This is a genomic window from Nonomuraea monospora (assembly GCF_039531895.1).
Taxonomy (GTDB): domain Bacteria; phylum Actinomycetota; class Actinomycetes; order Streptosporangiales; family Streptosporangiaceae; genus Nonomuraea; species Nonomuraea monospora.
Genome location: NZ_BAAAQX010000020.1, coordinates 113,313 through 214,779, shown reverse-complemented (window position 1 = coordinate 214,779; position 101,467 = coordinate 113,313). Strand labels below are relative to the sequence as shown.

Genomic DNA, 101,467 nt, shown 5'->3' with positions numbered 1-101,467 from the left:
CACCGACTGGAGCTACGCCAACACCAACTACGTCCTGGCCCGGCTCCTCATCGAAAAGGTCACCGGCCGCACCATCGCCCAGGAGATGCAACGGCTGATCATCGGCCCCCTCGGCCTGACCGGCACCATCCAGCCGTCCGCGGAAACGGACCTCCCCGCCCCGCACGCCCACGCGTACTACCGCTATGAGGAGGGCACGGTGGACGTCACCCGCCACAATCCTTCCTGGGTCTCCAGCGGCGGCGACATGATCTCCACCACCCGCGACCTGCACACCTTCATCACCGCGCTCCTCGGCGGCAAACTGCTTCCCGCCGACCTGCTGGCCGAGATGTGCACCCCGGAAGCCAAGGTCGGCTACGGGCTGGGCGTCTTCGTCCAGGACACCCCCGGCGGCGGCAAGGTCATCACCCACAACGGCGGCATCGCCGGCCACGCCGCGCTGCTCTACAGCACCCCGGACGGCGCCACCACCCTCACCGCCACCCTCAACTACGTCGACGACGCCGAGCTGTCCATGGCGGCGGCCTTCCAGGGGGCGACCCAGCGGCTGGTGGCCGAGGTCTTCGGCAAGTAGCCCGGACGTCCATTTGAGCTGTTCGCCTGCGCGTTGAGCTGTTCGCCTGCGCGCGACATCAGAGACGAGGAACCATGAACAACCTTCTCTTCCCAGCGACCAAGATCCTGCGGCGCGTGGCGGTCACGGCACTGTCGGCGGCACTACTGGCCGGGACGGCCACCCCCGCTACGGCCACCCCCGCCACGGCCACCCCCGCCGCTTCTGGCACGGCGATCCCCGGACAGGACCGCCCGGAACTGCGCCAGGCCATGCAGGCGTTCATCGACGCCGGTTTCACCGGAGTCACCCTGCGCGTCCAGGACGAGCGAGGCGAGTGGGCCGACAGCGCCGGAGTGCGCAAACTGGGCCAGCAGGCGAAGCCACCGGTCAACGGCTCGTTCTATGTGGGCAGCAACAGCAAGCCCGTCACCGCCACCCTGGTCCTCCAACTGGTCGCCGAGCACAAGCTGGGCCTGGACGATTCGGTGTCCGCCTACCTCCCCGAGTTCGGCCTGGACGAGCGCATCACCGTACGGATGCTGCTCCAGCACACCACCGGCCTGTTCAACTACACCGGCGACCTCGCCCCCGACGGCACCTGGGTGCCCGGCATCCCCGCCATGAACAAGGAGTGGCTGGACAACCGTTTCCACAGCTACCAGCCCGAAGAGCTGATCCGATTCGCCCTGTCCAAGCCCGCCCGCTTCGCCCCCGGCACCGACCAGAGCTACACCAACACCACCTACACCCTCGCGCTGCTGCTCATCGAGAAGGTCACCGGCCGCCCCTACGCCGAAGAACTACAGCGACGCATCCTGCGTCCGCTCGGCATGAAGGACACGCTGACGCCAGGCAACCGCACCCAGCTACCCGGCCCGCACGCCCACGGCTACTTCCGCTACGAGGAGAACGGCCGGACCAGGACGGTCGACATCAGCCGCCAGAACACGTCCCTCCTCGCCGGCGCCGGCGACCTGATCTCCACCCCCCGGGACCTGCACACGTTCTTCTCCGCCCTGAACAGCGGCAGACTCCTGCCACCCGCGCTGCTGGCCGAAATGCGCACCCCGAACCCGAAGATGGGCTACGGGCTGGGCGTGTACGTCGAGGACCTGGGCTGCGGCACCGTCCTGCGCCACAACGGCAGCCCGCCGCACGGCTACGGCGCGCTCATGTACAGCTCCCCGGACGGCACCACCACCATCACCGGCTCGGTCACCTGGGTGGACGATGCCACCAGGGGGCCGGCCGCGCAGTTCAACACTCTGGTGAAGAACCTCGCCACGGAGGTGTTCTGCTCCGACCAGCCCCGACCGGTCCAGTAGACGCCAGCGCGCAGCGGAAATCGACGATGACGAAGGCCGATACGCGACGCGGATCCGTACTGTTGCCGCCGAGTCCAGCCGCCCGGGAGTTCCCCGGGCGGCTTCGCCGTTCACTGGATCGGACGGGCCAGGTCGGCGCGGAGCGCTCTCAGCCGGTCGGTGGATCTGAAGAGTGGCCTCGGCGGTGACGATGGCAAGGGGTGTTCCCGTCAGGACCCGAACGAGGTGCGTTTGGACAGGGCGCGGCTGGCAGGGTGCCGGCGGCCACTGCAGCGCTGGACGGCTCAGGTCGTGGTCAGCTGCGTGTGTGTGCACCAAGCCGGAGACGCGCACGCATTCGGCATGATCAACGGCCGTTGCTGGTCGATGTCTTTGAGGTCGTAGTGAGTCGCCGAACCACCTGATGTCTCATAAGTGGGGTCTGGCCTGGGGAAGCCGTCCAAGATCATCGGCGTATGTCTCCTGATCGCGGTCTTACGGCTCCATGCGAGCACCGTCGGCTGCCTACCACGGACGCACAACAAGACCTGCGGCTGTGATGCGTCAGTCAGGGGCCTGAAATGCCGATCTGGCTCGAGTGCCCTGCAGGATTCGAACCTGCGGCACCCGCACTAGGAGAGTGGGACCTATTCGCGCGCAAAGGGCCCGTTGAGCTGCAGAAATAGGCTAAGTGACACGTGGACGATGCAAGATCATCGTGCATGCCCCCGCGCTAACCGCGAGCCTCCCGCCAGCCCAATCTGTAACGTCAAGGCCGTTGTCCGTATAGCCGAAGATCGACCGCTGTTGGCTTCCGTTGACGGCTCAGTCGCACGCTGGAGACTACACAGGTTGAATGCGTAGAGTCGGAGCCTCGTGAAGGATCATGTTCGATGCGGTACGGCCCGAGCATGCTGGTACGGGCAAAGGGATGGGTACGCACCTGCGGAACAGGAGCGGCGGGGGAGCGTATGGCTGAAGGCGGGCGAGAGCTGCGCTTACCTCCTATTGGCGTACTCAGCATATGTCGGAGCCGCCTCCTCAACGCTTACTGCCGATCTCGAAAGTTCAGTACGCAAAATCGAGGCATCACGGTAGGGGAGCAGCATCAGCGGCCGGCGTAGGTTCCAGCTCCATGCCGTTGGTACGGGGAAAGCATCCAAACGCTCGACCAGGGGAGCCAGTTCCACGCCTCTGCCCCATGGGGAAAGCTGGTGAATGTCGATGTCACAAGCGCTGCCAAACTCGCGATTGGCGATCTGGATTGGGCTTTCCACATGCTGTGCGCTTGTCCGCGCGATTGCTCTACCGACTACTCTGCCACGATCGCGGGTCGGGTTACCAAAAGCGCCCCGTGTAGTATAGATAAACAGTTCATCCCCTAGTTTAAGGCTGCTAACTTCAGCACGGATCGGGGATGGAAAAGCCATGCGCTGCTGGGCAATCACCCATGCGATAGCACGACTGTCAGAGAGAATAAGTAGATAGTGTGTAGTTTCAGCCTGCATGGGACGATGCCATTCTCAGCGCGCCTCCGTCGGTACGATGCTCTAGAACAACGCCTTCTTCGATGACCTCTCAACGAATACGGAACGCGCTTGCTGTAGTGCGCTGTCCGCCGAATCTAGCTGCCTTCTGTAGCCAGTTTCAGCACTGCGCAGCTCCTTCGAGAGTTCCGCCTGCTCCGTAATTCCACCTAGTTCTGCCACCACAATACGTTTAACATGCTCAGGCGTAAGCTCGATCAAGCCTGTGCTCCCCGTGTACAGACGCCTAATCTGCTCTTGCCCGAAACCGCAACGCAGGTAATCCGCAAGGTAATAAGGGTCGATCGCGCTTGCGTTGACCCGGATTACTGTGACATGACTATCAGCAATTGCTTTGTGATCGAGATCCCAAACTGCGGTCTTGCCGAGGGTCCCATCTCCAGTCGAGGCAATTAGGACATCGCCCTTTTGGAGCCTTACATCGTCCGGCATTTCGTCGTATGTGGCCTTCTCGATCCAGTCGGCGCCATCGAGAGTAATCTCTCCATATCTATTAAGGTTGCTTCCTGCCTTGATTACGACGGCATGGCCCTCCGGCTCATCTACATACAGGGAGGATGCAGGTGAACGACCTCGTCGAGTTTCGAGGATGTTGAGGGTGGCCAGTGTCGAGGCGCCGGCGTCCAAAAGCTCAGTTATGCGGTTTCTTACACTGAGCTCCCAATACTTCCTATCCCATCGCGATGTCTCATCGACGGCAATATCGGTAGATTGGACATCGAACGCGCGCCAGTATAGACCAGATCGCTCAGCACCAAGCTCGTGCTTAAGGAAGTCGCTAGCCATAGACGTCCTCAAAGCGGAGAAATCGAATCCACGTATAGCCTCGCCTGAACCATGGTAACCGAGGGATTCCAGAACTCCGAAGGCGACTGGGTAGCTATCCAGTAGATCGATATCGGGAGTATCGCGCTTACGAAGAAGAAGAACGCTGGACCGTACGTTGATCTTATTCGGTTTGAACGTCTCTTCCGGAAGCTGGAGGACTGCGAGTAGCTCAGCGTGCTGCATAACCCACCTGCGGAGCTCTGCTCCGGAGTCCGTGTTTAGTAGCCCTTCATCGATGACGGTACAGACCAAGCCACCAGGCTTGGCCGCCATGATCATTCTCTGAATGAAGAGGTGCTGCCCACGACCACCTGAGACTGGGTATCTACTGGCATCTTCGCGCGGAAGGGCATCTCCTTCAGAGGTTCCGAATGGAGGATTGGTGAGAATGAAGTCGTAATAAGTATCGCCCATTGGCCAAAGGCTCGCCTTTGGCAGTGTGGAATTCTCGCAGCGGATGTTTGTATGCCCATCCCCTGCGACGATCATATTCATCTTTGCTGCGGAGGCTACACCTTCGTTCGCGTCGCTTCCATGAAAGACCTCGCGCATCAGTTTGGAGGCGATTTTGTTGTGCGCTGCACGGGTGATCTTCCGATGCGCTAGCAGTGAGTTGAGCTCCTTAAGCGAGGCCCTCAACAGGTACACGAGAAAGCCGCCCGTCCCGCAAGCTGGGTCGGCAACTCGAACATCGTCACCACTACGCAGAGCGTCTACAATAGCTCCGTGCCCGATTAGATCAGCCATCAACTCGACGACTGGCCGAGGAGTGAAATACTGCCCGAGCTTTTTGCCTTTAAGAGTTGCGCGAACGAAGTATTCGAAAGCGGTGCCCTTCACATCGTGATCGCTGTCGACAAGTGATACCTTGGCGAGTTCTTGAACGATGTATCTAAACGTGGAAGGGTTTTTCAGATGAAGATCCTCGCTCAAAACATCCCCGTAGCCCATGCCCTTTATCTGAGAGAGCATTTGGAGGATGGCGGTTTTGACTTGGTCCGCTTGAGTTGCCGGCTTCTCGGCCAGCTCCCAGAAGTAGTATGTGTAAGGGAGCTGAAAATTTCCGGTATCGGCTTTCTCTTCGAGAAGCTTCAAGAATAGGATCTTCGAGAAGTCAGAAAAGGAATTTTCCTCGTTCTTTTCGATATTCCTAATTTTGTTATGGCAGCGCGAAAATAGATCGTTGAGCTGCTTAAGTGGCAGCGAAGGCCGGAAAGGAAGGCTGGCGTCGCCATCTCCGAGAGGAATGTTGATAGCATCTTTCTTGCGACGCATAAAGCGAATGACTGCGTCTATTTGATCTTTGCTTGGTATTTTGTCGGCAATTCTGCCGTTCCATTGAATGGGCTGGCCGCTGTCGGTGTGAAATACCTGGACGATTTGCCCGTTGGTTACGGCGACAAATGGAGCTTTAACGGCTTTGCCGTAGTTAATTGCTTGTTTGGCATCGTCTCTATTGAGTCTTTTGCCGTTACGCTTTGCTTCAATGACAAATAGGGGGTTTGCCTTGCCGCACGTAACCAGCAGATCCACGTATCCCTTGGTGTAGCGCTCCATGCTTTGAACCGGGGTCTCAAAGTCGATGTCCTTCTCGGGATCGTAGCCGCGCCGCCTGAGATACGGCAGTACACGCTTAACTACGGTCTCCGTCTCAGTGCGTACGCTGGACAAGGTGCCCCCTTAGTGCTCCATCAATGTAGGGGTGACTTTAGCACTATGCGGGAGGGGCGGGGCGGGCTGTTTCGCCGTGTCAGGGGGGCCGTGAGGTTGGCATGGTTTGCGATCACAGGCGTCCGTGCCGTGAGGTGCGCCGAGGCGGGAGGCTCAGAGTCGGTTCGCCGCGATCTGTTGTGTCTGTCTGTTCCGGCATATGTACCCCCGTACGCCGCTTCTCAGCCTTGATCAGTCGACCAGGATGGCTTGGAGTACCTCGGCGTCAAGAATCAAGTGAGACCCGACAGCGTCTTGCATCGGCGGTATGACCTACAGCACCTCAGATTTCGATGGCAAGCCGACCCGGAGCGCAGGGCCGTTAGGCCCGAGCACCGGAAGCGGTGCGGCAGCCCTGCGACGTGTGGACCCGAGGTGGATGGCCTTGTCGCCGAACGCTACGACTACCTGTGGCTTGGGCTTGTGACCGCTGCTGCGCTGGCCGCTAGACGTTATCTGGCCTCTGTCGTTCACTGTCGAATTCTTGCGCGTGGGCGGTGCGGCCGCGACCGGCCGGAGAGCCGCAGCGCGGCCAGCAACCGCCCGACGCGCGGCAGGCCGCCGCAGGCGGGCTGCCCTTGAAACCGTAGAGAAAATACTCATCCGGAATGTTGATCATGGGTCTGAGCTGCCGTTTCATGGCACCCGTGCTACGTCGGGATCTCTAGGTGATGGCTGACTGGATGGGTCGTCGCTCGTACAGCTGCCTCCGGTGAAGTAGGGATTGCTGTCGGGTGCACGGCGTCTGCATCCCGTGGTTGTCGTGATCAGCGTCCGGGAAAGTCGATTGTCGCTGCGGCACATCGCCGCTCCCTCGCGCCGTCGCTACTATCGAGGCCGGCGACCACCTTCCGATCCAGCGGCAAGATGCACCGTTCGCCTGGCGGTCCTCAGTCCTTGGCGGGTTCAGGCTCACCGGATGGACTGACGAAGCTGCCGAGGTTGGGGACAGTGTAGATCAGCCCTTCTTCGCGAAGCTGGCGGATCGCCTTGCGGATGGTGTCGCGGGCGACGCCGAACTCCTGAACCAGGCGCACTTCGGAGACGAGGTACTTTGGCGGGTATTCGCCGCTGCTGATACGTGCGCGAAGGACGTCGGCGATCTGCTGCCAACGGGGGCGGTCAGGCTCGAACTCGATCACAGGGGCAAGGGTAGAAAGGGATTTCTAAGGGTCTTCACTCGCCTATAGGGATCTATCGCCGTCCCTCGGGACCCCTAGGGGTAGACAGGCTCGCTCGCTTCGCCCTACCCTCGTGGTATGGCACTACCTGGTCATGACCTTGACGCGCTTCGCGCCGCCTTCCCTGCTTGGTCGATCTTCCGTAGTGACGCCGGGGCCTACTATGCGAGCCGACGTGCGGTCCGCCTCAGTGCTGGCGAGCTTGACGCGGGGTTCCGGCAGACGGTGAGCGCGGACGATGTGGAGTCCTTCGTCTCGCTGCTCCAGGCCCAAACCGAACTGGTGGTGAGGTCATGAGCGGCCCGCCCTCGCACTTCGACTATCACGGCGATCATCCCGCTCGCCCTCACGGCCGGCCGCTACGGGTGCGCTGGCAGAAGAGTGAGGATCGCGGTGCCGAGGTGCGGGTCCGAGAGCACACGTGCATGTGCCTGCGCCCGACCTACGAACTGTGCACGGCAGGCGGCCTGTGGTTCGTCCGGCGCTTCACCGGCAAGGACCTGGAGATCGTGGTCGAGAGCGCTTGGATGCCTGCGCGGGCGGCTCGCACCTTGTGGATGCGGATCATGACCGGTCAGGCGCGGTGACCGCTCTGGATCGTCGTGAGTTCGTCATACGAACCGGCGATCCACTCGCCGATCTCTGCTGGTGTGACGAGGTCGGTCCGGAAGCGGTGGAGAAAAGGCGGACCGACGTGCTCTTGCAGATCCGCCAGGGTCTCGTCCCACGCCTTCAGCCGCTGCGGGGTGTCACAATCGCCGCGCTGCCGGGAGCGTTCTTCGCACGTCTGACGCGGGATCCACAGCAGGACGGTGAGCCATGGGCCGGTCTCGGTTAGGCGGCGGATGTCCGCGGTGTTCCCGAGGTGGACGATGGGGACGTGGCCGGCGGTGATGAGCCCGGTGATGTGGTGGCGGTCGATGGCATAGGTGTTGCCGTAGCGACTCGTCTCCAGCATCAGCCGTCCGGTGGAGCGCAGCCGGGCGAGTTCCTCGGCGGTGACGAAGTCGTACTCGGTGCCGCGGCGGTTGCCGGCCTTGAGCTTGCGTGCGAGGGCGAACCGCTGGTCGAGCTGGTAAAGGGCAGAGGTGACGGTGCTCTTGCCGCTGGTCGGCGGCCCGTACAGCACTATGCCCCTCATGCGAAGATTCGCTTCAGGGTCTCGCGGGTCTGGTCGGCGAGGCTGATCGCGGCGCCGAGGCGGTTGTCGACGGTGATGTGTGCAGTAGGCGGACTGGTGTCGGTGTTGAGGCCGCTGACGTACGTCTGCCAGTTGGCGAGTTTCCACGCATCACGGGCGGCGCCGCGGAACTCGATGTACTCGCGCATGGATTCGGGGTCGCAGCACACCCAGACCACGGCGACGTCGATGCCCTTGGCGGCGCAGCGGTTGGTGAGGCGGGAGACCCAGTCGGGATCGGCGAGCTCGGCGATGAACGGGGCCGACAGGATGGCCGAGGTGCCGACCTTAAGGTTGTCGAAGGCGGTCTCCATCAGGCATCGGTATTCCAGAGGGCGGACTTCGCGGAGATACAGCTCGGTGTGCCGGTCGTGGGGATCGCCGCCGAGGGAGACGAGCAGACGCTCAACCATGGGACGGGTCAGAGAGTCCTTGTCCAGGAAGGCCCAGCCCGTGATGTCGGACAGGAAGCGGGAGAACTCGGTCTTGCCGGAACCGGCGTAGCCACCCACGAGGGTGAGGATGGGCTTGGGGCTGCCCTGGCCGTGGCGGCGTCGCCAGGCGTCCACCACCCGATTGAGCAGGGCGTTCTGCTCGGCACTGGTCCTGACGGCCCGTCCTCGCCGCCACCCGTCTAGGCGACCGCTGACGCTCTGGCGGAGGCCACCCAGCACGCGGCTTCCGTGGTCACCGCGGAGATCAAGCCCCTGGGACGGACCTTCCGCTGGGGGACACAACTCGACGTCCGGCGCATCACCATGGACGGCGACCTCACCGAACAAGCGGTCGCCGCCTACATCGCCAAGTACGCCACCAAAGCCGCCGAATGCGTCGGCACCGTCGACCGGCGCATCCAACCACTCGAGGACCTCGACGCCCTACCCGTCCGTCAGCACGCCCGCATGCTGATCGCAGCGTGCATGCGCCTCGGCGAACACCCCGGCCTGGTCGACCTCCGGCTGATCCACTGGGCCCACATGCTCGGCTTCCGCGGCCACTTCTCGACGAAGAGCCGCCGCTACTCCACCACCCTCGGCGAACTTCGCGCCGCACGTGAGCAACACATGCGCGACGAGGAGATCACTACGGGCCGCCTGCCCCTGCTCGACTAGGACACCGTCCTGGTCATCGCCCATTGGGAGTACGCCGGACAGGGGCTCTCGATAGGAGAACAAGTCATCGCGGCTGCGATAAGCGGCACCCCGCTTTCAGGGGTGGGTGATGGCCAATGACCAGGCGTGATGAGCTGCTGACCGTTCCTCAGGTCCTCGCCGAACTGGGCGGAGTCTCCCGCCGCACCTTCTACCGCTGGCGCGAGCTCGGCCGTGCGCCGGTCTGCGTCCAGCTGCCCAACCTCGAACTCCGCGTCTGGCGGAGCGACCTCACGGCCTGGCTCGACTCTCGACGGGAGGCGGCATGAACACTACGTACGACGTGAAGCTCGGCGAGATCCAGCACCGCACTGACCGGGACACGCCCTCGTTCATCGCCCGCTGGCGCGTCGCAGGCAAGCAGAAGTCGAAGAGCTTCCGGACCAGGGGCCTGGCCAACGCCTTCATGTCCGACCTGCGGCAGGCGGCCAAGGCGGGGGAGGAGTTCGACGTCGCCACCGGATTGCCGGTGTCGATGCTGGCCCGTGCGTCCTCCGGACCGACGTTCTTCGAGTTCGCTCAGGCGTACGTGCTCCGCCGCTGGAACACCTCGGCGGCCCGAACCCGGGAGACCGACGCCTACGCACTCCTATCGCTGATTCCGGCATTGGTGGCCAAGGCGCCGCACCGTCCTGCCGACGAGGACCTACGGGAAGTTCTCCGAATCCATGCTCTTCTCCCGGAGAAGAGGCGAGCCGTTCTGACCGCTGCCCAAACGGTGGCTCTCGGCTGGTTGGAACGGGCGTCGCTTCCACTGGCCGAGCTGAAGGAACCGCAGGTCCTTCGGATGGCCCTCGACGCCATCTCGGTCACCTTCGCCGGTTCGCCGGCGGGCGCGAACACGGTACGGCGTAAGCGCGCCATCCTGCATCACCTCCTGGAGCACGCGGTCGAGCAGAAGCTGTTCGGCAGCAACCCCCTGGATGAGATCAAGTGGACCGCCCCCAAGGCCGTCACGGTGATCGATCCCCGCACGGTCGTCAATCCCGCCCAAGCACGGGCACTCCTCGACGCCGTGCCCAAGGTGGGCCGCAAGCGCGGCCCCCGGCTCAAAGCCCTGTTCGCCTGCATCTACTACGCCGCCCTCCGGCCGGAAGAGGCGGCGGACCTGCGGCTGAGGAACTGCACGCTGCCTGAGACAGGCTGGGGCCTGATCGTGCTGGAGAACGCACGACCCCAGGGGATCAAGCGTTGGACCGACTCCGGCCAGACCCACGAGTCGCGCAGCCTGAAGCACCGGGCGAACAAGGAGACGAGAGAGATCCCGATCCCGCCCGTCCTGGTCGCCATGCTCCGTGAGCACATCGCCGAGTACGGCACCGCCAAGGACGGCCGGATCTTCAGCACCGGCACTGGCGGCACCTACTCCAGCTCGGCGCACTCCTACGTCTGGCAGGAAGCCCGCAAGCTCGCCCTCACTCCGGCGCAGGTCGCCTCGTCGCTGGCAGCTCGGCCGTACGACCTTCGCCACGCGGCGGTGTCGCTCTGGCTGAACGCCGGTGTACCGGCCCCGGAAGTTGCCAAGAGGGCCGGACACAGCGTTGACGTCCTGCTGCGGGTCTATGCCAAGTGCATGGACGGCCAACAGGAGCAGATCAACGGAAAGATCAACGACGCCCTGGACACATAGCCCACATTCCACCCGCTTCCGGCCCTGCTCATCGCGGGGCCGGTTCGTCTTGCACCGCTGTCTTTGCCGAGTCATTCCCGCTGGATATAGGTGCCCTGCGGCACCCTGGCAGGCATGGACGGCACGTAGGGAGGATCATGCAAGAAGATCAGAACTGCCTCACCCCGTCGCCGAACGACCCCCGTCCGCGGCGGCGCCCGCCGTACGGCCTGCCGCTCCGGGACCGCCTCCGGCCTGACGTCGAGCCCGACTCTTTGGCTGGCGGAGGTACTCGACCCCCACCCCGCCAGATCGACCACCGGTTCGTGATCGGCGTCGGCTGGCTCGGCCAGCGCTTGTCGCGGGCCTCGTGGGGTGTCTGGCCTTCAGCGCCTGGTCGGGCTCCTGGGGGACGGACGACACGGCGTCACGATCGAGCGCCGCTTCGACGCCGACGCCCACACCGAGCGTCGTCGGACCCTCGGTTGCGTCCGCGCCGTCTGCGTCTCCGTCACCCCGAGCGCTGCCTTCGACGAAGTCCAGGTCCATCCCCAAGGTGTCGAAGCGCAAGGCGCAATCAATCGCCGAGACCCCACCGGCGACCAGCGCCGCCGGCCCTGCCGCGCCAGCGTCATCGAACTGAGCCGCTGGTCCCGCCCATGAAGACCGTGGTTCCGGCTGAGCGCGCGAAGCGGAGCCGGAACAACGAGTCACGCGACAGAGAAAGAATCCGGAGCTACTGGAGAGCATCGCGGCGTGTGACGAACTGTTCCCGCCTTCCCGTCCCGAGTTCCGGACACGAAATCGGGCGTGCCACCTTCTCTACGGTTAGCGCGGTTGCTGCGGGGCCGAGGTCAGGAGAAGGGGGCGGAGCTGGCGAACGAACTCGACGGCATCGGCTTGATGATCCCGCCCCGGCGCCCCCTTGACGATCTGGATGGCCAGCATTTTGGTGCCGTCCTGCGTCCAGGCAAAGGCCTTGGCTCCAACAATGTTTCCATCTGTATCTTTTATGGCCGCGCTGTAGCCTGGGCCGACGCCGCTGGGCAGGGCTACACCTCTATCCCTTGCTTTCCCGTTCTCTAGACTCTGCAAAGTCGACGGGAAGGGATCCTGTAGCTCGACGGTCATCGACGCCTTGTCCCTGATGCTCGGAGATTTGCTGACGACGCAATGGGAGAAGTCGTTCGCCGAGGTTGACCCGCTTGCGTAGAAGTCACTCAACCCGATGGCCCGGCCAATGGCTTGGTTGGAGATCAGGCCGCATTCCACAGGCGGTGTCGTCACACTGCCGAGCGGGCGGCGATCCGCAGGGGGAGGCGACGAGCACCCTGCCACAGAGATGAGGATGACGGCCAACAGGGCGGGAGCTGACCGGTTTCTCATTCCTCTGCCTCCGGATACGGAGGGACGTCTAGCTGGAATCCCTCCCAGACTGCCCGGTCGACCTCACGGAAGACGGCGGCGGCCGGAGAGCTCTTCAGCCACTCATCGTAGGCAATCCTCTGTTGCCAAGTCATCTGGTCACGAGGGATGATCTGGCCGTTGACAAGGAAGTCGCCACCCGACCTCTCGGCGTAGTTCTCGGATGCGTGAGGATGTGCGGACCCCTTGGCTGATTCGTCGCCGAACAGTCCGTACCGCATCATCACATTAGCTGTCAGGTCTTTGAAGAGGCGCTGGCTTTCACGGAGGGCTTCCTCTCCCTGGCTGCGTGCGGCCTTGCCCTCGGTGTGCTTGATGCTGTCGCTAACGGGGCCTTCAAGGAACTCGTAGCCGGCAACGACCCAGTCGCCCGCTGGAGTAAGTACGAGCTTGAGCGTCCTGGACACGCCGTCCTTGAAAGCCTGGCTCTTCTGGTCCTTCTGGTCGGCCTCGTTGATGTTGGTCAAGTTTCCGGCGTCGACCATGAGATGGAGTGACTTGCCAAGGGCGTTCGCCTGAGCATTGAACAACTTCCCCGGATTGCTGTTCATGTTGTCGGTGAGCAGCTTCTGGCGATGTGCCTGCTGCTCCTCTTCCGATGCGTCCGGGTGGGCGCTCTGCCACTCGGCAAATTCGGCGTTGACCGTATCGCGGATCACCTTGCCCTGGGCGTCCAGAACCTTCGTGCTGTACTCGCCGTGCCCCTCGACTGCGATTTTCAGCGCCTGTGGATCCTTGAAAGCCCAGGTCATCACCTTCTTGACCGCACCACTGTCGAACATGGCTCCATAGGGCTGCTTGCCAGGGAGGTTCGGGTCAGAGTCGGGCTGTGGATTCGCACCCATCGGCTCTGGGAAATCCGTGATAGCCGCTCGATGAACGTCGCCCATGTAGGCAGAGAACATGCGGGCAGCGTTCTGCTTGGTGTCGGGAAGGTTGGCCTGCGCTCGCGGGTCTGACCAGAAGTGGGCCGCCCAGGACGCTATCAAGGCCGACTTGTACCCGCGTGAACTGCCGGGAGGCTGGCCGTGGTCGCGGAACGTCATGGTGGCTGCCTCGATGGCCCGGCCGAGTTCACCGTTGCCGCTGCCCCAGAAGTTGTCTCGCATCAGGAAGGACAGCGGCTTGCGCGCGGGATCGGTGAAAAAGTCTTGAGCGACCCTGGCGTTGTTCGCCAGGGCGGCGGCGAGGCCGGGCCCGAACTTGATGATGTCCTGCTGTTCGGATGCCGGCTTTTGCGCGTTGTCGAAGACCTTGTTGGCGACCTCGCGTAGGAACGCGTCGTCGAAGGTGCCGTAGCGCAGGAGCTCGTCGACCATGCGGCCGCTCATCGGATCGTCGTCGGTAGCGATCAGCTCGTCGACGTACGTCTTGGGGAGCTTCATGTCGCCGACTCCGCGCGAGGCCGTCCCCAACGTCACGCTGAGAGCTCGCGCCAGTTGGTCCATGACGGAGGAAGAGGACGGCTTGGCCCAGTCGTCTCCCAAGGATCCTCGGTGCGCCAGGTAGAGACGTTCCAGGAGCGCCTTCAACTCCTTCGGCGGTATCTCCTTGGCGAGAGCGACGGCGAAGTAGGGATCGTGCTGGTGCCGCTCCAGCAGGTCCAAGGTCTCTTTGGAGAGCGTCCCCCGGCCGTTGGCAACGTCCTCGACCGCCTTGCGAAGCTGGCCGGCAACGGTTCTGGCCGCTGCGGCGCCGCTCGCCGGTGAGCTGGAGACCCAGAGCGTCTCGTCCGCCCAGACGACGCCCTTGTCCAGGCCGATCTTCTGGGTGGAGATGATGAGGTCCAGGCGGCGCTGGAGGTCGGGGATGTGCTGGGCGATCTGAGACGCGACGTCCCTGAGCAGGCCTGGTCCAGTCATGCTGGTACCGATGGAGCTGAGCGCCCTGGCGATCTGCGCATCCGCGTCCGGCCACGCTCGATCGACGCGCTTGAACTCGCTGATGAGCTGGGTCATCAGCGTTGGGTCGATGCCGATCCGGTTCGGAGCCGGGCTCATCCGCCGGCCTTACCCTGCAGATTCAGGGGTGGTGGCCACAGTCCTACAGGGTCTGCTGGGTTGGCTGGGTCGGGACGTACGGACTCGACCAGTGCCAGGGCTCGGTTGAACACGCCTCGGTACGCCGCCTCCCACGCCTGGCAGTCTTTGAGCAGCTTGTCGGCGGCCTTGCCCTTCATCGCGCCGTCTTCGAGCAGGCCGATGAGCTTGCGCACGTCGTTGGCGTGCTGGTCGCGTAACTGCTCGATCGTGCGTCGCGCGGCGGCGATTTGTTCCTGGGTCGCCATCATCCTGGATCCTTTGGACCTTGAGGACGGCTATCTATGGGATCAATGTGACGATAAAGGGCCGTCGTGGTGCCGTCGAGCCGAACTACTCATATGGCATGAGCTCAACATTCATCCCGTCTGGTGCGTATCACTCATGAAGGCGATGGCCTCGGTTACGTCCGCTACCACGTGGTCGGCCCGATGTTCGTGCCCTGGCCACGTCCCGTGATCCACCCAGATCCCGCGTAGGCCCGCGGCCTGAGCACCTGCGATGTCCGTGACGAGGTTGTCTCCCACCATCCAGCCACCTTCCGTGAGGCTGGCTCCGCACCGCTGGGCGGCGATCTGGAAGAGACGAGCGTCCGGCTTCCGGATGCCCTCGACGCCTGATACCGCATAGCCGTCGACCGACTCGGCCAGACCGGTACGGCGGAGCTTACCGAGCTGGTTGTCGGCCATGCCGTTAGTGATGATCCCGACAAGCCATCCCGCGGCCCGCAGTTCGTCCAGTCCCGACAGGACGCCCGGGTAACACCGAACGAGGTAGGGCATCCGCTGGCGGTAGTCGGCCCAGAGTTCCTCGACCGGTTCGGGGAGGCCGAAGTGCTGGCGCACCTTGGTGAAGAAGATGTCTCGGTGAGGGTGTACCCCCTGGTCCAGGGAGACGAGCCAAGCAATGTCTTCAGGCCTTAGGTGGTGTTGCTCGGCGAACTCCTCGGCCCATCGGAGGAACGCGGCGCTGAGGTCGATGAGCGTCCTATCGAGGTCGAAGAGGGCGAGCCGCTGCATGGCGTCGATCATAGACATGGAGAGTGTTTGGATCAGCAGCCTTCGTTCGGCGAAGTAGCTATACATCGGATGTGTTGAGCTGGTCTGGATCGCGGTTCTGGAAAGGTTGGCCAGCGCGCCGCCACGACTAACAGGGCATTCGAGACTAAACTTAACAAAAGGGGCAAAAGGCTAGCCCCTCAGAGGCCGGGAGATGGGCTAGCGGCGAAGGGTTGGACGGAGTCCCCCAGGGTGCGACTCCTTGCCTCTCTCGCAAGTACAGCGCCTTACGTAAGGGACGGTTTAGTTGATCTTGAACTGGCCGGCATTGTCGCCTGCGGTACATGTGTGCGTGGGTGCTATGCATGCAGTGAGGGATCGTCGCATTGGACGACCCCTCACTGTTAATAGACTGTGGTCTTAGTGCTAGTTGCTGTGCTATGGCTAGCGTAGAGTTAGATTGATATCTACTCCAAAGCGAACGACGATAATAACGATGACGGCAGGAACGGTAAGCCATATAAGATGCTTGAGGGCCGACGGGATTAGAGTGCAGAAGCAGTCTGCGTTATTTGCGTTCCTGCGGTATCGCTTATTGGACCTTCGCTTCCTGTTGTCTCCGCCGTGATTTGATTTGCTGGTCATTGCCATCCCCTTCTTCTGTGTTATTTAGAAGGAGCTGGCTACTGGAAAGTCTCAACACTCTCCCGTAGGCATCTTATGTAGTAGTGCGCATAAGATATACTGGTATTGCAATCAAGGATCTGAGTGCTGGATCCGTCCAGTTGCCAGTTCCAGCGGAGGCCCAGGCCAGCATGCTTGGGCCTCCGCCTTTCCTCGCTTATGGTAGCCGCTTCCAGCTTCCTTGTAGCGAACAATGCGCTCATATAGTGGCCGACGACGACGCCCTGCCTATTTGAGCAGGGAAAATAGCGGCGACAAATTTTCGCCGCAATCGGTTTCGTGGATCTGGTTCGTGATCACCGGTCAGCTCGCCTGCCTTCCAAGCGAACAGAAGGCTCCAGTCGGTAGTCTGCGAAACGAGCTATGATCTTGTAAGTTCCTTTGGCGAGTTGCCGACTCGGTACGTAACGCTCGTTACGTGAAGTGTGGAGATGATCACGCAGGTTTCTGGACGAGGATGCACGGAGGAAGGATGTGATGAGCGCCGAGAGGCATTGGGGGTCAATGGCCGGTAGGCGCTAGTCCGGATGACATTTCCGAATGGCGTTCTGGTGTAGGCGCGATCAGTGAGCGCCATCAAGCCGGGTGCTGGGCACGTTCTGGTGGGCGACAACAGTCATCGGAGGAATCGTGACTTCGCGCCCGCTTGGCACCGCTTTTGATCTTCTACGAGAACGGGCATTGTGTCATGGATCGCGTCGGGCAGCCTTGTGTCTAGGACCAAGCGGTGTACCCGCAGGCCGAGCGGCGCCAACGGCATCCAGGCCCCAAGCGGCTGGATATTCGGGTGACGCTGCCGAGCGTGATGTTCGCTCTCTATGAGCACCTGCGAAGCTCCGACGGCGATCGGCGGCCTGGGAGGCGAGCCAGGCGAGGTCCTCGGGGCCCAGATGCTGTTCCTCGGCGAAGGCCTCGCTCCACCGGCGGAACGCGGTATCGAGGTCGATGAGCGTTCTGTCGAGGTCGAAGAGGGCCAGATGCTGCACCCAGCCGATCATAGAAAGCTGTGGCTCAACCACGACAGTCGGCTCTGGTTATGGGTGGCTGGCCTGGGGAAACGCCTTCAAGATCGTCCCCCGTATGTCCCCAGGACGCTGTCCTACGGCTGCATTCGGGTGCCCTTGGCGGCCTATCGAGGATCTGGAAGCAAAAGACCTGCGGCAGAGAAACCGCAGGTCAGAGACTGAATTGCCTGGTCGAGAAGCGTGCCCCCGGCAGGATTCGAACCTGCGGCACCCGCTTTAGGAGAGCTCGAGTCTTTTCGAGTCCAACATGTCTACTGATGGGCGATATGTGGCTGCTGCTCACCGTGCATTGGCGCCTCGGCAAGGACCTCTCATTGTCCATCGCTTGACGGGTGTTTGGCCTGGTCAAAACGATTCTCGCGGCGGGAGCCTTGCAAGATGTGCCCGCTCTTCAGATGCAGGTGCTTGTTCAAAGCCAGGGCCGTGACCGAGGCTGATCACTGCAGCCGCTCAGCCGTGCTGATTCGGCAAGCGGATTCATATTGGGTGGGCCAGTGACGGCTGCTCATGGCGAGTCCTGACACTACCTCAGCGCCACACATTACTGTCCGTGCTTGAAGAGGGTTCCTGTCGATCTGACAAAAACTTATGGTGTGCTCATGCCCGACGACCCATGGCAGCCGCCGCGCATCCTGCTCGCGGTAGACCTGGTGATTTTGACCTTGCGTGACGCGCGCCTGCACGTCCTGCTTGTGGAACGTGGCATCGACCCGTTCCTCGGAGCCCTCGCTTTACCGGGTGGTTTCCTGCGCGACGAGCACGAGGATCTCGAGGCGGCGGCGCGGCGCGAATTGCTAGAGGAGGCGGGCCTGTCCGACGTGCACCTGGAGTCCCTGGCGGTGTACGGCGAGCCGGGCCGCGACCCGCGCGGCCGTGTCGTGGCCGTCGCCTACCTGGCCATCGCGCCCCGGATGCCAGAGCCGGTTGCCGGTACCGATGCCGCCGACGCCTCGTGGACCCCGGTGGACGACGCCTTGGCTCCGGGCGCGAAGCTGGCGTTCGACCATCGCCGCATCGTCATCGATGGAGTAGAGCGCGCGCGTGTCAAGCTAGAGCGCACCGCCCTGGCCACCGCTTTTTGCGCCGAGTCCTTCACCATCTCCGAGCTCCAGCAGGTGTACGAGGCGGTCTGGGGCGTCCGCCTCGATCCCCGCAACTTCTACCGCAAGGTACAGGGCGCCCGCGGCTTCATCGTCGCCGACGGCCCTATGCGCAAGACCCCGAACGGGCGGCCCGCCCGGCTCTTCAGGGCGGGCCCGGTCCATGTCCTCAATCCCCCGATGACTCGGCCTTAGGAGGTCGATGGTCATGATCGTGATCCTCACTGCGCTGGATCTGGAGTATCAGGCCGTCCGCAGGCACCTGAGCGACCCGCGCGTGCACCGTCACACAGCCGGTACTCGCTTCGAGGTCGGCCGCCTCGCCGGCGACGGGCGCCGGGTGGCTCTGGGCCTGGTCGGCAAGGGCAACCATCCGTCCGCGGTGATCACCGAACGCGCGATCGCCGAGTTCTCGCCGTCGGCGCTACTGTTCGTGGGGGTCGCCGGGGCTCTGTGGCCCGGTGTCGGCCTGGGTGACGTGGTGGTGGCCACGCACGTCTACGCCTACCACGGTGGCACCAGCGAGGACGACGGCCTCAAAGCACGTCCGCGGGTCTGGGAGATCGATCACGAGACCGACCAGATCGCCCGCCACCTCTACCGCACCGGGACCTGGGCCCGTCACCTGCCTGCGCGAGCGGCTGTCCCCGAAGTGCGTTTCGGCCCGATCGCGGCTGGCGAAGTGGTCCAGGACTCCGCGATCTGCGCCCACGCCCAATGGGTGCGCCACACCTACAACGACGCGCTTGCGATCGAGATGGAGGCGGCCGGCGTGGCGCAGGCCGCCCACCACAACAGATCGCTGCCCATGGCCGTGGTGCGCGGCATCAGCGACCGCGCCGACGGCACTAAGACCGCGACTGACGGCCTGAACTGGCAGCCGAAGGCGGTGGCCAACGCCGCCGCCTTCGCCGTGGCCCTCGCCCAGGAACTGGCCGTCGAGCACGACAACCGTCCCGCGAGCAAGGTGAGAGAGGCGAGCAACATGTCCGGCAACGTGAAGAACGTCGCCCGCGACAACGCCCGGGTGGGCGTGCAGGCGGGGCACATCCACGGCAACGTCACCGTCGGCCACCCTCCTCAGAGCCAGGCGGTCGACCCGATCACCCAGCTCGCCGAACTGCGCGACCGGCTCGCCAGGGCACGCAAGGCCCAGGAGGTGGACGAGGGCACCTTCACCGCGGCGGAGCAGGAGATCGCCCTCGCCGCCGAGTCGCTGGCGGAGAGCACCGAGGAGGGCCGAAGCAAGGCGATGATCGCGCTTAAGAAACTCCGCGGGCTCCTGGCGGACGTGGCGGAGCTGGCTGCGCACGTGTCGGCCGTGATCGCGGCCATCCGGAGCGTCCTGTGAACGATTCCTCCTCAGGCCCGACCAACGTCGCCCAAGACTCGGCGAACGTCGCCGTCCAGGCGGAGGCCATCCACGGGCCGGTCAACGTCTATCAGGTCGCGGCTGCCCGCTCGGCCGAGGAGATCTTCCAGGCGGGGCTGAACTGCCTTCGTGCGGGAATGGCTCCGGAGGCACGCGAGCACCTCCGCGAAGCTGTGGTCGTGCGCAACTACGTCAACGGCCGCTCCTGCTTCTACCTGCTGCTGGCCCTGCTCAGCGGACGGACCCTGCAGCAGCTGCCGCCCGACGAGATCGACGTGTTGCGCTGCGTACGCGGTGCCGTCAAGGACGACGACGCCTGGGCCGACACGATCAAGCTGGTCGACCACCTCCTGGCGTCCCGGCCGCAGGAGAGCCGGGCTGTCGGCCTGGAGCAGGAGTTCCAGAAGCTGACCGACGAGCAGCGTAACGACCTCCTCCAGCACATGGAGATGTTCCTGGACAGTTCCGCCGAGGATGCCCTCTGGGCGCGCGCCTTCGAGGCGGCCAAGGTCGACCGCTACGCGCTGAACCGGCTGGGCCGGGCCTGGAAGTTCTTCCAACCTCAGCCCATCGGCGCACGAGTACGGCCGGCGGACCCCGTCCTCGTCGGACCCGGCGCCTGGACCGCGGCCATGGCGACTACCGCGCTGGCCTTGGTGACCGTCGGCTTCGTCGGCACCACGGCCTGGGAGCACAACGAGACGGTGGCGCTGTCCGCCCTGCTGACTCTCACGGCTGGCTGCTACATGAGCGTGCGCAGCGGTGTGGAGTGGAGGTGGAAGAAGGAGCGACGTCAGGCGAAGGATCGCGAGTACCTGCACAGGCCGGCCGTCACCACGCATGGTGACGGCTTCGCGGGCAAGATCGACCGGCAGTTCAGGCACTATTTCGCGCTGTACACCCCACGTGACGCGGATTCGGGTCGCTGGCTGTCGGAGACGGCGGGGATCCGGCGTGCCCTGCGCGACGAGGTGGTCACCCTCTATCGGGAGAGCACGGTCAACGCCAAGCGTGTCGCCTGGCTCACCAGATATCTGGTCGCCGACGTCGCGCGGCGCTGGCAGGCGGGGAAGCTGTGGGACTACCGCAAGGAGTTGCGCGTCTCCGTGCTCCTGAGAGTGAGGTGCGTGCTCACCTCGATCGCGGCGATCGTGGCAGGCGGCTTCCTGGTCTGGAGCGCCGCGCATGTCAGACCGCTGCTCGTGTCGCTGGCCGCGATCGTCGCCCTGGCCTCAGTCTGGTCGACGGCCCGCCTCTGGCTGCGCATCGCCGCGGAGTACAGGCGCCACTCGGCCGACAAGAGAGAGAAGGAGCGGCTGCTGGCCGGCCGCCGGGCGGCTTTCGACCGATGGAAGCGCAAACTCGCCGACAGACCGGACGACCTCGAAATGGCCCGCTGGCTGGAGTGCGACCGCAAGGTGCTGATGGAGCAGGCGATGGATCTCTACCGGTTGAAACGGCAGGACGTCCTCGCCCATGCCTTCATCGAGGCGCCCGCCACACCCTCCTACGACAGGGCACGCGTCGAGAACGGGCCATGGCGCTATTCGAAGTACAAGATCCTTCTCTTCCTGCTCACCAAGGACGGTGTGCGGCAATTGACCATGCGCCTCGACTTCCAGAAGGCCACCTTCCCCATCCGGGCGCGCACCAACTACCGCTACGACGCGTTCACCTCTGTCCAGGTGGCCGAGACCGACACCGGGGAGAACGTCTTCGAGCTGACACTAACCAACGGCGACCCGATCAAAGTGAAGGTGACCGATCCGCCCACAGATGTCACCGAGACTGAGGACAAGGATCCGCAAGGCGCGTCACAGGTAACCCTCGGCACGGCGGGGATTTGGAATGCCCTGCACGTCCTGGAGGGGGTCGCCGCGGAGGGCAAGCAGTGGATCGCCTTCGAACGCCAACGTGAGAAAGTCCCTCTCGCGGAGGTGAGCAAGGCCGTGAGGGCCATCTTCGTCTGATCAAGGCGCGCTCCTCGTCGGGCCGGCAATGCCGGGAGCCGTACAGAACCTGCGCGCAGATGCCCATTGGCGGGATGTGCCGATGGGGGACTCGCCCCGAAGCCCGCGCTACGCCGCTGACTGGCGTGCCAGAGGCTGAACCGGCCCAGGTGAGGGAGATCTCCAACAGACTCGGCGCGATGCGTGGGGCGGACCGGGCACGGCCAGGCCGCGGGGATGCTCTGGCCGATGAGGTGGTCGTTGCGGCGGCCGTGCTGTGGGTGAGGCCGACCAGTTGCACGGACAGACGGCACCTTATGACTCTTCGGACCCGTTTGAGGCCTTACGGGCGGCTGATGGTGCGTGCTGCGGCGGCGATCGTGGTGGCGAGCACCCAGCCCGCGTCCGTGAGCGCCAGGGCGACGGCTTTTGCCGAGCCGACAGGGTCCCAGCGGTGTCGTGGCCCAGACTCACCAGCGGGATGAGCAGGTCGAGTGTGTAGAGGAAAGGATCCCACGCGGGATGTTCATCGGGCTCGACCGGGCAGAGTCCTTCGGTCCTGGGCAGGGTGGCGTTGCACTGGACGGTGGAGAAGTACAGCGTGCCGAGTGTGAGCAGGGCGGTGACGCCGATGGCTGCACGCCACGGCTGGCCGTCCCGCTCTTCAGATGCGGATGCTCTTGTGAGCTGCAGATCCGGTGGTCCGGCCGGGCCAATTGACGCTGCCTCGACGACGCCAGATGGATGAGCGCTGGGCATGAGTGCCTGGTCGCGGACGGCGATGTTCTGTGGCGTCGGCGGCCAGTCTCTCCGCCGCCGGGCGTCCGAGCAGCTTGTCAATGCTGCGTCGTTCGCGTTCGACGGGACGGCCCGCGCGCGCCGCACGTCCGTACGGCCACCGTCACGGTTTCCCGATTGGCGCGGACGAGGCGGAGGGATCTTGGCGATATAGCACTCGGCCGCGCCCCGGCAGGCCTCGGACGCGATCGAACGCGTCTCGGCCGGTCGCACTGCCCAGGCCCGGCGATCCACGAGCGCCCGGCCGCTGACCTGGTGCTCGGATGCTGTACTGAGCGATGCGACAGCTTGTGGAAGGCGCAACGGGGAGGCGGACTCGCCTGTGGCGCCGACGAAGACGTTGTCGAATAAAGGTCGCGCATGTATGACTCCGCTGGTCAATGTGACTCATATCACAAAGTATCGACCATCTGGTATGGGGAGTTTCTACAAGCTGGTTGACATGCAGTGCGCCTCGCTGTGGATCAAAAAAGCGACATTCCGTGACGTTTGCGGCGAACTTGCGGCTGTTGACCTCTAGATGATCGTCGATCAGGATCCGGACTGATCGTCTTTATCTGCTCCTTACGGCGCGACACGGCCCCGGATCCCGGGGTCTGCGTCAGCGTGCCCTGAAGAGGTGGCGACATGCGAACCTGGCGACGGTTACGGACGACGGTGCTGGTCATCGCGGTGGCGATGGCATTGGTGATCTCCGGCTTGGGGATGCCCGACAATCTCGTGTTTCCAGCGGCGGCGTCGGTTTCCGGGCCGGATCCCGAGACATCGGTGGATGGCCGGCCGGTGGCGAAGGCCAAGGTGGTCAAGGGGGCGGAGGAGTCTCAGCCGCAGGTCGAGCGTAAGGAGCCGGTCTGGCCGAAGCCTGGTACGGCGCAGGTGGATCCCGGCGAGAAGGCAGTGGCGGCGGGCGCGCTGCCGGTCCGGCTCTCCGAGGTCGAAGGCGCCGCCGAGGTCGGCGCGGTGAAGGTGGAGACGCTGCCCGCCGATACCGTGCGCAAGCTCGGTGGGGTGGGCGTCGCGGCCCGGCTGACCGGTGAGAGCGCGGGGAAGGTGCGGGCGGAGTTCTCGTACGCGGGCTTCCGGGACGCTTACGGCGGCAACTTCGCCAACCGCCTGCAGGTGCTGCGGGTGCCGGCGTGTGCGCTGACGACGCCGCGCCCGCGCGATTGCGTGGTGCGTCCGCAGCCGGTCAAGGCGCACAATGACGTCAAGTCCGGCACGTTGACGGCCGACCTCGACACTGACCCGGCTTCCGGTAAGGCGGCGGCGCTGACGTTGCCGAAGAGCGCGAGCGGTAAGGACGTCAAGACGGCCGATGCCCGTGCCGGGCAGGCGTTCACGTCCGGGTCGGTGTACGTGCTGGCGGCCGGGATGACCGGCCCGGACGGCAACTTCGGCGCCACCGATCTGAAGCCGTCCGGCACCTGGCAGGCCGGCACGTCGGGTGGCGGTTTCTCCTACGACTATCCGCTGCCGGAGGCGCCGTCGCCGGTGGGTACCGGGCCGAACCTGTCGCTGCAGTACGACGCCTCCTCGGTGGACGGTGAGGGCCATTGGACCAACAACCAGTCCGGCGTGGTCGGTGTCGGCTGGAATCTGTCGGCCGGGTTCATCGAGCGCAAGTACCGCCGGTGCACCGCCTGGACCGAGTACGCCGGCGACGCCGCGCTGATCTGGCATGCCGACGAGGACGGCCCCTACGGTTCGGCCGTCTGCTGGGAGTCGCCCGACGAGCTGGCCACCGATGTCACCAAGGACTACACCCAGTCGGAGCTGGTGCTGAATCTGGCGGGCCGGTCGGCCTCGATCGTCAAGGACCGCACCAGCGGGTTGTGGAAGACGGTGCCGGACTTCGGCTGGAAGATCGAGCAGCTCCCTGGCGGCGCGGACGGCCTGGAGTACTGGAAGGTCACCTCGAGCGACGGCCAGGTGCATCGCTTCGGCTACACCAAGGACGCGCAGTGGCAGTTGCAGTACGTCGGCAATCAGCGCGCCGAGCCGTGCGCGGACCGGTACTTCAACGACATGATCCCGCCGACCTGCACCGGTGTGTGGCGGTGGAACCTGGACCAGTCGATCGACGCCAACGAGAACGTCATCGACTACACCTATGAGCGCGAGACGAACTACTTCTGCATGCCCGACTGTGTCTCCGAGATCTACGTGCCGCTGCCGTACGACCGGGGCGGTTTCCTCAAGCAGATCAGCTACGGCCACAACACCCAGGTGGCCGGCAGCACGCCGACCTCGCGGATGACGTTCACCACCTCCGACCGCGGCGGCCTGGACGTGCCCACCGACCTGACCTGCGGCCCGTCCTGCACCACCAACGAAGCGGTCGCGTTCTACTCCACCCGCAAACTCGACTCGATCCTCACCGAGTCCAAGAACCCTGCCTCAGGGGCGTGGGAGCCGGACACCCGCACCGACTTCCGCTACCGGTGGATCTACACCCGCACCGACTTCGGCCCCGCCTACGACCCGGTGTTGTGGCTGGACAGCGTGCAGCAGACCGGCCTGGCCGGCAGCACCTCGCAGAAGCTGCCGCCGGTCAGCTTCGACGCCGCCATGGTCGCGGGCAAGATGGAGTACGACAACTGGTCGGACTGGACCGACTTCCTGTCCTGGCGGATGGTGCCCCGGGTGGCCGGGATCGGCAACGGCATGGGCGGCCGGATCGAGGTCACCTACGGCCAGGCCGACCCGTGCGGCGGCGGCAAGGGCCGCGACGGCACCAGCTACTTACCCGACGCCACCGGCGACTGCTACCGCGTCGACTACTTCTACAACGAGGAGACCGGCCAGGAAAACTGGGGCCGCTTCTTCAAACAACTCGCCACGAAGGTCGTCGAACGTGACCTGGTCGGCGGCTCGCCCGACATGGTCACCAGCTACGACTACCTCGGCGCCCCGCGCTGGACCAACCCCGTCAACTTCGCCCAGCCCGACCTCGCCCCCACGGGCAGCGACTGGCGCGGCTACAGCACCGTCCGCACCACCCGCGGCTCCGGCTCGGATCCGAACGGCTACACCGTCACCTCCGACACCTTCTACCGCGGCATCGACGGCGCCACCATCACCACCTTCGAAGGCACCACCGCCACCGACTCCCGCGCCCTGCAAGGCCAGCTCCTCCAAGAGCAGACCTGGAAACTGACCGCCACCGACCCCCGCGCCTACACCGAGGCCGAATCCACCCGCTACGAGTACCAGGTCGCCGCCACCGGCACCGGCCCCGGCGTCCTGGATCCGGCCTTCGTGCACCGCACCCGCGAACGCACCCGCGAGCTGGTCACGGGCGGCGCCTGGCGCTGGAGTGACCAGCGCACCGCCTACAACGGTGACGGCCAGCCCACCACGGTCAACGACTACGGCGACACCGCCGTCACCACCGACAACACCTGCACCAGCACCAGCTACGCCCGCAATCCGGCCAACGGCATCACCAGCCTGCCCTCCACGGTGGAGAAACGCTCCGGCGACAGCTGCACGTCAGGGACGCTGATCGGTAAGTCGGTCACCTTGTACGACGGCGGTACCGACCCGGCCACCAACACCCCGTCTGACGGCAACGTCACTGAGACACGTTCCTACGCCAGCGCCACGTCGATCTCGGTCGCCAAGAGTACCTTCGACGACTACGGCCGCCCGCTGACCGCCACCGACGCCATGGGCAAGGTCTCCACCACCGCCTATCAGCCCTCGGTGGGATGGCCGTATCAGGGGATTACGGTCACCAACCCGCTGGGCCACACCGTCACCACCACCTCCTCCCACCGCAACGGCCTGCCCACCAAGCTGGTCGACGCCAACAACAAGGTCATCGAGATCGACTACGACGCGCTCGGGCGCGCCTCGGCCCTGTGGGAGCCCGACCAGCCCAGGGCCGCCGGCACGCCAACCGCGACCGTCGCCTACGACCTCCCGTTCGACGGCAACCTCGGCCAGCCCACCGCCCCGGCCAAGACCACGCTGCGCAAACTACTGCGCGGCACGACATATCTGTCCACCTACAGCTATGAAGACGGTTTCGGCCGGCAGCGCGAGACCCAGACCGAATCGCCGGTCGGTGGCCGCGTGGTCCTGGTGACGGCTTACGACGGCCGCGGCCTGGAAGGCGCGTCCTCCCAACCTGTGCACAACACAGGAACTCCCGGCACAGGCTTGCTGAACCCGGCACTGACCGCGCTCCCGTCGTGGACCAAGACCGTCTACGACAGCATGGAACGCCCGACCGCGGCCATCGAATACCACTTGGCCACGGAGTTCCGCCGGACCACGACCGTCTATCCCGGACTGGATCGGGTCGAGGTCGTTCCGCCCGTCGGCGGTAAGACCGTCACTGTCTCCGACGTCTTCGACCGCACCGTGAAGACCGAGGAGTGGAAGGACGGCACCACCCACCACGACACCACTTACACCTATGGCGCCGCCGGAGACCTTACCAAGATCACCGATGCGAACGGCAACATCCGCACGTTCACCTACGACTGGCTCAGCCGCCGTACGACGGCTACTGACCCTGACGCCGGTTCCTCCTCCTACGGCTATGACGCCGCAGGCCGACCGGTATGGACCGTTGACGGCAAGGGTGACAAGGTTTCCACCGTCCACGACGATCTGGGAAGACGCATCAGCCAATGGGCAGGCGAGCCACAGACCGGAACCAAGCTCGCCGAATGGACCTATGACTCCATCGCCAAGGGCCGTCTCACTGCCGCCACCCGTTACGTCGGCTCCAGCAGCTATGTCGATGCCATCACCTCGTACGACAACTCCTACCGTGTGACAGGCACGAAGCTAACTGTTCCGCCTGCCGAAGGAGCGCTGGCGGGTGAGTACCAGTTCACCGCGAGCTACGACGCGGCAGGTAACCTGATTCGTCAGAGCATGCCGGGCAAGGGTGACCTGGCAGCCGAGACGCTCACGTTCGGCTACACCGGTCTCGGCCTGGTCAAGGACCTCACCTCCGACTACGGCGGTGGCACCACTTACGTCAAGGAAACGGTCTTCTCGGCTACCGCCCGGCTCAACGAGCGCTCCTATGGCGCCAACGCCCAGGTGAAACGCACCTACATCTGGGACGAGGCCACAGGATGGCTGAACCGTCTCACCACGACCGCCGGCTCGCAAATCGCACAGGATGACACCTTCACCTACAACAAAGGTGGACAGGTCACCCGCATCCAGGACGCAACAGCGGGTCAGTCCGAATGCTTCGGGTATGACGGCCTCGACCGGCTGACCACCGCGTTCACCACGACCGCCGGCACCTGCACGGCCAGTGACGGCCAGGGTGTCGATCCGTACAATCAGACGTTCACCTATGACGCGGTCGGCAATCTGCAGACCGTTACCGACAACGGGGCCACCGCCACCTACGGTTATCCGGTACCGGGCGCGTCCGCCACACGGCCGAACGCCGTCACCTCTATCACGCGTCCCGGCCGGACCGATACCTACGGCTACGATGCCGCCGGTCAGCTCGTCGCCCGTACCGTCGACGGAAAACAGTCCACATTCACCTGGAACGCCCTGGGACAGATGGACAAAGCCATTGTCGACGGCGCCGAGACATCAATGGTCTACGACGCCGACGGCGAACGGCTCATTCGCCGGGACCCTGACGGCTCCTCCACTCTCTACCTCGGCGGCATGGAGATCCGGGCGACCGGCGGCATCGCCAAGGCCACCCGCTACTACTCCAGTACCGACGGCGCCGTGGTCGCGATGCGTACCAGTGGTGGCATCCAATGGCTGGCCTCGGGCATGCACGGGTCCACCCAGCTCGCCGTGAACGACAGCAGCGGGCAAGTTTCCCGCGAGCGCTACCTTCCTTACGGTCAGCGGCGCGGAAGCGATGACCTGCCATTTACCGACAGAGGTTTCCTCGGCAAGGTCGAGGACTCGGCCACCGGCCTCAACTATCTGTCGGCCCGCTACTACGACCCGGCGATCGCCAAGTTCGTCTCCACAGACCCGCTCCTGGACTTGACCAAACCGCAATGGACCAATCCGTACTCGTACGCCGGCAACAATCCCATAGGCGCTTCCGACCCCACCGGGTTGAAGGTGATCGACGACGCGGGATCCGCTGACCCGTGCGCCAAACCCAAGAGCACGGAATGCAAGGTCAAGCGCAAGCAGGAGGCCGATGCCGCGCTGCGCGCCGCGCAGGCAGAAGTGCAACGGCAGCTCAAGGCGCTCGTCGACGCCGTCCTGTCCATAGCGAAGATCGCGGCCGACGAACTGGGCATCACTGCCGGCATCAAGTGCTTCACCACCGGGGACCTGGGGTCCTGCGGAGAAACGGCACTCAACATCCTCGGCTCACTCGCAGGCGGCCTCGCCGGCAAGCTCGCGGCGAAATACGCACTGCCCTGGAAGTGGAAGAAGGCATACGAACTCGGCAAGGCGATCTGGAAACACGCTGGTGACGCCATCAGCGCCTTCAAGAACTGGCTGGCGGCGAAGGACAAGCTCAAGATAGCCGAGCGAGCCAGAGAAGCGGCGACCAAGGCATTAGGCGACTGCAACAGCTTCGTTCCCGGCACCTTGGTCGTGATGGCTGACGGGAGTACCGAACCGATCGAAGGCGTCGACGTCGGCGATCACGTCCTGGCGACCGATCCGCATACGGGTGAACGGTCAGCGCAACCCGTACTGGCGCGCATCGTCGGCGAAGGTGCCAAGAACCTGGTGCAGATCTCGGTCAGGACCGAGGACGGCTCAGGAGTGCTGATCGCGACCGCCGAACACCCGTTCTGGGTGGATGATCTGCAGGCCTGGGTCGGCGCCACTCGACTGTCGCCAGGCATGTGGCTCAGGACCGGAGCCGGCACGCACGTTCAGATCGCGGCCGTCAGCAAGTGGACCAGCGGCAAGCAGCACGTCTACAACCTCAGTGTCGCAGGCCCGCACACGTATCACGTGGCAGCCGCGAACGTGGACGTCCTGGTTCACAACGACAACCCGACGTGCGACCTCGCGGCAGCGATGAAGCGGGCGCTGGCGAAGAAGGCCGGATTCACCGGAGTGGGAGAGCGCCTGATCGTTGACGAGAACCTCTCGCCCGGCCTGGCCGCGTTCCTGCGAAAGCAGGGTTACGACGTACGGAGCGTCGCGGAGATGGGCCTCAAAGGCGCGAAGGACCCAGAACTCGCCCGGCTCGCCGAACAACTCGGCGCGAAAGTGGTGACTCGGGACCGCGGTCGGCAAATGGACGGAGGTTTTGGACGGAACGCGATCCAGATAAACTCGAAGATCAGTAGTTTCGCGGCGATCTTGAGGATCATCACCGGCAAATGACAGGCATTCTCGGCCATCCCGGGCCAAGCGCGGCCGAATGTTCCGCGATCCACAAACGGTGGATCGCGGAACGGAATCGGCGTACCGAGGATCCCGGTTATCGGGAGGAGTGGTACTACGAGCAGTGCGGTAGCTGCCGGTTCTGGTTGCCGCTGTCCGGCGAACTGGGTAGCGACTACGGCGCGTGCGCGAACCAGGCCTCGCCCTTTGACGGACGGGTCCGTTTCGAGCATGACGGGTGTGAGGCCTTCCAAGAGGCGGGAGCCTGGTCCACGCCGGAGGATCATGATGCGCATCGACGCTGGATGATGTACCTCCGCACGCTGGACAGCATGGACGAGGACGGTCTTACTTTGCTCCGCGCCGCCCTTGCCGAAGAGCCTGACCGTGAGATGGCGCTGGCCGTGATCCTCCGCGCGTTGGAGGTGGTGGGAGGGAGCGAGCGGCAGGAGTGGATCGAGCTCGCCCGGCCGGGGGAAGACCGGGAGCATGCCGAGGCACGAGTACGAGATCTCGACATCTTGGCGGGCGGACCGACAGGTGTGCCCGACGAGTGGTCGAACTGGACTCAGCGCCGGATAGCGGCGACGAGCTCGGATCTTGCGATGCTGGACCTGCTCGCCCAAGCCGGGCGTACCAGGAGCATCCGGCGGATGGCCGCCGAGCGTAGGCAGGCGATGGGCCACCGTCCCGGCACCGGGAACAATCGCTGATCCAGTTCCTCCGCTGCTTCGAGCGAGTCAGCGGCTTCTCCGCCCAGCCCGGTGGCGGGTCGGGGATCGGGCGCTTGATGACGACTCCTCGATCGCCTTTGCTGCATCAGCTCGAGATGTATGCGGATACACCACCTGCTGTGTACCAGCATGGACGCGCTGCGGTTCAGGCGTTGTAGCCGCCGTGGGCGTCCAGCTTGGCGCCCGTGACGTACGACGCAACGGGGCTGGCCAGGAAGGGGATCGCCGCCGCGATTTCGTCGGGGTGGCCCATGTGCTGCAACGATAGTGAGCTGAGCATGGCTTCGATGGTTTCGGGGTCCGGTGTTCCATGCCGTCCGTCAGCATGCCTGCTTCCACGATGTTGGCGGTGATGTTCCGGGGGCCGAGGTCGCGGGCGGTGCCCATGGTGTACCGCTCGACGCCTGCCTTGGTCGCGGCGTAGTCGGCCACTCCCGGGACGCCGGCTCGGGTGCCCAGCCCGGAGCTGACTGTGATGATGCGGCCGCCTTTGCGTAGCACCTGGGAGGCGGTCCTGATGATGGTCATAACTCCCAGGTAGTTGGTGGCGTGCATGCGGTCCAGGGCGGTGGTGTCGGCATCCGGGTCGTCCACCGTGCCGTTCACCGAGATCGCCGCGTTGTTGATTCCGGGTCGGCCAGCAGGCGGTCGATCAGCTCGGCCTCGCTCCGTTCGCGTTCCGCCGGGCTGAGCTGGTCGTCCTCGTCCCGGATAGTGGGGCCGCGATGCCCGGAGCTCTCTTCCACCAGATGCTGCCAATCACCTGGCACTCGCCAAGCGGACAGCCAATGACCAGCACCTGTACAACCTGACCGTCGCGAACACCCACACCTACTTCGTGACAGTGGGCAACGAGGCAGTGCTCGTCCACAATGCCGACCGCCGTCCGGTAAAACTGGAGTTCCCCGAATGGGACCCTGGCGACGGCGATGATGACGACGGATACCGCACACCTCGCAACAACCAGGCTCAGAACAGGGCGTTCAATGACGCGATCAGGGAGGCCGAAGGGCAGATCGGCCGCTCGCTCACGAAGGCGGAGCGCAGAAGGGTGCACGACGCGATCAGCAAGAAGGGGTACGGCTATCACGACATCGTGGATGAGGTCATCGGGATGTTCGGCGGCGGCGATTGCTGAGGAGCAGCCGGGCGTGAACTCATCCGGCCGCTCCTCGAAGACCATGGGATGACCCATCCGTAGTGCAGGGCCTGAGTCCTTCGGAGGCTACGCTGTTTCCCGACCCGCATCGCCTTCGTCTGGAGGAACGTCTCCGTACCCTCTTGGGCCTGCACGCGGTGGGCGTCGGCCGCGCGCTGAACATGGGGATCGTCGATTTCGATCCCGCCCCGCCGCACGCGTTGACAGACGACTGGCGGAGCGCCTTCGCGCTCCACCTCCAGTGCCCCTTCCGGATCACCTACGAGAGCCGGGTGATCCTCGGCTCTGGAGACCTCGCGTGGCTTGAAAAGGACGTTCGTCACGCTGGCGAGACCGACAGCGAGCGCACCATGTACGACTACATGGCGGACCGGGTCGATGCGACCTTCGCGGAGCTACGGCCGACCGTGACAGCCGCGCGGGTATCACCTTTCGGCGACCTCCGCGTCGAGTTGGAACAGGAGTTCATGGTGGAGGCGTTTCCGGTCAGCTCCGGCCGTGCCGAGGCGTGGCGTTTCCTGCACAGGAACGCTGAGCATGTGGTGTTCCCGCCTGAAGAGCCGCTTGAGGAACGGTAAGCCTTTGTCATCCTGACGGCGCTGGCCCCGGTGGTGTGCGCAGAAGGGCGGTGGATGACGGCAGGCTCCAGGCAAGACAGCAGTCGCCCAGGCCGGTGAGGCAAGGTGCTGACCTGCGCCCCGCAGCACCGGCTGGCCTGCTCGCACGCGGCCATCAGAGCGAGGCCCAGCACACCCCTGCGGCACAGCCGATCGCCCAGCTGCGCAGCGACGACCAGCTCCCCACCAGGTCAGCCGCACTGGCCCGCCGCCGCTTGGCTTCCGCTCCTTGCGTCCTGGAACGAGCACCGGCTCAAGCCATACGCCGCGCGACGATCGCACCATGTGGTTCGCGCCGCCGCCATCAGGCAACTGCCCGACACTGCCACTACCAGCGCAGATCCCAACCATGATCGCGATATGTCACTGGAGTACTAGACGAGCGCCGGAACTTGTTTCCCCGCCCTCTTAAGGCGCCGTCGTCCACTTGGCTAGGGGATGGAAATGTTGAAAGTCTGATCCGCGGGGCGGCGGATCGGGCCGTCCAAGAGCTCGCAGATATTGTTGCAGCAGATGGCGCTGCTGAAGAGGAATATCTCACACCGAGCCTGCTGGCGCTACTATCCGACAATATAGATGCGGTGAAAGCCGCGCTTGTTCTGGCTGGGATGGACGGTTCCAGCCCGAAGATCGAGGTCGAACGGCGGATAGTGCCAAAGAGCGAGGAGGAGATTGGTGCCGATATCGGTGTGGTTGTCTCAATACAAGTACCCGCACACGCGACAATCACCTATGGTGACCTGGCTCAGATAAAGAAGTCGAAGCTGCTGCGTAAACCTGGCCCAGGTTCAGACTCCTGGGCCATCGCTATTAGTCAGCTCGAAGAGCTGCTGCGCTGCAGTGCGACCGTCATGTATTGGCTAATTGCATAAAGTGGGGTCGTATATGTCGTCCCTGCGAAGATGATACCAGCCTTGCGTCATGGCCGAGGCAAGCCAAGCGCGGGATTCTTCACCGTTCGATACAGCGATATTCGGCATGTTGCCATCAAGCTTGGGCGCTACTTTTGTGACGTACTTCTTGGTATGTGGGTTGCTAGCTCCAACCCGGAAACGCTTGCCATTGCAGACGGAAGCAACGCACGTACAAGCCCTCATCACCTGTTCAGGTCTCGGTACGGATTGGTGACTGAGTTTTGCGATGATCGCAGACGTTGTTTCCAGCCCCGCGGCTGAGTAAAATATCGCAGGTCGCTCGGCGTAGTAGGCGTCTTGGGCGCCATGAAAAGGAACCCTGAGGGTCATCCCTTCCTATCGACGTCGCCGAAGTTGCTGTACAACGGGTACAGCTGCCAGGCAGAGCAGCGCAGCCCCTCCGAAAGCGGCACCTGCCGAGAGAATGGTATCGGTGGCCGGGTTGCCGTCGAGGGCTTTGAGGAAGCCAACGCACGTCGCGACGAGGGTGGAAAATAGCACCATGACCAGCAGCCAGGGAATCCAGGTACTGTTCGCTGGCTCAGAGACGGCCGTTGGTGGGGGCGTTGAAGCGGGCGGTTGTTGGGGGGTGCTCACAGGGAGGCCTTCTTCTCGAATCGGTCGCGAGATTGGATTTCGGGGGCGGGCTCGGACGGGTTCAGGAGCACACTAGCTAGTGAGATACGGCTGTGCCGCAGAGAGGTGGCCACGGTCTTATGTGCGCGATCCAGCTCGTCCAAGTCGTTCAGCATGGTCACGATCTTCTGCTGCTCGGTGGGGTCGGGCAGTGGGATTCGTAGAGACCCGAGGGACTCGGTCCGGAGCGACGGCGCTGCGGTGGCCGCGGCTCGGTCTTGCATCCAGGCGACAGACTCGTCCAGACACAGGTAATGGAATAGGTATTCCGGAAGGATCCGGCACTCTTGCTCCTTGAGTACCCGGAGTCGGATGACATTTGGACTCATCAGCCAGCCGACCTGGTGCTTCCGCACCAGTGCCGGTGGGACGATCGCACCCGAGCGGACGCATACGATGTCCTTCTCTCGAAGCTCGAAGTTCTCCAGCCGATGAGCTGTCTCCTCCGATACGAGCTCGTCTTTCTCGTCGCTGATATGTCGGTCCCTCAGGTGCCGAGGGAATACGACTGGCACCGATCCGCCTGCGCTGCGCTGGGCCTTGCCCAGCTTGGAATAGGAGGGTCCGGCCTGAATTTCGCACAACGAGTTGAGGGCGAACACGGAAGCCGGCCGGTTCCTTCGAGGCGACGATTCAAGGATCCTGACGGACGGCAGCCAAGTGGCGGCATCCTGGGTATGCCGGAGGTGTTGCTCGGCATGGTCAAGGCTCCCCCAGGCAGCCTTGAGCTCGTGCTCACGGTCGTTGTCCTTGCCCCGTTGGCGCTCGACATAGTCAAGCGGGTTGAGCGAGTAGTCGCTTCGCCGCAGCTCGTCCCTGTTTACAAGGGCGCCGGGCACCTGCTGCTCCGCAGCCATGGCTCCGAGAGGGGGTACGGCCTCTCCTAGATTCCTGTGAGCCCGGTAGGCGGAGAAAATACTCTCGGCGTCTATGGCATTGAGGACCTGGCGTGAGCCGCTCTTTTCCCCCATGTGCCGCGCATCGAGGAATAGCGTTTCGTCGCAAGGAGTGTCGGGGTGGCGCAGAAACCAGACGGAGACAGGTACTGCGGTGCCGGTGAACAGTTGGGCTGGCAGGGCGATGACACAGTCGACGACTCCGGATTCCACTAGGTTGCGGCGGACGGTTCGCTCGGCCTTGTGGCCCGAGTTACCCGCCTTGTTGGGCATGATGATGCCGGCTAGACCCCCCTCGCGTAGCGATGCGAGACAGTGTTGGACCCAGGCGAAGTTGTCGTTGTCGAGGGGCGGAGCCCCGTACGTCCACTGCCCCTTGCTGCGCTCACCGCGGCCGGGGTCGCTCATGTTGAAGGGTGGGTTGGTGAGCACGATGTCGAAGGGTCCCGGCGGAGCATGCCCAGGGCTGTTGTCCCAAGGGGCGTTGCGTTTGAGGGCGAGAGTCGGCGAGACACCGTGGAGAAGAAGATTCATCGTTGCCAGCCGCCAGGTGTCGGCACGCCGGGTCTCACCGTAGGTCCGCACCGCGTCCTCCCGTGGCAGGCCCTCCTCGTCCAAGGCGCAGGCGGCGCTCGCCTCGATGAGGAACCCGCCGTCGCGGGCGTACGGGTCATAGACGGACTCTGGCTTTCCAGGACCGAACTCGGAGCACGCCAGTCGCGTCATCACTCGGACCACTGCACGAGGCGTGAAGAACTCACCGCTGCCCAATGTGGCTTGGCGTTCGTACTCGTCTAGGAATAGCCCGAACACGTCCTCGTCGAGGCGGCTCATCGCGTCCACGACATGGCGAAGATCACGAGCGGTTCGTGGTTCGAGGCGCTGCAACGCTTCCTGCATGCTCGCGTGCCCTCTGAGGCTAGGTATGTCCTCGTCGGTTTCGCGGCCGATGTCTCGGAGCAGTTGGGCAGCCTCGTCGAGGCTAGTGAGGGTGCGAGCCCGGGCAGCAAGAATCTCGAACCGGTCGGCAGCAGTGCCGCGAAGATAGTGGAGACAGGCCAGCAGGTTTAGATAGTCGAGTACGCTGGCCGCGCCACGGATCCGATCGACGAGGGGACCCAGCAACTCGTTCACGATCTGCTGGTTCTCGGGACGGGGTTCGTCGACGGCGCTGGTTGGGATGCGGTAGGGAGAGCTGGCACTGTGACGGCGTTTCGCCGTCGCGGCCGCGGGCTTCCCTGTTTCTTCCTTCTTTCGGGCTCGGTCCCCGTAAGTGATACCGGCAAGTTCATCGGCCACGAGCCACTCGGGCGGGACAACCCTCCGGTCCAGCCAGCGCAAGACTTCCGACCGTCGGAAGTACTCTTGCCCGCCCGAACGCCGGAGCGAGGGAAAATCGGCCTCCTGCTTCTCCCAGATAGTGATGATCGACCTGCTGACACCCGCTAGCTCGGCGATCTGCGCTCGTGTGAGCAGTTTGTCCTTATCCATCGGCGGATACGACATGAGTGATGACCTCCTCTCCGCCGTGGTGTGTACAGGATGAGCCTAGGAGTGCATGGCTCAACGCCCAACTGCGCACTGCCAGTGCGCAGAATCTAGCAAGGATCCAGGAGTGTCGGGGCTCGCTTCCAGTCCAGAGGCGAGGCCACGTCTGCGGACTCAGGCTGATTTCGCGTACTTGCCCGAGCGTCCAGCGGCAAAGGGAGGACACACACAGTGCCGATTGTGCGGACGTACCGCGCGTGAGTGCGTACGTCGGTAGTCCAGTGAGGGCTTTCACAGGCGTCGTACGAGCAGTTCGCCGCCTCCTGCGGCGCCGTCGTGCAGCACGGTGAGGTGTGTCGTCCTATATGGGGAGGGATGGCGACAGTCGCACGACCGGGCCATGCTCGGCGTGCATGGAGCATCCTGTAGGACATCACGGTCGGCTACGGTTGCAAGCCCGTTGTGGGTGGCGCGCTGGCAGGTGATCGTGTCAGCAGGCGGTGTTTATGCACGTATTGGCGTGATCAGCGGCCGTGTCGGCCCGGTGACTGGGCCAGCGTAGCGGGTTGCCGGACGTTCGGGGCCCCGGAATCATCGTTTGACCTGGGCAAACGCTCCCAAGATCATCCCGCGTATATCCCCTGATCATGTTCTTACGGCTGCATGCGGGCACCGTTCGCTGCCTACCAAGGGCGCAAAACGAAAGACCTGCGGCTGTGAAACCGCAGGTCAGGGTCCTGAAATGCCGATCTAGGTGAGTGCCCCCGGCAGGATTCGAACCTGCGGCACCCGCTTTAGGAGAGCGGTGCTCTATCCCCTGAGCTACGGAGGCGGACTCCCGTAAGCCTAGCGAAACTTTGGCACTGCGTGCGACGTACCCCCACCCCCACTTTCGCAACGTTGGTTATGGCTGCTCTGAGCTGCGGTAAAGGCATGACAAGTGATCAGATTCTTGCGCATCGGGCACGGATACCGTCTGACGCTGTGACTAGGAGGCGATGCGTGCAGGCCCGTCGGCGGCCCGTGGTGCTGTTTGGGGCGTTGCTGGCGCCGGCGATTCTTGCGGGAGGGTTGCTGGCGGGGGAGATGCGTGGGTTTGAGCGGGGGGTTGCTACCGCTGGCGTCGGGGATGGGGCGGGCGGGGTGGTGAGGGTGGTGTTTGAGCCGGTGTTGGTGCCGGCGCCTGCTCGGCCTAGTCGGCGGTATGCGGCTGCGATGCCTTCGCCGGTGCGGGAGGTGCCTGAGCGGGTGCCGAGGGTGGAGGTCGGGGAGAGGGCTCCGGAGGTTGTGGAGGAGGAGCCTGTTACGCCGGTGCCTGTGGAGAGCCAGGACGGGTGTCCGGGGGAGTGGGTGGACACCTGGTTGTGGGAGTTGTGCAGGGATCGGGAGCAGGAGAGGGCTGGTGACAGCTGGCTGCCGGGGATTTGAACCGGGGGTGGGGGAGCGGCGTAGTGATCTATGTGAGGGGGTGTGGAACTGCTCTGTAGGAAGTCGGCAGGTGGGTGCGGGGCGGGGCTCGCTGGGCAAAGTGGGCTATTTGTCTCATAACAGCTCTTCGGAGTTCGGTCCGGGCACTCGGGGGGCTGTAGTAACGTGCGTGCCTGACCAGGGTCATGAGATTGCAAACGGAGGAGTCGAACGTGCCAGCCCCTCGATCAGCGGGTCTGATCGCGGTTGTCATGGCGGTGGCTTCTCTTCTCGTGCCTCTGGGCGGTGTGCCGGCTCAGGCTGAGGAGCGGGTTCGGCGGGAGGTCGTGCGACAGGATCCGGCCGATTTGACCGCGTTGCGGAAAGAGGCTGAGAAGTCGGCCAAGGAGCTCGAGGACGCCACCAAGGCGTTGGAGAAGCGGCGGGCCGAGATCGCGGCGTCCGAGAAGGAGCTCAAGAGCAAGCTGACCGCGCTGCAGGAGCTCGAGCGGCGGTTGTCCGTGATGCGGCAGCCCGTGTCGCAGATGGCCGAGTTGCTGTATCAGCAGCCGCTCATGGCCGGGGGGATCGTGCCGTTCCTGTCGGGGAGCGCGGATGAGAAGACGCTGCGCGCGCTGATGGACGCCAATCAGATCGTGGCCGTACGGCAGCAGGCCGTCGAGCAGACGAGCGCCCTGTACAAGGAGACCGAGCGGCTGGCCGGTGAGGCGCAGGAGTTGCGGGCCGGGAATCTGCTGGCTGAGGCGCAGCTGGCTGCCGAGGTGGACACGTTGCGGCAGCGGTCGGACAAGATCGTGAAGTCTCTGACGGCGGCGCTGGTGAAGCTGGGCATCAAGATTGACAAGGTGGGGCGGGCGGCGCTCGGGTGCAACCCGCTTCGGGCCGCTACGGCCGATCAGTATCCGAACGGGCTGATTCCGAAGGCGATGCTGTGTCCGTTGCAGCAGAAGGGGTTCAGTCTGCGGGCTGATGCGACCATCGCTTTCGTCAGTTTGAATGAGGCTTATCGGCAGCGGTTCGGGAAGTCCATGTGCGTGACGGACGCGTACCGGAGCTTGGCCGAGCAGCAGTCGGTCTACTATCGGCGGCCGGGGTTCGCGGCGGTGCCGGGGCGGAGCAACCACGGGCTCGGGCTGGCTGTTGACCTGTGCGGTGGGGTGGAGAGGTCCGGGTCCGCGGAGTTCGTCTGGATGGAGAAGAACTCCAAGAGGTACGGGTGGTTCCACCCCTCCTGGGCCTACAGCAGCCCGTTCGAGCCGTGGCACTGGGAGTACGATCCCAAGATCGATACGCTGCTCTGAGATCTTCTCCCTTCGATCAGACCGGGGCCACTTCCGCGCTGCAGAAGGCGCAGCGGGAGGCGGGCTTGGGGATTTCCGACAGGCACTCGGGGCAGTCGCGGGTCTTCGACTCGATCTTGGCGGCGGCCCGCTCCTTGAGGTGCGTGTACGGCTTCACGATCAGGAAGTAGACCACCGCGGCGACCAGCAGGAACGAGATGACCGCGTTGACGAGGTTGCCGTACATGAAGTTGGACTGACCGACCGTCACCTTGAGCGAGGAGAAGTCGGGCAGGCCGCCGAACGCGGAGATCAGCGGCGTGAGCAGGTCGGCCACGAACGACTGGACGATCGCGTTGAAGGCCGCCCCGATGACCACGGCCACGGCCAGGTCGATGACGTTCCCCTGCATGAGGAACTTCTTGAATCCGTTCATGGGAGTGAATCGTATCTGAACGATTACCCAGAGTTAGGTTTGATGGTGAGGGAGATTCGGGCGTGGGCCTGGGCGGTCGCGAGGTCGGCGGCTTGGGTGGGGGTTGTGGCCAGGACGATCAGGGTGCCGTCGGATCTGTCGTGGCCCGAGGCGGGAGGTCGCCTTGGGATTGACAGGACCGTGATGTCCTGGGCCAGCTGGCGGGCTGGGGTGGCCTCGTCGTAGGCGGCCAGGAGGGTGATCGTCGAGCCGGGGGAGATCAGGGCCGCAGCTGCGGCGTCGGCTATGCGCACCGGTGTGGCCACCAAGCCGGGCGGGAGGCGGTAGGCGGCGAGGAGGCGGGCGTCGGTGAGGGGCTCGCCTCTGCGCATGGGAGTGGCCAAGGTCTGGCCCGCTGGGATCGTTCGTACTGCTCCTGCCGGTGGAGGGGTGAGGGCGGCCGGGTGGAAGTCGGCCGGGTTGAGCGGGCCGGGAGAGAGGTCGCGGGCGGCCACCAGGACCGTGGGGGCGGAGTCGGCGGGGCGGGTGGCGATGAAGGCCGCGATGACGGAGACGGCGGCGAGCGCCGCCGCGATGAGGCGGCGGCGACGGCCGTGGCGCGACAGCCAGGACTGGATCACGGTAGCTCGAAGGGGAGCTTGATGCCGTCCAGGGCCGAGCCGCAGGGGCAGGCGCGTTCCTCCGGGAGGGATTGCACGGTCTCGGAGATCAGGGTGCGCATGCGGGTGACGTTCTGGGCGAAGAACTCGAGGACCTCGTCGTGGGTCACGCCCTGGCCGGCCTCCACCCCGGCGTCGTGGTCGGTCACGAGGGAGACGGAGGTGTAGCAGAGCGCGAGCTCGCGGGCCAGGATCGCCTCGGGGAAGCCGGTCATGCCCACGATCGACCAGCCGTTGCTCGCGAACCACTGCGACTCCGCCCGGGTCGAGAAGCGCGGGCCCTCGATGACCACCAAGGTGCCGCCGTCGACCGTGGCCCAGTCGCCCGCGCGAGCCGTCGCCACGGCCGTGGAGCGGCCCGACGGGCAGTACGGGTCGGCGAAGGAGACGTGGACCGCGCCGTCGATGTCGTAATAGGTCTGGGCACGTCCAGAAGTGCGGTCCACGAGCTGGTCGGGGACGACGATGGCGCCGGGCCCGTACTCGGCTCTCAGCGAACCTACGGCGCTGGGCGCGAGCACCTGGCGGACGCCGAGCGAACGCAGTGCCCAAAGGTTGGCACGATAGGGGATGCGGTGCGGCGGGAAGCGGTGATCTCGCCCGTGCCGCGGGATGAACGCCACGGAACGGGAGCCGATGCGCCCGACGGTGACGACATCGCTCGGAGGGCCGTAGGGGGTGGCGAGCTCTACCTCCTCTGCGTCGTCGAGCAGGGAGTAAAAGCCTGAACCGCCGATTACGCCGATATCTGCGCGAGTGACCATGGCGCAGAGAGTAGCCGGAGCGGTGGTGGGTCAGGGGAAGGCGAACGGCGTTCTGTGGATAACTCCGTGCGGGCGGGAAGAGGCTGTGGATGGCCGATTGCTGTGCGTGGGCACACATGTACGAAGAGTAGGATCGCCGCATGCGGCAACAAGGCCTCGGACTCATCATCCTCGCGCTCATGCTCGGCATGCTGCTGGCAGCGCTGGATCAGACGATCGTGTCCACGGCCCTGCCGACCATTGTGAGCGACCTCGGCGGGCTGGAGCGGCTGGCGTGGGTCGTGACGGGGTACATGCTGGCCTCGACCGTCTCCACGCCGCTCTGGGGAAAGCTCGGCGATCAGTACGGGCGCAAGAAGCTGTTCATCGGGGCCATCTGCATCTTCCTGGCGGGGTCGGCGCTGTGCGGGCTCAGCCGGAACATGGGGGAGCTCATCGCCTTCCGCGCTGTTCAGGGGCTCGGCGGGGGCGGGCTGATGGTGCTGGCCCAGGCGATCGTGGGAGATGTCGTCTCGGTCAGGGAGAGAGGGAGGTACCAGGGGTTCTTCGGAGGGGTGTTCGCCGTCTCCAGCATCGTGGGGCCGCTGCTCGGCGGGCTGTTCGTCGATCATCTGTCGTGGCACTGGGTGTTCTACGTCAACCTGCCGCTGGGGGCCGTGGCGCTGTTCGTGATCGTCGCGGTGCTGCCGGGGGACGACACGCGTACCAGGCACACGATCGACTACGCGGGGGTGGTGCTGCTCGGGACGGCGACGTCGTGTCTGGTGCTGATGACGACGTGGGGCGGCACGACGTACGCGTGGACCGATCCGATCATCCTGGGGTTGGCGGGGGCGGCGGTGGCTCTGCTGGTGGGGTGGGTGATCGCGGAACGGCGGGCGGTCGAGCCGGTGTTGCCGCTCGGGTTGTTCCGGGTGAAAGCGTTCGCGATGTCGTCGGTGGTCGGGTTCGTAGTGGGGTTCGGGATGTTCGGGGCACTCACGTACCTGCCGCTGTTCCTGCAGGTCGTGCATGGGGTCAGTCCGACTTTGTCGGGGGTGTATCTGCTGCCGATGATGGCCGGGATGCTCACCATGTCGATCGTGAGCGGGCAGATCATCTCGAAGACGGGGAAATACCGATTCCTGCCGATCGCGGGGACTGCTGTGGCGTCCGTGGGGATGTTCCTGCTCTCGACTCTCACCGAGTTCAGCAGTCTGCTCACTATGGGGCTCTACCTGCTGGTTCTGGGGGTCGGGCTGGGGATGACCATGCAGGTGCTGGTGATCGTGGTGCAGAACGCGGTCGACTTCAAGGACCTTGGCGTGGCCACCTCGGGGGCTACGTTCTTCCGGTCCATCGGGGGGTCGTTCGGGGTGGCGACCCTGGGGTCGGTGTTCTCAGGCACGTTGAACGAGGATCTGCGGCAGGTGCTGCGGGGAGTGCGGTTGCCGGCCGGGTTCGATGCCGGGCGGATTCAAGAGGATCCCACCGTTGTTCAGCGGTTGCCGCGGGAGTTGGCGCAGGGGTTTCTGCATGTGTACGCGGATGCGATCGCGGCGGTGTTCCGGGTGGCGGCGCCGGTGATGTGTGGTGCGTTTCTGCTCAGTTGGTTCATACCGCAGGCTCGGCTCAGGGAGACGACGAAAGCGGCGGATCTGGGGGAGGGGCTGGGGGCCACGTCCGCTGAGAGGTCGTCGTTGGCGGAGGTGGAGCGGGGGTTGGTGCGGTTGGCGGATGCGGATCTGCGGCGGGGTTATTACGAGCGGCTGGGGGCGTTGGCGGGGATGGAGGGGATCTCGCCGCAGGGGGTGTGGGTGGTTGCGCGGTTGAGTGGCGAGGGGTGGGTCGCTGCTGGGGAGCTGGCTGAGCGGGCTGAGGTCAGCCGGGAGTATGGGCGGCCGTATGTTGATCAGCTTGTGGTGGTGGGGCTGGTGCGGCGGTCTGGGGATGGGGAGGCGTTGTGTCTGACCGAGGAGGGGGAGGAGGCGGCTGGGCGGTTGTTGGGGTGTGCTTGTGAGGGGCTTCGGCGGTTGGTGGCTGATTGGGGGAGTGATCCGCAGCTTGAGCGGCTTGTGGATCGGATCGCGCCGGAGTTGCTGGGGGCTCCGGCTGATCGGCCTCCGTAGAGGGGCGGGTGGTCTTTGCGGGGCGTTTGGGTGCTCAGTCGGGCGGAGGAAGCCTGGTGAGTGTGGCTTGTGGATGGGGCTGGCGCATGGCGGTGTGGAGCGGTCGGCGGTCGGGCCTGTGGAGGTGGGGCTGTAGGGGTGTGAGCTGCGTTGTGGGAGCCGTTCGTACGGAGTCCGAGGAGTCGTTGGGGGCCGTTCGTACGGAGTCCGAGGAGTCGTTGGGAGCCGTTCGTACGGAGCTGAGGCGCTGTTTGCGTGAAGCTGTGTGTTAGCCGCGGCCGAGGACGCAGAACTCGTTGCCCTCCGGGTCCGCGAGGACCTTCCACGAGACGTCGCCTTGGCCCACGTCGGCGGTGGTGGCGCCCAGAGCCAGTAGCCGGGCTACCTCGGCCTGTTGACCGTCGATGGGGTCGGGCAGCAGGTCGAGATGGATGCGGTTCGACACGGGCTGTCCGCCGGGCGGTGTGCGGAGGAACTCCAGGTACGGGCCGACGTCCTTGGCGGAGCGCAGGCGGGCGTGATCGTCGGTGACCTCGTGGAGGGTCCAGTCCAGGGCCTCGTCCCAGAAGTGGGCCATGGTGCGCGGGGCGGCGCAGTCGACCACTACTGCGGCGATCGGTCCGGTGTCCCGGTAAAGCTCCCGGGGCTCCAGCACGCAGAACAGGTTGCCCTCCGGGTCGGCCAGAACCGTCCACGGGACGTCGCCCTGGCCTATGTCGGCGGGCGTCGCGCCGAGGTCCTTCAGGCGTGTGACCAGCTCCGCCTGGTGGGCGAGGGAGGTGGTGGCGAGGTCGAAGTGCACGCGGTACTTCACCGTTTCGGGGTCCGGGACGGTAACGAGGTCGATGTAGAACGCGTTGGGGTCCGGCCAGGAGAAGCCCTCGGGTTCGAGGTTGGTCACGCCGGGGCCCTCGCTGGAGATGCGCCAGCCGAGAGCCTCGGCCCAGAAGCGGCCGAGTGCCGCGTCGTCGCGAGCCTTGATATTCACCTGAACCGGTCGTAGAGCCATGCCGCCGATCATATGCCTCGGTAGATGAGCACGTATGAGCCTGTCAGGGGGCTGGCGTTCGGGCGCGCGGGGGCTGATTGCATGGCTCTGGAGCCGCTGGCGTGGGGGTGTGGAGTCGTGCGGGCGCAAGGCTGCGCGAGGGCGGGGTGCAGGGGGAAGGCTGCGCGGGACGGGTGGGGGTGGTAGGCGTGCGGAGCTGGGTGAGCGCGTGCGCGTGGGGGGTAAGGCTGCGCGAGGGGCGGGTCGCAGGGGAAGGCTGCGCGGACGCGTGGGGGTGAGAGGTGTGCGGAACTCGGGTGAGAGCGCGTGCGCGTGGGGGAAGGCGGCGCGGGAGACGTGGGGGTGAGAGGCGTGCGGAACTCGGGTGAGAGCGCGTGCGCGTGGGGGGTAAGGCTGCGCGGCGGGGCTTGGCGGTGAGAAGCGTGCGGAGCGTGGGGTGAGCGCGTGCCGGGGTAAGGCTGCGCGGAGGTTGGGGTGCTGGCCGTGCGGGTGTGCCGCGTGGGGGCGCGCTCGTGTGCTGCACGCCCAGGCGCCCGGCATGGGGTCATTTGAACGTGCGGGTGCGTGGCAGCTCTGGATCGATGAGGCCGGCCAACCAGAGGGGCGGGTCCAGGCAGGGTGAGGCAGGGCGCTCTTGGTCCGGACGAGCTGGACGGGCGTGCGACCACGCCTCTGCACGGACCGCACAACAAGCCCGGCGTCGTCGCGGTCCGACATGGACCACGCCATTCAAATGACGCGACCTCGTGGCGACGGCATCGAGAACCGCCGCGTGGGACGCGCGTACCCCGTCAAGAAAGACCCGAGGCGCTGGCTGGGCGCCGCATGCCGTGAGCAGCGGCGCGCCATCGGCGCACGGCTCCACTCAGCGTCGGGGAGCCGTGCGGGGGTTTCAGTTGGACGCGGCAGCGGGCGCAGGCGTGGAAGCCGAGCTGGAAGAGCTCGAATTGGACGACCCGGAGTCCGACGACTTGCTCTCCCCGGACTTCGCAGAGGACGAAGAAGAAGAGGAAGACGACGAGGACGAACGGTTGTCGGTCTTGTAGAAGCCGGACCCCTTGAACACGATGCCGACCGCGGAAAAGACCTTCCGCAAGTTGCCCTGGCAATTGGGGCAGACCGTCAACGCATCGTCGGTGAACTTCTGGACGACCTCGAGCTGCTCACCGCAGTCGTTGCAGGCGTACTGGTACGTCGGCACGCGCTCCTCCTTAAACAAGCTCTAGCACTCGAGCGATGCGACTGCTAATGGTAACCGATGGGGTCAAACACCTATTCCAACCCCCGCTCTCCGTACCATCCGGCCAGCTTGCCGCTGCGGCTGACGGCGCGCAGGCGGCGTTCGACCTGATCGCGGCAGGAGGCGGTGGTGACGACCAGGAGCTGGTCGTCGGCGCGGATGCGGGTGGTGGTGGCGGGGACGAAGGATTTGCCGTCGCGGACGACGAGCGTGACCTGGGCGCCGGCGGGCAGGCGGAGCTCGAAGATCTCCACGCCGTGCAGCCGGGAGCCGGTCGGCACTTTGACCTGCAGGAGGTCGGCCTTGAGCTCCTCAAGGGGGGCCGATTCGACGGCGAGGTCGTGGGCCTCGCCGGGCGCGGACACCCCGAGCACGCGCGCCACGAACGGCAGCGTGGGCCCCTGGAGCAGGGTGAACACGATGACGATCACGAAGACCTGGTTGAAGAGGTCCTTGGAGCCCTCGACGCCGGCCGCCCAGGGGATGGTGGCCAGCACGATCGGGATCGCGCCGCGCAGCCCGGCCCACGACAGGAACGCCTGGTCGCGCCAGTTCGTCCAGCCCAGGCGCAGGAGCCAGGCCAGCGTCGAGCTGACCACGACCGAGAGCGGGCGGGCCAGCAGGACCAGGATCGTGCCGGTGATCAGGCCGGGGACGATGGCCGACGGCATCTCCTGCACGTCTGCCAGCATGCCGAGCATGACGAACAGGCCGATCTGCGCCAGCCACGCGGCGCCTTCCGCGAAACCCCTGGTCGCGGCCCGGTGCGGCAGGCGGGAGTTGCCCAGGATGAGCGCCGTCAGGTAGACGGCCAGGAAGCCGGAGCCGTGCAGCAGGACGGCGCCGCCGTACGAGACGAAGGTGAGCGCCAGCACGGCGATCGGGTACAGACCCGAGGCGGGCAGGGCGACGCGGCGCAGGGCGTACGCGCCGGTGGGGCCGACGGCGAGGCCGACGGCCGCGCCGATGATCAGCTCGACGGACGTCTCGAGAAGGAACGTTCCGAGCGTCGCCTGGGAGTGGGACGTGCCGCTGAGCAGCACCACGGCGATGACCGTGGGCGCGTCGTTGAAGCCGGACTCCGCCTCCAGCACGCCCGCCAGCCGCGGCGGCAGCGGCAGCCTGCGCAGCACGGAGAAGACGGCCGCGGCGTCGGTGGAGGCGAGCACCGCGCCGAGGATCAGCGCCGTGGTGCCGTCGATGCCGAGCAGCCCCTGGACGAGCAGCGCGACCACGACAATGCTGACCGTCACGCCCACGGTGGCCATCACCAGGGCCAACGGGACGGAACGCCGCACATGGGACCAGTTCGTGGTCAGGCCGCCCTCGGCGAGGATCACCGCGAGCGCCGACAGGCCGATCTGCTGGGCGAGCTGCGGGCTCTCGAACGGGATCCCGAACCCAGAAGGCCCCAGAGCCAACCCGAAGCCGAGAAAGATGAGCAGACTGGGCAGACCGGTGCGATGCGCCAGACGTACGGACGCGATGGCCGCGATGACGGTCGCGGCGCCGATGAGGAGCCAGAGATCAAGCGTCATCTGGCTCCTCTCCCGTCCCTGTGTTCACATGAGTTTAGTGAGTCCGGAAGGCGTCATCGCATAGCGGACGTGGCGGTCGTGCGGCTCAGCGGGGACCTCGTCGATCAGTTCGCCGTCGTGCAGCAACGCGACGGTGGGGACGTTCGGGCCGACGCGGGCCAGGGCTCGATCGTACGAACCGCCGCCGCGCCCCAGGCGGATGCCCGTGTGCCGGTCGACGGCCAGTGCGGGCGCGATCACCAGGGCGGCCGTGCGTACGGCGTCCACGCCGCGGCGGGTGTCGACCGGCTCCATGATCCCGAAGCGGCCCGGAGCCAGCGTGTCAGGCCCGTCGTACACCGCCCAATCCAGGTCATCGTCCTCACGGAGCACGGGGAGGATAACTGTGGCCCCATGTTTCCAGAGAGCGAACACGAGCCCGTGCGTCTCCGGCTCCGACCCCGTTGACCAGTAGCAGGCCACCAATCCGGCCATCTGGACCCAGGGCTGTTCGAGCAGGGTTTCGCGGACCTTGATGGCGTTTGCACGCAGTTGTCCGGGGGAGAGGGAGGTACGCGCCGCGATCAGCTCGCGGCGCAGGTTCAGCTTGTCCACAGGTCCCTCCACTAGGGTCTACTCATGGCTGACTTCGACCCTGTGACGAAAGCCGTCGTGCCCGCCGCGGGTCTGGGCACCCGGTTCCTCCCGGCGACCAAGGCGACACCCAAGGAGATGTTGCCCATCGTCGACAAGCCCGCGATCCAGTATGTCGTCGAGGAGGCCGCCTCCGCTGGGCTCCTTGACGTCCTCATGGTCACCGGCAAGAACAAACGCTCGATCGAGGACCATTTCGACCGCGCGTTCGAGCTGGAGGAGGCCCTTGAGGCCAAGGGCGACGAGCACCGGCTCTCCCAGGTCCGCGAGCCCGCTTCCCTGGCGACCCTGCATTACGTACGCCAGGGCGAGCCGAAGGGGCTCGGCCACGCGGTGCTCTGCGCCAAGCAGCACGTCGGTGATCATCCGTTCGCCTGCCTGCTCGGTGACGACCTCATCGACCAGCGCGACCACCTGCTGCGCCGCATGATCGAGGTGCGCGACACGTTCGGGGGGAGCGTGATCGCGCTGATGGAGGTGCCCAAGGAGCAGGTCTCGCTGTACGGCGTCGCGACCATCGAGGCGACCGCCGAGGAGGACGTCGTACGCGTCACGGACCTGGTGGAGAAGCCGCCGGCCGACGAGGCGCCGTCCAACTGGGCGATCATCGGGCGTTACGTGATCGATCCGGCGGTGTTCGAGGTGCTGGAGAACACCCCGCCGGGGCGTGGCGGGGAGATCCAGCTCACGGACGCGCTGCGGACGCTCGCCTCGCGCGGCTCCGAGGAGGGTGGCCCTGTGCACGGCGTCCTGTTCAGGGGACGGCGCTACGACACGGGCGACAAGCTGGACTATTTGCGGACTGTGGTGAAGTTCGCGGCGGATCGCAAGGATCTGGCGCCGGAGTTCGTGCCGTGGCTGCGGGAGTTCCTTGATGAAATCAGTTGACGCGCATCTGGCCGACATTCTGGCCACTGTTCGTCCGCTGGCCCCTCTTGAGCTGGAGCTGGAGCAGACTCTGGGGGCGACGCTGGCCGAGGACGTGTCCTCGCCGGTGCCGTTGCCGCCGTTCGACAACTCGGCCATGGACGGGTACGCGGTCCGGGCCGAGGACTTGTCGGAGATTCCGGTCACACTGCCGGTGATCGACGACGTGGCGGCCGGGTCGGTGGAGCTGCGGGCCGTGGGGCCCGGGCATGCCGTACGCATCATGACGGGCGCTCCGCTGCCTGCCGGGGCTGACGTGGTGGTGCCGGTGGAGTGGACCGACGGCGGCACCGTCTCCGTACGCATCGATCGCCGCGCCGAGCCGGGCCACGCGATCCGGCGGGCCGGTGAAGACGTGCAGACCGGGGAGGTCGTGCTCAAGGCCGGCACCCTGATCGGGCCCGCGCAGCTCGGGATCATCGCCGGGGTGGGCCGGCGGCGCGTCTGGGCGCGGCCACGGCCCAGGGTCGTGGTCATCTCCACCGGCGCCGAGCTGGTCGAGCCCGGCGGCACCCTGCTACCCGGCCAGATCTGGGACTCCAACAGCTACACGCTGACGGCCGCCGTGCGGGAGGTGGGGGCCGAAGGCTTCCGCGCCGGCTCCGTCGGGGACGATCCGGGCGTACTGCTCGATCGGCTGGACACGCACCTGGTGCGCGCCGACGCGATCATCACCAGCGGCGGGGTGTCGATGGGGGCGTACGAGCCGGTCAAGGAGGCGCTGTCGCCGCTGGGCACCGTCCGCTTCGAGAAGGTGGCGATGCAGCCGGGGATGCCGCAGGGATTCGGCGTCCTCGGGGACGACCAGGTGCCGATCTTCGCGCTTCCCGGCAATCCGGTGTCGTCCTTCGTGTCGTTCATGCTGTTCGTCCGGCCCGCGCTCGACAAGATGCGCGGACTGCCGGGAGGCATGCCGGAGACGGTCACCGCGCGGACCACCGGGCCGTTGCGGTCGCCGTTCGGGCGGCGGTCGTACCTGCGCGGGATGCTGGCGGCCGACGGCACGGTCTCGCCCGCGCACGGGCAGGGATCACACCAGCTCGCCGCGCTGGCCTCGGCGAACGCGCTCATCGTGGTGCCCGAGGACGTGACCGAGATGGAGGCCGGGGCCGTTGTGGAGGTGGTGCGGCTTTGAGTGAGCTGACGCACATCGACGAGACCGGGGCGGCACGCATGGTCGACGTGTCGGCCAAGGACGTGTCGGCCCGCAGTGCCACGGCCACGGGGCGGGTGCTGCTGTCGGGCGAGACCGTGGCGTTGCTGCGGTCTGGGGAGGTGCCCAAGGGCGACGCGCTGGGGGTGGCGCGGATCGCGGGGATCATGGGGGCGAAACGTACGCCCGATCTGATTCCGCTGTGCCATCCCATCGCGTTGCACGGGGTGAAGGTGACGCTCGACGTCGAGGACTGGGGCGTGGGGATCACGTGCCGGGTCAAGACGGCGGATCGCACCGGGGTGGAGATGGAGGCGCTGACCGCGGTTTCGGTGGCGGCTCTGGCCTTGATCGACATGGTCAAGGCGGTGGATCCGGGTGCGGTGATCACGGACGTGCGGGTGGAGGAGAAGCTGGGAGGGAAGACGGGGCGGTGGACGCGGGATCAGGCGTGAGATCCTTCAGAGCTGAGTGAGAGGCGGGGTGCGGTGCGGGCGTTGGTGATTACGGTGTCGAACCGGGCGTCGGCGGGGATTTATGAGGATAAATCGGGGCCGCTGCTCGCCGATCTCCTCCGGCAGGAGGCCGGCTGCGAGGTCGTCGACGGGCCCGTGGTGGTGCCCGACGGCGAGCCGGTCGCCTCGACGCTGCGTGACGGGATCGCGGACGATTACGACGTCATCGTCACCACCGGCGGCACCGGGCTGACGCCCATGGATTTGACGCCGGAGATGACGTCCCGGGTAATTTCCCGGGAAATTCCCGGCATCGCGGAGGCCATCCGATTGGCGAATCGGGAAAAGGTGCCGACTTCCGTACTGTCCCGCGGACTGGCCGGGCAGGCGGGCAACACCTTGATCGTTAATTTGCCCGGCTCCTCCGGTGGCGTACGGGATGGCGTGGCCGTACTGGCTCCGATTCTGCGCCATGCGGTTGATCAGATCAGAGGAGGCGATCACCCGCGCTGACGGCGAATCCGATCGCGGCGCGTTGATCCGTGGCGACATCGCGCCCGATAGGGGGATGATGAGAGATGTGGATCGACTTCGTGGCTGGCCGGTGACCCTGAACGAAGGTCCGGTAGGCCTCCGGCCGCTGCGGCTGAGCGACGTACGCGTGTGGCGCGAGACTCGGCTGCGCAACGCCGACTGGCTACGTCCGTGGGAGCCGAGCAATCCTGAGACGCCGCTGTTCAGGACGGGGCTCGGGCCGTACATCTCGATGGTCGGCACCCTGCGCCGCGAGGCGAGGCAGGGGCTGGCGCTGCCGTGGGTGGTGACGTACGACGGGCGGTTCGCGGGGCAGCTGACCGTGGGCGCCATTGTGTGGGGCTCCGCCCGTTCTGCCCAGGTCGGCTACTGGGTGGATGGGGCACTGGCGGGCAAAGGGATCACCCCCACCGCGCTCGCCATGGCCGTTGACCACTGCTTTTTCACCACTGGTTTGCATCGGCTGGAAGCGAACATCCGCCCCGAGAACCAAGCCAGCCGTAGAGTGGTTGAGAAGCTGGGATTCAGGGAAGAAGGCATTCGGCGTCGCCAACTTCACATCGACGGAGCCTGGCGCGATCACATTTGCTACGCGCTGACCGTTGAGGATGTTCCCGGCGGGCTGCTCGTGCAGTGGCGTCGCGCGCGTGAGTCAGCGGCTCACGGGGGGTCTCCCGTCGAAGAGGTTTGACGATCTCGCGACACACCGCACCGAATGCTCGTCAATCAGTGACACGCGGTCTTACGGTGCGTGACGTGAGCATATTGAAGGCGCGACGAGCACATCCGCGTCTTCATGCTGCCCGGAGGTGGTCGTGAGCAGCGTCCTCCTCTACCTCGCCATCGTCGTGATGTGGCTTTGCGTCCTCATCCCGATGTGGCTGCGCAAGGACAAGCAGAACCTCGCCGAGCTGGCCGAGCTCGAAGAGTATTACACCGGCGAGCACCAGCTCCCCGATCTCGACAACCTGGCCCCGCCCGACTCCGACGAGGACGACGAGACGCCGCCGGTGGAGATCGAGAAGGTCGACGTCCGCCAGTTCCGCTTCCGGCGCCGCGCCATCATCGTCGCCCGCCGCCGGCGCCTGCTCTTCTTCACCGCCCTCCTCGTGATCGCCTCCGTCGTCACCGCCGCCGTGAAGGTGATCCCGTGGTGGGGCGTGGCGCCGTCCGTGGTCATCACGCTGGCCTACATGGCGTTCCTGCGCATCGCCGTACAGGTGGACGGGGAGCGGCGCGCACGCGTCCTCCAGGCGCGCGCTGAGCGCCTGCGGCGGCAGCGCGAGCAGCGGCGCGCCGCCGCTGAGGCGGAGGCTGAGGTGATTGATCTGACGACGTTGCATGCGGACGTGCTGTTCGATCAGTACGCGGAACCGCCCAAGCGGGCGGTGGGGGACTGAGTTGGTGGCGCGAGGACCTCTGGAAGTTTGCTAATCTGGACGAGTCCTTGGGGATGTAGCGCAGTCCGGTAGCGCACTTCGTTCGCATCGAAGGGGTCAGGGGTTCGAATCCCCTCATCTCCACCCAGGGCCGTTCTTGAGACGGCCCGACTGAAGTTGACGGGATCCCGTCTGATCGTCGAGATCAGGCGGGATTTTGTCGTTTCTGCTTCGGGGAAGGCATGGGGCATCTGCTTCGGCCGGCGAGCGGTGTGGGGGCGAGGTGCTCTGATGTGGGCTGGTGGGGAGCGCCATCAGGGTTGTCCGGGCGCAGACGTTCCCGCCTGATTCTGGCTACGGTTCAGCTGTGCTCTGGCCTCTGCGAGTGTTTCTGCCTGACGAGTCCAGTCTCCGCCGTCGAGGCCGAGCCCTACCATGTCGGCTCCGGCCTCCGCATAGGCGTGGAGGCGTTCCGCCACCTGCTCCGGGCCGCCGGTGACCGGTATGTCTGCGGCTTCCTCCGGTGCCATGCGGTGCACGTCCACCAGGATGCGGGTGAAGGATTCGATGGCGGCCGGGTTGTGGACGAGGATCGCATGACCTCCTACGGAGATCGACGGGATCGGGCGTCCGAGTTCATGGGCTATTTCACGTAGCCGTGCCGCCTTCTTGCTCAGAGCCGCAGGGCTGATCAGAGAGGGCGCCCAGCCGTCACCATGGAGGACGGCGCGGCGCATCGCCGCCTCGGAGTTCCCGCCGATGAGGATGGGCGGGACCGGGGCGGCGGGGGCGAGTGTGATCTCCTCCTCGCCCAGCTTGGTGGCCTCGCCGCGGATGAGGCCAGGCAATGCTTGCAACGCCGCATCGGTCCAGCGTCCTCTGCCCTGCAGCGGTGCTCCGATCGCGCGCCAGAACGGTGAGCCCGGGAAACCTCCGATTCCGACGCCGAGGACGACTCTGTTGCCTGACAGATGCTGGAGGGTCTGCATCTGCGTAGCGACCCAAGCCGTGGGGCGCAGTGGGAGGCTGAGCACGCCGAACTCCAGTCCGATCTTGTCGGTCGCGGTTGCGGCGGCTGCCAGGACAAGTGTGGCGTCGAAGCTTGGCGTGCCATCGCCGATGATGAAGTCGGGCATGCTGACCGCGTCATAGCCGAGGTTCTCGAGGTGTCGCGCCATCGCGATGTCAGGCGCGCCGGCCTGCGTCATGGGCAAGGTGGTGCTGATTCGCATCGTGATCTTCCTGAGTGTTCGGATCGGGATTGCGGCCCACGTTAGGAGCTCAAGCGGAGTTGAGGTCAACTGCGGAATTGTCGAGTTGACCTCAGCCTTGGTTGAGCTTCTACGGTTTTCGGCGGGAAAGGATCACTGTGATGGCATCTGTTCCCGAGCGCTACCGATACGCCGCTGTTCCGCACCTCATGGTGGACGGTGCCGCGGAGGCGATCCGGTTTACGTTGAGGCGTTCGGTGGCAAGGAGTTGTTCCGCATTGCCGACACGGCGAGGTCGCCAGGTGCGTCCTCTGGAGTTGCGGCGCATCCTGGAGCCGCAGAGTTCGTGAACGCTGGCAAGCACCGTGGCCGCCGACAGCGGGCGAACCTCGTCGCGCATGATCCCCCATGTATCCGGCAGGCTCGACGGTGACCGAGCCGCCCTCAGCGGGCTGCAGACCGACCGGGGTGAATGCGTCACGGGTGCCTTGCTCGGTCGGTGGTGGCTGTGCTCGACGATGCGGACGTTCACGCTGGCGGCGAACACCGGCTCGATCGCCACGGGCGTGTCCGGCAACGACTCTTCTGAGTGCCCGCTTGGGGTTTCGTCCCGGTCCGGGTTCAGCGGGCGGGTGCTGGGGAGGCTCGGGGTGATGTCAGGCTGCTGGTGGAGGTCTCAAGTCGCCTCCCTGGGCATGTCAATGTACGTTTGCGTTCCACCGGCGTTTCTGGCGCCGATATCGCACATGACCTAATTCGTGCGCCAGAGGGCGCCTCGGTGATCTTCGGAGAGTGAGCCGTCAACGAGGTCGTCTCCGGTGACGTGGCCCGCGGCGTACACCTCGTCCGAGCCTGGGCGCTTGATCAGCTTTTGGACGAAGAAGCTCTGTCCGGCGGGGGCGGGGAGGAACTCCTTCGTCCATCGGCCGCCGGACAGGTGCCAGAGCTCACTGGTTTCGTACTCCTGGTCGGCGATCACCCACAGCCCGCCCTTGCCGTCCGGGGCCGCGTCGCGGAAGGTGCGGTGCATCGGCCCCCATGTGCACGTCCACGAGCTGCCGTTCCAGCGGACTGCTACCGGCCTGGCCCTGATCGCCTCGGCGTCGTGTTCTTCGTTGTCCATGTCCCAGCCGACGTTGCCGATCACCCATGCGGCGTCGCGGCCGTACGGGACGACGCTGGTCAGCCATGGCTCCGGCACGCTGTCGAGTGCGCGCGTCCCCAGCTCGGGCAGCTTGAGCTGCTGCCATCCCGTGCCCTGCCAGCGCAGGACCGATCGGGCGGTGCCGTCGAGTGCCCACATGTCGTGACCCTGGCCGAACGGCTGGCCTCCCGGAGGTTCGCCCGACTGTCGTAGCCAGGCCTGGCCGTTCCAGCGCAGCACGAGGTCGCCCGCTTTCGCCCACCCGCTCGCGACGCCGACCGTGGACCAGTCGAGCTCCCGGGTGTCTTCGTCGGTGAGAACGGCATCGTCCCAGTGTCCGTGTTCGAAGGTGCCGATGAACATCTGGCTCACCACGTCGTCCTCGCCCGGAGGAGCTGTCGTGCCGAACACCCAGGTTCGCCGCGCCGACTCGGCGGCTATCGCGTAGATGGCGTCGACGGAGTCGGGGCCGATCGGAGGCCGCTCGAAGGTGCTCCACCTGCCCTTGTGCCACCGTCGGATGTCGATCTTCTCGTTGTCATCGTCGACCACCCTCACCGTCTGTGCCCACACGGCGCCGTCGGCGGCGACGTCCACGTCCATGATGTCGTTGATCTTCTGGTCTACGGAGAGCAGCTTCCAGCCCGATTGCCGCGCCGGTACGGACCGCATCTGGTCGGTCTTCAATCCGGGCTGTGCGCACGCCCGGGGTCTCGCCGGGATGAGCGGGAACGTTTTGAGTCTGGGGCCGGAATTCAGCTTGCGGATCTTCTCATGGATTGGTGTCGGGCTCAGGACACGACTGGCCGCGGTCGGCTTCGGCTTCACTTGCGCTGACGCGGTCGGCTTCTGCTGCTCGGCCGGCTGCTGGGTGGTGGAGCAACCGCAGGCCATGAGCGCTATCGCTACCAGTGACCGCTTCACGGCATCCATGATCCATGGAGGCTAGGGCGATCTGCGCAAATCACGCAACCTCAGGTGTCGGGCGGAGCGCCCGGCCGGGAAACGATCACGACCATGTTGGGGCGGGCTGGTTCTGGCTCGAATGGCGTTGGTGGTGTGTGAGCGCGCGAAGGGCTGTGGGATTCGGCCAGGCCAGCAGGATGAGCTCGTTGGTGACGGCGACCATGGGCGCGGCGGACAGGGGCTGGGTGACGCGGCACTCACCCGGCCTGCTGCGGCATCTGCCTCGATGGTGGGGCGAACCCCCTGCACCGGATTCGCGCCAACGCTGCGCAACGCCCGCATACACGTCTGCCCTTGTGATCGCGGTGAGACAGACGCGTGCGAAGATCGCCGCTTCGGCCCGTGTCGACGGACGTACCGGGCGCATCGGGAGGAGCAGCATCACGTGATGAGGCGATGGATGGCGGTTGCGACGCTCAGCGTGATCGGGTCAGCGCTCTACGGAACTCCCGCCGTCGGCGCGGCCACGGCCGGCGACCCCGTCGCGGCGATCCAACGGCAGTTGGTCAAGGGATACGGCGTGCGGATCACCGAATACGACACGTTCAACTCGGGCCGGATCTCAGGCTGGGAGCGATTCAAACCGACGAAGGGTGTCGTCGGATTCGGTGACGGCAAAGTGGCGGCAACCGATCTGTGGGACTTTCAACTGGGAGTGGCAGGCGTTCGGGACATCTGTATCGGCAAACGCATCTGGGACTACGACCCGGCGGACAAGCTGCCGAACGGCAAGAAGTGGGTCACCTTCAAATACCCCTGTGTACTGCGCCTGCAGACGGGACATCTGCGTCTGGACGAGCCGAAGGTGCTCGCGGCCGTCCTGGAGACCACGAAGACCACCAAGGCCTCCGACACCTACGACGGAACGCCCACGACCCTCCACGAAGGATCGATCTCGTTCCGTCAGCTATGGAACGTCAGGCCGGAGCTGCGCGACGGCTCTGTGAAGAATGAGCACGCCGACTGGGAAATCGACTGGCGGCTCTGGATCGGCAAGGACGGCCTCGTGCGCCGTGCCTGGTCCAAATGGCGGGAACCTGAAGGAGACAAGTTGAAGGGCCTCAGCGATGGTCAGGGCTGGTTCGGCTACGTCAAAGACGTCCGCTACTCGGACTGGGGCATGAGGCTCACCATCAAGCCTCCGCCCGCCGCTCAGACCATCGCCTTCGACAAGCTGAAGCACTGACACGGACGCTCGCTCAGCTTGCGCGCGGCCTGTTTCGCAGAACGAGCGACTCCGGCCCCGCACGATGCCGGAGCCGGAAGGTACCTCTTTCAGGTGTGCTCAGGTCACGGTGGCGGGCTGGGCGGACAGGAGGGTCTGGGACCAGCCGGTGGCGTCGACGGTGTTGGGGCCGGTGAGGTCGTTGTCCTGGCCGTCGTAGGGGTCGGCGTCGTGGTAGCGGTGCAGGGAGCCGTTGGCGGCGTGGCCGTAGTAGACGCCTGCGCCAGGGGAGAGGAGGTGGTCGAAGCCTTGCCAGGTGGCGTCGCGGAGTTGGTGGCGTTGCCAGTTGCCGGCGCCGTTGATGCGGTAGGAGATGAGCTGGCCGCCGGTGGTGGTGCCGAGGAGCCAGTCGGGGCCGGTGGTGGTGAGGGTTTTGAGAGTGAAGCCGGTGCCGATCAGGGTGTTGTCGGTGATGTTGGTGAGTGCGGGTTTGGTGGCGGTGATCGTGTAGCGGCGTAGGGTGCCGTCGGCTATGCCGTAGAGGTGGCTCTTGCCGTCGTAGGCGAGGTGGTCGTGGGTGTAGCCGGTGCCGAGCTGGACGGGGGGCTCGAATTCGAGGGTGTCGTTGTTGGTGCGGATGTCGACGCGGTAGAGCATGCCGCTGGAGTCGTTCTTGGTGACCAGCAGGGTGTTGAAGTTGAGGGTGGCTAGGGCTTTGGGGGTGAAGCCGAGGGTGGCGGTGGAGACGACGGCGCCGTGGGTGCGTTTGCCGGTGGCCGCGTCGATCGCGGTGTAGGTGAGGCGGCCGTCCGGGAGTACGCCGTAGATCGAGGCGCGGCCCGTGGGGGTGGGGGTGGCGCAGTTGCGGCTGGTGACGTTGCGCCAGGTTCGGTTGTCCGACTGGCCGTAGGTGACGCCGTTGAAGGTGGGTTTGATGCGCTCTGAGCCCTCGAAGCCCCAGGAGGCGGAGCCGTCGCCGTTGGAGTCGTAGCCGAGTTCGAAGTGCAGGTGGGGGTGGCCGTTGGCGGTTTCGCCGTCCTTACCGACCTTGCCGATCACCGTTCCGCGTTGCACCGTGTCGCCGACCGAGACGTTTCGGGACTGCAGGTGGATGTAGGTGGTGAAGTAGCCGCCGCCGTGGTTGATCTGGATCATGTTGCCGGCGTTGGCGTGTCTTACCGACTTGTTCACCTTTCCCGCGGAGGGGGCGACGAGGGTCGCTCCTTCGGTGCCGTGCTGGTCGGGCTCCTTCACCATGTCCAGTGCCGGGGCGTGGGCCCAGGTGTCCAGGCGCCACTGCTGGCTGCAGGGGAAGGGGAGTTGGAGATCGGGGGCCGCCATGGCGTGGCTGCTCGTTGTGGCGGCGATGCAGAATGCGGCTATGAGCGTGGTGGTGAGGGCGGATCGTAAGAGGGCGGACCGAGACACTGTTCCTCCTGGGCTCTGGGGCAAGAGGGCGAGCATTCGGTTGTCGGCCGGATAAACGCGGAAATGCGATTCATGAGGTCGATGAATGCCCGGGTGTTGTGGCTTCTCCACGGGGCGACCATAAAGAGCGGCGGTATATCGGCAGTATGTTGAAGGGGGCTGCCGTCGTTGGTGCATCGATCGGGGTGTGGGGCGTGCCGGTCGCGGGTGGCGGTGCCTCGGTGGCCGCTCGGACGGGATGAGCGGTGAGGTCCATGCTTGTTGGGGGCTTGTGGTGATGGGCGGCTCGGTGCTGGAGAAGCTTGCGTCGGGCCCTTTCCGTCCTGCTGCGTTTGGGCATCACGAGAGTTCATGACGACTTCGGTGGCCGCGCTTCCAGGACATTGGTCGAGAATCGGCTGGAGGAGAGCCCAGGAGCGGATGGCTCAGGCGGAAATGGGCTCTTCACAGGCGTCGTCGAAGGGCGGGTAGTGGTCGCCGGCCATGCGTTCGGCCGCGTCGATGTAGTCGGCGAGGGCGAGGCGGGATTGGGCTAGCCGGTTCATCTGGTCGTCCAGGCGCTGCAGTCTTGAGCGCATCGCGGCCAGTAGTTCGGGGCATCCCAGTAGTTCTGGGGTTTCTCCGACCGCGCAGGGCAGCAGGTATGCGATGTCCTCCGAGGACAGGCCGGCGCCGAGGAGGTGCCGGATCTGCTTCACGCGCAGTACGGCGCTCTCGTCGTACTCGCGGTAGCCGTTCGCGCCGCGTTCCGCGTTGAGCAGGCCCTGGGCCTCGTAGTAGCGCAACTGGTGGGTGTTCACGCCTGTCCGGCGGCTCAGTTCTCCGATCAGCATGGCAACCTCACTTGACCTTCACACCGGTATCAACGTTGACGATGCTGCCATGAACAGCAAAAGCGATACACCTGTGGCGGTCATCGGCCTCGGACTGATGGGGCGGGCGCTCGCCGCCGCGTTCCTGAAGGCCGGGCATCCGACGACCGTGTGGAATCGTACGGCCGGGAAGGCCGACCAGTTGGTGGCAGAGGGGGCAAGGCTGGCGCCGAGTGTGGGGGAGGCGCTCAAGGCCGGTTCCGTGACGATTGTCTGCGTCACCGATTACCAGGCCATGTACGAGCTGCTGAGCGAGAGCGAGGGTGGGTTGGACGGGGTGATGCTGATCAACCTGACCTCGGGTGACTCGGGTCAGGCGCGGGAGGCCGCCCGATGGGCTGAGCGGCGCGGCGCCCATTACCTGGACGGTGCCATCATGGCCATTCCGTCGGCGATCGGGACCGCTGAGGCGGTGATTCTGCACAGCGGGCCGGAGTCCTTCTTCGAGGAGCATGAGTCGACGCTTGGTGCGCTCGGCACTGTCACCTATCTGGGGGCCGATCCCGGGCTGGCTTCCCTGTACGACGTGGCGGGGCTGGCCATGATGTGGAGTGTGCTGAATGCGTGGCTGCAAGGCACGGCTCTGCTCAGGACGGCTGGTGTGGACGCCGTGACGTACGCGCCGTTCGCGCGGCAGATCGCCGCCACGGTGGCCGAATGGTTGCCTGAGTACGCGGAGCAGGTCGATGCGGGCGCGTTCCCGGCCGAGGTGTCGGCCCTGGAGACCGATGCGCGGGCGATGGCGCATTTGATCGAGGAGAGTGAGGCGGTGGGGGTGAATGCCGAGCTGCCGAAGCTGATGAAGGCGATGGCTGATCGCGCGATCGCCGCCGGGCATGGTGGGGAGCAGTATCCGGTGCTGATCGGGGAATTCAGCAGACCCGGTCGTGACGACTGACCTTGGCGGTTGACGGAATCCCGTCCGATCTTCTGGGTCGGGCGGGATTCAACGTGGCGAGGGCGAATCATTCGGGTGGGTCGAGGTCGTCGTAGGTGGCCACCTGATCAGTGGGAGGTGGCTGGATGTTCGCTTTGGTGCCCCAGCTCGACAGCCGGATGTCCTCGGTGTGGCGGAATCGCTCGTCGCTGTGCATGCCGGGCACGATGATCGGCCTGGCGTACGAGCTTCGGCAGCGGCGTACGAGTTGGTCTTTGCCGAGCCACAGTTTCCAGGTCACCGGGATCTTGGCGTATTCGCCGACGGGTTTGGCGTTGACCGGGACGCGGAAGGCGCTGTTCGCCTTGTACAGCTCGCCCAGGGTTATGCGGCCCTGGTAGAAGGTGGTGCGCACCTTGTCGTACGTTCCCGCCGGGCGTTTGACGGTGGCGGTCGCCAGCACGGCCTTCAGCGTGGCCGGATGGCTCAGCTCGATGGGACCGCAGGCCAATGTGAGATCGTTCGGCGGGCCCGGGTAGAGGAACCATGGCTTTCCGTCGGGCAGCGATTCCTTGGGCGGATATTCGCGTGTGTACCAGCGGTCGGGGAAGCGGATGACTCGTGATTCGGGCTTTGCCTTGGAGTCGCGATAGATCACGTCGGCCGCGACTACCTTGCCCTTGCCGAATTGCACGAGTTCGGTTGAATGGCTTGGCCGCTCGCTGAGACGCGATCGCGCGATTTTCACGCCGTGTGCGTCAATGAGCTGGCGTTGGAGAGCGGTGGCTGGGTCGAGGCGCGTGCTTGCGTTCGCATGAGGGGTTGAGGTTGCTGCCGCGGGCAACCAAGTGACCAGCCTTCCCGTGCACCACGTGCTCCGGGTGTACGGCTATGCGGTGAGCCGAGCTGCCGCCAGGAACGTGTTGCGGGATGCTCCCGAGGGGTCCTATCCGCAGGTCGGGCCCGTGTACGGCACGATGGAGGAGATCGTGGGGCTGCCGAGTGTGCTGGCGGCGTCAGGTGACCAGCCCGCGGCGGTAGGCGTACACCACCGCCTGCACCCGATCCCGCAGGTCGAGCTTGGTGAGGATGCGCGACACATACGTCTTCACGGTCTCCTGGCTGATCACCAGCGTGGCGGCGATCTCGCTGTTGGACCGTCCATCGGCGATGAGGCGCAGCACGTCCAGCTCGCGCGGCGTCAGCGCCACGTCGTCCGGGGTGTCTCTGGCGGGGCGGATGCGCGAGGCGTACCGGCCGACGAGCTGCCGCGTCACCTCGGGGGCGAGCAGGGCGGCGCCGGTCGCGACGGTGCGGATGCCGTGCAGGAACTGCGCCGGTGGGGCGTCCTTGAGGAGGAAGCCGCTCGCGCCGGCGCGCAGGGCCTCGTAGACGTACTCGTCCAGGTTGAACGTGGTCACGACGAGCACCTTGACGGGGTTGTCGACGCCCGCGCCGGCCAGTAGGCGGGTGGCTTCGATGCCGTCGAGCACCGGCATGCGCACGTCCATGACGACGATGTCGGGGTGCAGACGGGCGGCGAGGTCGATGGCGGCGCGGCCGTCGCCGCACTCGCCGACCACCTCCAGGTCGGGTTGGGCGTCGATGATCGTGGCGAAGCCGGTGCGGATGAGTGCCTGGTCGTCGCAGACCAGGACGCGGATGGGGTCGTTCACGAGGGGTCTCCGGTGGGGGTGCAAGTCGCTGCGACCGCGTTCACGACGGGCTTCCCGCGGGGATGCGGGCTCGTACGAGAAAACCGCCGCCCACCTGAGCGGAGGCGCTGAACTCGCCGCCCAGCGCATCCACGCGCTCACGCAACCCCGCCAGCCCCCGCCCACTGCCCCCCGGGGAGGCGGCGCGGGAGCCGGAGCCGTCGTTGCCGATCTCCACGGCGATTTCCTCCTCGTCGTAGCGCACCCGGACAACGGTAGGGCTGCCGTGGGCGTGTTTGAGGGCGTTCGTCAGGGCTTCCTGAACGACCCGGTACGTGACGAACTCGGCGCTCCGGTAGGTGGCGGAGTCGGGCCGGGCCGGTGTGCCTTCCTCGGCGAGCTCCACGGGCTGGCCGGCCCGGCGGGTCTGCTCGACGAGGCCGTGCAGGTCGCCGGCGGACGGTGTCGTCCTGGCGTCGCCGTCGTGGTCGGCCTTGAGCAGGTCGAGCATGTGGCGCAGGTCGGCGATGGCGCGGCGGCCGGTGTCGGTGACGGCGGTCAGGGTCTCCTCCAGGCGGTCGGGGGCGGCGGTCAGGTAGCGGGCGGCCTCGGCCTGCACGACCATGGCCGTCACGTGGTGGGTCACGACGTCGTGCAGCTCGCGGGCGATGCGGGTGCGTTCGGCGGCGCGGGTGGCCTCGGCGACGCGCAGGCGGCGTTCGGCCTCGGCGGCGCGGGTGGAGCGCAGCCAGACGCCGACGCCCCAGGCCAGGGCCAGCGCCAGGTAGAACACCACGTACCCTTCCGGCTGCTCGGGCGCGCCGAGCCGGTTGAGCGTGATGGCGAGCGCGAGGTACGCGGCGGACAGGAGGGTCACGGCGACGCGCCGGTGGCGCCTCAGGTGGGCTCCTGCGCTGATGAGCGCGAGGGGCATCGCGTTGCTGGCCAGCACGTGGTACGAGAGGAGCTGGTCGTACACGAAGCCGGCCGACACGAGGGCGAGGCTGACGGCCGGCCAGCGGCGGCGTACGGTGAGGGGGAGGGTCTGGAGGGCGATCGCCACGTACGCCAGCTCGTCGAGCGGGACGGCCGGGAGGTCGCCGACCTGCGTGCCCTTGCCGTGGAGCGCCGGAAGGAGAGACGCGGCGGCCAGCGCCAGCCCGAACGGTAAGTCCCGCACCGTGACGTCCCAGCGCTGCCACCAGTGCGTGAGGCGGTGGAGCTTGATGGCGTCCCAGCGCTGCCACCAGTGCGTGAGGCGGTGGAGCTTGATGGTGTCCCAGCGCTGCCACCAGTGCGTGAGGCGGTGGAGCTTGATGGTGTCCCAGCGCCGCCGCAGGCCCGCGACCCGGCGGAGCTCGATCATGAGGCGAGCGTAGCGGCCGGGCGGCGGCGGAGCGGGATCAGGTTGCCGCGCCTGCGGGCCAGCCACAGGAACACGACGGTCAGGAGCAGGCCGAACACGACGGCGTACGCGCTGCCCTCAGGCCCGAAGTCGCCGCCGGTGAGCAGGGCGGGGCCGGACGTCACGCCGTTCAGCAGCCCCTGCGCCGCGCCGCTGCCGGAGACCTCGGCGCCGAAGATGCCGGCGGCGGCGAAGTTCCAGCCGAAGTGCAGGCCGATCGGCAGCCACAGGGTGCGGGTGGCGGCGTAGGCGGCGGCCAGCATGCCGCCCGCCTCGATCGCGATGGCGAGCGCGCCCCACAGGCTGGCGTGCGGGTTGAACAGGTGCGACAGGCCGAACAGCAGCCCGGTCAGCACCAGCGCCAGGTACGTCCCGGTGCGTTGCTCGACGAAACGGAACAGGATGCCGCGGAACAGCAGCTCCTCCGTCACGGCGGCAGCGGCCATGAACCCGACGAGCCCGGCCGCTGTCGTCAGCGAGCCCAGGCCGTCGATGCGGTAGCCGCCGAGGAAGGCGATGTTCAGGATGACGGCGGCGAACATCCCGGTGCCGATCAGCAGGCCACGGCCGAAGGCGCGGGTGGCGCCCTTCGCGGCCACCTCGGAAGGCTCGCGGCGCTCCGACCGGCGCACCGCCCACGCGTACACGAACACCGCGAGCGCGGCCGTGCCGACGCCGAGAAGCAGGACGAGCAGCCAGTTTCCCTGCACGGCCTGGACGCCCAGGCTGCCGAGGAGAGCGACCGCGGCCACGGCCACGAGTTGCGTCAACAGTCGCATGAAGACTCCCTCACGAAGACTCCGCGACCGGAGCGCCGCGGTTACGCCGGAAACGTTAGGGATCGGGCGGCGGGGAATCGTCACCACGCGGTGGACATTCGCCGGTAGCTCGTACGGGGGACAGCGGCTTTGGCCATTTGTCCACCAGCCGCCCGCGTATGACCACGGACGCCGCCCCATGGCAGGTCAACACGCCGGGCGATAAGCAGCAGGCATGCACACGTACTCACGGCGTCGATTCGCCGTCACCACTCTGGCATGCGCCCTGGCCCTCGCCGGCAGCACGGCGATCCCCGCTGAGGCGGGCGCGCAGACGCGGGGCCAGCAGGTTCTGGACAGGGCCAGGAAGAGCTATCTCGGGCCGGACGCGAGCGTCAAGGCCGACCTCGACGTGCTCAGGAACGCGTTGAACGAGGTGAAGAAGGGCAAGAGCGTGACGTTCAACGCGAACGCGGGCCGGGCGCGGATCACGCACGCCCTGGGCGTTCTCGGCAGGGCGCCGGAGGCGGCCCTGGAACGGTGGGCGGGCCTGGTGGCCGACCGGGCGCGGGCCGGGAGCGCGGCGTACCTGACCAGGGAGCGGCAGCTCTTCGCCCTGTTCACCACGCCCCTGGCCGAGCTGACCCGGAAGTACCCGAACTCGCAGGCCAAGTACTGGCTGAAGAACACCCCGCCGCAGGTGCTCGACGTGGTCTTCACCGCCGCCACGCCCGATCTGCCGGTGGACCAGCTCTACACCTACGCCTACCTGGAGGGGCTGGTCGACTACGTGCGCGACCTGATCGGGCTGGGCAAGAACAGCGGTGACCCGACGGACGCGCAGCTCAGGAGCGTCCCCACGACCAGCCCGATCTTCGGCTACGACTACCTCGGCACCGACCGCTTCTTCCTCGACATGGACGCCGCCAGGGTGCCCGGCAGGAACTTCCTGCCCTACGACCCGAAGCGGATCGGCCTCGACACGAGACGCAACGAGAAGGGCACCCTGGTGGAGTCGGCGCTGTTCCCCAACCTGACGATGGGGCTGCAGGGCGAGGCCGCCATGCTGAAGCGGCGCCGCGCGCTGTTCCTGGCCGACGTCAAGGCCTACGGGTACGCCGCGCCCACCCGGGACGAGCTGGTCTACTGGACCTACGTGTACTACAACGTGGGGGAGTTCAACGGGCAGCTCAAGAAGTACGCGGGCAAGCGGGCACTGGGCGACTGGATCGCGAAGAAGGAGTACCCCAACTCGATCAAGGCGCTGGAGAGCTGGCGGATGCTCAGGGACATGAAGATCTTCTAAGCCGCCGCCCGCCGTGCTGAGCGTGCCCGCCGCCACGCCGACGCTGCTCGTCACCTTCAGTCGTCCCCGATGAGGGTCGTGCCCAGGGCGGTCGTCAGGTAGAGGACCGTGCGCCCGGAGCGTTCGCAGGTGACCAGCCCGCTCTCGCGCAGCACCCGCAGATGCTGCGAGACGGCGCTGGGCGTCACGCCGAGCGCGCGGGCCAGGTCCGTCGTCGTCGCGGGCGACCGCAGCGCCTCCAGCAGCCCGGCCCGCACCCGGCCGAGCAGCCGCACCGCGCTGCCCGCCGGGGCGCGCGTCCCGGCGGTCCACAACGTGCCGACGCCGCGGGCCGGGTAGCGCACGGTGGTCTGGGTGGACGTCCTCTTCTTGATCAGCACGTACGGGGTGCCGAGCGCGACCGGCATCAGCACCAGCCCGCCGGGCCCGAGCTCCACGACCTGCTCGGCCCGCTCATACGCCTGGATCAGCCGCAGCCTGCCATCGCTCCACCGCAGGTCCGGGTGCAGGCTGGAGAACAGTTGCCGAGCGCCGCCGGCGGCCAGCTGCTTGGCGCGATGGCCGACGTCCGCGTCGAGCACGGCCCTGATCCGAGGCCAGTGCGGTGCGATGAGCCGGTCGTAGGCGGTCCGCAGTTCCGTGGTGATCACGCGTAGCCCTGCCGCCGGATCTTCGGCGAGGTCGGCGGCGGGCCCGCGGAGATCGTCGCCGAACACGCGCCGGAGGCTGGTCCGTACCTGGGAAGCGGGCGTGCTCCGCACCGCGGCCAGGTCGTCGTCGATGGACCCGCCCGTGCCGCGCGGGGCGGGCACGAGGAACCCCGGCCAGCCCGGCCGGTCGTTCACGATCAGTGGCCAGGTGAAGGAGAGGTCGAGCGGACGCCGGGCCAGCTCGTCCGCGGCCCACCGCAGCCACCGCAGGTTGACCGGCTGCCGATCGCGGTCACCGAGCTGCTGCAGGGCGGACACGGTCTCCGACAGCGGCGAGACCGCGAATCTGGTCGCCGCCAGCTCGGCCACGCCCAGATCGACCGTGAGAGCCATGTGCCCGATTATGTAGCCCAGCCCTAAATGCTGTCGCCCCTGACGACCCGCGCCGGAAGATCGCGGCATGACGCAGAGCGAGGCCGAACCGCGCCTGTCCCGGGGTTACTGGCGGCTGTGGTGGGCGACGGGGATCAGCGGCGTCGGCGACGGGGCGTTCACGGCGGCGATCCCGCTGCTGGCCGTCACGGTGACGCATGACGCGCGGCTGGTGTCGGTGGTGTCCGCGGCGACGTTCCTGCCGTGGCTGTTGCTGTCGCTGCCCGCCGGCGCGCTCGTCGACCGGTGCGACCGGGTGGCCCTCATGTGGCGGTCACAGATGCTGCAGGCGGTGATCGTGGCCGCCATCGCGGTCCTCGCCGCGTTCGACGCGATCGGCATCCCGGCGCTGGCGGTGCTGGCGTTCGCGCTGGGGGCGTGCACGGTCGTCTTCTCCAACGCCGCGCAGGCCGTGCTGCCTGACCTGGTCGCCAAGCCGCTGCTGCACAGGGCGAACGGCCACCAGCAGGTGATCACCACGATCGGGCTGCAGTTCGCCGGGCCGCCCGTCGGGGGGCTGCTCTTCGCGGTCGCGGTGGCGCTGCCGTTCGGGCTGGACGCCGCCTCGTTCGCCATGTCCGCCGCGCTGCTTGCCACGCTGCCGAGGCGCGGGCGCGCGTCCGGCGGGCACGCGCCGATGCGCACGGCCATCGCGGACGGGCTGCGCTGGCTGGCCAGGCACCGTCTGCTGCGCACCCTGGCGCTGCTGCTCGGCGTCAACACCTTCTGCTGGCAGCTCGGCAACGTGTCGCTGGTCCTGCTGGCCACCCAGAAGCTGCACCTCGACGCGCCCGGCTACGGCCTGCTGCTCGCCGGGGCCGCCGTCGGCAGCCTGCTCGGCGGGCTGCTCGGCGCGCCCCTCATCGAGCGAATGGGCGCGCTGCCCGCCCTGATCACCGCGCTCGTCACGAACGTCGTCACGTTCGTCGGGATCGGCCTGAGCCCGGACGCGATCGTGCTCGGCGCCCTGCTCGCCGCCACCGGCTTCGTCACCACAGTGTGGAACGTCGTGACCGTCGGCCTGCGGCAGCAGCTCGTGCCGTCCGGGCTGCTCGGCAGGGTGAACAGCGTGTACCGGATGCTCGGCTGGGGGCTGATGCCGCTCGGGGCGCTGGCCGGCGGGATGGTGGCGCACAGGTTCGGGGTGGACGCGCCGTACCCCGTCGCGGGCGCGCTGCGCGGGATCGTCCTGGTGATCGCCCTGCCCGTGCTGATCCGGGCGATGCGCGCCGATGATCTCCAAGCCACTCACAAGCCGGATCCAAACACCGGCTGATGAGCTTCATCCCACGAGCCGGGACCCCGCGCGGGGCCACGGCTCGCCCACGGAAAGGGAGGGAAGAAATGACTAAGAAGATCGTGAACCTGGACGATCTCAGCAACGAGCTGCCGGTGATCGACGAGGCGGACCTCGGTCTGGTCTCCGGTGGCGCGCGCATGGAGCGCTGCTACCACACGAACGGCACCGAGGGCAGGCCGTCCGACGGCTGGGTGTCCGACTACTAAACGCTCAGGGCCGCGCGGGAGGAGCCTCGCGCTTCTCCCGCGCGGCCGAGGGGGGCCACATGCTACTGATACTCAGCGAACCCGGCGACACCACCGTCCGCATGGTCCTGCCCAAGCTGAAGGCCAGAGGCGCCGAGGTCGTCTGGTGGGACCCAGGCCAGTACCCGGGCCTCGCCCACCTGACCGCCCGGTTCGCGGCGGGCGGCACCGAGCTGGGGCTGGTCACCGGCGGCGAGACCGTCGACCTCGGCGAGACGACGGCCGTGTGGAACCGGCGGCCGGGACAGCCCGCAGCCGCGCCGCACGTCACCGCCGCCGACCTGCGGGACCGCGCAGGCGAGCTGTCGGAGTGGTTCCTCGAAGGCTTCTGGGACCTGCTGGACGCCCGCTGGCTGCCGGCCAGGCACCCGGTGCTGCGCAGGGCGCACAACAAGCTGGTCCACCTGGCCCTGGCCCAGCGGCTGGGCTTCGCCGTGCCGCGCACCGTGATCACCAACGACCCGGCCGAGCTGGTGCCCGCCTACGAGCGGGCCGGCGGGCGGCTGATCGCCAAGCCCGTCGAGTACGCCCCGTTCGAGATCGACGGCGCCCGGCACACCGTCTACACCACCGTGGTGCAGCGCAGGGACCTCGCCGGCCGCGCCGGGCTGGCCCACGAGCCGACCATCCTGCAGCCGTACGTGCGCAAGGCCGTCGAGCTGCGCGTCACCGTCGTCGGGCGGCAGGTCTTCACCGCCGAGATCGCCTCGCAGGACTCCGCGCGCACCCGCGACGACTGGCGCCACTACGACTTCGACCGTGCCCGCCACAGCGTGTACCACCTGCCCGACGACGTCTCCCGCCGCTGCGTGGACCTGGTCGCCGCGCTCGGCGTGTCGTTCGGGGCCATCGACCTGATCCTGACCCCGGACGGGGAGTACGTGTTCCTGGAGATCAATCCCAACGGCCAGTGGGCGTGGATCGAGGACCTGACCGGCCTGCCGATCAGCGACGCCATCGCGGACTGGCTCACGGCCGGAGAAACGGACGCGCCATGACCGCCCCCTTGAGAGTGAACAAGCCATGACCGCACCCGATCTGGGCCCCGTCCTCCACAGCGGGGTCAATCTGCTGCGTGGGCTGAGCCGCAGGCGCACCGCCGTGGCGGAGTCCCGCCGCGCCGCCGCCGCGTGGGCCGCCTCGCATCCCGAGCTGGCCGCCCAGCTCGTCACCAACCCGCGCCCCGGCTCGCCGATCGTCGACTACGACCTGCTGATCGACGACCCCGCCGGCGGCACCATCATGCTCGGCGTGCAGCCGGACGACGGCGCGTCCTGGCTGGTCGACCACTCCACCCACTGGGCCGCGGGCAACCTGCTGACCGTGGACGGCATGCAGGTCTCCACGCCCGAGGCGATGCTGATGCTCCGCTCACTCACCCGCCCCGGGCTGTCGCCGCAGGAGGAGCTGGTCCGGTTCTGCGTCCTGCGCAACGCCGCCGCCAAGCAGGACGTCGAGCTCGACGACGTCCAGGCCGCCGCGGACGCCTTCCGCCGCCGCCACGGCCTCACCAGCGGCGAGGCGATGCGCAGGTGGCTGGAACGCATGGGCATGAGCGCCGAGGCGTTCCACGACCACATGACCACCGCCGCCAAGGACGAGCGCTTCCGCACCCGGATGCGGGCGGAGCTGGCGGCCGAGTACCTGGCCCGGCACCGCGAGCGGTTCGCCAGGGTGTGGGCCGTGTGGGCGATCTCGGCGGACGAGCCGGTCGGCGTGGACGAGCTGCACGGCCCGCTCGACGGCCGCTGGGACGTGCGCCTCACCAGGGCCCAGGTCTGGGCGCGAGACCTGCCCGAGCCGCTGCGCGAGGCGTCCACGGTGGGGCCGGTGCCGTTCGAGGGAGGCTTCCTGACCGGGGCGGTGCTCAAGCGGGAGGAAGCCGTCGAGGACGCGGCCACCCTGGCCGCCGCAGGTGCGGAGGCCTTCGAGGAGTGGCTGGCCGCCGCCGCCGAGCAGGCGCGGGTCACCTGGCACTGGCTCTGAACGCCCGCTACCCGGCGGGACGATCGTAGATCCCGACCGCCCACCTGCCGGGACGCTCACCCAGCTCGGCCAGCAGCCGCTCGCGCACCTTCGGGTTCGTCAGCGCGTGGAGCTGGGCCGACTCGTCGCAGCCGGTGTCCTTGCCGAACATCCGGCAGCCCGTGACCGCCTTCGCCACCTCACGGACGGGGGCGTCCGAGGGAAAGACCCAGACCTTCAGCGTCTGCGGCCCATCCAGCCAGCCGTCGGGCGCGGACAGCTCGTCGTGGTGCATGCCGCCCCTGCCGTCACCGCACCGCGCGGCGCCGCCGCCCGACTCGCCGCCCTTGAGCCGCTCCGTCGTGACGACCCAGGCCCTCGGGTCCTCGCAGAGCACCTTGGAGCCGGTGTAGGTGCTGGTCGGGGTGAAGGTGACGGTGCGGGCGCCCAGCGTGTCGAAACGTTCGGAGTGGATGAGGGGCATGTCGAACTGCTTCGCCCCCAGCCGCACCTCGAACTTCCCTGGCACCTCGGGGACGGGCTGCTCGACCTGCGCCGAGTCCACGGGCTGCTGGGCGACAGGAGGCCCGGCCGGGCGCAGTTGCATCCCGGCCAGCGCGACCGTCGTGACGGCCAGCGCCGCCGCGCCCGCCATGAAAGCCCGCCGGGTGCGGCGGACGCGGCGGCCGCGCCGGATGATCGCGTCGAGCCCGGCACCGCCGCCCTGTTCCCGGGCCCGCCTGGTCAGCAGCTCTCGCAGGTCGCTCTCGGTGTGCGTCATCGCTTGACCCTCTCCACGTTCATGCGCCGAATGTCCGGATCGACCCGCAGACGGGTGAGTGCCCGGCTGAGCTGGCTCTTCACCGCTCCCAGCGAGCACCCGGCGATCTCCGCGACCTGCGTCAGCGTGCGTCCCTCGTAGTAGTGCAGGACGATCACCGCCCGCTGGCGCGGCGACAGCGCGCCGATCGCGCTCCACAAGGCCGCCTGGTCGTCCACCTCGGCCGCCGCGTCACGCGGATCGGCGGTCTCGGGCAGCACCTCGGCCGGCACCTCGCCACGCCAGCGCCTGCGCCACCACGACGTGTGGGTGTTCACGATGATCCGGTAGACGTACGGGTCGGGGTTGCCCTCGATCCGCCGCCAGGCCAGCCAGGCCTTCGCCAGCGCGGTCTGCACCACGTCCTCGGCCGTGCCCCAGTCGCGGGTGAGTAGGTACGCCATCCGGCACAGGCGTAGCTGCCGGTGAGCCACGTACTCGGCGAACCCGTCGTCCATCCGTCATCTCCGTCTCGTCGGTCGTCCGGTGATGACTACCGGTTGGCGGGCGGATTCGGATTACAGCGACTTTTCGCGAGGAGGCTCAGGCCGTGACGAGCAGGGCGCGGACCCGGCCCGGCGTGTGTCCCAGCTCGGCCCGCATCACCCTGGTCAGGTGGGCCTGATCGCTGAAGCCCAGGCCGGCCGCGAGCTGGGCGAGGTCCTGTTCGCCCTGGTCCAGGCGGGCCAGCGCGCGGCTGACCCGGACGCGGTTGCGGTAGCGGCTCACCGGCATGCCCACGTGGTGCCGGAACGTGTGGCTCAGGTGGGAGGGGGACGTCTCCAGCAGCCGGGCCAGCTCCACCAGGCTCGTCCCGGCCAGCGGGTCGGCCAGGATCGCCTCCCTGGCGCGGTCGGCCAGTTCGGCCCGTCCCGGTGGCGGGGCGGCGTCGTCCGGCTGTTCGCGCAGGGCCAGGCGCAGGAGGTCGAGCACGGCCTCGGCGGCGGCGAAGGCGGGGTCGGCGCCCGTACGCACAAGCAGCCGGTGGGCCAGCTCCAGCCGCGCGTCCACCCGCACGGCCCGCGACCGCGCCGCCACCCGCACCCGCATCCCAGCGGTCAGCTCGCCACCCCCTACCAGCCCGCCACCCCCCACCAGCCCGCCACCCCCCACCAGCCCGCCACCCGAAACGCCTTCGCTCGAAAAGCCGCCGCCCGGCGCCTCGCCACCGGCGAACGCGACCGCCGTGCACACATCACCCCCCGCCGGATGCGCGAACCGCAGCTCCTCCCCCGGCAGATGCAGGTACCCCACGGCAGGCTCGACCACCACCCGCCGCCCGCCGACCTCCGCCCGGAACCGCCCCCGCCGCACCAGCACCACATGCGCCGACGGCGCCGGCTCCGGAGCCGACCAGCGGGCGTGATCGTCGGTGCACTCGACCGCCCGGATCGCGAAGTGCCGGCTCTCGATCACCGTCCTGGTAGTACGCACCGCACCACGGTACGACAGCCCCCGAATCCGCACATTCGTTCAAGACCGGACACCCGCCTTCACCCCATCCTGGGCGAATGATCAATCGTGGCCGGATGCTGGCCGTGCTGCTCACCGGCCAGGTCATGGCCTCCATGGACGGCTCCATCGTCTCGGTGGCCGCCCAGACGATCCGCGACGACCTGCGGGCGGACGGCGCCGCGATCCAACTGGTCGTCTCCGGCTACCTGCTGACCACCGGCGTGCTGCTGGTGACCTGCGCCCGGCTGGGCGACGTGATCGGGCACCGCCGGGCGTTCCTGCTGGGGCTGGCCTGGTTCACCGGCGCGTCGCTGCTGTGCGGGCTGGCGCCCACGGCGGCGGCGCTGGTGCTGGCGCGTGTCGCGCAGGCGGTGGGCGCGGCGCTGCTGACGCCACAGATCTTCGCGCTGATCCTCCAGCACTTCGACGGGGCGGCCCGCCGCCGGGCGATCGGCGTCTACAGCATGGTGCTGGCGCTCGGGGTGGCGCTGGGCCAGGTGGTCGGCGGGCTGGTGGCCGGGGCGGATCTGTTCGGGCTGTCGTGGCGGCCGATTTTCCTGATCAACGTGCCGATCGGGGTGGTCGTGGTGGCGGCAGGGCTGCGGGTGCTGCCGGGCTCGCGTCCGGACGGGCGGGCGCGGCTGGACCCGGCGGGTGTGGCGGTGCTGACGGTGGCGATGACGGCGCTGGCCGCCCCGCTCATCTTCGGGCCTGACCAGGGCTGGCCCGGCTGGGCGTGGGTCTCGCTGGCGGGCGGGGTGGCGCTGCTGGCGGGGTTCGCCTGGTACGAGACGCGGGCGCGGCATCCGCTGCTGGATCCGGCGGCGCTGCGGCCGGAGGGGGTGAAGCCGGGGCTGGCGGCGTGCTGGATCATCATGGGCTGCTACACCGTCTTCCTGCTGATCCTGACCCTGCATCTGCAGGACGCGCTCGGTTACTCGCCGTTGCGGGCGGGGCTGGCGTTCGTGCCGTACACGGTGGGGTTCGGGACGCTGAGCCTGACCTGGAGCCGCTATCCGGCGCGGCTGCGGGAGGCGCTGCCGGTGGCGGGCCCGCTGGCGTTCGCGGCCGGAGCAGCCGGAACGGTGGGAGTGGTCGGACTGCACTGGTACGAGGTCGGCTTGGTGCCGCTGCTGATGCTGGCCGGCGCCGGGCACGCGGCCGGGTACAGCCCGCTGATCGCGCGGATCACGTCCCTGGTGGAGCCGCGCCTGGCCTCCGCCGTGTCGGCGCTGAACTCCACCGGCCCGGTGCTCGCCGGGGTGACCGCCGTGGCCGGGCTCGGCAGCGTGTACTTCGCCGCACCCACCTCCGCCGAGGGGCTGCGGCGGGTGGTCGGCGTCGCCGTCGTGCTGCTCCTGGCCGGTGCGGTCTGCGCCGCCCGGGTCACCCGAGTGAAAGATCCTGCAAAGAAGCGATATGGCGGAAAGAGAGCCCCGGTGCACCGGCGGTAGCGTGAGCAATCCGGGGGTCTCGCAGGATGGTGCCATGGTCGGGATGGTGTGGGAGGACGCGCCGTACCCGATGCTGGCGGTCAGCACGTCGGGGGTCGTCGAGCAGGCGAACGAGGCGGCCAGGCTGCTGCTGTCCGGCACCGGCGTCGGCGAGCGGCTGGAGCGAGCCGCGCCCGAGTGGCTGTCGCGGGCGCACGACAGACTCGCCTCAGGGGGGCGCGCCGGAGGCGCGGAGCCGTGCGGCGAGCTGGGCGGCCGGATGTTCCAGGCCCATGCCGTGTACGCGACGGGCGACCGGATCGTCTGGTGGCTCATCGACGTCACCGGCAGGCAGCACGCGATGGACTCGCTGCGCGAGTGGACCGCGTTCATGGCCGAGGCCTCCGACGAGCTGCTGCCCTCGCTGAACCTCGACCGCTGCCTGGAGGTGACCGCCTGCCTGGCCGCCCGCCGCCTGGCGGACGCCGCGCTGGTCGTCCTGCCGAGAGCGGGCCGCAGGTACGCGATCGCCCGCTGCGGCGCCGCGGGCGAGGCGGCCACGTGGGAGACGAACATCGACCCCAGTACGCTGCCCGGCCTGCCCGAGGCGTTGCAGGGCTTCCCGCCGGTGCCCACGCGCTGGATCGACCCGGCGGAGGCTCCCGGCTGGGTGCTCGGGGACAGGCGCGCCGAAGTGGGCTCGGTGGCGGTGGCCGCCCTGCCCGGCCACGGGCTGCCCGCGGGGGCGCTGGTGCTCGTGCGAGGCGCGCGAGAGGGCTTCTCGCCGGACGAACGGATCTTCGTCCGGCTGTTCGCCCAGTGGGCGGGCTCCGCCATCTCGGTCGCCCGCCTGTACGTCGAGCAGGCGATGATCACCGAGACCTTGATGGCGGAGCTGCTGCCGCCTCCCACGCCGGCGCTGAACGGGGTGGAGCTGGCGGCGCGTTACCGGCCGGCGGGCTCCAGCGAGCGGGTCGGCGGCGACTTCTACGACGTCCATCCGGTGGCGGGCTCGGGGCAGGAGTCGCTGGTGGTGCTCGGCGATGTGGCGGGCAAGGGGCTGGAGGCGGCCGTGCTCACGGGCAGGATCCGCAACACCCTGCGCGCGCTGCTGCCGCTGGCCGACGACCATCACCGCGTGCTGGAGCTGCTGAACGGGGTGCTGGTCACCGACGGCGATCAGGCCCGTTACGTCACGCTGGTGCTGGCCTCGTTCCAGCGTCGCGGCACGCGGGTGGCGCTGCGGCTGACCAGCGCCGGGCACCCGGCGCCGCTGATCCTGCGCAACGACGGCCGGGTCGAGACCGTCCCGGCCGTGGGCACGCTGATCGGGGTGCTGGACGACATCACCAGCGTCACCGACTCGGTGGTGCTGGAGCCGGGCGAGACCTGCCTGCTCTACAGCGACGGCATCATCGAGGCCAGAGGCGGCCCGCTCGGCCACGAGTTCTTCGGCGAGGAGCGGCTGAGCGAGCAGCTCCGCCAGAGCTCGGGCATGCCTCCCGAGGCGGTGGCGGAGCGCGTGCAGATGCTGGCCTCCGAGTGGGTCGGCGAGGGCGAGCACGACGACATGGCGGTCGTCGCCATCTCGGCCCCCCGCACGGCGGGTGCGGAGCAGCCATGACGGACGGCGTCGAGGAGCGGGTGGAGGCGCTGTGGACGGCGGCGACGGCCGGCGACGAGCCCGCCGCGACCGCCGTGGCGACGGGCGCGCTCGACGCGGGCATGCCCATGGAGACCCTGCTGCTGGAGGTGGTAGCGGGCGTGCAGGCCCGCGTCGGCCGGGAGTGGGCGGCCAACCGCCTCTCGGTCGCCCAGGAGCACACGGCCACGGCGGTGAACGAGCGCGTGCTCGCCACCCTGGCCCACCGCATGCCCGGTCAGGACGGTCCGGGCAGGGGGCGGATCATGGTGGCGTGCATCGACGGCGAGTGGCACGCCTTCCCCGCGCGGCTGCTGGCCGAGGTGCTGCGGGTGCGCGGCTGGCACGTCGACTACCTGGGCGCGCAGGTCCCCACGCCGCACCTGGTCGCCCACCTGCACCTGACGAACCCGGACGCGGTGGCGCTGTCCAGCTCGCTGGCCATCCGGCTGCCGGCCGCGCACGCGGCGATCACCGCCTGCCAGGCGGCGGGCACGCCGGTGGTGGCCGGGGGCGCCGCGTTCGGCCCGGACGGCCGCTACGCCCGGCTGCTGGGCGCCGACGGCTGGGCGCCGGACGCCCGCGCCGCCGCCGACCTGCTGGCCGCCGGGCCGCTGCCGCGCCGGACCGGCTCCCGCGAGGAGCCGCTGGGGCTGGCCGACCGGGAGTACACCGAGCTGACCCGCTCCGCCGGGGACCTCGTCGGCGGCATCGTGACGGAGCTGGCCCGCGGGCCCGAGCCGGCGGGCTGCACCGAGCAGCAGCTCGGGCAGCTCGCGGAGCAGGTCGCCTACCTCGTGGACTTCCTCCGGGCCGCCCTGTACGTGGACGACCCGAAGCTGTTCTCGGCGTTCGTGGGCTGGATGCGGCACGTGCTCACGGCGCGCGACATCCCCGGGTCGCTGCTTCCTGCCGCGCTGGACGCGCTGTCCGGACGCCTCGACGGGTTCCCACGCGCCCTCGACATGGTGGCGCGGGCGCGAGCCCGGTGCCCGTGAGCTACCCCTCGGGAGGCAGGGCGAAGTAGTCCTCCGAGTCGTCCAGCTCGAAGCAGTGGCGGCCGGGCAGCGGCAGCGGGTCGTCGAGCGAGATGTGCCGCATCTCGCCCTCCAGGAGCAGCCCGTCGGGGCGGTCCTGCCGCGGCTGCTCGGCCCGCGTCTGCGGCTCGCCGTGCGCGAGCTCGCCGTCCCGGTCGAGCAGCAGCCAGATCGCGTCGTGGACGTCGGCGACGAACTCGGCCGCGTCCTCCTCGCTCGCCGCCGGATCCTGCTCGCGGTAGGCCGCGCGGGCGGTCGCGAGGAAGCGTTCCAGGTCCACGATCACCACGTCGCGGCGGGTCCGGACGCTGATCTTCATGCCCTGTACGGGAGCGATCCGCTCGTCCATCGCCTCAACGTACCGGATTTCTAACGCACGTAGATGTCCGGACGCGGCGCCGCCGGCATGCGGTCGCCGAGGAAGAAGCCGGTGTGCGGCGGCTGGTTGTAGGCGGTGTTCTGCCACGCCACCGACACGCGGTAGAGCGGGTCGTGCATCAGCGTGTAGATGCGCCGGTCCGTCGGCGTGGTGGTGGAGTAGATGCGCAGGGCGGTGTTGTTGCTGGTCGGCCAGACGACCTCCTCGCGCCAGTCGCCGAACAGGTCGGCCGACAGCGACGGGGTGGCCTTGGTGCCGTTGTTGGAGTGCACGCCGGAGGCGGTCAGCAGGCGGGTGTCGGCGTCGGTGCCGTACTTGTCGATCCTGGTCTGGTCGAGCAGCTCCCTGACGGGGTCGGCGTCCCACCAGATGAGGAAGTTCACGGAGGACGGCTCGCGACCGGCGTTGTTGCCGGTGACGCTGCGTAGCTGGGTGTCGGAGGCGGACCAGAACTCGCTGGCCACCCTGACCGTCGAGATGTCGCCCGCCACGCCGCGGCCGTTGTCGGAGCCGGAGGCGGTGGACCACAGGATCGAGCCGTTGCGCGGGTCGATGTAGAGGGAGCCGGGCTGCGAGGTGGACTCACTGACCTTGAAGTACTCCAGCCCCGCCCTGGCCGGGTCGAGGTCGCCCAGGTGCTGGGCGTCGCCGTGGCCGGTGCGGGTGCTCCACATGCCGGTGCCGTTGTCGTTGACGGCCATGGCGCCGTAGACGATCTCGTCGCGGCCGTCCTGGTCGACGTCGCCGACGGACAGGCTGTGGCTGCCCTGCCCGGCGTACTGCGAGCCGGCCGAGTTGCTGTCGAACGTCCAGCGCTTGGTGAGCGCGCCGTTGCGGAAGTCCCAGGCGGCGATGACGCTGCGGGTGTAGTAGCCGCGCGCCATGATCAGCGAGGGGCGCTCGCCGTCCAGGTACGCGGTCCCCGCCAGGAAGCGGTCGACCCGGTTGCCGTAGCTGTCGCCCCACGAGGAGACCGTGCCGCGCGGCGGGTCGTAGTTCACGGTCGACATCGCGGCGCCTGTCAGGCCGTTGAACATGGTCAGGTACTCGGGGCCGCTGAGCACGTACCCGCTGGAGTTGCGATGATCGGCGCCGGAGCTGCCGATCACCGTGCCGGCGCCGTCCCTGGTGCCGTCGGCGGTCTTCATCGCCACCTCGGCCCGGCCGTCGCCGTCGTAGTCGTAGACCTGGAACTGGGTGTAGTGCGCGCCCGCGCGGATGTTGCGGCCCAGGTCAATGCGCCACAGGCGGGTGCCGTTCAGCCGGTACGCGTCCACGTACACGTTGCCGGTGTAGCCGGACTGGGAGTTGTCCTTGGCGTTGGACGGGTCCCACTTGAGCACGATCTCGTACTGCCCGTCGCCGTCCACGTCGCCCACGCTGGCGTCGTTGGCGCTGTAGGTGTAGGCGACCCCGTCGGGGGTGGTGCCGCCGGACGGGGGCTGGATGGGCACGTCCAGATAGGCGCCGCCGGTGAAGCGCAGCGAGGCGGGCGAGGCGGCCTGCTCGGCCCCGTTGACGACGGCGCGGACGGTGTAGGAGGCGTCGGCGGCGGCGCCGCTGTCGAGGTAGTTGGTGGAGCTGGTGAGGGCGGTGGCGACCCTGGTCGAGCCGCGGTAGAGGTTGAAGGAGACGCCGTCGGGGTCGGTGCCGAGCAGCCGCCACGAGACGAGGTTGCCTGAGCCGGATCGTACGCTGATCAGCCCCCGGTCCAGGTCCTCCATCTGTTTCGTGGGCGGCGCGGCTTGGGCGGGGGCGGTGGGGATCGTGATCGCGGCCAGGGCCAGGACGGTGGCCGCGGCGGCCAGGTGCAATCGCATGACTTTTTCCTTCACAGCGGCGGGTAAGCGCTTTCCCGATAGGCTAAAAGAAAGTTTCATGGGGTCGGCGACACAATTGATAGCGTTAACAGGCTGGCGCGGAGATTGCGGGCGGTGGAAAATGAGGCCCGACCTGCGGGGATGGTCACAGAGGCTCCTTGTCGGCGGCAGGGGTGGCTGGGTCAGCGCCAGGCGTATTTAAAGCCAGCCGGTATCCCATCCGCAAGGGCGTCCTTGCTGCTTCTTGACTTCGGTGTCACGGCGGTCGTGGAACCTCTACCGGCGTCCGGCGTTGTAGTACATGACAAGATTTCTTACTCCAGGGCGGATTGCATGGTCGATCTCATCCTTCGCGGTGGCACCGTGTACGACGGCTTAGGCTCCCCGGCCTTCGTCGGAGACGTCGCCGTTTCCGGCGGCTGGGTGATGGAGACGGGGCAGCGGCTCGGCGGCGCGCGCCGGGTGATCGACGTCACGGGCCTGGCCGTCTCGCCCGGGTTCGTGGACGCCCACGCGCACTCCGACCTGGTGCCGCTGATGGCGCAGCCGCAGCCGTTCAAGCTGCTGCAGGGCGTCACCACCGAGATCAACGGCAACTGCGGCTTCTCCTACGCGCCCGACGCCTCCGTGCTGGCCGAGGTGACGGGCGCGGCCGTGCCCGACTGGATGTTCGCCGAGTACCTGGAGGCGATCACCGCCGCAGGGCCGACCAACCACATGGCCACCCTCGTCGGGCACTCGACGCTGCGCGCGGCCGTGGCCGGGTTCGACGAGCGCCTGCGCGACGGCGACCTCGAAAGGATGTGCGACCTGGCCACGGCCGCCTTCACGGCGGGCGCGTGCGGGCTGTCCAGCGGGCTGATCTACTCGCCAGGCGGGTACGCGGGCACCGACGAGCTGGTGGCGCTGGCCTCCGTCGCCCACGGGTTCGGCGTGCCGTACGCCACCCACCTGCGCGACGAGGGCGCCGGGCTGGCCGCGGCGCTGGACGAGGCCGTCGAGGTGGCGCGGCGGGCCCGCGTGCGGCTGCAGGTCTCGCACTGCAAGGTCGCCGGCCGGGCCAACCACGGGCGGGCCAGGATGCTGCTCGACCGGCTGCGCGAGGCCCGGACGCGCGGCGTGGACGTGCGCGGCGACCAGTACCCCTACGTCGCCGGCGCGACCGTGCTGGCCGCCCTGCTGCCGCCGTCCGCGCTGGCCGGCGGCCGGCTGCGCGAGGCGCTCGCGGTGCCCGCCGAGCGGGACCGGCTGCGCGCCATGGCCGAGGCCGGCGGGACGGGAGCGGGCCTGTGGCAGGACGTCACGCCGGCCGACGTGCGGGTCACCGCGCACGCCGAGCCCTCCTACGCCGGCCGCTCGCTGGCCGAGATCGCCCGCAAACTGGAGGTGGACCCGTGGGCGGCCACCTGCGCGCTGGTGGCCGCCGACCCCGCCGCCACGATGGTCGCCTTCCTGACGGCCGAGGAGGACCTGGCCGAGATCATGGCCGACCCGCTCATCGGCATCGGCTCCGACAACGGGCTGCCCGCCGGGCTGGAGCACCCCCGTACGTGGGGCTGCTTCCCGCGCTTCTTCGGCACGTACGTGCGGGAACGCCAGGTGATCCCCTGGGAGGAGGCCGTGCGCAAGGCGACCTCCGCGAACGCCGACCAGTTCGCCCTGCGGGGGAGAGGCTGGCTGGGGCCCGGGGCGTGGGCCGACATCTGCGTGTTCGACCCGGCCACCATCGGGCACGCGGGCACCTACGCCGTCCCGTCCGTCCGGCCGACCGGGATCGTGCACGTGCTGCTGGAGGGGCGGGTGGTGGTGGAGTCCGGCGAGTTCACGGGCGAACGCCGGGGCCGCGTCCTGCGGCAGCGCTGACTCCCCGCGTTTATGGCAGCGCTGATTCCGGCTCGCGCGGTGCCGCCGCGAGGTGTCGGGCGCGCAGCAGTGGGACGGCGGCGGCCATGCTCAGCGCCGTGGCTACGACCAGGCCGGTGAGCAGAGGCAGCGGCGACGAGGCGTCCTCGGCGAGCCAGTCGCCGGGCCGGCCCAGCAGGACGTTGCCCAGGGTCTCGCTCAGCGTGACCACGGCGATCAGGGTGCCGCTCACGCGGCCGAGCAGCCGGTCGGGCGTGATCGCCTGGCGGTGGCTCAGCAGCGCGATACTGACGACGATCATGCCCGCCTGCGGGACGAGGTTGCCGAGCGTGTACCACCACGGCCCGCCCGACAGGGTGAGCAGCAGGAGGAACGGCTGGCTCGCCAGCAGGGCCGCGACCGCCAGCCGGTAGGCGCCGAGCCTGCGGTGCAGCAGCACGGCTACCAGCGGCCCCAGGGCGGTCGCGCCGTAACCGGTGACCATCATGGACAGCGAGATGGTCTCGTGGTCTGCCAGCGCGCCGCGCGCCGCCCCCTCCATCTCCTCGATGAACCCGCCGGTCAGGCCGGTCACCATGACGCACAGGGCGATCGCCCGCAACACCGGCTCCCTGAAGGTGAACCGCAGCCCTTCCAGCGTCTCCCGCCAGAGCCCGGTTCTGGGCGATGGCGGCTCCTCGTCCGCCTGGACCCCGCGGAAGGCCACCGCCGCGCAGGCCGCCATCGCGGCGACGGCGACAGCGAGCACCAGGCCGTCGCCGTCGGCCCAGGAGAGCGCGGCCCCGAACACCACCATGACGAGCAGCGGCAGCACGTGCAGCACGGCGTTCGCGGTGACGAGGCGTTCCCGTCCGACGATCGACGGCAGGTACGCCTGCTCACCGACCGGCGCCAGGGCCGTCACGGCGGACGTCGTCACCGCCACGGCCGTGAAGACCGGGCCGCTCACCGCGTCGGGGCCCTGCGCCGCGACGGTGGCCGCCGCGAGCGCGACCACGCCCGCCCACGCCATCGCGACCAGTACGGTACGACGGCTACGCGCCCGGTCCACCAGCGCCCCGAGCAGCGGCGCCACCAGGATGGCCGCGATGAGCATCGCCTCGCCGCGCAGGCCGTACAGGATCATCGACGGGTCCCGCAGCCCGAACAGGACGGGCATGATGAACGTCAGGGAGAGGGCGGAGAGGGCGGCGGCGAGGCCGAAAAGCGGAAGCCGCCGCGGATGTAACGGGCTGGACGTGATCATCCGGACATCTTCCTACAACGCCGATGACTCATTGTCGAAGTCGTTCCGTAGCGTTTTGTAGCCACGGCGGCAGGTGTCGCCGCCTGCGTGGTGACATGACCACGAAGCGGTATGGCAGAGGCCATTCGCAGGGCGGACAGTTGAATTCCCTCCGACACGGGAGACTGCGCATGGAACCCCTGCCGATTCCGGCCCCCGGTGAGCGAACCTCACAGACCGTCCGCCGCTTCAGGGACGAAGGCGGCCCCGTCGTCCCCATCGAGCTGCCGGGCAAGGTCAACGCCTGGATGGTGTGCTCGTACGACAGCGTCAGCGAGGTGCTGCTCAACGACGGCACCCTCTACAGCAAGAACGCACTCAACTGCCCGGCGCTGCACGACGGCACCATCCCCCCTGACTGGCCGCTGCGCCAGATCGTCGAGGGCAACCATCTGCTGACCAAGGACGGCGCCGACCACCGCCGGCTGCGCGGCCTCATCAACCGCGCCTTCACGCCCGGCCGGGTGGCCGCCATGGCGCCGCGCATCCAGCAGATCACCGACGGGCTTCTCGACCGGCTGGCAGCCGAGGGCGAGGTGGTCGACCTGGTGCGGCACTTCAGCGAGCCGCTGCCCATCGCCGTGATCTGCGAGCTGTTCGGCGTGCCCGAACAGGAGCGCTACCAGCTCCGCGAATGGACGAACACGCTGCTCTTCCACACCGCCAGCCCGGAGGAGGCCGCCACCGCGGCGGGCGACATGCTGGCGTACCTGGGGGCGTTCATCGAGCGCAAGCGCGCCGAGCCGGGCGACGACCTCACCAGCGGGCTGATCAAGGTGCAGGAGGACGACGGCGACCGGCTGTCGGACGAGGAGATGTTGTGGATCCTGTGGCTGGTGCTCATCGCCGGTCACGAGACCACCGTGCACATGCTCGCCAACACCGTCATCGCCCTGTGCGCCGACCGCGCCCAGCTCCCCGGCGCCAAGAACCAGGAGGCCTGGGAGAAGGTCGTGGAGGAGGCGCTGCGCAGCCGCAGCTCGGTGATCAACGTGATGTTCCGCTACCCGCTCCAGGACGTGCGGGTGCTGGGGACGGACATCCCGGCCGGCGCGCCGATCGTGGTCGGGCTCGACGGGGCGGGCACGGACCCGGCCAGGTACGGCCAGGACGCCGCCCGGTTCGACGCCTCGCGCGAGCCGGACGCGCACGTCGGCTTCGGCCGCGGGCCGCACTTCTGCCTGGGCGCGCCGCTGGCCAGGCTGGAGATGCGGATCGCGCTGTCGTCGCTGTTCGGCCGCCACCCCGGCCTGCGGCTCGCGATCGGGGTGGACGACATCGGCTACACGCCCTCGCTCATCACCGAGGGGCCCATGCGGCTGCCCGTGGTGCTCGGCCCCCGGAGCTGACCGGTGAGGTGGTGCTGGACGACGGGGCCCAGGACGGACGCGGCGTCCTGCCTCGACAGCGAGGCCAGCGGCCCGATGCGCAGCACGTAGCGGGCCGTGGCCACGCCCAGCAGGTAGGCGCCGGCCAGAGCGGCGCGCAGCTCGGGCTCGTCGGCGTCGATCGCCTTGGCCAGGGGCAGCATCACGGCGTCCGTCATGAACGCCGTGACCATGGCCGACGCGCTCGGCGCCGCGGCTGCCGCCCGTACCACGGCCAGCATCCGGGGGCCTGAGTGCGGGTCCTCCCACAACTCCAGGTAGCGGCGGGCGAGGCGGACGCCGAGGTCGGCCACCTCGCCCTCGCCGGCCAGCGTCACCAGGTCGCGCACGGGCGGGTCGGCGCGCAGGGCGGCGTCGAACAGGCCGTCCTTGCTGCCGAAGAACTGCAGCACCAGCGCGGGATCGACGCCGGCCTCCCTGGCGACGCCGCGGATCGTGGTGCCGTCGTAGCCGGAGTCGGCGAAGCTGCGCTGCGCGGCTTCGAGAATCTCCTCGCGCGTACGTGTCGCGCCGGGCCGCCGGCCGCCCGCCCGTTGTTGTCGTGGCATGTGATCAGCGTAACTCACCGCTGTTGAGTTAGTCGTGCTACGGTTTAACTCAACAGCGTTGAGTTTCTCTCTGAGGAGTCCGGCCATGGAGTACCTGCTCATCAGGCAGCGGTTCACCGACTACGACACCTGGCGCGCGGCGTTCGAGGAGCTGGCGGAGGTGCGGGCGGCGGCGGGCATGCGCACCGTCCTGGTCAGCGTCGACGCCGAGGCTCCCGAGGAGGCGGTGGTGCTGTTCGAGTGCGAGGACGCGCGGGCGATGCGGCAGCACTTCGCCTCCGACGCGCTCAAGGAGGCGCACCGGAAGGCGGGGGTGGTGCCCGGCAGCAACCAGGCCAGCGTGCTGCTTCCGCGGTGACGGGGGGTCGCGTCAGAGCAGCGTCTCCCGCAGGCCGGTGACGAGCGGGTCGACCTCACCCACCCGCCAGGCCACCGCCACGCTCGTACGCCCGTCACCCGCCGCCCCGCCCCTGCGGTCGGCGTCCGCCGCTTCGCTCCCGCGCCCGACACTCGGCACCAGCCGGCGGAAGGCCACCCCCTTCAGCCGGATGCGGCGGATGCTCGCGGGTGCCACCGACACCCCCAGCCCCGCCTCCACCAGCGCACACACGGTCTGCCACTCCACCGCGTGCTGCGCCACCTCGGGCACGAACCCGGCGTCCCCGCACATCCCCACGATCCGGTCGTACAACCCGGGCCCGTGCTCGCGCGGCAGCAACACGAACGGCGAGCCCGCCAGCCGGGCAAGATCCACCGCGCGCCCGGCGGCGAGCGGGTGCGCGGCGGGCAGCACGGCCACGAACGGCTCGCGCAGCACGGTCGCGAACGCCAGCTCAGGCTCGTCGTCCGGCGGCTCCCGCAACAGCCCCACGTCGATCCGCCGCTCACGCAGGGCGGCGAGCTGCGGCCCGGTCGTCATCTCATGAATCTCGATGCGCACCCGGGGAAACCGCTCCCGATAAGCGCTCAGCAGCTCAGGCAGGATCGTCAACGCCAGCGACGCCGCGAACCCCAGCCGGATCCGCCCCGCCCGCCCGCTACCCACCGCCCGCGCCGCCGCCAGCCCGCCCGCCAGCTCTTCCAGCGCCCGGCGCGCGGCCGGCAACAACTCCCGCCCGGCCGCCGTCAGCGCCACCCGCCCCGGCGTCCGGCTGAACAGCGCATGCCCCACCTTGCCCTCCAGCCGACGGATCTGCTGGCTCAACGGCGGCTGCGCGATGCCCAGCCGATCGGCGGCATGACCGAAGTGCAACTCCTCCGCCAGCACCACGAACGCGTGCAACTGTGCCAGCGGCAGTTCCGGGCGATCCATACCTCCAGAGATATCAGCTCATCCACCTTCCCGTCTTAGACGTATCGGTGCTGGTCACGTACCGTTCTGCGCATGACGGAACGACGCGCCATCCTCAGCGGTTCCACGTTCGAGGAGCAGATCGGATACGCCAGGGCCGTGGTGGACGGCGACTGGGTGCACGTGTCGGGGACCACCGGGTTCGACTACGCGACGATGACCATCTCCGACGACGTGGTGGAACAGGCCAGGCAGTGCCTCCGCAACATCGGCCAGGCACTGGAGGAGGCGGGATGCGGCTTCGGCGACGTCGTCCGCGTGCGCTACATCCTCCCCGACCGTGCCGACTTCGAGCCGTGCTGGCCGGTGTTGCGGGAGTGCTTCGGCACGGTGCGGCCCGCGGCGACGATGTTCATGTGCGGGTTGTCGGACCCACGGATGAAGATCGAGATCGAGGCGTACGCCCGACGGCCCGCACCCTGACCGTTTTCGGGAAGAATGCCGCGCATGCGTCAGCCGCACAACGTCGTGGTGCTCCTCTACAGGATGACGGCAGACCGGCCCGAGTACGCCGTCTTCCAGCGGGCCGACGACGGCAACTGGCAAGGGGTGAGCGGCGGCGTCGAGGCGGACGAGTCCGCCGTCGCCGCGGCCCGCCGCGAGGCCGCCGAGGAGACCGGCCTGCCGGACGGCGCGCCGTTGTACCGGCTGGACATGGTCAGCGGCGTGGAGAAGGAGTGCTTCGCCGCCGCGTCATCCTGGCCCGAGGACCTCTACATCGTGCGGAAGCACTACTTCGCCATGGACGTCACCGGGCGGGCGGACGGGGTCGTGCTGTCGGGGGAGCATCGGGCGGTGCGGTGGCTGGGGTACGCGGGCGCGTACGAGGCACTGCGGTATGACGACGACAGGACGGCGCTGTGGGAGCTCGACCAACGCCTGCGCCGCGCCGACCTTCAGGAAGCCCTTTAGGCGCCCGTCCACCTCCGATCACGTCGGCACGCGAGCCGCCGCCGCCCCCAGCTCGATGGGCCACACCACCAGCAGGTACGACTCGCGTGGACGGTTGGACAGCCGTCGGCCACGGGAACGGCCGTGGACGCGCAGGCCGTAGCGGCCCGCGCCCTGGTAGGTCAGGTTGGGCCGCTGGTCGCCGTCCGGGGACAGGTTGACGACCTGCATGACTCCGGTCGTCGTGACGAACTCCACCTCCTCGGCCTCCTCCCAGCCCTCCGCCGGGAAGCGGGGCGCCGACGGCTGCCAGTTGATGAGCACGTCCACCGTGCCCCTGCGCTTCAGCGTGCGGATGACCAGCGAGTCGGGAGCGGCGGCGACGAGACCGGCGGGCAGCTCCGGGGCGGGTGCCGTGTCCTGGAACGGGTTGACGACGCGTAACCGGTGCTCGTCGGCCACGGCCACGGCACGCTCGGGTGCGGGCACGTGCTGGCGCGGTGGCGGCGCGCCGGCGATCCGGCCGCGCTCGCTCTGCGGCAGGCCGTGCTGCTTGGCCCACTCGCGGATCTCGCGCGACTTGTCGGGCAGCCCCAGCTCCCGCGCCACGCCGATGCCGAGCCTGGCGTGGGCCTGCGGTCCGACGTCGATGGGCCACGCGGTCACCTGGTAGAACTCCGCCGGGACCCCGGACACGGCGTCTTCCGCCACGTCCCTGCCACGGGCGTGCACCCGCATGCCGTAGCGGCCGGGGCCGTGCGCGGTGAGCACCGGCAGGCTGTCGGCCAGGCCCATGCCGAAGCCGCCGAGGCGCATCTCGCCCGTGAAGCTGATGAGCTGGACGTCGTGCACCTCGTCCCACCCCTCGTCGCCCAGCTCGGTGGGCGGGGCGTCGGCGAGTCGTATGGTGACGTCCACGACGCCGGTGTGCAGGCCGGTCAGGATGACGGCGGCGCCGGGCGCCGACGCGGTCAGCCGGTTGGGCACGTCGAACGGTGCTACCGCGTCGCCCTGCTCCTGGATCAGGAGCTGGTGGTGGCTCACGTACACCTCGGCCCTGGCGGACGTGCTCATGCGGCGGCTCCTTGGCGCGGACGGCTGCGGCGATCGGGCAAGCGTGCCAGCCGGGTCCGACAGAAACGCCGTTCCCTTCGGTGGGCGTCAGCCGGTCAGGGCCTTGAGCAGGCTCGTGACGCCGATCGAGTCCAGGAGCGAGGTGGAGGCCGAGGCCGAGGCGGAGATCGACGTGCCCCCGCTCGCTGCTGTGGACGGGTTCGCGCAGGCCGGCGGGTAGCCGGTCAGGGTGCTCAGGATCTGGCTCACCCCGACGGCGTCCAGCAGCGTGGCCGGGCTCTGGGCCGGGCTGGCCGCCGCTGCCGCGGAGGGTGAGCCGGCCGGGGCGCAGGCGCCGGGAAGGCCGGCGACGAGCGCTTCGAGGTACTGGGCGATCTGGGCCGTGTCGATCTCCCCGAGAGGTGGCAGCTCCGTGCCCGCCTCCACACCTGGCTTGGTGTCTGCTTCCGTGCCCGGTGCCGTTGTGGCGCGGGCGCACACCAGCACCTGGCCGATCAGGTCCTCGAACATCGCCTGGACCGGCGAGACCGTCGCCCCGTCCGCGCTGAGCGGGGAGGGGCCGAAGCTGGGCGCGGTGGACGTGGAGGCGCTCGGCGCGGCGGAGGCCGAGGTGCTGGGGGCGGCGGACGGGCTCGGGTTGGGGCCCGACGGCCTGCTCGGGCTGGGCAGTGGCGGAAGGCTCGGGCTCGGGCCGGCGACACCAGGCTGACTCTGAACCGGACTCGGCGCCCCGACACCGGGCTGAACCGGAGCGGCCCCATCCACGCCAGGCTGAACGGGGGCAGCTCCGCCCACGCCGGGCTGAACAGGAGCGGCCCCGCCCACGCCAGGCTGGACGGGGCTGGAGCCGCCGGTCCCCGGCTGGTTCGGGTCGGTGCCGCCGGTGCCGGGCTGGATGGTGGCGGCGCTCCGGGGCTGGTCGGGCAGGGCGTGCTGCGGCTGCCCGGGAACGGCCTGCTGCGCCTGGCCGGGCAGGGCCTGCTGCGGGTCGTACGGCATGGCGTGGCGCGGATCGTAGGGCGCGGCCAGTTGCCCGCCCGGCATGACGTACGGGAACGCGGGCGCGAGGTACGGCACCGCGGGAACGGCGGGCGCCCCCGCCCCGGCCGAGAAGAACCCGTGCAGCCGGGTGCCGGCGACGACCGCGTCCATGAGCCCCTGGATGTCCTCGGCGGTGATGCTCCCGGCGAGCGGTGGAGGTGGTGAGACGTTGATGCTCAGCACGTCCCGGTTGCTGCACTGGGTGGCGGTCTCGCTCTTGGCGTCGTCGGCGATCGCCGGCGCGGCGGTCGCGAGCAGGGCGGCGGAGGTGGCGGTGGCTACGGCAAGTGCATGCCGGTACATGATGCTCCCTGAGGGTGATGATCTAGTTATTGCTGCGATCAGTACCCTTAGTGGTGGTTCAGTTACTTCATAGTTGGATCTAGCCCTCTTTACGACTGGCGTCGCAGAAGGAGCCGGATCATGCGGCCGTTCCTCATCTCCCTGTTCGCGACCCTCGCCCTCATCACCGCCTGCGCCGACGCCGCGCCGACCGATCCGGCCCTGCGCGCCGAGCTGCTCGCGATGCTCGAACTGGACCAGGAGGTCAGGACGCTGGAGGCGTCCCAGGAGGACTGGGACCGCGTGGAGAAGGCGAACACCGACCGCATGCGTCAGATACTCGACCAGCACGGCTGGCCCGGGTACGCGGCGGTCGGCGAGGACGGGGCGCGGGCCGCGTGGGCGCTCGTCCAGCACGCCGACCGCGATCTGGAGCTGCAGAAGCGCGGCCTGGAGCTGATGCGGCGGGCCGTGGAGAAGGGCGACGCCGACTCGTCGGACCTGGCGTTCCTGGTGGATCGGGTGCGGGTGGCGGAGGGGAAGCCGCAGGTGTACGGGACGCAGTGGGAGACGGACCCGCAGGGCGCGTGGCGGCCGCGCACGCCCATCGAGGACGAGGCGAAGGTGGACGAGCGGCGGGCGGAGGCCGGGCTGAAGCCGTTGGCGGAGTATCTGGAGGAGCTCAAGTCGGCGGGGTGATAGCGGTATATTGAAGCGCTGTTACATCTGTGGAAGGAGCCTCCCCTTGTATCCCGCGATCGAACCGTACGAGCACGGCATGCTCGACGTCGGCGACGGCAACCTCGTCTACTGGGAGGTCTGCGGCAACCCGGACGGCAAGCCGGCCGTGGTGGTGCACGGCGGCCCCGGGTCGGGTTGCTCGGTCAACATGCGCCGCACGTTCGACCCGGAACGTTTCCGCATCGTGCTGTTCGACCAGCGCAACTGTGGCCGCAGCCGCCCGCACGCCAGCGACCCGGCCACCGACCTGACGCACAACACCACCCAGCACCTGATCGCCGACATGGAGTCGCTGCGCGAGCACCTCGGCATCGACCGTTGGCTGCTGTACGGCGGGTCGTGGGGCTCGACGCTGATCCTGGCCTACGCCGAGACCCATCCCGAGCGGGTGTCGGAGATCGTCATCCCCGCCGTCACGATGACGCGGCGCTCCGAGACCGAGTGGCTCTACCGGGGCGCCGGCAGGTTCTTCCCCGAGGCGCAGGAACGGTTCCTGCGCGGCGTGCCCGAGGCCGACCGTGACGGGGACGTGTTCCAGGTGCTGGCGGCGTACTCGCGGCTGCTGGCAGACCCCGACAGGGACGTGCGGGAGCGCGCCTGCCAGGACTGGATCGCCTGGGAGGACGCGGTGATCTCGCAGGAGGTCAACGGCAAGCCGAACGCCTACAGCGACCGTCCCGCCGACGCGCAGATGGCCATGGTCCGCATCTGCGCCCACTACTTCTCCAACGCCGCCTGGCTGGAGGAGGGCGTGCTGCTGCGGGACGCGGGGCGGCTGGCCGGCATCCCCGGCGCGCTGGTGCACGGCCGCCTCGACATGGGCGGGCCGCTGCACACGGCCTGGGAGCTGACCAAGGTCTGGAAGGACGCCAGGCTGCACGTGGTGGAGGACTCCGGGCACACCGGCAGCGAGACGTTCAGGAAGGTACTGCACGAGGCCATCGAAAGCTTCTCGCCGCAAAGGTGAACCCGCGGCTCCTTCGCGATCATCTCGGGGGTTTCGGACGGTGCCCCTGGTGACCATCGCCTCGCCGTCGGACGACTCCGTACGGGTGAGCCGCGGGTTCTCCGGCTGGCAGGCGGACAGGGCGCGGCGAGGCGCCGCCAGCGACATCGCCACACCTTGTCCGCTCGCTGACCTGCCGTAACCGTAACCGGGCCACCCATTCGGCCACCACCTATTTAGCGTTCGCGCGGGCCTTCAGCGTTTGCGGCCGGTGCGGGGGCGTGAGGGGCGTTCGGGTGGCAGGACCTCCACCGACGTCTTGCGGATGTGGTCGTAGACCAGCGACGTGCGTACGTCGGCGATGTTGCGGTGCCGTGAGACGTGGTCGAGCACGAAGTCGCGCAGGTGGCCCGCGTCGCGCACGCCGACCTGGATGATGAAGTCGTCACCGCCCGACACGACGAACACGGCCAGCGTCTCCGGCAACGCGGTCACGTAGTCGCGGAAGCCCTCCACCGCCTCACGGATCTTGGGGTGCAGGCGCACGTTGATCAGCGCCTGCACCGGGCGGCCGATCGCGTCGAGGTTGACCTCCGCGTGGAAGCCCTCGATCACGCCGGACGCGCGCAGCGACCGCACCCGCTCCAGGCAGGTCGAGGGGGCGATGCCGAGGTGCTCGGCCAGCTCCCGGTTCGTCTGGCGACCGTCTCGCTGCAGCTCGGCGAGTATCGCCGTATCAAGTTCGTCCACGTACGCAGCTTGGCACGTCTTTCCGAATTATCTGCGGAAAAACGGCTTCTCGCTTGGTCAAAGGGCGGATTCGGTGTGAGTGTTCTGGCAGAACTTCGGAGGAGGGATGTGTTGATGACGGTGCTGGACGAGCTCGAACGCCGTACCGATCTGCCCACCAAGGAGCTCGCGGTCAAGTGGGTTATCGTGATCGACCGCGACCTGCCCAGGGGGCTGCAGGCCAACGCCGCCGCCTGCCTGGCCGCTTCCGTCGGGGTCGCCGTGCCCGCCATCGTCGGGTCGGGCGGCACGGACGCCTCCGGCCTCGCGCACGCCGGGCTGCCGTGGACGGGCTGCACGGTGCTGGGGGCGCCGGGCGCGATCGTGGGGCGGATCAGGAAGGACGCCGCCGCCGAGGCCGACCTCGTGGTGGCCGACATGGCGGACGTGGCGCAGCAGACCAACGTGTACGACGAGTACCTGGCCGCGCTGGCGCGGACGGAGGAGCCGTCGTACTACGCGGTCAGCCTGTTCGGGCCGCGAGGGGTTGTGGAGCGGCTCACCGGGCGGTTGCCGTTGTTGCGGTGAGTGGTCTCGAAGGGGGTGCCGGGCGGGGTGCTGCTCAGGAGCTGCCCGGTAGCAGCCTGGTCGCGAGGAGGACGGCGAAGACGATCAGCGCCGCCCCGCACGCCGCCTCCAGCACCCGCACCCCCACAGGCGGCAACGCCCTGCGCAGCCCCGCGATGAGCCCCGCCGAGACGAAGCACCAGGCGAGCGAGGACGCCATGAACCCGGCGAAGAACACGACCAGGCTCCCGACCCCCGCGTCCTCGCCCAGCACGGCGCTGACCGCGCCCGCCGCGCCTGACCAGTAGACGACGTTCCAGGGGTTGCCCAGCGACATGGCGGCACCGACCGCGACCGCGCCCCGGCCGGACCGGTTCTCACGGGGAAGACCGGCCGTTGACGGGCGGGGGGGAGGCTGCGTCCTCTCCGGCCGGTGACCGGCGGGGGAAGGCGGCGTCCTCTCCGACCGAAGACCGGCGGGGGAAGGCGGCGTCGCGCAAGCCGGTCACCCCCAGCCAGGCGAGCAGCAGGCACCCGCCGACCGTCATCGGCACCCGCAGCACGGGCACCGCGAACAGCGCCCCCACCCCCGCCAGCCCCAGCACCGCCCACACGGCGTCCCCCGCCAGCGACCCGGCCTGCACCGCGAACGCCGGCCAGAACCCGCCCCGCACGCCCCTGCGCAACGACTCGCTGAACACCGCTCCCGGCGCGGCGTTGAACACCAGCCCGATCCAGAGGGCCAGCGTGAAGATCTCGGACATGGCGTTCACTCTGCTGCCGGGCTCAGGGCGGCGTCTTGTCAGATGTTGACGGCCCGGTACCGGCCGGGCGTGATGGCGTACGCGGCGGTGAAGTGCCGGTGGAAGTGGGCCTGGTCGGCGAACCCCAGCCCGTGGGCCACCTCCGCGACCGCCTGCCCGCCGCGCAGCCTGCGCCGCCCCTCGGCCAGCCTCGCCTGAAGGTGCCACGCGTACGGCGGGCAGCCGGTGGCCCTGGTGAAGGAGCGGACGAGGTGCTCCCTGGACATCCCTGCCTCGTCGGCGAGGTCGGCCAGGCTGGGCGCGCGGGAGAGGTCGGCCCTGAGCCGGTCCAGGACGGCGGCGATCCTGGCATCCCCCGGCGCGGGCCCGGGCTCGGATGGGCGGCGGGCCGGGGCGGCAAGGTCGAGCAGGCGCAGAAGCAGAAGCGTCAGCCGCTCCTCAACCAGCGCGAGAGCAGCCTCCCGCACCTCACCGACCCGGCGGGCGTCGCCTCCCGCTTCGCCGAGCCGGCGGATGTCGTCTCCCGGCTCGTGGAGGTGGAGGGTGTCGCCTCGCGCCTCTCGGAGATGGGGGGCGCCGTCTCCCGACTTGCCAACGAGGCGGGTGTCGCCTCGCGCCTTGTGGAGGTGACGGGTGTCGTCCCCCGCCTCGCCGAGGTGGCGGGCCGCGCGGAGCAGTTCCCGCCGCAGCTCAGGAGCACGGACCACGGGACGGGAGAAGTCCGGGGGCGGGCCGCCGACGAGCCCGCCCACCACCTCCGGCCGGACGTACCAGCTCACACACGTGAACGCCGAACCGCCCGGCGTCCGGGTGGTGCAGGACTGGACCTGCCCCGGGTTGTACGCGGTGACCTCATCCAGATCGACCTCGAACGAGGCCCGGTCCAGCCGCACCCGCTCCCGCCCGCGCACGTTGACGCTGATGACGTACTCGTCGTGGCTGTGCCGGGCGAACCCGCCGGACGCCGGTGTGACGACGGCGAGCTGGGTGCCGTTGACCTCCCTGACCTGCATGTCGGCCAGATTAGGTCATATAGGAGGAACCAGCTCGAAGTACCGGTCGAGCACGGCCTTGTCCCCGCGCACGGCCAGCGCCTCGGCCGGGATCCGCTGCCAGAGGAACAACATCAGATCCGAGGCCGTCCCCGACAGCTCGACGTCGAAGGGGTCGTCGGAAGCCCCGAGACGTACGTGCTCGCCGTCGAAGCACACCGCCCACACCCCCGCCCCGTCCGTCCGTACGAACCGGAACCGCTCACCCGCGCCGGGCGGCGCCGACTTCCAGGCGCGCCGCGTGGGCGCCATCACCTGGAACGTCTGCGTGACGGCGTCCGCCGCGATCTCCTCGTGGACGGGGCCGGGCACACCGACGGTGTGCTCGGCGTCCCAACGGTGCACGGCGGCCTCGATGACCTGCATCCGCAGCCAGAACCCGACCGTCTGCTCCCGCGACCACGTCCACACGCGGGTCTCCGGGGGAAGCTCCTTGAACAGGGTTTCCAGCCGGCCCGCCCCCTCCTCGAAGGCGTCCAGCAGGGTGGCGGGGATCGGCCCGGAAGTGGGCGAACGGTCGGGGGAGGGCCAGCCCGCCGTGTCGGCGGGCAGCTCGGTCGCGGCCAGTACGGCGGGATCGGGCGGCGCGTCGAGCCGGTCCCTGATGATGGCGATCACGAACCGGTGCACCGCGGCCAGGTGGAACACCAGGTCGGACATCGTCCAGCCCGGACAGGACGGCACGGCGGGCGCGTCGCCCGCCTCGGCGGCCTCGCGCGCGGCGTCGTGGAAGGCGCGTACTTCCCGATGGAAATGTGCGGCAGCGTCCATGGGTCTCACTGTGCCGCACCCCGGAGATCGACCTCCATCCGATTACGCCCCGCGGCGCCTCCCGCGACGGCCAGCGCGAGCCCCGCCATGGCGGCGCTCACCCACAGCGGCGACCGGAAGCCGAGCCCGGCGTCGATGGCCAGGCCGCCCAGCCAGGGGCCGAGCGTGGCGCCGACGTTGAACGCCGCCGTGGCGTAGGCGCTGCCCAGGGTGGGAGCGCCGCCGGCCGCGTACAGGACCTGGGAGATCAGGGTGGACCCGACGGCGAACGACAGCGTGCCCTGGACGAGGACCAGCACGATCGCGGGCACCGCCGCCCCGGCCGTCAGCGCGAACGTGGCCCAGCCCGCGACCAGCGCCACCCCGCCGGCGGTCAGCAGCGGCACGGGCCGCCGGTCGGCGACGCGCCCGCTGATCGTCACCCCGGCGAACGAGCCGAGGCCGAACAGGGCGAGCATGACCGGCATCCAGGCGGAGCCGATCCCGGTGACTCCGGTGAGGACCGGCGCCAGGTAGGTGAAGGTGCAGAACGTGGCCCCGTTCACCAGGGCGCCGAGCAGCAGGAGCACCAGCAGCCGGGGCCGGCGCAGCACCCGCAGCTCACCCCGTACACCGCCGCCTGCGGAGACGGTCGCGGGAGCCCCGCCGGGCACGGACCTCAGGACGGCGAGCACGGCGGGCACCAGCGCCAGGGCCACCGCCCAGAACGCCGACCGCCACCCCCACACCTCGCCGAGCAGCGCACCCCCGGGAACTCCCGCCACGCAGGCGATGGTGACCCCGCCGAGCAGGACGGAGGTGGCGCGCGCCTTGGCGTCGGCGGGCGCCAGGGCGACGGCGGTGGCGATGGCCACGGCCAGGAACCCGGCGTTGGCCAGCGCGGCCAGGACGCGGGTCACGACGAGCACCTCGTAGCTGGTGGTGACCGCGCCGACCACGTGCACGAGGAGGAAGACGACGAGGAAGGCGAGCAGCGCGGCCCGCCGGGACAGCCGCAGGCTGAGCGCGGCCATGAGCGGCGCCCCCACCACCATGCCGGCGGCGAACGCGGAGGTGAGCAGCCCGGCGGCCGGGATGGACACGCCCAGGTCGCGGGCGATGGCGGGCACGAGCCCGGACAGCATGAACTCGGAGGTGCCCTGGGCGAAGACGGCCAGCCCGAGCAGGTAGACAGCGAAAGGCATCAGACAGCTCTCACAGGAATGCGGGCAGGACGGAAGAACCGATCCTGCTCGTGATGGATCAGCCTGAAGAGGTCAGGCTGGATGGGCCCGTGAGCCGGTGATCCGGATGGCGAGAGCGCCTGAGGTAATGAGGGCAGCGCGAAGAGGCCACCGGACGACCGGTGGCTAGTGTCTGGATGCCTCAGGGCTGGACATACGCGTCAATCTAGCATGGACCGCTGGGAGAAAAGATCAGTGGCGGCCCAGGAACTCCAGCACCAGAGGGCTCGCCACCTGCCTGAACTCCTCGAAGTAGGCGTGCCGGGCCCCGTCGATCATCCGCAGCTCGGTCCCGGGAATGCGCCCGGCCAGCAGCGGCGCGTTGGCCGCCGGGTTGAAGATGTCGTCGGTGCCGTGCACGACCAGCGTGGGCGCGGCGATGGCGGGCAGCGCCTCCCAGGCGTCGTGCCCGGCGCTGGCGGCCAGGTGGCGGCGGCGCGCGTGGGCCGGCATGCGCGGGTCGCCGATCGTGCGGTACGGGCCGGGATGGGCGGCCAGCCAGGCGGGCGTGTACATGAGCTCCAGCAGCGCCCGCTCGGCGGCGGCCCGGTCGGCCTGGGCCAGCGACCTGCGCACCTCGTTGCTCCGCTCCACCCCGTGGGCGCCGCCCGGCGAGCTGCAGCCGAGCACCAGCGCGCCGACGCGGCCGGGATGGTCGGCCGCGAGCCACTGGGCGACCCGCCCGCCCATCGACGTGCCGTACACGTGCGCCCGCTCCACCCCGATCTCGTCGAGCACGGCCAGCACGTCCTGCGCGAACCCGCGCGTGCTGTACGGCTCGTCGGGTTTGTCGCTGTCGCCGGTGCCCCGGTAGTCGAGGGTGACGGTCCGGTACGCCGCGAAGTCGTCGCGTACGGAGTCCCACCAGCGGTGGTCGTTGGCCTGCCCCTGCAACAGCAGGAGCGGCGTTCCATGGCCTCGGACCTGGTAGGACAGCTTCACACCCGAAGGGGTCGTTGCGTAGGACACGTCTTCGATGGTGCCATGTCCGGTGCGCCGCCTCGGCTCCGACGTCCCTGCTGAGAGCCATCGAAGAGAGAGGTCGACAACAGTGAAGTACATGATCCTTTCGTACGCGTCCCAGCAGGACTACGACGAGATGTCCGGCAAGGACGCCGGTCGCGGGCCCTGGCCGGAGGACGACCTGGTGGCCATGACGACGTTCATGACGACCGTCAACAAGGAGCTGGAGGAGTCGGGCGAGCTGGTCGAGACGCGCGGCCTGGCGGCGCCCGTGCACACCCGCAGGGTCGGCGTGCGCGACGGCGTCCCTTACGTGACGGACGGCCCGTACGCCGAGACGCAGGAGGTGCTGGCCGGCTACTGGATCGTCGAGTGCGAGAGCTTCGACAGGGCCCTGGAGATCGCCGGCCGCCTGGGGCAGTGCCCGGCCCCGGCGGGCCGCTACGCCAACGCCTACGCCGACATCAGGCCCGTCATGGAGTCGGCCGACGACATGGGCTTCTGATCGGCATGGGTGCGTCCGAGGATCTGCTGCGCGAGCTGGCGCCGCAGGTCCTCGGCGCGGTCGTGCGCCGTTTCGGGCACTTCGACCTCGCCGAGGACGCGGTGCAGGAGGCGCTGCTCGCGGCCGCGACGCAGTGGCCGCGTGACGGCGTGCCGGACGATCCGCGGGCCTGGCTCGTCACGGTGGCCGCGCGCCGCCTGACGGACCTGCTCCGCGCCGAGCAGGCGCGCCGCCGCCGCGAGGACACCGTCGCCGCCCGCGCGCTGCCGGACGACTGGCTGTCGCCGCCCGCCGACCGGTCGCCGGGGGCGTCGGACGACACGCTGGTGCTGCTGTTCATGTGCTGCCATCCGTCGTTGTCGCCGCCGTCGCAGCTCGCGCTCACGCTGCGCGCGGTCGGCGGCCTGACCACGGCGGAGATCGCGCGCGCGTTCCTGGTCTCCGAGGCCACCATGACCCGCCGCATCACGCGGGCCAAGCAGCGGGTCAAGGACAGCGGCGTGCCGTTCCGGCTGCCGGGGGCAGCCGAGCGAGCGGAGCGGACCCGGGCGGTGCTGCACACGCTCTACCTGATCTTCAACGAGGGGTACGCCAGCACGTCAGGGCCCGACCTGCACCGGGCCGAGCTGGCGGCCGAGGCGATCAGGCTGGCTCGCATGCTGCACCGGCTGCTGCCCGGCGACGCCGAGGCGGCGGGGCTGCTGGCCCTCATGCTGCTCACCGACGCGCGCCGCCCCGCCCGCACCGGCCGGGACGGCGCGCTGATCCCCATGGCCGAGCAGGACCGCACGCTGTGGAACGCCGCGTTCATCGCCGAGGGCGTCGAGCTGGTCACGGCCGCGCTCTCCCGTGGCACGCCTGGGCCCTACCAGCTCCAGGCGGCCATCGCCGCCCTGCACGACGAGGCGCCGACGGCGGAGGAGACCGACTGGCCGCAGATCGCGGCGCTGTACGAGCTGCTGCTGCGCGGCTCGGCCAACCCGATGATCGCCCTGAACCACGCCGTCGCCGTGGCCATGGCGCGCGGCCCTCGCGCGGGGCTCGACCTGCTCGAAGAGCTGGCCGGGGACGATCGGCTGTCCGGCGACCACCGGCTGTACGCGGTGCGGGCGCACCTGCTGGAGATGTCGGGTGAGCATGCGGGGGCCCGCGCGGCGTACCAGGAGGCGGCCGGGCGCGCCATGAGCCTGCCCCAGCAGCGCTACCTGAACGCCAGAGCCGTCCGGCTGGAGCCTGAGGCGCCGGAGGGAGACGCCGCTCCGCCTGGCTAGAACCTGATGTGCCGGAGGGTGACCCCGATCCGCCGCAGCCGATGGCGTAGCCGGCCGTCGGAGCTGGGCGCCAGGCTCAGCCCGGCGGAGCCGGCGATCCGCTCGGCGACCTGCGGCACCGTCAGCCGGTCCGTCTCGACGTGCTCGGTGAACTTCGGCGTCCGCAGCCGCTCCAGGCACCCGTCGAGCTTGGCCACCGCGAACGCCTCCCGCTTCAGGCTCCGGCTCAGCGAGCGCTCCCGCAGCCGCGCCAGCACCGTCTCCCGGTCGGCCAGGAGCGCGAAGTGGCGCACGTCGTGGCCGGACTCGCCGAGCCGCCCCAGGATCTCGTCGTGGTAGGCGGGCTCGGTCAGCGTCATCGGCGCGATGACCACGCCTTCGTGCTTGCTCAGCACCAGGTCGAGCACCTCGAACACGCCCTGCCGCCAGGCCGGGTGGAGCTGGTAGTCGGCGCGCAGCGCGGGCGGGGTCATCCTGTGCAGGCCCAGGCCGACGTGCTCGGGGTCGCACACGACGCTCCCCGGCAGCCTGCGGTGCAGCTCGTACGCGGTCTGCGTCTTGCCCACCCCGAACGTGCCGTTGATCCACACGAGCATGCGGCTCAGCTTAGGGCGGAAGCCGTAGGACTTCTCACGTTTGGCGCAGACATGGCGTCGAATGGGGGACATGGATGAGACGATCCCGATCGGCGAGGCCGCCCGCCTGCTCGGCGTGAACGCCTCCGCGCTGCGTTACTACGAGGAGCGCGCCCTGGTCGCCCCCGTGCGCCGCCGTCAGGGGCGGCGGGTCTACGGCAGGCAGGAGCTGCGCCGGCTGGTCTTCCTGCGCACGATGCAGCGGCTCGGCGTGCCCCTGGACACCGCCAGGGCGATGCTGGACGAGCCGGGCGAGCGGTGGCGGGCGGCGGTGCGGGAGCGGATCGGGGAGCTGGAGGCCGAGATCGCCAGGGCCAGGCTGGCGCAGGAGGTGCTGCGGCACGGGCTGCGCTGCCAGGAGGAGCATCCGGCCGTGGAGTGCGAGGTCGCCACCGGGATGCTGGACCGGCTCATCGACGGCTCCTCGTTCGAACTACTGGCTGAGCACATCAGCTCGGACACGAGAAAATAATCGTCGTGGCGTGGGAATGGATCCCGCCGGGGTGTGGTTACATATCTCGTGGCCGGTGTGCCCAGTGTCCCCGGGCCTCACCTATTGCCTTCACGGAATACCGTTCGGCTGGAGCCGTGTTGTGCCTTTCGCCGAGAGGCGACACGCACACCGGTACGCACTCGTAGGGCGCCCGCTCTCCTCGGAGGGCGGGCGCTCACGTGTGTGTGCGCAAATACGGGTCGGTGACCCCGCCGGGAGAGGCCAGCGCCTCGGAGTCGAGCCCGGTCAGCCGCGCCCCCGCCTGGTAAGCGCTGTCCAGGAACTCCAGCACGGCCCCCACCGGGTCCTCCATGCCCCGCACGTCGTCGTAGCGCAGCACGGCCAGGTGGCTGCCCCTGGCGGCGATCCACTCGGCCTGGCCCGGCCGCAGCGGCTCCCGTTCCAGCCCCTCCGGCTCGGGCGCGGTGTAGGAGTAGAAGGCCGGCCACGGCCGCTCCTTGTCGCCGAACCAGAACCCCGAGCTGATGACCTCCCAGCTGTAGGCCTCGCGGGTGACCGGGTCGGTCTCCGGCGCGACCTTCACCACCCGCCCGGTGAACCGGGTGACCGCGATGTCGAAGGTGTGCCAGAAATGGTGCACGGGGCTGGTCTTGCCGGCGAAGTCGGCGGCGAACCGGTCCAGCAGCTGCACCACCTGCGACAGGATCCGCCAGTACCGGTTGATGAGCACCGGGTCGTACCGGGCGTGCAGGGTGTCCTCGGCGAACGGCGTGTCGTCGCTCAGGTCGAACGGCACGGCCCAGATCTCCGGCCGGATCCCCAGCCCGGCCAGGGTCTCGAAGAGCCGGTCGTGGAACGAGGCCACCGACCTGCCGATCAGGCTGAACTCGGCGCTGCGGCCGTCGAAGACGTCCACCACCAGCCGGTGGCGGACGAGGTCGAAGTCGACGCAGAACAGCGGCTGCTCGCCCAGCCCGCCCATCGGCCGGGTGGTGAGCCCGCGCCCGGTCGGGTGGAAGGGCACCTGCCACCAGTGGTTGCGCCGGTTGCTCGACGCGAGCCTGATCTTCCCCACGATCTGCGCGAACCGGTGAAAGGTCTCCTTGGCCTCTGTCCACTCCGCGAGCGGCATGGCCGGGAACAACTCCATGACGGCCCCCTCCGACGTAGAGCATTTCCCGACAATCGTAACTACTGTGAGTATTCGGCCAGCTCCCAGGGGTCGTGTGCGGAGAAGACCGCCACCCCGTGGTCGTGTTTGAGCGAGCGCAGGCGCTCCTGGCTCGACAGCCGCCGCGCCGCGTCCACCTGGGCGTCGAGCTGCACGAGGTCCATCAGCGGATGCGGGCGCGGCTCGCGGGCCAGCTCGCCGTGGTAGAAGTACGCGTCCCCGGCGTGCAGCAGCCACCGGTCGCCGTCCCTGACCGCCACGCCGGCGTGCCCGTCCGTGTGGCCGTCGAGCGGCACGTACAGGAAGTCCTCCTCCGGCAGGCCCGTCAGCGGGCGCACGCCGTCCACGCCCAGCCACCGGGTGCCCGTGCCCGGGTAGGACACCCAGTGCGGCGTGTGTGCCCAGTGGGTGGGCCGGTAGCGGCGGCTCGGGCCCTGCGCCAGCGCCGCCTTCAGTTCGGCCTCCATGACGTGCACCTGGGCGTGCGGGAAGTCGGGCAGGCCGCCGCTGTGGTCCACGTCCAGGTGGGTCAGGACGATGTGGCGCACGTCGGCGGGGTCGTGCCCGAGCGCCGCCACCTGCCGCACGGCCGTCTCGCCGGGGGACAGCACCGGCTCGACCAGCTCCGCCCACTCCTGTTCGAGGTGCACGGCGGGGTCGGCCACGTCGTCCAGGCCGAGGCCCGCCTCGACCAGGACCAGCCCGGCGGACGGGGTTTCGGCCAGCAGCGCGTGGCAGACGGCGCGGGCGGGGGCCTGGCCGTCGGGGGAGTCGATCTCGCGCATCGAGGCGAGGTTCAGATGGTGAATTCGCATGCGGCTAGACTGCGACTTGAAGTGCGGTTCAAGTCAAGGAGCCAGGCGTGGACGACACGTTGATCGACATCGGCGAGGTGGCCAGGCAGAGCGGGCTGGCCGCCTCCGCGCTGCGGTTCTACGAGCGCAAGGGGCTCATCCAGGCCGAGGGGCGCAACGGGCTGCGCCGCGCGTACCGGCCGGAGACCCTGGAGCGGCTGGCGCTGATCTCCTGCGCCCGCGACGCCGGGTTCTCGCTCTCCGAGATCGGCGAGTTCCTGCGGGCAGGGCCGTCCGACGAGCGGCTGCGCAGGCACATGGCGGCCAAGGAGCGCGAGGTCTCCGAGCGGGTCGACCAGCTCACCCGGCTGCGCGACAGCCTGCGCCACGCGGTGATCTGCACGCACGACCCGCTGGTGGAGTGCCCCGAGTTCAAGCAGGCCGTACGGCGGGTCCCCAGGGGCTGAACCCGCCGTGCCAAGAGGTCAGGCCGAGCTGACGTACTTCCTCGGCCGCAGGGCGTGGGCCCGCAGCGCCGCCAGGGCCGCGAGCTGCCCCGGCCGGTCCATGCGCACGGCCAGGTCGTCGCTGAACGCCAGCCCCAGCGCGGTGAGCTGCGACACCAGATCGATCACCGGCCCCGTGACGTCCTCCAGGCTCGTCGTCGGATGCCAGCCCTCGCCGCCCACCACCTCGGCCACCCGCTCGCGCAGCTTGGCGGGCGACATGAGGGTGCCGTCGGCGAGCAGCATCAGCGCCGCCTCCCTGGCCGACACCTCGAACTCGTGCTCGCCCCTGGCCAGCAGCAGCCGGGTGACCGCCGACCACATGGCCGACTTCGACTTCAGCAGCCGCAGCCCGTAGTCGGTGATGGCCAGCTTGGCCCCGTCGCGGCGGATCGCGCCCAGCTCCCGCTCGGCCAGGTCACGCAGCCGCGCGGCCTCGGGCGAGGGCGCCAGCCGCAGCGGCAGCGTCTCCCCCGAGGCGGCCACGGACAGCAGCCGGTGCAGCGCCGGCAGCGGCTGCGGGGCCACGGGGGCGTGCAACCGCACCTCGAACGGCTGCGCCAGCTCCCGCCTGGCCGGGCCGCGCCCCAGCACCCAGCGGTTGAGCCGTTCGCCGTGCACACGGTTGAGCCAGCTGTCGCCGCCGAGGTCGGCGCGCGGCTCGGTGAGCCAGCGCCGGGTCAGGGCGGTGCGGTCGACGGTCTCGCCGGCCACGATCGCCAGCTCCAGGGCGGCGGAACAGGCGATGTGCGCGCCCAGCTCCTCCGGCCCCATGATCATGCTCCACTGCAGTTCCGGCACGTCGGGCGGGAGCACCCCCGTGGCCTCCAGCGCCTGCTGGTAGGCGGTGGTGCCGGCGTCGTCGCCCTCGCGGGCGTAGGTGCGCAGGATCTGGACGGTCGTCGGGGACACACACATGGCGGCGTACCTGTC

Annotated in this window: 90 protein-coding genes, 2 tRNA genes and 3 pseudogenes (1 of these 95 running past the window's edge); 46 read left to right on the top strand and 49 right to left on the bottom strand. The window is 68.3% G+C overall.

Annotated features, from left to right (window positions below; translation table 11 throughout):
* On the top strand, positions 1-577 hold a 577-nt coding region (locus tag ABD331_RS34110; protein WP_344483962.1), incomplete at its 5' end, for a serine hydrolase domain-containing protein.
* Positions 578-651: 74 nt separating this feature from the next.
* Positions 652-1,884 (top strand): serine hydrolase domain-containing protein, encoded by a 1,233-nt coding sequence (locus ABD331_RS34105; RefSeq protein WP_344483960.1) that lies wholly within the window; start codon positions 652-654, stop codon positions 1,882-1,884.
* Between the two features lie 1,529 nt (positions 1,885-3,413).
* Here ABD331_RS34105 and ABD331_RS34100 read toward each other — a convergent pair.
* Complete coding sequence (locus tag ABD331_RS34100; RefSeq protein WP_344483956.1) at positions 3,414-5,909, bottom strand: N-6 DNA methylase; 2,496 nt, start codon at positions 5,907-5,909, stop codon at positions 3,414-3,416.
* Positions 5,910-6,838: 929 nt separating this feature from the next.
* Positions 6,839-7,090, bottom strand: coding sequence for a GntR family transcriptional regulator (locus ABD331_RS34095; protein ID WP_344483953.1), 252 nt, complete (start codon positions 7,088-7,090; stop codon positions 6,839-6,841).
* A gap of 332 nt (positions 7,091-7,422) precedes the next feature.
* Between ABD331_RS34095 and ABD331_RS34090 the strand changes: the two genes are divergently transcribed.
* Entirely contained in the window at positions 7,423-7,716 is a 294-nt protein-coding gene (locus ABD331_RS34090; protein WP_344483950.1) for a hypothetical protein, read from the top strand.
* Here the strand turns inward: ABD331_RS34090 and ABD331_RS34085 are convergent.
* Complete coding sequence (locus ABD331_RS34085; protein ID WP_344483947.1) at positions 7,704-8,258, bottom strand: guanylate kinase; 555 nt, start codon at positions 8,256-8,258, stop codon at positions 7,704-7,706. The genes ABD331_RS34090 and ABD331_RS34085 overlap by 13 nt on opposite strands.
* A gap of 8 nt (positions 8,259-8,266) precedes the next feature.
* Positions 8,267-8,878, bottom strand: a complete 612-nt coding sequence (locus ABD331_RS34080) for a P-loop nucleotide/nucleoside kinase family protein (RefSeq protein ID WP_344483944.1) — start codon at positions 8,876-8,878, stop codon at positions 8,267-8,269.
* Positions 8,879-8,959: 81 nt separating this feature from the next.
* On the opposite strand from ABD331_RS34080, the pseudogene ABD331_RS34075 reads away from it, so the two are divergent.
* From ABD331_RS34075 to ABD331_RS34065, 3 genes and pseudogenes are all read left to right on the top strand, one after another.
* Positions 8,960-9,421: pseudogene (locus ABD331_RS34075) on the top strand (replication initiator); the annotation flags it as partial.
* A gap of 116 nt (positions 9,422-9,537) precedes the next feature.
* Entirely contained in the window at positions 9,538-9,729 is a 192-nt protein-coding gene (locus ABD331_RS34070) for a helix-turn-helix transcriptional regulator (protein ID WP_344483941.1), read from the top strand.
* A gap of 14 nt (positions 9,730-9,743) precedes the next feature.
* Complete coding sequence (locus ABD331_RS34065; protein ID WP_344483938.1) at positions 9,744-11,090, top strand: tyrosine-type recombinase/integrase; 1,347 nt, start codon at positions 9,744-9,746, stop codon at positions 11,088-11,090.
* Positions 11,091-11,897: 807 nt separating this feature from the next.
* Here ABD331_RS34065 and ABD331_RS34060 read toward each other — a convergent pair.
* The 4 genes from ABD331_RS34060 to ABD331_RS34045 form a co-directional block, all read right to left on the bottom strand.
* Complete coding sequence (locus ABD331_RS34060) at positions 11,898-12,356, bottom strand: hypothetical protein (RefSeq protein WP_344483935.1); 459 nt, start codon at positions 12,354-12,356, stop codon at positions 11,898-11,900.
* Positions 12,357-12,451: 95 nt separating this feature from the next.
* The gene (locus tag ABD331_RS34055; RefSeq protein WP_344483932.1) at positions 12,452-14,494 is read right to left on the bottom strand and encodes a hypothetical protein; all 2,043 of its coding nucleotides are present in this window, start codon (positions 14,492-14,494) and stop codon (positions 12,452-12,454) included.
* Positions 14,491-14,784 (bottom strand): hypothetical protein, encoded by a 294-nt coding sequence (locus ABD331_RS34050; protein ID WP_344483930.1) that lies wholly within the window; start codon positions 14,782-14,784, stop codon positions 14,491-14,493. The genes ABD331_RS34055 and ABD331_RS34050 overlap by 4 nt, the downstream gene beginning before the upstream one ends.
* 108 nt (positions 14,785-14,892) lie before the next feature.
* Positions 14,893-15,564, bottom strand: a complete 672-nt coding sequence (locus ABD331_RS34045; protein WP_344483927.1) for an HAD family hydrolase — start codon at positions 15,562-15,564, stop codon at positions 14,893-14,895.
* A gap of 2,275 nt (positions 15,565-17,839) precedes the next feature.
* Between ABD331_RS34045 and ABD331_RS34040 the strand changes: the two genes are divergently transcribed.
* The 5 genes from ABD331_RS34040 to ABD331_RS34020 all read left to right on the top strand — a co-directional run bounded on the left by ABD331_RS34040 (position 17,840) and on the right by ABD331_RS34020 (position 30,480).
* Complete coding sequence (locus tag ABD331_RS34040) at positions 17,840-18,535, top strand: NUDIX hydrolase (RefSeq protein WP_344483924.1); 696 nt, start codon at positions 17,840-17,842, stop codon at positions 18,533-18,535.
* Between the two features lie 13 nt (positions 18,536-18,548).
* Positions 18,549-19,691 (top strand): 5'-methylthioadenosine/S-adenosylhomocysteine nucleosidase family protein, encoded by a 1,143-nt coding sequence (locus tag ABD331_RS34035; protein ID WP_344483921.1) that lies wholly within the window; start codon positions 18,549-18,551, stop codon positions 19,689-19,691.
* A gap of 200 nt (positions 19,692-19,891) precedes the next feature.
* Positions 19,892-21,682, top strand: a complete 1,791-nt coding sequence (locus ABD331_RS34030; RefSeq protein ID WP_344483918.1) for a hypothetical protein — start codon at positions 19,892-19,894, stop codon at positions 21,680-21,682.
* A gap of 1,404 nt (positions 21,683-23,086) precedes the next feature.
* On the top strand, positions 23,087-29,767 hold the full coding sequence (locus ABD331_RS34025) for a DUF5615 family PIN-like protein (RefSeq protein ID WP_344483914.1): 6,681 nt from the start codon (positions 23,087-23,089) through the stop codon (positions 29,765-29,767).
* The gene (locus ABD331_RS34020) at positions 29,764-30,480 is read left to right on the top strand and encodes a DUF3027 domain-containing protein (protein WP_344483912.1); all 717 of its coding nucleotides are present in this window, start codon (positions 29,764-29,766) and stop codon (positions 30,478-30,480) included. Before ABD331_RS34025 ends, ABD331_RS34020 begins: the two co-directional genes overlap by 4 nt.
* A gap of 166 nt (positions 30,481-30,646) precedes the next feature.
* Here ABD331_RS34020 and ABD331_RS34015 read toward each other — a convergent pair.
* Positions 30,647-31,095: pseudogene (locus ABD331_RS34015) on the bottom strand (SDR family NAD(P)-dependent oxidoreductase).
* Positions 31,096-31,103: 8 nt separating this feature from the next.
* A complete protein-coding gene (locus ABD331_RS34010) occupies positions 31,104-31,247 on the bottom strand; it encodes a hypothetical protein (protein ID WP_344483910.1) in 144 nt (47 codons plus the stop codon).
* A gap of 92 nt (positions 31,248-31,339) precedes the next feature.
* Between ABD331_RS34010 and ABD331_RS34005 the strand changes: the two genes are divergently transcribed.
* The 3 genes from ABD331_RS34005 (at position 31,340) to ABD331_RS33995 (ending at position 33,149) form a co-directional block, all read left to right on the top strand.
* Complete coding sequence (locus ABD331_RS34005; protein WP_344483908.1) at positions 31,340-31,639, top strand: hypothetical protein; 300 nt, start codon at positions 31,340-31,342, stop codon at positions 31,637-31,639.
* Positions 31,640-31,782: 143 nt separating this feature from the next.
* Positions 31,783-32,238 carry a hypothetical protein gene (locus tag ABD331_RS34000; protein ID WP_344483906.1) on the top strand — a complete coding sequence of 152 codons (456 nt, stop codon included), beginning with the start codon at positions 31,783-31,785 and terminating at the stop codon, positions 32,236-32,238.
* A gap of 431 nt (positions 32,239-32,669) precedes the next feature.
* A complete protein-coding gene (locus ABD331_RS33995; protein WP_344483904.1) occupies positions 32,670-33,149 on the top strand; it encodes a hypothetical protein in 480 nt (159 codons plus the stop codon).
* 635 nt (positions 33,150-33,784) lie between these two features.
* Here the strand turns inward: ABD331_RS33995 and ABD331_RS33990 are convergent.
* Complete coding sequence (locus ABD331_RS33990; RefSeq protein WP_344483902.1) at positions 33,785-36,229, bottom strand: N-6 DNA methylase; 2,445 nt, start codon at positions 36,227-36,229, stop codon at positions 33,785-33,787.
* Positions 36,230-36,970: 741 nt separating this feature from the next.
* Positions 36,971-37,043: transfer RNA gene (locus ABD331_RS33985), tRNA-Arg, on the bottom strand.
* A gap of 808 nt (positions 37,044-37,851) precedes the next feature.
* Here ABD331_RS33985 and ABD331_RS33980 point away from each other — a divergent pair.
* Positions 37,852-38,940 (top strand): D-alanyl-D-alanine carboxypeptidase family protein, encoded by a 1,089-nt coding sequence (locus tag ABD331_RS33980; RefSeq protein ID WP_344483900.1) that lies wholly within the window; start codon positions 37,852-37,854, stop codon positions 38,938-38,940.
* A 16-nt stretch (positions 38,941-38,956) separates the two neighbouring features.
* Here ABD331_RS33980 and mscL read toward each other — a convergent pair whose 3' ends face one another.
* Genes mscL through ABD331_RS33965 form a run of 3 tightly spaced genes read right to left on the bottom strand, consistent with a single transcriptional unit; the run spans position 38,957 to position 40,778 of the window.
* Positions 38,957-39,355: a large conductance mechanosensitive channel protein MscL gene (gene mscL, locus ABD331_RS33975; protein WP_344483897.1), complete on the bottom strand. Its 399-nt coding sequence runs from the start codon at positions 39,353-39,355 to the stop codon at positions 38,957-38,959.
* A 23-nt stretch (positions 39,356-39,378) separates the two neighbouring features.
* On the bottom strand, positions 39,379-39,975 hold the full coding sequence (locus ABD331_RS33970) for an RcpC/CpaB family pilus assembly protein (protein WP_344483894.1): 597 nt from the start codon (positions 39,973-39,975) through the stop codon (positions 39,379-39,381).
* Positions 39,972-40,778: an S-methyl-5'-thioadenosine phosphorylase gene (locus ABD331_RS33965; RefSeq protein ID WP_344483891.1), complete on the bottom strand. Its 807-nt coding sequence runs from the start codon at positions 40,776-40,778 to the stop codon at positions 39,972-39,974. The genes ABD331_RS33970 and ABD331_RS33965 overlap by 4 nt, the downstream gene beginning before the upstream one ends.
* A 140-nt stretch (positions 40,779-40,918) precedes the next feature.
* Between ABD331_RS33965 and ABD331_RS33960 the strand changes: the two genes are divergently transcribed.
* Positions 40,919-42,886: an MDR family MFS transporter gene (locus ABD331_RS33960; RefSeq protein ID WP_344483888.1), complete on the top strand. Its 1,968-nt coding sequence runs from the start codon at positions 40,919-40,921 to the stop codon at positions 42,884-42,886.
* 268 nt (positions 42,887-43,154) lie between these two features.
* On the opposite strand, the gene ABD331_RS33955 is transcribed toward ABD331_RS33960, so the two are convergent.
* The 4 genes from ABD331_RS33955 to ABD331_RS33940 form a co-directional block, all read right to left on the bottom strand.
* Positions 43,155-43,895, bottom strand: a complete 741-nt coding sequence (locus ABD331_RS33955) for a VOC family protein (RefSeq protein WP_344483885.1) — start codon at positions 43,893-43,895, stop codon at positions 43,155-43,157.
* 892 nt (positions 43,896-44,787) lie between these two features.
* Positions 44,788-45,096, bottom strand: coding sequence for an FmdB family zinc ribbon protein (locus ABD331_RS33950; protein WP_344483882.1), 309 nt, complete (start codon positions 45,094-45,096; stop codon positions 44,788-44,790).
* Positions 45,097-45,167: 71 nt separating this feature from the next.
* Complete coding sequence (locus ABD331_RS33945; RefSeq protein WP_344483880.1) at positions 45,168-46,673, bottom strand: potassium/proton antiporter; 1,506 nt, start codon at positions 46,671-46,673, stop codon at positions 45,168-45,170.
* A gap of 24 nt (positions 46,674-46,697) precedes the next feature.
* Complete coding sequence (locus ABD331_RS33940; RefSeq protein ID WP_344483877.1) at positions 46,698-47,267, bottom strand: 5-formyltetrahydrofolate cyclo-ligase; 570 nt, start codon at positions 47,265-47,267, stop codon at positions 46,698-46,700.
* 24 nt (positions 47,268-47,291) lie between these two features.
* On the opposite strand from ABD331_RS33940, the gene galU reads away from it, so the two are divergent.
* The 7 genes from galU to ABD331_RS33905 all read left to right on the top strand — a co-directional run bounded on the left by galU (position 47,292) and on the right by ABD331_RS33905 (position 51,898).
* The gene (gene galU / locus ABD331_RS33935) at positions 47,292-48,194 is read left to right on the top strand and encodes a UTP--glucose-1-phosphate uridylyltransferase GalU (RefSeq protein ID WP_344483874.1); all 903 of its coding nucleotides are present in this window, start codon (positions 47,292-47,294) and stop codon (positions 48,192-48,194) included.
* A complete protein-coding gene (glp, locus tag ABD331_RS33930; protein WP_344483871.1) occupies positions 48,181-49,368 on the top strand; it encodes a molybdotransferase-like divisome protein Glp in 1,188 nt (395 codons plus the stop codon). Before galU ends, glp begins: the two co-directional genes overlap by 14 nt.
* Positions 49,365-49,841 (top strand): cyclic pyranopterin monophosphate synthase MoaC, encoded by a 477-nt coding sequence (gene moaC, locus ABD331_RS33925; RefSeq protein WP_148443698.1) that lies wholly within the window; start codon positions 49,365-49,367, stop codon positions 49,839-49,841. Before glp ends, moaC begins: the two co-directional genes overlap by 4 nt.
* A 33-nt stretch (positions 49,842-49,874) precedes the next feature.
* Complete coding sequence (locus tag ABD331_RS33920) at positions 49,875-50,354, top strand: MogA/MoaB family molybdenum cofactor biosynthesis protein (RefSeq protein ID WP_344483865.1); 480 nt, start codon at positions 49,875-49,877, stop codon at positions 50,352-50,354.
* A gap of 58 nt (positions 50,355-50,412) precedes the next feature.
* Complete coding sequence (locus tag ABD331_RS33915) at positions 50,413-51,066, top strand: GNAT family N-acetyltransferase (RefSeq protein WP_187415194.1); 654 nt, start codon at positions 50,413-50,415, stop codon at positions 51,064-51,066.
* Positions 51,067-51,190: 124 nt separating this feature from the next.
* A complete protein-coding gene (sepX, locus tag ABD331_RS33910; protein WP_344483862.1) occupies positions 51,191-51,775 on the top strand; it encodes a divisome protein SepX/GlpR in 585 nt (194 codons plus the stop codon).
* Positions 51,776-51,824: 49 nt separating this feature from the next.
* A tRNA-Ala gene (locus tag ABD331_RS33905) sits at positions 51,825-51,898 on the top strand.
* Between the two features lie 170 nt (positions 51,899-52,068).
* On the opposite strand, the gene ABD331_RS33900 is transcribed toward ABD331_RS33905, so the two are convergent.
* Together ABD331_RS33900 and ABD331_RS33895 are read right to left on the bottom strand one after the other, a co-directional pair.
* Positions 52,069-52,986, bottom strand: coding sequence for an LLM class flavin-dependent oxidoreductase (locus ABD331_RS33900; RefSeq protein WP_344483859.1), 918 nt, complete (start codon positions 52,984-52,986; stop codon positions 52,069-52,071).
* 730 nt (positions 52,987-53,716) lie between these two features.
* Positions 53,717-55,042 carry a hypothetical protein gene (locus tag ABD331_RS33895; protein ID WP_344483856.1) on the bottom strand — a complete coding sequence of 442 codons (1,326 nt, stop codon included), beginning with the start codon at positions 55,040-55,042 and terminating at the stop codon, positions 53,717-53,719.
* 421 nt (positions 55,043-55,463) lie between these two features.
* On the opposite strand from ABD331_RS33895, the gene ABD331_RS33890 reads away from it, so the two are divergent.
* Positions 55,464-56,261, top strand: coding sequence for a hypothetical protein (locus ABD331_RS33890; RefSeq protein WP_344483853.1), 798 nt, complete (start codon positions 55,464-55,466; stop codon positions 56,259-56,261).
* Positions 56,262-56,360: 99 nt separating this feature from the next.
* Here ABD331_RS33890 and ABD331_RS33885 read toward each other — a convergent pair whose 3' ends face one another.
* The gene (locus ABD331_RS33885) at positions 56,361-57,581 is read right to left on the bottom strand and encodes a M23 family metallopeptidase (protein ID WP_344483850.1); all 1,221 of its coding nucleotides are present in this window, start codon (positions 57,579-57,581) and stop codon (positions 56,361-56,363) included.
* A gap of 512 nt (positions 57,582-58,093) precedes the next feature.
* Positions 58,094-58,501, bottom strand: coding sequence for a MerR family transcriptional regulator (locus ABD331_RS33880; protein ID WP_344483847.1), 408 nt, complete (start codon positions 58,499-58,501; stop codon positions 58,094-58,096).
* A gap of 49 nt (positions 58,502-58,550) precedes the next feature.
* Here ABD331_RS33880 and ABD331_RS33875 point away from each other — a divergent pair, with 49 nt between their 5' ends.
* On the top strand, positions 58,551-59,438 hold the full coding sequence (locus ABD331_RS33875) for an NAD(P)-dependent oxidoreductase (protein ID WP_344483844.1): 888 nt from the start codon (positions 58,551-58,553) through the stop codon (positions 59,436-59,438).
* A 67-nt stretch (positions 59,439-59,505) separates the two neighbouring features.
* Here the strand turns inward: ABD331_RS33875 and ABD331_RS33870 are convergent, their stop codons facing one another.
* The 4 genes from ABD331_RS33870 to ABD331_RS33855 all read right to left on the bottom strand — a co-directional run bounded on the left by ABD331_RS33870 (position 59,506) and on the right by ABD331_RS33855 (position 63,256).
* Positions 59,506-60,111 (bottom strand): hypothetical protein, encoded by a 606-nt coding sequence (locus ABD331_RS33870; protein ID WP_344483841.1) that lies wholly within the window; start codon positions 60,109-60,111, stop codon positions 59,506-59,508.
* Positions 60,112-60,433: 322 nt separating this feature from the next.
* Complete coding sequence (locus ABD331_RS33865) at positions 60,434-61,093, bottom strand: response regulator (RefSeq protein WP_344483838.1); 660 nt, start codon at positions 61,091-61,093, stop codon at positions 60,434-60,436.
* Between the two features lie 40 nt (positions 61,094-61,133).
* Positions 61,134-62,438, bottom strand: coding sequence for a sensor histidine kinase (locus ABD331_RS33860; protein WP_344483835.1), 1,305 nt, complete (start codon positions 62,436-62,438; stop codon positions 61,134-61,136).
* A complete protein-coding gene (locus tag ABD331_RS33855) occupies positions 62,435-63,256 on the bottom strand; it encodes a CPBP family intramembrane glutamic endopeptidase (RefSeq protein WP_344483833.1) in 822 nt (273 codons plus the stop codon). The genes ABD331_RS33860 and ABD331_RS33855 overlap by 4 nt, the downstream gene beginning before the upstream one ends.
* A 214-nt stretch (positions 63,257-63,470) precedes the next feature.
* Between ABD331_RS33855 and ABD331_RS33850 the strand changes: the two genes are divergently transcribed.
* Positions 63,471-64,541, top strand: a complete 1,071-nt coding sequence (locus tag ABD331_RS33850) for a hypothetical protein (protein ID WP_344483830.1) — start codon at positions 63,471-63,473, stop codon at positions 64,539-64,541.
* Between the two features lie 56 nt (positions 64,542-64,597).
* On the opposite strand, the gene ABD331_RS33845 is transcribed toward ABD331_RS33850, so the two are convergent.
* A complete protein-coding gene (locus ABD331_RS33845) occupies positions 64,598-65,584 on the bottom strand; it encodes an ArsR/SmtB family transcription factor (protein WP_344483827.1) in 987 nt (328 codons plus the stop codon).
* A gap of 67 nt (positions 65,585-65,651) precedes the next feature.
* On the opposite strand from ABD331_RS33845, the gene ABD331_RS33840 reads away from it, so the two are divergent.
* The 4 genes from ABD331_RS33840 (at position 65,652) to ABD331_RS33825 (ending at position 69,154) form a co-directional block, all read left to right on the top strand.
* Positions 65,652-66,899 carry an MFS transporter gene (locus ABD331_RS33840; protein WP_344483824.1) on the top strand — a complete coding sequence of 416 codons (1,248 nt, stop codon included), beginning with the start codon at positions 65,652-65,654 and terminating at the stop codon, positions 66,897-66,899.
* A gap of 68 nt (positions 66,900-66,967) precedes the next feature.
* The gene (locus tag ABD331_RS33835; RefSeq protein ID WP_187414563.1) at positions 66,968-67,129 is read left to right on the top strand and encodes a hypothetical protein; all 162 of its coding nucleotides are present in this window, start codon (positions 66,968-66,970) and stop codon (positions 67,127-67,129) included.
* A gap of 59 nt (positions 67,130-67,188) precedes the next feature.
* Positions 67,189-68,166, top strand: coding sequence for an MvdC/MvdD family ATP grasp protein (locus ABD331_RS33830; protein ID WP_344483819.1), 978 nt, complete (start codon positions 67,189-67,191; stop codon positions 68,164-68,166).
* 25 nt (positions 68,167-68,191) lie between these two features.
* Complete coding sequence (locus tag ABD331_RS33825) at positions 68,192-69,154, top strand: TIGR04500 family putative peptide maturation system protein (protein ID WP_344483817.1); 963 nt, start codon at positions 68,192-68,194, stop codon at positions 69,152-69,154.
* 7 nt (positions 69,155-69,161) lie between these two features.
* Here ABD331_RS33825 and ABD331_RS33820 read toward each other — a convergent pair whose 3' ends face one another.
* The 3 genes from ABD331_RS33820 to ABD331_RS33810 form a co-directional block, all read right to left on the bottom strand.
* Positions 69,162-69,914, bottom strand: a complete 753-nt coding sequence (locus ABD331_RS33820; protein WP_344483814.1) for a hypothetical protein — start codon at positions 69,912-69,914, stop codon at positions 69,162-69,164.
* Positions 69,911-70,411 (bottom strand): SigE family RNA polymerase sigma factor, encoded by a 501-nt coding sequence (locus ABD331_RS33815; protein WP_344483811.1) that lies wholly within the window; start codon positions 70,409-70,411, stop codon positions 69,911-69,913. The genes ABD331_RS33820 and ABD331_RS33815 overlap by 4 nt, the downstream gene beginning before the upstream one ends.
* Before the next feature lie 85 nt (positions 70,412-70,496).
* Entirely contained in the window at positions 70,497-71,387 is an 891-nt protein-coding gene (locus tag ABD331_RS33810) for a helix-turn-helix domain-containing protein (protein ID WP_344483808.1), read from the bottom strand.
* Between the two features lie 77 nt (positions 71,388-71,464).
* Here ABD331_RS33810 and ABD331_RS33805 point away from each other — a divergent pair, with 77 nt between their 5' ends.
* From ABD331_RS33805 to ABD331_RS33795, 3 genes are read left to right on the top strand one after another with little or no spacing between them, the layout of a single operon-like run.
* Positions 71,465-72,862, top strand: a complete 1,398-nt coding sequence (locus ABD331_RS33805; protein WP_344483805.1) for an MFS transporter — start codon at positions 71,465-71,467, stop codon at positions 72,860-72,862.
* A gap of 34 nt (positions 72,863-72,896) precedes the next feature.
* Positions 72,897-74,465 carry a PP2C family protein-serine/threonine phosphatase gene (locus tag ABD331_RS33800; protein WP_344483802.1) on the top strand — a complete coding sequence of 523 codons (1,569 nt, stop codon included), beginning with the start codon at positions 72,897-72,899 and terminating at the stop codon, positions 74,463-74,465.
* Entirely contained in the window at positions 74,462-75,481 is a 1,020-nt protein-coding gene (locus tag ABD331_RS33795) for a cobalamin B12-binding domain-containing protein (protein ID WP_344483799.1), read from the top strand. Before ABD331_RS33800 ends, ABD331_RS33795 begins: the two co-directional genes overlap by 4 nt.
* A gap of 1 nt (position 75,482) precedes the next feature.
* Here the strand turns inward: ABD331_RS33795 and ABD331_RS33790 are convergent, their stop codons facing one another.
* Together ABD331_RS33790 and ABD331_RS33785 are read right to left on the bottom strand one after the other, a co-directional pair.
* Entirely contained in the window at positions 75,483-75,869 is a 387-nt protein-coding gene (locus tag ABD331_RS33790; RefSeq protein ID WP_344483796.1) for a hypothetical protein, read from the bottom strand.
* 20 nt (positions 75,870-75,889) lie between these two features.
* Complete coding sequence (locus ABD331_RS33785; RefSeq protein ID WP_344483794.1) at positions 75,890-77,719, bottom strand: rhamnogalacturonan lyase; 1,830 nt, start codon at positions 77,717-77,719, stop codon at positions 75,890-75,892.
* Positions 77,720-78,082: 363 nt separating this feature from the next.
* Here ABD331_RS33785 and ABD331_RS33780 point away from each other — a divergent pair, with 363 nt between their 5' ends.
* Positions 78,083-79,582: an N-acyl-D-amino-acid deacylase family protein gene (locus ABD331_RS33780; RefSeq protein WP_344483791.1), complete on the top strand. Its 1,500-nt coding sequence runs from the start codon at positions 78,083-78,085 to the stop codon at positions 79,580-79,582.
* Positions 79,583-79,592: 10 nt separating this feature from the next.
* On the opposite strand, the gene ABD331_RS33775 is transcribed toward ABD331_RS33780, so the two are convergent.
* Positions 79,593-80,828, bottom strand: a complete 1,236-nt coding sequence (locus tag ABD331_RS33775) for an MFS transporter (protein WP_344483788.1) — start codon at positions 80,826-80,828, stop codon at positions 79,593-79,595.
* A gap of 170 nt (positions 80,829-80,998) precedes the next feature.
* On the opposite strand from ABD331_RS33775, the gene ABD331_RS33770 reads away from it, so the two are divergent.
* Positions 80,999-82,216, top strand: a complete 1,218-nt coding sequence (locus ABD331_RS33770) for a cytochrome P450 family protein (protein WP_344483785.1) — start codon at positions 80,999-81,001, stop codon at positions 82,214-82,216.
* Here ABD331_RS33770 and ABD331_RS33765 read toward each other — a convergent pair.
* Positions 82,150-82,803, bottom strand: coding sequence for a TetR/AcrR family transcriptional regulator (locus ABD331_RS33765; RefSeq protein WP_344483783.1), 654 nt, complete (start codon positions 82,801-82,803; stop codon positions 82,150-82,152). The two genes, ABD331_RS33770 and ABD331_RS33765, sit on opposite strands and share 67 nt — an antisense overlap.
* Before the next feature lie 85 nt (positions 82,804-82,888).
* Between ABD331_RS33765 and ABD331_RS33760 the strand changes: the two genes are divergently transcribed.
* Positions 82,889-83,161, top strand: a complete 273-nt coding sequence (locus ABD331_RS33760) for an antibiotic biosynthesis monooxygenase (RefSeq protein ID WP_344483781.1) — start codon at positions 82,889-82,891, stop codon at positions 83,159-83,161.
* Between the two features lie 12 nt (positions 83,162-83,173).
* Here the strand turns inward: ABD331_RS33760 and ABD331_RS33755 are convergent, their stop codons facing one another.
* Complete coding sequence (locus tag ABD331_RS33755; RefSeq protein WP_344483779.1) at positions 83,174-84,115, bottom strand: LysR family transcriptional regulator; 942 nt, start codon at positions 84,113-84,115, stop codon at positions 83,174-83,176.
* Between the two features lie 72 nt (positions 84,116-84,187).
* Between ABD331_RS33755 and ABD331_RS33750 the strand changes: the two genes are divergently transcribed.
* Positions 84,188-84,577, top strand: a complete 390-nt coding sequence (locus ABD331_RS33750; RefSeq protein ID WP_344483776.1) for a RidA family protein — start codon at positions 84,188-84,190, stop codon at positions 84,575-84,577.
* A 24-nt stretch (positions 84,578-84,601) separates the two neighbouring features.
* Positions 84,602-85,066 (top strand): NUDIX domain-containing protein, encoded by a 465-nt coding sequence (locus ABD331_RS33745; protein WP_344483773.1) that lies wholly within the window; start codon positions 84,602-84,604, stop codon positions 85,064-85,066.
* Between the two features lie 18 nt (positions 85,067-85,084).
* On the opposite strand, the gene ABD331_RS33740 is transcribed toward ABD331_RS33745, so the two are convergent.
* The gene (locus ABD331_RS33740; protein ID WP_344483770.1) at positions 85,085-86,119 is read right to left on the bottom strand and encodes an Lsr2 family DNA-binding protein; all 1,035 of its coding nucleotides are present in this window, start codon (positions 86,117-86,119) and stop codon (positions 85,085-85,087) included.
* A gap of 87 nt (positions 86,120-86,206) precedes the next feature.
* Positions 86,207-87,463: a hypothetical protein gene (locus ABD331_RS33735; protein WP_344483767.1), complete on the bottom strand. Its 1,257-nt coding sequence runs from the start codon at positions 87,461-87,463 to the stop codon at positions 86,207-86,209.
* A gap of 120 nt (positions 87,464-87,583) precedes the next feature.
* On the opposite strand from ABD331_RS33735, the gene ABD331_RS33730 reads away from it, so the two are divergent.
* From ABD331_RS33730 to ABD331_RS33720, 3 genes are read left to right on the top strand one after another with little or no spacing between them, the layout of a single operon-like run.
* Positions 87,584-88,141, top strand: a complete 558-nt coding sequence (locus ABD331_RS33730) for a DUF6624 domain-containing protein (RefSeq protein ID WP_344483764.1) — start codon at positions 87,584-87,586, stop codon at positions 88,139-88,141.
* Between the two features lie 46 nt (positions 88,142-88,187).
* Positions 88,188-89,150: a prolyl aminopeptidase gene (gene pip / locus ABD331_RS33725; protein WP_344483761.1), complete on the top strand. Its 963-nt coding sequence runs from the start codon at positions 88,188-88,190 to the stop codon at positions 89,148-89,150.
* A 49-nt stretch (positions 89,151-89,199) separates the two neighbouring features.
* Positions 89,200-89,331 (top strand): hypothetical protein, encoded by a 132-nt coding sequence (locus ABD331_RS33720; protein ID WP_262379834.1) that lies wholly within the window; start codon positions 89,200-89,202, stop codon positions 89,329-89,331.
* 53 nt (positions 89,332-89,384) lie between these two features.
* Here the strand turns inward: ABD331_RS33720 and ABD331_RS33715 are convergent, their stop codons facing one another.
* The gene (locus ABD331_RS33715; protein ID WP_344483756.1) at positions 89,385-89,879 is read right to left on the bottom strand and encodes an Lrp/AsnC family transcriptional regulator; all 495 of its coding nucleotides are present in this window, start codon (positions 89,877-89,879) and stop codon (positions 89,385-89,387) included.
* A 114-nt stretch (positions 89,880-89,993) separates the two neighbouring features.
* Here ABD331_RS33715 and ABD331_RS33710 point away from each other — a divergent pair, with 114 nt between their 5' ends.
* Positions 89,994-90,446 carry a DUF2000 domain-containing protein gene (locus tag ABD331_RS33710; protein ID WP_344483754.1) on the top strand — a complete coding sequence of 151 codons (453 nt, stop codon included), beginning with the start codon at positions 89,994-89,996 and terminating at the stop codon, positions 90,444-90,446.
* A gap of 34 nt (positions 90,447-90,480) precedes the next feature.
* Here the strand turns inward: ABD331_RS33710 and ABD331_RS33705 are convergent.
* The 6 genes and pseudogenes from ABD331_RS33705 to ABD331_RS33680 form a co-directional block, all read right to left on the bottom strand.
* A pseudogene (locus ABD331_RS33705) lies at positions 90,481-90,786 on the bottom strand (LysE family transporter); the annotation flags it as partial.
* Positions 90,787-90,802: 16 nt separating this feature from the next.
* Positions 90,803-91,189 carry a LysE family transporter gene (locus ABD331_RS33700; protein WP_344483751.1) on the bottom strand — a complete coding sequence of 129 codons (387 nt, stop codon included), beginning with the start codon at positions 91,187-91,189 and terminating at the stop codon, positions 90,803-90,805.
* Positions 91,190-91,227: 38 nt separating this feature from the next.
* Positions 91,228-92,202, bottom strand: coding sequence for a helix-turn-helix domain-containing protein (locus tag ABD331_RS33695; RefSeq protein ID WP_344483748.1), 975 nt, complete (start codon positions 92,200-92,202; stop codon positions 91,228-91,230).
* A 15-nt stretch (positions 92,203-92,217) separates the two neighbouring features.
* On the bottom strand, positions 92,218-93,012 hold the full coding sequence (locus ABD331_RS33690) for a maleylpyruvate isomerase family mycothiol-dependent enzyme (protein WP_344483745.1): 795 nt from the start codon (positions 93,010-93,012) through the stop codon (positions 92,218-92,220).
* 5 nt (positions 93,013-93,017) lie between these two features.
* The gene (locus tag ABD331_RS33685; RefSeq protein ID WP_344483742.1) at positions 93,018-94,196 is read right to left on the bottom strand and encodes a Cmx/CmrA family chloramphenicol efflux MFS transporter; all 1,179 of its coding nucleotides are present in this window, start codon (positions 94,194-94,196) and stop codon (positions 93,018-93,020) included.
* A gap of 231 nt (positions 94,197-94,427) precedes the next feature.
* Entirely contained in the window at positions 94,428-95,204 is a 777-nt protein-coding gene (locus ABD331_RS33680) for an alpha/beta fold hydrolase (RefSeq protein WP_344483739.1), read from the bottom strand.
* A 91-nt stretch (positions 95,205-95,295) separates the two neighbouring features.
* Between ABD331_RS33680 and ABD331_RS33675 the strand changes: the two genes are divergently transcribed.
* Together ABD331_RS33675 and ABD331_RS33670 are read left to right on the top strand one after the other, a co-directional pair.
* Positions 95,296-95,703, top strand: coding sequence for a YciI family protein (locus ABD331_RS33675; RefSeq protein ID WP_344483736.1), 408 nt, complete (start codon positions 95,296-95,298; stop codon positions 95,701-95,703).
* Between the two features lie 5 nt (positions 95,704-95,708).
* Entirely contained in the window at positions 95,709-96,974 is a 1,266-nt protein-coding gene (locus ABD331_RS33670) for an RNA polymerase sigma factor (RefSeq protein WP_344483733.1), read from the top strand.
* Here the strand turns inward: ABD331_RS33670 and ABD331_RS33665 are convergent.
* The gene (locus ABD331_RS33665; RefSeq protein ID WP_344483731.1) at positions 96,971-97,570 is read right to left on the bottom strand and encodes an AAA family ATPase; all 600 of its coding nucleotides are present in this window, start codon (positions 97,568-97,570) and stop codon (positions 96,971-96,973) included. The two genes, ABD331_RS33670 and ABD331_RS33665, sit on opposite strands and share 4 nt — an antisense overlap.
* Positions 97,571-97,640: 70 nt before the next feature.
* Here ABD331_RS33665 and ABD331_RS33660 point away from each other — a divergent pair, with 70 nt between their 5' ends.
* Positions 97,641-98,081 (top strand): MerR family transcriptional regulator, encoded by a 441-nt coding sequence (locus ABD331_RS33660; protein WP_344483728.1) that lies wholly within the window; start codon positions 97,641-97,643, stop codon positions 98,079-98,081.
* A gap of 196 nt (positions 98,082-98,277) precedes the next feature.
* On the opposite strand, the gene ABD331_RS33655 is transcribed toward ABD331_RS33660, so the two are convergent.
* Positions 98,278-99,213 (bottom strand): DUF5996 family protein, encoded by a 936-nt coding sequence (locus tag ABD331_RS33655; RefSeq protein WP_344483725.1) that lies wholly within the window; start codon positions 99,211-99,213, stop codon positions 98,278-98,280.
* Between the two features lie 41 nt (positions 99,214-99,254).
* Positions 99,255-100,049, bottom strand: coding sequence for an MBL fold metallo-hydrolase (locus ABD331_RS33650; RefSeq protein ID WP_344483722.1), 795 nt, complete (start codon positions 100,047-100,049; stop codon positions 99,255-99,257).
* A gap of 47 nt (positions 100,050-100,096) precedes the next feature.
* Between ABD331_RS33650 and ABD331_RS33645 the strand changes: the two genes are divergently transcribed.
* Entirely contained in the window at positions 100,097-100,495 is a 399-nt protein-coding gene (locus ABD331_RS33645) for a MerR family transcriptional regulator (RefSeq protein ID WP_344483719.1), read from the top strand.
* A gap of 18 nt (positions 100,496-100,513) precedes the next feature.
* On the opposite strand, the gene ABD331_RS33640 is transcribed toward ABD331_RS33645, so the two are convergent.
* On the bottom strand, positions 100,514-101,467 hold the 3' portion of the coding sequence (locus ABD331_RS33640; protein WP_344483716.1) for a hypothetical protein. The gene runs 261 nt beyond the window's last position; only the last 954 of its 1,215 coding nucleotides appear in the window; its start codon lies off the right edge, out of view — the gene reads right to left on this strand; its stop codon occupies positions 100,514-100,516.

What these genes read in the sequence shown, in the direction of transcription:
- ABD331_RS33700 (WP_344483751.1), bottom strand. Translation starts at nt 91,189, where the DNA reads ATGTCCGAGATCTTCACGCTGGCCCTCTGGATCGGGCTGGTGTTCAAC.
- ABD331_RS33820 (WP_344483814.1), bottom strand. Translation starts at nt 69,914, where the DNA reads ATGACGCACACCGAGAGCGACCTGCGAGAGCTGCTGACCAGGCGGGCC.
- ABD331_RS33735 (WP_344483767.1), bottom strand. Translation starts at nt 87,463, where the DNA reads ATGTACCGGCATGCACTTGCCGTAGCCACCGCCACCTCCGCCGCCCTG.
- ABD331_RS33875 (WP_344483844.1), top strand. Translation starts at nt 58,551, where the DNA reads ATGAACAGCAAAAGCGATACACCTGTGGCGGTCATCGGCCTCGGACTG.
- ABD331_RS33895 (WP_344483856.1), bottom strand. Translation starts at nt 55,042, where the DNA reads ATGGATGCCGTGAAGCGGTCACTGGTAGCGATAGCGCTCATGGCCTGC.
- ABD331_RS33655 (WP_344483725.1), bottom strand. Translation starts at nt 99,213, where the DNA reads ATGGAGTTGTTCCCGGCCATGCCGCTCGCGGAGTGGACAGAGGCCAAG.
- ABD331_RS33775 (WP_344483788.1), bottom strand. Translation starts at nt 80,828, where the DNA reads ATGATCACGTCCAGCCCGTTACATCCGCGGCGGCTTCCGCTTTTCGGC.
- ABD331_RS34025 (WP_344483914.1), top strand. Translation starts at nt 23,087, where the DNA reads ATGCGAACCTGGCGACGGTTACGGACGACGGTGCTGGTCATCGCGGTG.
- ABD331_RS33845 (WP_344483827.1), bottom strand. Translation starts at nt 65,584, where the DNA reads ATGGCTCTCACGGTCGATCTGGGCGTGGCCGAGCTGGCGGCGACCAGA.
- ABD331_RS33750 (WP_344483776.1), top strand. Translation starts at nt 84,188, where the DNA reads ATGACGGAACGACGCGCCATCCTCAGCGGTTCCACGTTCGAGGAGCAG.
- ABD331_RS33890 (WP_344483853.1), top strand. Translation starts at nt 55,464, where the DNA reads ATGAGGCGATGGATGGCGGTTGCGACGCTCAGCGTGATCGGGTCAGCG.
- ABD331_RS33880 (WP_344483847.1), bottom strand. Translation starts at nt 58,501, where the DNA reads ATGCTGATCGGAGAACTGAGCCGCCGGACAGGCGTGAACACCCACCAG.
- mscL (WP_344483897.1), bottom strand. Translation starts at nt 39,355, where the DNA reads ATGAACGGATTCAAGAAGTTCCTCATGCAGGGGAACGTCATCGACCTG.
- ABD331_RS33855 (WP_344483833.1), bottom strand. Translation starts at nt 63,256, where the DNA reads ATGCGACTGTTGACGCAACTCGTGGCCGTGGCCGCGGTCGCTCTCCTC.
- ABD331_RS33740 (WP_344483770.1), bottom strand. Translation starts at nt 86,119, where the DNA reads ATGAGCACGTCCGCCAGGGCCGAGGTGTACGTGAGCCACCACCAGCTC.
- ABD331_RS33990 (WP_344483902.1), bottom strand. Translation starts at nt 36,229, where the DNA reads ATGTCGTATCCGCCGATGGATAAGGACAAACTGCTCACACGAGCGCAG.
- ABD331_RS33690 (WP_344483745.1), bottom strand. Translation starts at nt 93,012, where the DNA reads ATGGACGCTGCCGCACATTTCCATCGGGAAGTACGCGCCTTCCACGAC.
- ABD331_RS33695 (WP_344483748.1), bottom strand. Translation starts at nt 92,202, where the DNA reads ATGCAGGTCAGGGAGGTCAACGGCACCCAGCTCGCCGTCGTCACACCG.
- ABD331_RS33650 (WP_344483722.1), bottom strand. Translation starts at nt 100,049, where the DNA reads ATGCGAATTCACCATCTGAACCTCGCCTCGATGCGCGAGATCGACTCC.
- ABD331_RS33745 (WP_344483773.1), top strand. Translation starts at nt 84,602, where the DNA reads ATGCGTCAGCCGCACAACGTCGTGGTGCTCCTCTACAGGATGACGGCA.
- ABD331_RS33710 (WP_344483754.1), top strand. Translation starts at nt 89,994, where the DNA reads ATGACGGTGCTGGACGAGCTCGAACGCCGTACCGATCTGCCCACCAAG.
- galU (WP_344483874.1), top strand. Translation starts at nt 47,292, where the DNA reads ATGGCTGACTTCGACCCTGTGACGAAAGCCGTCGTGCCCGCCGCGGGT.
- ABD331_RS33860 (WP_344483835.1), bottom strand. Translation starts at nt 62,438, where the DNA reads ATGATCGAGCTCCGCCGGGTCGCGGGCCTGCGGCGGCGCTGGGACACC.
- ABD331_RS33805 (WP_344483805.1), top strand. Translation starts at nt 71,465, where the DNA reads ATGATCAATCGTGGCCGGATGCTGGCCGTGCTGCTCACCGGCCAGGTC.
- ABD331_RS33835 (WP_187414563.1), top strand. Translation starts at nt 66,968, where the DNA reads ATGACTAAGAAGATCGTGAACCTGGACGATCTCAGCAACGAGCTGCCG.
- ABD331_RS34045 (WP_344483927.1), bottom strand. Translation starts at nt 15,564, where the DNA reads ATGATCGACGCCATGCAGCGGCTCGCCCTCTTCGACCTCGATAGGACG.
- ABD331_RS33675 (WP_344483736.1), top strand. Translation starts at nt 95,296, where the DNA reads ATGATCCTTTCGTACGCGTCCCAGCAGGACTACGACGAGATGTCCGGC.
- ABD331_RS34050 (WP_344483930.1), bottom strand. Translation starts at nt 14,784, where the DNA reads ATGATGGCGACCCAGGAACAAATCGCCGCCGCGCGACGCACGATCGAG.
- ABD331_RS34035 (WP_344483921.1), top strand. Translation starts at nt 18,549, where the DNA reads ATGATCGTGATCCTCACTGCGCTGGATCTGGAGTATCAGGCCGTCCGC.
- ABD331_RS33885 (WP_344483850.1), bottom strand. Translation starts at nt 57,581, where the DNA reads ATGGCGGCCCCCGATCTCCAACTCCCCTTCCCCTGCAGCCAGCAGTGG.
- ABD331_RS33765 (WP_344483783.1), bottom strand. Translation starts at nt 82,803, where the DNA reads ATGCCACGACAACAACGGGCGGGCGGCCGGCGGCCCGGCGCGACACGT.
- ABD331_RS33730 (WP_344483764.1), top strand. Translation starts at nt 87,584, where the DNA reads ATGCGGCCGTTCCTCATCTCCCTGTTCGCGACCCTCGCCCTCATCACC.
- ABD331_RS33670 (WP_344483733.1), top strand. Translation starts at nt 95,709, where the DNA reads ATGGGTGCGTCCGAGGATCTGCTGCGCGAGCTGGCGCCGCAGGTCCTC.
- ABD331_RS33770 (WP_344483785.1), top strand. Translation starts at nt 80,999, where the DNA reads ATGGAACCCCTGCCGATTCCGGCCCCCGGTGAGCGAACCTCACAGACC.
- ABD331_RS33790 (WP_344483796.1), bottom strand. Translation starts at nt 75,869, where the DNA reads ATGGACGAGCGGATCGCTCCCGTACAGGGCATGAAGATCAGCGTCCGG.
- ABD331_RS33945 (WP_344483880.1), bottom strand. Translation starts at nt 46,673, where the DNA reads ATGACGCTTGATCTCTGGCTCCTCATCGGCGCCGCGACCGTCATCGCG.
- ABD331_RS33965 (WP_344483891.1), bottom strand. Translation starts at nt 40,778, where the DNA reads ATGGTCACTCGCGCAGATATCGGCGTAATCGGCGGTTCAGGCTTTTAC.
- ABD331_RS33795 (WP_344483799.1), top strand. Translation starts at nt 74,462, where the DNA reads ATGACGGACGGCGTCGAGGAGCGGGTGGAGGCGCTGTGGACGGCGGCG.
- ABD331_RS33760 (WP_344483781.1), top strand. Translation starts at nt 82,889, where the DNA reads ATGGAGTACCTGCTCATCAGGCAGCGGTTCACCGACTACGACACCTGG.
- ABD331_RS33800 (WP_344483802.1), top strand. Translation starts at nt 72,897, where the DNA reads ATGGTCGGGATGGTGTGGGAGGACGCGCCGTACCCGATGCTGGCGGTC.
- ABD331_RS33915 (WP_187415194.1), top strand. Translation starts at nt 50,413, where the DNA reads ATGAGAGATGTGGATCGACTTCGTGGCTGGCCGGTGACCCTGAACGAA.
- ABD331_RS34020 (WP_344483912.1), top strand. Translation starts at nt 29,764, where the DNA reads ATGACAGGCATTCTCGGCCATCCCGGGCCAAGCGCGGCCGAATGTTCC.
- ABD331_RS34105 (WP_344483960.1), top strand. Translation starts at nt 652, where the DNA reads ATGAACAACCTTCTCTTCCCAGCGACCAAGATCCTGCGGCGCGTGGCG.
- ABD331_RS34070 (WP_344483941.1), top strand. Translation starts at nt 9,538, where the DNA reads ATGACCAGGCGTGATGAGCTGCTGACCGTTCCTCAGGTCCTCGCCGAA.
- ABD331_RS33825 (WP_344483817.1), top strand. Translation starts at nt 68,192, where the DNA reads ATGACCGCACCCGATCTGGGCCCCGTCCTCCACAGCGGGGTCAATCTG.
- ABD331_RS33960 (WP_344483888.1), top strand. Translation starts at nt 40,919, where the DNA reads ATGCGGCAACAAGGCCTCGGACTCATCATCCTCGCGCTCATGCTCGGC.
- ABD331_RS33665 (WP_344483731.1), bottom strand. Translation starts at nt 97,570, where the DNA reads ATGCTCGTGTGGATCAACGGCACGTTCGGGGTGGGCAAGACGCAGACC.
- ABD331_RS33785 (WP_344483794.1), bottom strand. Translation starts at nt 77,719, where the DNA reads ATGCGATTGCACCTGGCCGCCGCGGCCACCGTCCTGGCCCTGGCCGCG.
- ABD331_RS33685 (WP_344483742.1), bottom strand. Translation starts at nt 94,196, where the DNA reads ATGCCTTTCGCTGTCTACCTGCTCGGGCTGGCCGTCTTCGCCCAGGGC.
- ABD331_RS34040 (WP_344483924.1), top strand. Translation starts at nt 17,840, where the DNA reads ATGCCCGACGACCCATGGCAGCCGCCGCGCATCCTGCTCGCGGTAGAC.
- ABD331_RS33955 (WP_344483885.1), bottom strand. Translation starts at nt 43,895, where the DNA reads ATGGCTCTACGACCGGTTCAGGTGAATATCAAGGCTCGCGACGACGCG.
- ABD331_RS33840 (WP_344483824.1), top strand. Translation starts at nt 65,652, where the DNA reads ATGACGCAGAGCGAGGCCGAACCGCGCCTGTCCCGGGGTTACTGGCGG.
- ABD331_RS33755 (WP_344483779.1), bottom strand. Translation starts at nt 84,115, where the DNA reads ATGGATCGCCCGGAACTGCCGCTGGCACAGTTGCACGCGTTCGTGGTG.
- ABD331_RS34090 (WP_344483950.1), top strand. Translation starts at nt 7,423, where the DNA reads ATGAGCGGCCCGCCCTCGCACTTCGACTATCACGGCGATCATCCCGCT.
- ABD331_RS33815 (WP_344483811.1), bottom strand. Translation starts at nt 70,411, where the DNA reads ATGGACGACGGGTTCGCCGAGTACGTGGCTCACCGGCAGCTACGCCTG.
- ABD331_RS33850 (WP_344483830.1), top strand. Translation starts at nt 63,471, where the DNA reads ATGCACACGTACTCACGGCGTCGATTCGCCGTCACCACTCTGGCATGC.
- ABD331_RS33830 (WP_344483819.1), top strand. Translation starts at nt 67,189, where the DNA reads ATGCTACTGATACTCAGCGAACCCGGCGACACCACCGTCCGCATGGTC.
- ABD331_RS34055 (WP_344483932.1), bottom strand. Translation starts at nt 14,494, where the DNA reads ATGAGCCCGGCTCCGAACCGGATCGGCATCGACCCAACGCTGATGACC.
- glp (WP_344483871.1), top strand. Translation starts at nt 48,181, where the DNA reads ATGAAATCAGTTGACGCGCATCTGGCCGACATTCTGGCCACTGTTCGT.
- ABD331_RS33660 (WP_344483728.1), top strand. Translation starts at nt 97,641, where the DNA reads ATGGATGAGACGATCCCGATCGGCGAGGCCGCCCGCCTGCTCGGCGTG.
- ABD331_RS33900 (WP_344483859.1), bottom strand. Translation starts at nt 52,986, where the DNA reads ATGCGAATCAGCACCACCTTGCCCATGACGCAGGCCGGCGCGCCTGAC.